The sequence below is a fragment of the Capnocytophaga sp. HP1101 genome (assembly GCF_054772415.1).
This window is the reverse complement of record NZ_BPUU01000001.1, coordinates 152403-253198: the sequence shown is the minus strand read 5'-3', so window position 1 is coordinate 253198 and position 100796 is coordinate 152403. Positions and strand designations below refer to the sequence as shown.

Sequence of the window (100796 nt, the reverse complement as noted above, 5' to 3'; positions counted from 1 at the left end):
TGAACCCAACGAACTGCACCGGTACACAAACCTTGGTAGTAACGGTAGGGGAACAGTAACACCTACACCTACTCCGGTAGCCGTAGACGATAGAGTTTCAACACCGTTGAATACGCCTGTAAATATTGCGGTATTGCCTAACGATACCCTCAACGGAGCCACTACCCCTAACGTAGTAACGCAACCAGCGAACGGTACAGTAGTTGTAAATGCCGATAATACTGTGGAATATACACCTCATACAGGCTTCGTAGGAACTGATACTTTTGTCTACGAAATCTGTAACTCAGCAGGTTGTAGCAGTGCTACCGTAACGGTTGATATTGTGAACAAACTCGTGCCTTACAACGGTATGTCAGTAAATGGTGACGGTAAAAACGATCACTTCCATATTGGTGGCATAGAAAACTATCCGAACAATGTGGTACGCATCTATAACCGTTGGGGCGTGAAAGTCTTCGAGGTAAGTGGCTACGACAACGTAACACGCGTGTTCAGAGGTATCTCCGACGGTCGTGCAACAGTAGAAGCTTCCGATAAATTGCCACAAGGTACTTATTATTATGTGATTGAATACTACGATCAAAATAATAATAAGCAATCTGAAGTAGGCTGGTTATATATCAAAAAGTAGTATATCTATAATAAACTAAAAAGGGCTGCCCAGAAACTTTCTGGCAGCCCTTTTTGTTTTAATTCCATTCCTTCATTTTCTTTATCCCTATCCCTATCACTCCAGACTTCTATCACTTTTCTTCACCTGTTCGTATAAATCGCACCGTCTTACCGTTATCACAGTTCTCCTTTGAAGAAGTCCATATTTGTCATTCGTTCCTCGTCCATTTTCTCCTATTGCCTCTTTCTTTTCTTTCGCCTCGAAACCCTATTTTCGGCATTTTTAGTATTATTGTATTATACTATTAATCAATTAGTTATATACCCTTTGTATAACAATCGTCCAAGATTCGTATAAGCTTCCTATAAGCTTTGTATAAGCTAACCATACCCATCTCACAGTCCATCTTTTACCTTTTACCTAAAAACTCTCTTCCGATATTCTTCGTTATCTTTCACTTCCTCCAATTCTTCATCACTGTGTAGCTTACTCTTCAGAATTTCCAGAAAAATCTGACTTATCCGAAACATGCGACTCCTCCAAACTTTGCCAAAGTTTCTAACTTTGGCAAAGTTCATTATCAGTATTATTGGCATTATCAGTATTATTGACGGATTTGCCAATTAAAAAATGTTTCGTACCTTTGTCGCCGATACCTAATAATTATTAGAAAACCCTGATGTTTATAGATTACCTTCTTTCGGCAGTGCTAATGCTTATTACCTTTGCAATAGGCAGTTCCTTGCGCTTCACCGATTTTGAGAACATATTTAAAAAATCAAAGCCCTTGTACTTGGGGCTTTTCTTGCAGATGGTCTTTTTGCCTATCTGTGCTTTTATTATTGCTGAACTTTCCAATTTACCTCCTGCTGAAAAAGTAGGGCTCATCATCGTATCAATATGTCCCGGAGGTACTACTTCCAATTTTATTAGCTATCTTATCAAAGCCGATACCGCTTTAGCAGTAGCCCTTACCGCTATTAACAGTTTGCTCATATTGCTCACCATTCCAGTGCTTTCCAATTGGGCTGTAGCCATTTTTATGGGCGGACATACTGAGGTCTCCCTACCCGTGCTCAATATGGTATGGGAAGTAGCCAAAATCATTATAATACCAGCTTTCTTAGGATTGCTCTTCAACCGGTTTTTTCCTAATACTTCACTTAAAATTCGCTTTCCTTTAAAGGTAATCAATACTATATTATTGGGGATTGTGTTCTTTATCAAGTTTTTTGGTGATGAACAATCAGGCGGAAGTGGTATTTCAGTAGATGAAATTATCCGTCTCTTGCCTGCTACCCTCCTAATGCATCTCAGCGCGATGATACTTAGTTATTTCATCGCTTTGAAGCCTTTTAAACTCTCAGGAGTACAAGCAACAACTATCAGTATTGAAGTAGGATTGCAGAACACCGCTTTAGCCATATTAGTAGCGGGCACCCTTATGGGCAATGCCGATATGACCAAACCCGCGCTCGTCTATGCTATATTCTCTTTCTTTACTACCTTTGCTTTTGCCCTTATCACTATCAGAATTAGAAGATTTTAGGTTTCATAATAGAAAACAAAAAGTGCGATGTTTACAATTCAAACATCGCACTTTTTTACCTTTTATCTTTTACCCTTTACCTGATTAAATCTTGCTCGCCAATAAGTAAATTACCGCCATTCGTATCGCCACCCCGTTCTCTACTTGTTGCAAAATAATCGATTGGGAACTATCAGCTACTTCGCTGGTGATTTCTACCCCTCGGTTGATAGGTCCTGGGTGCATAATCACTATTTCTTTGTCGAGACTATCCAAAATTTCTTTGGTAAGTCCGTACTGTTGAACATATTCTCGAGTAGAAGGAAAATAACTGATGTCCAAGCGTTCGTTTTGGATGCGTAACATATTTGCCACATCGCACCAGTTCAGGGCTTTGCGTAGGTCAGTTTCTACCTTTACGTCAAGTTCGTGAATGTATTTAGGAATAAGCGTCTTGGGTCCGCATACCATCACTTCAGCTCCTTGCTTGTGAAGTGCAAAGATGTTCGAAAGCGCTACACGCGAGTGCAATATATCCCCCACTATCACTACTTTTTTGCCCGCAACCTCTCCTAAGCGTTCACGTATAGAATACGAGTCTAAAAGCGCTTGTGTGGGGTGTTCGTGAGCCCCATCGCCAGCATTTACGATAGCCGCTTTCACGTGTTGTGAGAGGAAGATTCCTGCACCAGGGTTCGGGTGACGCATTACTACCATATCCACTTTCATTGAGAGGATATTATTCACGGTATCTACTAAGGTCTCCCCCTTAGTTACCGATGATTGTGAAGCTGAAAAGTTAATCACATCGGCAGAGAGGCGTTTTTCTGCCAATTCAAACGAAAGACGGGTGCGCGTACTATTCTCGAAGAAAAGATTGGCAATAGTAATATCGCACAACGAAGGTACTTTTTTAATAGGGCGGTTGATGACCTCTTTGAAGTGGTCAGCCGTTTCAAATATCAACTGTATATCCCCCTCAGTGATATACTTAATGCCCAACAGGTGATTGACGCTCAAGGCACTCATAGTGTATTGTATTTAAGTGGTTGTGCAAAGATACAAAATAATTACAAACTACGAGTTACAAATGAAGATTTTTTAGTTGCTAGTAGTTAGTCTTTAGATAGAAATTAGCAAATGGCAAATGGGCAAACAGACAAATCATCTAATCTGATAGTCCTAAATCTTCGATTGCCATTTCTTCATCATCGTGGGTTTCTTCTGCTTTTTTAGCAATGATTTTCTCCATTCTGCGGTCATTAAGGTGATATTTTGCAAATAATGCATCTAAATCATCTAAAAAAGATTTAGTAATTGCCACCTTTAGATTGCCATTTTCCATATTTAGATGAATATTTTCATTGTGATGGTGCACAACAAAGTAAATAGGCTGTTTCCCTTTGTGCTTTTGTAGCAAATCTTTGTATTTTGTAATCAAATCTTGGTTAATTTCCTCTATATTCACGTGCAAAGTAAGTTTTTTAGAGAGGGTTTCCATCACATCTTGCAATTGCATCATCTGTACAAACTGCATACGAGGTTCGCCGCGCTGGTTGGTTTCCCTATTCAAAAATCCTTCCACTACCTTGAACTTGATATACAAGAACGCCCCTGGCACCATATACTTCTGATAGTTCAAATAGTCATCACCAAAGAGCTTAAACTCGTGAGAGCCGTCGTAATCTTCAAGCGTAAAAAAGCCGTAACCTTTTCCGTTCTTAGCTGTGCGGTGTTGTAAATCGGCTACCATACCCGCCACAGTGAGCTCACGGTTAATAAAAGGATTCAAGTCTTGCAATTGCGATAGACTGATATTGCAGAAGTTTTCTAACTCGTGCTTGAAATCATCAAGCGGGTGCCCCGAGATGTAGATACCCACCACTTCTTTCTCACGGCGCAACTGTTCCAAGTTGCCCCACTCTTCGCACTTAGGTACCGAAGGTTCAGGCACATCCACTTCGCTTTCACCTCCAAACAGACTCATTTGAGCGGAGTTCTTGCTCTCTTGGAATTTGTTGCCAAAACGTATCGCTTTTTCGAGGAACGGAATGCCATCGGCTTCGGCGTGGAAGTACTGTGCGCGGTGTACATTAGTGAACGAATCAAAACCTCCTGCCAAAGCGATACTTTCAAAGGCTTTTTTGTTGATACTCTTATAATCTACGCGTTTTGCCAAATCGAAAATAGAGGTATAAGGACGCTCTTGGCGTTGTTCTACAATCGTATCGACAGCAGCTTTTCCTACCCCTTTTACAGCCCCCATCCCGAAGCGTATATCACCATTTTTATTTACGGTAAATTTGTACAACGATTCATTTACATCAGGAGGTAACACCTTGATACCCATACGGTGGCACTCTTCGAGGAAGAAAGTAATCGTTTTGATGTCGTTCATATTATTAGACAATACCGCTGCCATATACTCGGCAGGGTAATTGGCTTTTAGGTAGGCCGTTTGATACCCCACCCACGCATAACAGGTGGAGTGCGATTTATTGAACGCATAAGCGGCAAACTTCTCCCAGTCTGCCCATATCTTTTCGAGTTTTTGGGCGTCGTGACCTTTTTCAGAGGCTTGGGTAATGAACTTAGGTTTCATCTTCGCTAGCACAGCTATCTGTTTCTTACCCATCGCTTTACGCAACACGTCGGCTTCACCTTTGGTAAAACCTGCCAATTTCTGCGATAGCAACATCACCTGTTCTTGATATACGGTAATTCCATAAGTTTCTTTGAGGTATTCCTCCATATCGGGGAGGTCGTACTCAATAGGCTCAATACCATGTTTCCGCTTGATAAAGCTCGGTATATATTCCAATGGGCCTGGACGGTAGAGAGCATTCATCGCGATAAGGTCGGCAAAGACGGTAGGTTTAAGCTCTCGCATATATTTCTGCATACCGGTGGACTCGTATTGGAAAATCCCGACCGTTTCACCACGCTGGAAGAGTTCGTAAGTTTTTTTATCGTCGAGCGGAAAAGCCTCTGCATCGAGCTCTATATTATGTGTTTGTTTGATATTTTCAATAGTATCTTTGATAAGTGTGAGGGTACTGAGCCCCAAGAAGTCCATTTTCAGCAACCCTGCGCTCTCTACTACCGAGTTATCGAACTGAGTCACAAATAAGTCGGAATCTTTGGCTAAAGCTACGGGTACAAAGTTGGTGATATCATCGGGGGTGATAATCACCCCGCAAGCGTGGATACCCGTGTTGCGCACCGAACCTTCAATAATATTTGCCTGCTGAATGGTTTGGGTACTCTCCTCCTCCCCTTCTCCTGCTAAAAGGCGTTTCAGTTCGTCTACTTTTGACAGTTCTTCACTGCGCACTTTTTCTTTGAGGGTTTTATCGTCCCAACCGAACATCTTCCCTAAAGACGACACTCCATTAGGCACTAAGCCCGCTAATCTATTTGACTCTTGTAGAGGTACATCCAGCACGCGAGCAGTATCTTTGATTGCCGATTTGGCAGCCATTTTACCATAGGTAATAATCCGTGCGACCTGACTCTCGCCATACTTATCAATCACATAGTTGATGACATCTTGGCGACCAGAGTCCTCGAAGTCGATATCGATATCGGGCATAGACACACGGTCGGGGTTGAGGAAACGCTCAAAGAGGAGGTCGTACTTAATAGGATCCATATTGGTAATATCCAAACAGAACGCTACTGCCGAGCCTGCAGCCGACCCACGACCAGGGCCTACTGATACGCCCATCTTCCGCGCTGCGGCGATAAAATCTTGTACGATAAGGAAGTACCCTGGGTAACCCGTTTTTTCGATAATGGAAAGCTCGAAGTCCAAACGCTCGCGCACCTCATCGGTAATTTCGGGGTATTTGCGTTTAGCCCCTTCATAAGTGAGATGACGCAAATAGTTGTTTTCACCTTTTTTGCCTGTAGGGTCGTCTTCCACCTGAAATTCTTCGGGGATATCAAACTTAGGCAAGAGGATATCACGTGCCAAGCCATAGGGTTCTACCTTGTCGATAATTTCTTGAATATTGAGAATCGCCTCAGGAATATCCTTAAAGAGCGCCTTCATTTCGGCGGTAGTTTTGAAATAATACTCGTTGTTAGGCATTCCAAAACGATAGCCACGACCGCGCCCAATAGGTGTTTTCTGCTTTTCGCCATCTTTCACACACAACAGAATATCGTGCGCATTGGCATCTTTTTTATGGAGATAAAAGGTATTGTTAGTAGCGATGAGTTTCACCCCATATTTCTTAGAAAACTCTACAAGGGTTTCGTTTACGCGGTTTTCATCTTCTTGGTTGTGGCGCATCACCTCCAGATAGAAGTCGTCGCCAAACTGCTCTTTCCACCACAAGAGCGCCTCTTCCGCCTGCTTGGTACCAATGTTTAATATTTTTGATGGCACTTCGCCATTCATACCTCCTGAGAGCACCATTAAGTCGCTTTTGTACTGCTCTACAATCGCCTTATCTATACGAGGTACATAGTAAAAGCCTTTGGTAGAAGCGATAGAAGCCATTTTGGTAAGATTGTGATAGCCCTGTTTGTTTTTAGCTAAAATCACCACTTGGTAGCCGTTGTCTTGTCGGGTTTTATCTAAGTGATTTTCACAGATATTGAACTCACAACCTATAATGGGCTTGATGAGCGTTTCGGTAGGGGGTTCGCCCTTTTCTTGAGCCTCTTTGTTTTTAGCTTCCGCTTCTTTGTTATGCCCTTGTACGGCTTGCACAAAGTGGAAGGCAGCCATCATATTGCCACTATCGGTAAGCGCTACGGCAGGCATCTTCTCTTTGGCAGTGATTTTTACGAGGTCTTTTATAGAGGTAGTAGATTGTAATATAGAGTGTTGTGTATGGTTGTGCAGGTGAGCAAACACCGCATTTTCTAACAATGAAGCATCGGCGTGAGGTTCGGTAGTTTGCGCAGTGCTACTGCTTTTTCGCAAGGCATCGGAAGCCTCTTTGAGGTTCACGTGCTTGAGTCCGATAAGCCCTATAGGTGAGGTGTGATGTCCTTGAAATTCTTTGATATAGTCGTTGCTAAAAGTACCTTCTTGAAAGCCTTCACCGCGTCGTATCAATTCAAAGAAACAGCGGGTGGTTGCCTCTACATCGGCAGTGGCATTGTGTGCCTCGGCAAAGGGTACGCCAAAGAGGAAAGAGTGCAACTCGGTGAGGGTGGGCAACTTATAACGACCTCCTTTTCCGCCAGCTATCTGACAGAGATTGGCAGTTGCCTCAGTACAAGTGTCGATTACGGGCATCTGCGTAAGCGGACTCTCCACCCCATAACGGTAAAACTCAGCCCCCATAATATTGATATCAAAACCTATATTTTGTCCCACCACATATTGCGCTTTGCTGAGTGCCTCGTTGAACGCTTTGAACACCTCGGCGATAGGCACTCCTTGTGCTTCTGCTAATTGGGTAGAAATACCGTGTACTTTTTCGGCATCATAAGGCACATCGAAACCATCGGGCTTTATCAAAAAGTCCTGATGTTCTATGAGTGCGCCCCACTGGTCGTGCAATTGCCAAGCAATCTGCACGGCACGAGGCCAGTTATCACTATCGGTAAGGGGGGCATCCCAACGGCGGGGTAAGCCCGTGGTTTCAGTATCAAATATTAAGTACATTTGATTTAGGTAAGAGATATGTTGATTGTTAATCTGTATAGCGGAGGGTGACACCACCGGAAATAGTAAAGCCTGATAATCCGAAATCTTTAGCATCGATGCGACGATTATCAAAACGCCAAGTACCACCGTAAGCTTGAAGATAAGCCACATCGCCATTGACGAATAGCTGTAGGCGGTCTTCTTGCCAAGTACCTACTCTAAAATAAGCCTTGAGCCCTACATTCAGGTGGTTTTCCTTTGCATTGATTTGTAAGAAAGTGGGTACTACTCCTTGTTCGAACTTGTAATCCAAATACACTTCAGCTTTGTGATAGCCCAGCATCACATAAGGCGATAGGGTGAAATTATTAGTTTTCACCGCATCGAAGAGCACCCCCCAAGCAGAGCCACTGATATCGCCGTCATAATAGTGTTTATCAGTATTTGCCTCGGTGTTAAGATTGGCAGCAAAGGTCTGAAACATCAATCCCCAACGGTTGCGACGCAAGGTAATATAGCTGCTAAACAGTATATTACTTGAGAAATCCAAATTCTTGGACAACACGGGGTTACCTGCGGCTTGTAGAGCTTTGTCTAAATCTTTAAGATCAGTATAGATAGGCATACCCGCATCGAAGCCTACTTCAAAGGAATAGGAAGTACGCTTAGCAGTTGTGATTTCAGTAGCGGTGATGTTTGGTTCTTCATCTTGAGCAAAAACCACTGTTATTGCGCTCAGGAAGCACAACGAGGTTAAAAGTTTTTTCATTGTATTAGCAATATTCTTTATGGGTGCAAAGATACAAAAATAATCTCTAATAACAAGTACCTCCTACTTCTCAGCCTCGTCCTACTCATCTGACTCCTCCCACCGCTCTTTTTATAATCAATTTTAACTTATCGCCTCTTTGGTCGCTCCTATTTTTTTATCGGCATAGAGAACAACCTCTTTGATGACTAATTTTTGTATGGCACTGATGTAGGTGTTCATAAAGTGGTAATCGGGGATACCGTTTTTGGTAGGAAGAGAGATTTTTTCTTTCTTTACTTTTTCCCAGCCTGCTTTGTTTTCATATCCAAACTTTAACTTTATAGATTTTTGAATAGTTGCACTAAAGAAGTATAATAATTCTTTGGTAATAGGAAATAAAGGTTTAACTAAATAAGCGTTATATAAAACTCCTGTTTTTTGAGGTTGAGGATATACGTTTCCTGTAGAAACAGCACCATCATTGACTATATCAAGAGTCATTTCTGCACTTTCAAAATCAGAACTTCTTCCATAATACATTACACCATTATTACCATCTTTTGCATTTACGAGAGGTAAATCAAATTCTGCTGTTTGTTCCTTTGAAACATCACGTTCTTTATCAAATATATCTTTAAGAAATTTCAGATTCAATTTTTCAAACAGGTCACCAATGAGGTATTCTTTCCACTGAACTTTATCAAAATCGTTTAGGGTTTGTTGTTCTTGTTCAGTAAGGGTGTAATCCTTAAGGCCAGTAGCGGTTAAATAGGCTTCCAGCTCGGCTATAAAGTTTTCCATAAAGGCGAAGTCGATTTTGCCGTTATGGGTGGGGAGGGTGATTTTAGTAGCATTCATAGCTTCTCTATTAAACTTTGATGCATAATCATATTTATTAGCTGTGGCAACTCGTGCAGCAGTAATAATGATATAAGCAATAGCTTTATTAAATTCTTTAAATTTAGGCACTAAATGTTGTATGTGAGAATAGCCAATAAAATCTTTTTCTTGATAAAACATTGTTTCAGCTCCAATAGTAGTGTCTGAACAAGTCAATGTATTTCCTTTGTTGTTGGCTTTCATATTAGAATATCCCATAACACCATTATCAGTTGATGAATTGGATATTAAGGGTATGCTACCATTTTTGGAAATAATTTTATCATTGGGTAGTTTATAATATTTTGTAGGATTGATTTCGAACAAATCTCCAATCAAAAATTCTTCCCACTTAACGGTTTGGAGTTTAAGTGTTAAGTGGGCATCTATTTTCCCAGGCTTTCGTGGGGGGTGTTTTGGTTTTTGAGGAGGTTTGAGACTTCCCAAGCGAGGTAGTCGGCGACGGTTTTTTTGAAGTCGTTGAGGGAGGGGATGGTGTCGATGGTTTGGTGTTTTTCGAAGTTCCAGTCGTTGGCTTCTGGGGTGATGAAGTCTTCAATATATATTTTTTTGAGGTTCCAAAGGGTTGGGTCGACTTGAGCGCGTTGTCCTGCTTTGTATATTTTGATGATGTCTTGGTATCGCTGGGTGGGGTTGTCTTTTTCGAGGATGTCGCGTTTGGTGCGCTTGTGACCGTCTTCTCTAAAGTCGATAAATTTGACGGTTTTCTCGTAGTCGTGAGGGGTGTGGGCTTTAAAGATGTAGATGGAGGTTTGTACGCCAGCCATAGGCATAAAGAGGTCTACGGGCATTTTGATAGAGGCGAGGAGGGTGTGTTTTTTGAGGATTTCTTTGGCTGTTTTGGTTGCTTCACCGCTTCCTGCGGAGTCTTGGATGATGATGGCGCCTAGGCCGTCTTTTTGCATTTTGTCTAGGCCGTAGGCGATAAATGGGAGTCCTTTTTCTTCGTAGGAGAAGGGGGGTTGAGGAGGACTCTATCGGCGTTAAAATCGGTAAATAGGTGTTCGGGGCGGTTAAAGGCGGATCCTTTTTCTATTCGGCTTGAGCCGTCGCCGCGGAGGATCATATTGGTGGTTGCGAGGGTGTACATTTCGGCGTTGAGTTCAATACCGAGGAGGTTGTTTTTTTTGAGGTGGTTTATTTTTTCTTGGGCTTTTGTGGTGCTTTTTCCGAATTGGGTGTTTACGTTGTCGATCATTAGTTCCATAGCGGATACGAGGAATCCTGCGGATCCTGTGGCGAGGTCCATCACTTTGCTATCGCTATTGATATTGAGGATTTGAGCCATCATTTTGGTGATGTAGGGTGGGGTTAGGACGATGCCTAATTCTTTGCCGTCGCCGAGGGCGTACTTTAGGAATTCGGAATACATTTCGCCCATAATGTCGATATGGCCACCTAAGCCGTCGATGGATTTAAAGATGTACTCATAGATGAAGACGAATACTTGCTTGCTAACGGAGGCTTTTCGGTTAATGAGGTGGGCGATTTCTTTGTGGCAGGGCGTTAGTTCGTCGCGTTGGGCGTCTTTGGATATTTCGCTAAAAGAGGCGAGCATTAGGTTTTTCTTTTCTTCGGGTATTTGGCGTACATCGAGGAAGGCTTTAATTTGGTCTACGATTTTTTTGCCGTCTCTTTTGGTGTCGGTTTGGGAGCCTTGTAGGTCATCGGGGGTTAAGCCGTATTCTTTATTGCCATTGAGGTCTTCAATATCCTGCATAGAGAGGAGCATACCAGAGACGTATAGGACGCGCTGAGGAGCGGTGATGTTGTGGCTATGCATTAGTTTGTTTAGTTTTTTGGCGTAGGCTTGTAGGGTGGCTTGGCTTCTAATTAGGATTTGGTGTTTTTCTTCTTCGCTGAGGATAGCTGCTTTGTAGAAGGCATTGAAAGAGGTTCTGTTTTCTAAGAAATCGAGTTCTTTGACGGTTTTGAGTTCTTTGTAGGCGTTTTGTGCTGAGCCGAAAACGTAGTATACTTTTATTTCGACATTTTGGGAGCTGTCGCCTGCTATGCCTATGGCAATTACTTCGGTATATTTGGTACTTGCGATCATATTGAAAGCGTAGTGCAAGGCGCCATTTACGGCGTATTGGCTAATGGATTTATCGTCGAATTTTAGGCCGTCTTTATTTTCGGCGATGAGTTTGGAGTGGTTTAGTTTATCTTCGATGATAATGGGGAGGTGGTATTTTTCGATATGGAAATCGGGTATTCCGAAATTGGTTTTAGATTTGGTTTTGGCGGAACCTTTGAGGGCTTCTTTTAGGTAGTCGCTCATTGAGGTTTCTTCGTTCCAATCGGTGTGTTTTTGTAGTTTTAGGCTGTTTAGTTTGTTTTTAACCCAGTCGTTTACATCATTTTCGAGGTCCATTTGTTTTTAGTGGTTGTATTGGGTTCGATACTTTGTATAGTTTTTGCCATATAGAGGGTGTTTTTTGAGGGGGCAAAGATAGGAAATTATTAGCAGATTGACAAATTAGATAACTTGTCAATCAGCTAATGCCAATTTATTTTCAAATCATATATTGCATTCACATTATTTAACATCAGTTCAAAAACAATATTTTTTTACTACAATTCCCCCCTTGAGGGGGGCTAGGGGGATGTTGCCCCTCTCTCCGAGGGGGGGGGTAGGAGGAGGTTTTCTCATATTTCCCCCTAATGCCTATTGCCTAAGGTCTAATACCTCTTCCCCTTTCTTTCGCCTCGAAACCCCATTATTGGCATTTTTAGTATTATTGTATTATATTATTAATCAATCACTTATATACCCTTTGTATAACAATCATCCAAGATTCGTATAAGGTTCCTATAAGCTTTGTATAAGCTAACCATACCCATTTTACCTTTTACCTTTTATCTTTTACCTAAAAAATCTCTTCTGAATTCCTCCGATATTTTTCTCCTTCCTCATCTCCCCCTTACTGCCCGTGCGGTTCGCACCGCCCCTCGTGCTACGACCTTTGACAAAGTTAATTATCAGTATTATTGGTATTTCTGGCATTATTGGCACACCTCATTTGCTAATTCTCCTTCGCTCTTAACTTTTACCTCAAAAAAACCTCTTTGGCACGGTTGTTGTGCTATTTTTAATCGTAAAAACAAACTTATAATTTTAATTTTTTATACTATGAAAAAGTTTTTAACATTTGTATTTTTAGCATTTTTTGGTGTAATGGCTTATGCCCAAGACGCCGAGATTACTTTCAAAGCTGAAGAAATCGATTACGGTAACATCAAACAAGGTGCAGATGGCGTGCGTGTGTTCGAGTTTACTAACACTGGTAAAGCACCGCTTGTAATTACTAACGTAGCTTCTTCTTGCGGTTGCACCGTCCCTTCTTGGACAAACCAACCCGTAGCACCAGGAGCTAAAGGAAAAATTGAAGTAAAATACGATACTAATCGTGTTGGTCCTATCAGCAAAACTATTACTGTTACTTCCAATGCTAAATCAAGCCCCGTAAAAGGCTTGCGTATCAGAGGAAATGTTCAATAATCCATAACTATTTATATTTTAATTTACTCCTTGAGTCGCCTGCTCTTTTCCCATAGCAGGCGACTTTTTTCGTGTTAAACTTTTCTGAAAATGTAATTGGTAAGCATATTTTCACTACCTTTGCACCTTGAGAAAACTAAATAATTTAACAGATATGAAATTACACACACTCACTTTTTTGGCTGGGCTATTCGTAGCTCAAGTCTCATTCGCTCAAGTAGACGAAATGGGAACTACAACCGATACAACTACTCCTGTAGTGGCTCCCACTAATCAAGCTCAGTCTCAAGCAGAGCTAAAAGCTCAAAAAGAGCAACTAAAAGCTCAACAGAAATTGCAAAAAGAGCAACAAAAGGCGGTAAAAGCTGAACAAAAGGCTGCTAAAGAGCAAGAAAAAGCCGCTAAAGAACAAGAAAAAGCTGCTGCTCGTGCTCAAAAAAATCAACAACGCCTATCTAAAGCTAACTCTGAGGTTTCTAAGATAGAGGCTAGAATTACTAAAGCTCAAACTGATTTGGCTAAGGAACAAAACAAATACAACCTAAAGAAAGCTAAAGGGGCACTCTCTCCTCAAGACGATGCTAAGCTCAAAGGTAAAATCCTTAACAAACAGCAAAAGATTAATGATTTAAACCTCGACCTCATCAAAGCTAAAGAGAAAGTAAACAAATACCAAATGGCTACTTAGTCATTGTTTTCATTTTAAAACTTGAACAAAAAATCCGAACTACATTTAGTAGTTCGGATTTTTTTATTACTTTAAAGACTTTGTCAAAGTTTTTAGGCTTTGATAAAGTGGATCGTTTTTCTTGTACAGCTCGTACTGCCTATATAGCTCGTACTGCCTGTACAGCTCGCACTAAAATTCAGCACTCTGTGGCGTACGTGGGTAAGGAATCACATCCCGAATATTACTCATACCCGTAGCAAAGAGCACCAAACGCTCAAAGCCTAAACCAAAGCCACTGTGCACTGCTGTACCAAATTTGCGGAGGTCTAAGTACCACCAAAGCGTTGCCTCGTCCATATGAAGGTCAGCTATCTTTTTCTTGAGCACGTCATAACGCTCCTCACGTTGTGACCCTCCTACTATTTCACCTATACCTGGGAAAAGAATATCCATCGCTCGCACTGTCTTGCCGTCTTCATTAAGTCGCATATAAAACGCTTTGATATTCGCAGGATAGTCGTACAAAATCACAGGGCATTCAAAGTGTTTTTCCACTAAATAGCGTTCGTGTTCGCTTTGCAAATCTACCCCCCATTCGTTTACAGGATATTGAAATTTCTTCTTCTTGTTATGGTTTGAGTTCTTCAAGATATCAATCGCTTCAGTATAACTTACTCTTTTAAACTGATTGTGAATTACAAACTCCAATTTCTCAATAAGAGACATTGTGCTACGCTCGTTCTGTGGTTTGGTCTTCTCTTCTTCTAAAAAGCGTTTGTTCAAAAACTCAAGGTCATCACGACGCACTTCTAAGGTGTATTGTAACACATACTTAATAAAGTCCTCCGCCAAATTCATATTGTCGATAAGGTCATAGAACGCCATTTCGGGCTCTATCATCCAGAATTCAGCTAAGTGTCGAGAGGTGTTAGAGTTTTCAGCACGGAAAGTAGGTCCAAAGGTGTAAATCTTACCGAGTGCCATCGCAAAAGTTTCTCCTTCCAACTGTCCTGATACCGTAAGGTTCGTCTCCCTCCCAAAGAAGTCTTTCTTGTAGTCTACTTCTCCGTTTTCGGTAAGCGGAGGGTTTTTGGCGTCTAAGGTCGTTACGCGGAACATCTCACCAGCCCCTTCGGCATCACTACCAGTGATAATAGGCGTGTTCACGTAAAAGAAACCGTTATCTTGGAAGTATTTGTGAATAGCAAAAGCCAAAGTAGAACGCACACGCATTACCGCACTAAACGTATTAGAGCGCACGCGTAAGTGAGCGTTTTCTCTCAAAAACTCAAGCGAGTGTTTCTTAGGTTGTATAGGGTATTCTTCAGGGTTGCTGTCACCTAAAATTGTAAGGGTAGAGGCTTGTAATTCTACAGCTTGCCCTTTGCCTTGACTTTCCACCAACTTACCTTTTACTTCAATAGCCGCTCCTGTAGTGATGCGTTTGAGTAGTTCAGGGTCGGTATTTTCAAAATCTACTACCACTTGCAAGTTCTCAATAGTAGAACCATCGTTCAAGGCAATAAACCGATTGCTACGGAAAGTGCGCACCCAACCTTTAAGGGTAATTTCCCCTTGTATGTTTTTTCCGTCTTGTAATAATTGTTTGATAGAATACATAACGTGTCTTATTTCTTATCTAATTCCGTCGGCAAAAGTAATAACTTTTCTATAAATAGCAAAGAACTTAGGCTAATTCCCTATTTGTTTTTTCACTTTTTCTTTGCTGTATAAATTCTTTGTTGTATATTTGTGGCGATAAATGAAGAAGTAATTATTGTTTAATAAAGATGGAAGAATTCAAACAAAACGCCCCAAACGACTGGTCGTTTATTCACAATAGACAATATAATGAAAACAACCTAAATAATAACCCTATAGGTCTGGTGGGGTTCATAGCTTCTGTAGTAGCAATATTTCTGGTGATACTCCCTATAATCAATATCATTATATGGCTCACCGGCTTGATATTGTCCATTATCGGAATGAGCAAGAAACCTAAAACATTAGCCGTTGCAGGACTTATTATTTCAGGAGTAACGCTGTTAGTGCTTATAGCCGTTGTTGCAGGTATCGTGTTCTTAGCTAGCATTTCCGAGTAGGTGCTCTCTCTTTCACCTTTTATTTCTTACCTTTCCCCTAACTAAAACTGGAAGTAAATAAATGGCTGAATGTCGGTAGAATAAGCCTGATAGCAAATAAGTACTACTACTAAGACTACTGCCACTTTCACAGCGTAGTGGCTCTCAGCAAACACGTGTTCTATATAGTCTTTCCAACGCTGAGGTAACCAATGTGTAATATAACCTATGAGGATAATTCCCAAAGAGATATTGTTATGCCTAATCACTTCAGTAGCGGTGTCCCAACTCATATTGTTTGCCACTTGTGCAAACCATAAGTTCACGCTCTCCATATCATTACCTCTGAAGAAGATGCGGGTAAAGGTAATAAAAGCAAACGTAAAGGCTATTTTCCAAGCACGAGCTATCCATAAAGTGCTGTTTTCATAGGGGCTCACCTTCCGCCAGTACTTGTAGGCTATCACTCCCAAACCGTTCAATCCTCCCCATATAGCAAACTTCCACGCCGCACCGTGCCACAATCCCCCTATGAGCATCGTAAGCATAATATTGATGTTAGTAGTGAGGTAACGCTCAAAAGGCTTGTAATAAAAAGCTACTACTGCACCCGCTATCAGCAATCCTCCTGTGATAAAAGTAAAGGCGAGATTATCAATCGCTACCACCAATATCACTACAAAAAGCAACGAGAATACAAATGTGCCTAAGGTGCTATTGCGGTTTCCTCCTAACGGAATGTACAAATAGTCCTTCAACCAAGTAGAAAGCGAGATGTGCCAACGTTTCCAAAAGTCACCACAGTTCAAAGCCTTATAAGGTGAATTGAAGTTTACAGGCAAATGGAAGCCCATCAGTAGTGCTACCCCTATGGCAATATCGGTATAACCTGAAAAATCACCGTATATTTGCAGTGAGTAACCTATCAGTGCTAACAGGTTAGAAAAGCCCGAGTGCATTTCAGGAGCATCAAATACCTTGTCTAAAAAGTGCAGCGCAATAAAATCAGCGAATATCATCTTCTTGATAAGTCCTTTGAGGATAAGGAATATCGCTTTGTTAAACTCTTCTTTGCTAATCTCTGTTTTCTTGAGAATCTGAGGTACAAACTCCTCAGCGCGTACAATAGGACCCGCTACAAGCTGTGGGAAGAAACTCACATAAAAACCAAAGTCTAATATCGATTTCAGCGGTGCAACCTTTCTGCGGTAAATATCTACGGTATAGCTAATCGTTTGGAAAGTGTAGAATGATATACCTACGGGCAATATAATTTTATCAACTGAAAAGTATCCGTTATAGTCAAATCCATTTGCCCAATAGGCTAAATAGTTAAAAGTTTCGTGGTGCGTGTGAAACAGGGCGTTATAAGTGTCAGTGAAAAAATAAGCGTATTTAAAATAGCTAAGCACCAATAAGTTCAAACAAACGCTAATAGTAACCCCTATTTTGCGCTTGCGTTCTTCCTGCTGATTATAAATGTAATGCCCTAAATAAAAGTCAGTAACCGTACTGAAAAGTAACAACAATACAAAAAGTCCACTCGCCTTGTAGTAAAAGTAGAAGCTGGCAAGTAGTAAAAACAAGTTGCGCACGTGCTTGCGCTTATAAATGAGCACAAATACCGCATACACCAATGCAAAGAATATCCAAAAGTCTATCCGCACAAAGGTAAGTGGGTGAGCCGATTCAAAGGTAAAGAAATTTTTAAAGAAATCTATCATAGCTATTATTCCACCGTGGCAAGGTCTTTATGTAGGCATTGGTAAAACACTTCCGATATAAGTTTTGTCCCTTGGGGCGTAAAGTGCACGTAATCTGAGGCTGCCATTCCTTTCTTCACCCACGCTGTCATCGAGTTCTCTCCTCCCATTGCTTCAAAGATACTAAAATATGCAATACCATTCTTCAGCGCTTGTTCCTTCATCAGCTCGTTCATTTTCGGTACAAAGGGGTAAGTGATGAGTTGTCCGTTATGTGAGGTCGTCATATCTCCAGGGCCTAAGAGTATAAACATAGCATTAGGGTTCGCTCGCTTTACCCACTTAATATTGAATATCAGCGTGTTTACATACTCCTGTAGCTGTTGGTCTGTCTTCATATAGGGGATTGTATTGCCCCCATACTGAAAAATGAATACATCAGGCTTCCGGTCAGTACTCATCTGCCTAAAGTGCTCGTAATTCATACGCGTGAATATGCGTCCTGCTTCCCCACGCATCGCTACGTTGTCCATTCGTACTCCCGAACGCGCATCAAGAGTAACCCCATAAAAATCCGGACTTATCTTGCCTTCCAATTCCACTTTTAGCTCCTTAGGGGTCGAAGCAAAATTAAGCCTATAATTGTGGTATTTGCCATCAGCGATGAGGGTATCTATCTTTAAGATATTTCCGCCCTGATATACCCTTATCTTCACTTTTGCCATCGCATTCCCATAATGCAACCCAAACCGTGTGTAGTTCCTCAGGCGTGCATACGATTTATCCGAAGGCTTAATGGTAAAGCTCGCTTTGGCTACAGGTAAGGCGGTAGTATCGGCAACATTGCTTACATAATTGGTAAAACGTGAGAAGGTCGAGAACAAACCGTATTTATCGTGGGCTACGGTCTTGCGCTGTTTGCGGTCGAAGAAGGCGTAACGCGTCCAGTTAGCCGAAGCTATAATATCCACACTGTTCTGGCTGTACACCACTTTTATAGGGATAAAACCCGGTCCTCCACCAGTATATGCCAATTGCAACCGGTTGCGTACATAGCCAGTGATGCGGTCACCTTCTATTTGCGAATCACCATAATGCACTATTTGGCAGGTAGGCTGGCACAGTTTCTCTTTAAGTCTCTTGATGTAATCCGTATGATTCCCTGGGTAATATATCTTTCCCTCTATATTAGTTTCCGAAGTTTGTACCGTGTCCTTAGCAATAGTGCCCTTTTGTGCTAAGTTTTCTGTCTTTTCGTCTACAATAGTTTTAGTATCTTTAATAAGTTCGTCTACCTTACTGTTTTCTTCTTCTCCTTTGAAGAGCATTCCCAATATATCAGGGGTCGGATAGCGTAACATCGCGTCACCAAACACTATACCCTCCCGCACCATTCCTTTGGCGGTGGTGTGATAACTGCTGAAAAGAGTCATTGCAAAGAGGGCTACCAGCACTCCCACAATAAAGAGTAAGATTTTTTTAGGTTGCATAACTTAACTCATTAAAGATTCCCACTCGGTCATTAAATCCTCCAACTGTTGTTTTTTCTGTTCGTATTCCTTGTAAAAAGCGTCTTCCTGTACACCTTGTCCCATCTGCTCATTCATCGCTTTGAGCTCCTGTTCAAGGTCGGTAATATTGCGCTCTATCTTGCTAAGCTTATTTTGTGCAGCTTTTTGTTGTTTCTGCTGTTCAAACGAAAGTTTTTCTTCTTTCTGTGGTTCTTTTTCTACCTGCACAACAGCGTTCTTGCTCTGCTGTTCTATCTCTCTAAAATTAACGGCAGCACGCTGTTCTAAGAAGAAATCGATGTCCCCAAGATATTCTTTCAAATGCTTGTGCTTAAACTCGTATACCTTATCAGTAAGCCCTTGCAAGAAATCGCGGTCGTGCGATACAATAATAAGCGTCCCCTCAAACTGCTGTAAAGCTTGCTTCAGTACGTTTTTCGATTTGATATCCAAGTGGTTCGTGGGCTCGTCCATTACCATTACGTTAAAGTCCGAAAGGAGCATCTTCGCCAATGCCAAACGGTTGCGCTCCCCTCCCGAAAGCACTTTCACTTTCTTGTCTACCTCATCACCACGGAAGAGAAAAGCCCCAAGTATATCCCGTATTTTAGTGCGATTGCTGTCGTTAGCCGCATTGAACATCGTATCAAGCACCGTGAGTTCGCCATCCAAGTAGTCGGCTTGGTTCTGAGCAAAATAAGCCAACTGTACATTGTGCCCCAGCTTGATAGTCCCTTCATAGGGTATTTCGCCCACTATCATCTTGGCGAGGGTCGTTTTCCCCTGTCCGTTTTGTCCTACAAAAGCCACTTTACTCCCTCGTTCTATAAGCAAACTCACGTGGCTGAGCACCTCTTTTTCACCATAACTTTTCGATACATCGTCTATCTCTAAAACCACCTTCCCTGGCGTTACCGATACAGGAAAACGTACGCTCATCACTGCGTTGTCTTCCTCGTCTACCTCTATCCGCTCTATCTTGTCTAACTTTTTGATAAGCGACTGTGCCATTGAAGCTTTAGAGGCTTTAGCACGGAATTTCTCAATCAGCTTTTCAGTGTGTTGTATCTTCTTCTCTTGGTTCTTTTGTGAGGCGAGTTGCAGTTCACGCATCTCTTTTCTCAGCTCCAAAAACTGAGTGTAAGGCTTCGGATAATCGTATATTTTGCCTACCGAAATCTCAATCGTCCGGTTGGTCACATTGTCCAAAAACATACGGTCGTGCGATACTATCACCACCGCCCCGCTATAAGTAGTCAAGAACTGTTCTAACCAAATAATCGACTCTATATCCAAGTGGTTCGTAGGCTCGTCCAATAGCAATATATCGTTGTTCTGCAAGAGTAGTTTAGCGAGTTCAATACGCATACGCCAACCGCCCGAAAAGCTGTCGGTGAGCTTGTCGAAATCACTGCGCTGAAAGCCCAACCCTAAGAGCACTTTTTCGGTCTCCCCTTGGTATTGGTAGCCCCCGATAAGGTCGAAACGGTGTGTGTAGTCGCTCAGTTTATCAAGCAAATCGTGGTACGTCTCGCTCTCGTAATCAGTGCGGGTTTCTATCTGGTGGTGAATGTCGTCCAGCTGGCGTTCAAGGGCTTTTATTTCGGTAAATGCCTGATAAGCTTCTTCCAAGATAGTACGCCCCTTCACAAAATCAATATCCTGTTTCAAGAAGCCGATGCGTATATCTTTATCGGTAGCAATGCCTCCGGTATCGGGTTTAAGTTCGCGTGAAAGCAATTTGAGCATCGTCGATTTCCCCGCTCCGTTCTTGCCAATAAGCCCCACACGGTCGCCCGCATTAAGCATAAAAGCAACATCCTCAAAGAGGTACTCGCCTTGAAAAGAAACAGATAGGTTGTGAACGTTCAGCATATGATATTCGTTATTTCGGGCGCAAAAGTACAAAACTATAAACAATTAGCAATAAATAACGCCTAATAATTAGCTTAAATCACTACAACCCTTCGCATTTTCCACACCTCACCTTCCCCCACCGCTCATTATTTCTTCATTCATCAGCCTCTCTTTCTCCGCTTTTCCTTCACCTTTCCGTCGCCACATTCCCCCCTTCCGTCCCCACACTCCCCCCTTTCCGCCACTACATCTCCCCCTTTGAAGGGGGGTAGGGGGGATGTTTCATTATTTTTCCCGTCGCCACATTCCCCCCTTTTCGTCGCCACACTCCCCCTTTGAAGGAAGTCTGCGAGAGCAGAGTATGTGAATAGGGGGGATGTTTTTATTATTTTTTCCGTCACCACACTCCCCCCTTTCGTCGCCACACTCCCCCTTTGGAGGGGGCTAGGGGGAGGTTTCAATCGTCTTTCCTTCGCTCTTGAGCCACTGATGAGCCACTCATCATTCGCCTTACCTCTGCCTTTCCGTCACCACATTCCCCCCTTTTCGTCGCCACACTCCCCCTTTGAAGGTTGTCCGCGAGAGCGGAGTAAGTGAATAGGGGGGATGTTTCATTATTTTCCCCGTCACTACATTCCCCCTTTCCGTCGCCACACTCCCCCCTTTGGAGGGGGCTAGGGGGAGGTTTCCATCGCATCTCCTCCTATTGCCTCTTCTCTTTCTTTCGCCTCGAAACCCTATTTTTGGCATTTTTAGCATTGTTGTATTATGGTATGAATCAATTACTTATATACCCTTTGTATAACAATCGTCCAAGATTCGTATAAGCTTCCTATAAGCTTTGTATAAGCTAACCATACCCTTCTTAGGGCTCATCTTTTATCTTTTACCTAAAAACTCCCTTCTCTTTTTCTCCGATATATTTCACTTCTTCCAATTCCCCATCGCCCGTGCGGCTCGCACTGCCTGTCGTGCTACGATCTCGCAACCCCGAATACTCTGAATTATCCGAAAAATCTGACTCTGTCCTATCAGTATTATTGGCATTATCAGTATTACTCGGTATTATTGGCATTTTTCAAATTTTCTCATTTCTAAATTTCTTAATTTGCTAATTATTTCCTACCTTTGCCCCCTCAAAGTATTTTTTTTATGCTTACTAGAGAACCTTTATACTATTTTTCTACTATACGAAAATGATTCAGAAATTCTTACTTAGCTGAAGATGTACATCAAGTGATTATCGGAATCGACTGTGATTACTTCGATGCTTATACTCATTCTTACGCCTCATTACAGACTTATTATCAGCAACAAACGCCCATCGCACCTTTTGCGGGACTCTTTGGGGTATTCGGCTATGAAGCAATTCATTTCTTTGAAAATATCCCCGCTCAAGAGCAAGCTCAATATGAGTTTCCCGCCTTTGTGTTTGCCAATGCCAAAGCCTATTTGCACTATTCAAAAGTAAATAAAGTCTATTCTTTCTACGGTGATGAAGCTCTGTATTTCAACTTTTTAGAAGAATCTCCCGCTGAGCCTTCAGCAACCGCCGAAACACCTTTTTACCATATCGTTACCAACCTCAGTGAAGAGCGCGCTCACTTCCATAAGGTGGTAGCAAAAGCTAAAGAATACCTGCGTGCAGGGGATATCTTTCAAGTAGTGCTCAGCGAACAATTGTGTTTAGAAAGCAATCTCAATTCGCTCAACTTCTATCAACTGCTGAGCACCGCCAATCCTTCCCCTTATATGTTTTTCTTCCCTACCCCTTATGGCGAGGTCGTAGGTTCCAGCCCCGAAATATTAGTTGAAATCAATTCCGATACCATATATATAGCCCCTATTGCAGGCACTCGTCCGCGTGGTAAAGATGCCAATGAAGATGCCCGTTTGGCACAAGAGCTCCTCACCGACCCTAAAGAATGTTCAGAACATCGAATGCTGGTTGATTTGGCACGCAATGATATAGGGCATTTTGCCGAAAAAGGCACCGTACAAGTGAAGAATATGATGCACATCAAGCAGCTGGAACACGTGATGCACATCGTAACTGATGTATACGGACGCAAACGCAAAGAAGTGTCGCTCTTTGAGGTCATAGGCGCAGTATTTCCCGCAGGCACCCTTAGTGGAGCCCCTAAAATACGAGCGATGGAAATCATCGCCGAACTCGAAACCTGCCGTCGCAACGTATATGGTGGGGGTATAGGCTTTTTGCACTTCAACGGCAATGTACAGTTGGCTATAGTGATACGCAGTGCTTTCTTTGAAAAGCTCGCTTTTGAAGAAATAGAACGCCCCCGTGTATTTATCCAAGCCGGCGCAGGTATCGTCTATGATTCTAACGAAGCAAGCGAATACGCCGAAATACAGCACAAACGCGCCTCAGTAATAGGAGTGTTTGAGAAGAATTGCATCCTAATTTCTAACTCCTAAACCCTATGATATTACTAATAGATAATTACGATTCATTTGTTTTTAACGTAGCACAGTACCTCAGCGAACTTACCGAGGAAGAAGTAAAAACCGTGCGCAATGACGAACTTACCCTTGCCGAGATACGAGCCCTCAAGCCCTCACGCATCGTGCTCTCACCAGGGCCTAAACACCCTAAAGATAGCGGTATCTGCTTAGAGATTTTAAAAGAAATTACCGATATACCTATCTTAGGCATTTGCTTGGGGCATCAGGCATTTGGCTTAATTCACGGTGCAACTATCAAGCGGTTGGAAGTGCCTTTGCACGGCAAGACTTCCGTGCTTACCGTTACCGAACCTCAGTCGGTCTTGTTTAAGGGCTTGCCACAGCAGTTTAATATAATGCGCTATCATTCACTCTATGTGGACAAGGACACTTTGCCTGAAGAATTGGCCGTAACGGCTATGTCCGATGATGGGGTCATTATGGCATTACAACACAAAACCAAGCCCTTTCACAGCATACAGTTTCACCCTGAATCGTTCTTTACCGAATACGGCAAGAACATTCTCAAGAACTTTATCGTAGGCACGCAAGCTCCTGAAATAATCAAGCATACCGAAGAAAAAGCCAAAGCCTACGCCAATGAGGTAATGAAAGCTGCTCTCAAGAAATTGCAAGACAATCAGCCCTTAGGGGATACCGACTTTAAAGAAATATGCGCCGTACTCCACCGCAAACAGTACGACATCGTACAGCTGGGAGCTCTCTTAGTGCTCATTAGCGAAAAGAGCTTATATCCCGAATCGCTTACTGCTTTTGTGCGCAATATCTTAGCCTATAGCACTACCTTTGCCGACCCAAGCCCTATGATCGACCTCTGTGGTACGGGCGGCGATGGACTCAAAACTATCAATATTTCCACCACAGTAGCCTTTATAGTAGCTGCTTTGGGGGTAAAAGTAGCCAAACACGGCAACAGGTCGGTTACCAGTCAGAGTGGTAGCACCGATGTGTTAGGCGAGCTGGGTATTACTATGGAAGCCAACCTAATGAAGCAGTTGGATAGTTTAGACAAAAACGGACTGGCATTCTTCCACGCACCTTTCTTCCATAACTTAGTAGGCGAAGTGCGCGAGGTGCGTCAGCGGTTAGGCATACGCACGGTATTTAATGTATTAGGACCTTTGTTGCACCCCAATACCAAACTGAAATACCAGTTGGTAGGCTTGTATCACGAACCTGTAATGCGCCTTTATGCCGAAACCCTACAGCTGTTGGGCAGAGAACACGCCTTAGTAGTGCGCGGCAACGACGGTTTGGATGAAATAAGCTTATGCGACGAAACCAAAATCGTAGAAGTAAAAGGCAAACAAATATTAGAGTACACCATAGCACCCGAGATGTTTGGCTTTAAGCGCGCTTTCCACGCTGATATACAAGGAGGCACACCCGCCGAGAACGCCGAGATATTGCGCCGTACCTTAAAAGGAGAAGAATGCGGAGCCAAAGCCGACATCGTAATCCTCAACGCTATGTTTGCCCTCTACACCGCCAATGTAGTACAACACCCTGCCGAAGCCAAACCGCTGATAGAAGAGGCTTTAAGGAGTGGCAAAGTATGGGAATATGTTAGCAAATTGACAAATTAGCAATTATTTTTATGGAAGATATTTTACAAAAAATCAAAGCACAACGCGAAATACAATTAGAACGTGAAATACTATCATTAGCACGCCCCTCGTTAGTAGAAGCCTTAGCCCAACCCGGCATTCGCATTATAGGCGAAATCAAACGTGCTTCCCCCTCAAAAGGACAAATAGCTACTGATAGTTTTGACCTCCTCAAGCAAGCCCAGCACTATGTTGATAACTGCGTAGCAGCCTTTTCTATCCTTACCGAAGAGGCTTATTTTAAAGGTGATAACGCTTTTATTCCACAAGTAGTGCAAGCATTCCCCACTATGCCTATTTTGCGCAAGGACTTTATTTATACCGCTTTTCAGATAGCCCATAGTATGAGTTTAGGTGCCTCAGCCATCTTGCTCATTGTGCGTATGCTGGAACAAGACGAACTCTTTTTCTTACATACCTTAGCCCTTACCTTGGGCTTAGAAGTATTGGTAGAAGTTCATAGTGAGGAGGAATTAGAACGCGCCCTCTGCATACCTGGTTTGCAGCTATTGGGTATCAATAACCGCAATTTGAATACCTTTGAGGTATCGCTACAAACAACTGAGCGACTGTTAAAAGCTATCCCTACCGACCTGCGTAAAGACCTACTTATCGTAAGTGAAAGCGGTTACCACAGCAAAGAAGATATAGAATATGCCGAGAGCTTAGGGGTTGATGCTTTGTTAATAGGAGAAGCCTTGATGAAGGGAGAGATATTTTAATGACGAGTTACGAGTTACGAATGAACACTCAACTAAAAATATGCGGTATCCGCTCACTTAGCGAGATACAAGAACTAAAACACTTACCTATTGACTATTTTGGCTGTATCTTTGCACCTAAAAGTCCGCTATATGTGAGTGTGGATTTGGCAAGCGAGATAGTAGCCGAAGCGCATTCAGTAGGCAAACAGGCAGTAGGGGTATTTGTAAATGCACCTTTGAAGGAAATACAACACATACAACAACTTACGAACATCGATATCATTCAGCTACACGGACAAGAAACGGCTGAGGATTGCCAAGCCTTGCACCAAGCGGGGGGTACCCTCTGGAAAGCCTTTTCAGTACACGATACTTTGCCCGATATTACTCCTTATTTGCCTTATATACAGTACCCTTTGTTTGATACCAAAGGTATAGCCGAAGGCGGTAATGGCACCCGCTTCCACTGGGAAATACTGAAAAACCTACCGCCTTACTCATACATTTTGGCTGGTGGCATTGAGGCAGCTCATATCCCCGAAGCCTTGTTGTACAAAACTGCTGTATTAGATGTGAACAGCAAAGTGGAACGCAATCACCGCAAAGACCGCGGACTTGTGGAAGAAATTATTAATAAATTAGCAAATTAGCAAATTAGCAAATGAATACAAACGCTTATTTCGGACAATTCGGGGGGCAATACGTGCCCGAAACCGCGATGTTCGCCCTGAACGAATTAGAATCCGCCTACTTAGAAGCCAAAACCGACCCTACCTTCCAAGAAGAACTCAACGACCTGCTCCGTAACTATGTAGGTCGCCCTACTCCTTTGTATCACGCCAAAAACCTAAGTAAACGCTATGGACACAATATTTATCTAAAGCGCGAAGACCTCAACCATACAGGGGCACATAAGATTAACAATGCACTGGGGCAGGTGCTCCTTGCCAAACGTATGGGCAAAAAGAAAGTAATTGCCGAAACTGGTGCTGGGCAACACGGGGTGGCAACGGCTACGGCAGCTGCCTTATTAGGCTTAGAATGTGATGTGTATATGGGAGCAGTAGATATGGAACGCCAAAAGCTAAATGTGTTCCGTATGGAGCTCTTAGGGGCTAAAGTGGTGGCTATTCACGACGGACTCAAAACCCTCAAAGAAGCTACTACTGCCGCAATACAATCGTGGGTGGCTGAGATTGAAACAGTGTTCTACGTCATAGGCTCGGCTGTAGGCCCTCACCCCTACCCTTCAATGGTGAAAGATTTCCAATCTATCATAGGTAATGAATGCCGTGAGCAACTCACTGCTTTAAACCTCCACGCCGACCACGTAATTGCTTGTGTAGGCGGTGGTAGCAACGCTATTGGTATTTTCTCTGGTTTCTTAAACGATACTACTACTCACCTTTACGGGGTAGAAGCGGGTGGTTATGGCATTGATACTGATATGCACGCCGCTACCCTCACTTTGGGCAAAGAAGGCATTATTCACGGAATGAAAACTTATGTGTTACAGGACAAGTACGGACAAATAAGTCCGGTGCACTCTATCTCGGCAGGGCTTGATTACCCAGGGGTAGGTCCGCAGCACGCTTACCTTTTTGAGAGCAAAAAAGCAACTTACGTGCCTATCACCGATACCGAAGCTATGGATGCCCTTGTGCGCACCACCCGTGCCGAAGGAATTATCCCTGCTATTGAGAGTGCTCACGCACTGGCGTATTTAGAGAAATTGTGCCCTACCTTGCCCCCTAACCAAACTATAGTGGTAAATGTATCGGGTAGAGGCGATAAGGATATGCACACTGTATTTTCAGTACTAAAAGGAGAAAAAAATGAAGAATAAAACTATAACAGACGTTTTTGCCGAAAAGAAGCACGTAAATATCGGCTATGTAGTAGCTGGTTACCCTACTACTGATTTTACTAAGGAGTTTCTCACTCAGTTAGACAACTCGGCTATTGACATATTAGAAATAGGTATCCCCTATTCCGACCCTTTAGCCGATGGCAAGCACATAGCCGAAGCTTCCTTTGCTACCTCACAAGCGGGCGTTACTACCGATGTGGTGTTTGACCTCCTCGCTTCGGTAAAAGAAAAAGTACACAAGCCTTTAGTGTTTTTGGTGTATTACAACCTCGTCTTTGCTTACGGATTGGAAGCCTTTATCAAAAAGAGTGCTGAAGTAGGTATTAAAGGTATGATTATCCCCGACCTTCCTTATGAAGAAGCTACTGAAGTCGCTGCCTTGCTCAACGCTCACAACATCGCTTTTATACCTTTGGTGAGCGTAACCTCAGGCGATCGCATTGAAAAAATAGCTTCCCTTGCCAAAGGTGGTTTTGTGTATGCGGTAGGTTCTTTGGGCGTTACGGGTAGCAAACAAGTAGATTTGGGCAGATTAGAGCAATTTATCACTGATATCCGCCAGCACACCTCCTTGCCTGTAGCCTTGGGCTTTGGCATCAAAACCAACAGTGATGTACAAACAATGCGCCACTATGCCGATGGCGTGATTGTAGGCACCAGCATCGTGATACTCACCCAAAACAATGATGTTGCTGCTACAATGCGAGAAATTGAGCAATTGTTCAAGTAACAGGTTAGGTTATAGTTGTTAAAAAATATACTAATTAGTTGTCAGATGAGTGATACTCCAACTCGTCTGACAACTAATTTTTCTAATTGTATATTGGCTAATTGATAAATTATTCATACCTTTGCCGGAAATTATACCTCTTACTTGTTATCTTTCAGCTAAATAAATGAATACTCTTAAACAATATAACACCGTTATTGAACAATGCCGTGCCCTCTTTATCAATAAGATGAAAGACTATGGTGCTGCTTGGCGTGTCTTACGCCTTCCGTCACTTACCGACCAGATTCTTATCAAAACACAACGCATACGTGGCTTACAAGAGAATGCTGTTCACAAGATTGACGAGGACGAAACTACTGAATTTATAGGCATTATCAATTACGCCTTAATGGCTCTTATACAAATTGATAAAGGAGTGGCTACCCAGCCTGACCTCAGTTTGGAGGAAGCTACCGCTCTCTACGATGCTAAAGTAGCCGAAACACGCGCCCTTATGGAAGCTAAAAACCACGACTATGGCGAAATATGGCGCGAAATGCGCGTCAGTTCTCTTACTGATATCATCCTTCAGAAGCTATTGCGCGTAAAACAGATTGAAGACAATAAAGGAAAAACATTGGTAAGCGAGGGAATTGATGCTAATTATCAAGATATGATAAACTATGCTGTCTTTGCACTCATTCACTTGAATAATCAACAATAACAACTAAATAACAACTTATTATATGAAATATCTTACTCAACTTTGTCGTATATTAGTAGGCATTACTTTTATCATCAGTGGAATGATAAAACTCAATGACCCTATGGGCTTTTCATTTAAATTAGAGGACTATTTTGCTCCCGATGTGCTCAATATGCCCTTTTTTGTGCCATACACTTTAGCTTTTGCTATCTTTGTATGTGTTTTTGAAGTAGTTTTAGGTGTAACGCTATTGGTTGGCTATAAAAAGAAGCTCACTCTATGGCTTTTGCTCGCAATGTTGGTGTTTTTTGGATTCCTTACCTTCTATTCAGCCTATTTTAATAAGGTAACCGATTGCGGTTGCTTTGGTGACGCTATCAAATTTACTCCTTGGCAATCATTTACGAAAGATTTGGTACTGCTCGCTCTCACTTTGGTCGTTTTCTTCGGGCAGAAATACGTACAACCTATTACTAAGGGCAATTTACCTTTGGTGATTACTGTACTCTCTGAGCTTTTCTGTATAGGCTTTGTTTATTACGTCTATAATCACTTACCTGTGAAAGATTTTCGTCCTTATAAAATAGGGGCAAATATCCCTGAGGGAATGAAAACTCCAGAAGGTAAAATCATTTATCATTGGACGGTAAAAATGGACGGTAAAGAACAAACTATAACCAATGACGGACAAGTACCGAAAGATTCTAAAGGTGAATTTGCTAAAGACATCATAAAGGTAGAAAATGAAGTACCACAAGCTCCTATGCACGATTTCTACATCTGGAATAAAGATGGAGAAGACTTCCTCGAAGAGTTTATCCATAAAGACAAATTGCTATTAGTCATTGCTTATCGCCTCGACCGTACTAACCAAGACGCTTTCAAAACTATTAAAACAGTCACTGATAAAGCAATGAAAAACGGCTATACCGTAGTAGGTCTTACCTCGCAAATGGACAAAGCACCTTATATCGTAAAAAAATACGAACTCAATTTCGACTTCTATTATAACGATGGCACTACTTTGAAGACGATGATACGTTCTAACCCTGGTCTTATACAGCTTTCAAAAGGTACTATTATCGATAAGAAACATTATAACGACAGTGAAAAACTATCAATTGACAAGTAATAATTATGTCTTTTACCTTTTACCTCTTATCTCTTACCTAAAAACGTGTGGCGTGAAGTAAATACCGATTATCAAAACTACTTGCGATTACAACGAGGCTTATCGCAAAATACCATAGTGTCTTATGGGCTCGATATTGAGAAACTCATAACGTATTTACAGAAATACAATATCACTGAAACCCCCGATACTATTCAGGTAGATACTTTACGCCAGTTCGTATACGATGTTTCTAAAGAACTCAACGCACGTTCACAAGCTCGGCTCATATCTGCTTTAAAAAGCTTTTTTAAATTTATGATTTCTGAAAAAGGGCGTGAAGACTTCCCTATGAGCCTTATTGATACCCCAAAAATAGGTGTAAAACTCCCCGATACACTTTCCTTACAAGAAATAGATGCTATGCTCGCCTCTATAGACCTCAGCACAGAAGAAGGGCACAGAAATAAAGCAATCATAGAAACTCTTTACGGTTGTGGGTTGCGAGTATCCGAATTAGTTTCTCTGCGCTTATCCGATTTGTTTTTTGAAGAAGATTTTATTAGGGTGATGGGAAAAGGTAGCAAGCAACGCTTAGTGCCTATTGAAAGTTATACGCAGAAACAAATTAATAATTATATCACTAATCAACGCAGGCTACTCAAGATTGCCAAAGGGCACGAAGACTATGTGTTTCTGAACAGAAGAGGCAAACAGCTTACCCGAGCAATGATATTTACCATTGTAAGACAAGTCGCTGAAAATATAGGACTACAGAAGACCATTAGCCCACACACCTTCAGACACTCATTTGCCACGCACCTATTAGAGAATGGCGCAAACCTACGCGCTATACAGATGATGTTAGGGCACGAAAATATCACCACCACAGAAATATACGTACACGTAGAGAAGTCATATTTGAGGGAAGCTTTGGTGAAATACCACCCACGCCAGAAGATGAGCTTTACCCAATAGCCCATTACTTCATCACTCTATTTACAAATGAGTGAAGCTCCACCTTGTTAGCGTTTATAGTTAGAGATCTTCAAAGTCAAGGCTACGGTAAGCACCATTACTATTGCTTACTTCTTCCAATCGCTCGCCGTAATAACTCTTTTTAAAGTCTTTTTGATGACGTTCGGAAATCACTTCCTCTCCTTTTTCATCAAAAACATAATTAGTCATCTCGTTTAAAATATCTTTAAACATTTCAAAATCCTCTTTGTACAGATAAATTTTGTGCTTTTTGTAATGAAAAGAACCATCATCGTGGGTGAATTTCTTACTTTCGGTGATAGTTAAGTAATAATCATTAGCGCGCGTTGCCCTTACATCAAAAAAATAAGTGCGTCTACCCGCTCTTAGGACTTTTGAGAAGATTTCTTCATTGTCCAAAAATTCTTTTTCTTCCATCGTTACGTACGTGTTTTTTAATTATTCTGACCGCAAAAGTCTTTAAAATTTGTAGGAAGCGCAAATATTTAATGCATTAATTTTATTATACTTGCTTTATTTTAGTATAATTTTAAGATTAAGAGACTGATAAGCCCTATTAAACTTAATTTTATCAAAAGAAAATGCTTCAAAGTCCATATAAATTAACTTCAGCACACAAAGCCTTTTGCTTCATCTATCCTTCCCCATTCGTTCGTCTTTTGTTCGTTCATCCTTCGTCTTTTGTTCGTTCATCCTTCGTCTTTCCTTCACATTTCCTTCATCTCTCTGTCGCTACATTCCCCCTCACTGAGGGGGCTAGGGGGAGGTTTCCTCCACCTTAGATTCGCTTTACTTTCATCTTTCAAACTAATAAACATTATTACCCCTATCTTGCTACCACTTCTCTCTTTTCAATTACAACCTCAAACGCTTCTTCTGGTTGCTCTTTCACGTATTGAATCTTCCGTATTTTAGTGATATAACTATGCTGGGCAATGGTGCGCTTCTCATCATCGGCAATCACCGATACAATTTCACGCTCGGGATAGGTGAGTAACAACAAGAAATCCAACTGTCCGTAATCATCGCCTATATGCAAAATGCGGGCTTTCGCAGGCAAGGAGTGCACCAACTGGTGGTACTCTTCGCGGTGCTGCTGGTAATCTTCTTTCACAGCGCGCACTACCCAATGCTCCTTGTACAAATAATTCAAGAACAACTTCTTTTTCAAGTAATCTACCCCTTCTAATCGTTGGCGCAAAGCGAGGAACTGCTCGCGGTAATAAGCGCCTATCTGTTTGGCACGTTCGCGTGGCGTGTTGCCAAATCGGGTATCATCAGGGGCGATAGGCTCGCCTACTGCTACCGTAATGGCACCGTCGTAAATAATGATATCGCCTTTGGGTTGCACTTCCGAAGTACCGTGAATATACACGGGTACGATAGGCGTTTGGAACTGTTCGGCTATCAAGAACGCCCCCTTGTGGAAGCGGTGTATTTGGTTGGTTTCAGAGCGTTTGCCCTCAGGGAAAATCACTACCGAAATGCCGCTTTGCAAGTTCTTCTCAAAGAGAGGCATTCCCTTTTCTATCCCTTCAGAAGCAGGAAAAAAGCCCATCGACTGTACGTAACGCCCAAACACTACCGACCTATACACCCAATCATTGACCATATAACTGATGCGATGGGTATAAAGCCCTATGGCTAAGGTGTCTAACCACGAGGTGTGATTGGCAATGACTACCGAAGGCGTTTGCAAATCAATATGATGAGGATTGAGCACTTTCTTGCGTACGAAAGGATTGGCATACAACACGGAAGTAGTGAGCGCACTAGCCAAACGGCGCAACCACAATGTACGCTTAGGCGTTAGCTTTACGAGTAACCAACCGAGATTGGAGAGAATGATAGACGATACTGCATAATAGGTAGTTAGTAATACCGACTGCAAAAGCAGACGCAAACTCACAGGAGAACGCCCTTTATCAGGTCGGCGGAAGATACAAAACTTAAATATGGTAGGGTAAAACACAAAAGTTATTACCAAAGCGGTGAAAATACCTATCACCGATACCGAAGCAATCGATTTTAGGGCAGGGTGTTTGGCGAAAATGAGCGTTCCAATAGCTAAAAAGGTAGTAATAGATGCTAAAAGTACTGATACTTTGTACACAGGGAGTTCATTTTTACCATCGGTATAGTCTTTTTGCAGCGCACAAGTCATAAAAATACTAAAATCAACCGAATGTCCCAGCACTAAGGTGCATACAATCATACTGAACACGTTGAACTCTATGCCAAAGAAATTCATCAGTGCCGAGGTAACCATTCCCGTTACCCCTATGGGAATGAGGGTAAGCAAGGCTAATTCTATACGCCTAAAGAACAACAACAAGATGAGGAAAATCGCAATAGACGAGTAGTTTACCAAGAGCAGTATATCGTCTTTGAGTTTGCCCAAAAAGGTTTCACTGAGGTTCTTGCGGTCGATGACGATAGTAGGCGTATGTTTTTCAACCGAATGAATAAAAGCATCGCGCTCCTCAGCAGTGATTTTCACCAGATTAGCAATCGTATAGAAACCGTCTTTTTCAGTGATAAAATCCTCTAACGGAATGGCTGAAAGGGCTTTATAAGTATCTAAATCGGTAATCACTTCAAAATCATCGGCGATGCTTTGATAGAAAGGCGCGTAGGTTTCTTCTTTAAAGCCAACCCCTTTGCCCAATGCAATGAGAGATTGTTGCAAATCAGCTTTTTTCGTAGCCCAAAAATCTTTCCATCGCGCTATGCGTGCTTGTTGTTCTTTTTGAGGCAACACAATCCCCCCGATAGAGCTAAACTGACGAATGCTGTCGTGCGCTTTGTAGCCTTGCAAAGTTTGGTAAAGCGTGTAATTGCGGGTGAGTGCCTCGTCCAACGAATTGCCATAAGCCGTGGCGTAAAGCGATTTGTATTCGCTATCGGTGATGTTTTCTAATTGATGTTGAGCTGCTTTATAGCGCTCGTTGATAAAGTTGATATTGGCAATATCGCCGTTGAAACGCACGTTCTGGAAGGTGAACACGCTCACAACAATCAGCGCTAAGCAAGCCCCTACCACCCATTTGTTGTGGTGAAATGGGTACGCCCCTACCCTATCCAAGAACGTTTTGCGCACCTCAATGGTGCGATTACCGCGGTAAAAATGAGGCACTAACACGAGCGACAACAGGGCAGAAACCATAATCCCCACAAAGGCAAACACGCCTAAATCCTGCATCACTTCGGAGTGTACAAACAGCAAGCAGAGGAACGAAATAGCGGTGGTGATACTGCTGAGCAATATAGGCGCCGTAACTGCGCGGTATAAGTCGGCAGTGTTTTTAGCCACCTTGTAATGGGTGAGAATATGCAGGGAATAGTCGATGGTAACCCCCAGCAGAACAGCCCCTAAGCTAATAGAAATCGCTGAAATACTGCCTTTGAGCACATAGAGGGTAGCCAAAGCGGTAAGCACCCCAAAAGCGGAAGGAATGAAAGCGATAAACGGAATGTATACACTGCGATAAAAGAACACTAATAGCAAATAGAGCGCTGATAGTGAGATGAGTACCGTAGTGAGAATATCTGTTTTGATTTGAGAAGCGTTGCTCACCGAGATAAAGGGAGCCCCGAAGAAATCGACAAGCGCTTTGCCTTGATACTGAGCGTTCAAGTGGTCTTGCAAAGCGTCTAAGCCCGCCACAAAAGCAGCGTTGTGTTCACTATCATTGCCATCGTATTTAGGGTTGATAAAGAAGAGAATATGTTGTTCGTCGTTTGTAGTGAGGAAGCCGTTAGCAATCTTAAAATCAGTACCTATGTTCAGTTCTTGGAGTTTGCGCAAGCCTCGAAAAGTGAGTCCGAAAGGGTCTTTGCGTATAAACTGCTGGGCTACCATACCCGCAGGAGTGAGCATCGTTTTATACTGACTTTCCACCATTGCGCGCAGGCTATCGGGGGCTAAACGGCGTTCCAAATAAGCGTAATCGTCATCGCTGAGAAATAGAGGCAAATGGTCATTTACGAATTGCCAAGTTTCATCTATTTCTTCCTCGTTCACAATGCCTTGAATGCCGGTGATATATTGCCCCATCGAAGTGTTGAGCGTATCGCGCAGGGTTTCGGCTACAGCTTGCATATCGGTGAGTGTCCCCCCCTGCTCAGCAGTAACCATCACCGAGATTTTATCGGCAAAATTGAGTTGTTTGAGCACTTTAGAAGTGAGGTTAGTCTTGTCGTTTTGAGGGAGTACTTTGGTAATATCCTCTTCAAAACGCAACTGACTCAAGCCGTAAATAGCAATGAGCGCCCACGCAGCAAAGAATGAGAAAGTCGCGAGCTTATGAGAGGTGATATATTGGTAAATTCTGTTTAACATCTGGCTTTATTTGAGGCACAAAAGTAGTGATTTCTGACAGAATAGGCAAATTTTAGTTGTAAAAGATAGCGTTAATAATGCCAATAATACTGATAATTAACTTTGGTAAAGTATGGGGGAATCAGATTTTTTGGATGAGTCAGATTTTTCGGGGGAACTTGAAAATGTGAGCTATACGAACAAGTGCGAGCTGTGTGGGCGGAGTAAAACTTTGGCAAAGGGTGTATGGACAACCTCCCCCTATTCACATACTCTGCTTTCGCAGACTTCCTCCAAAGGGGGAATTAGCGACGCAAAAGTGATGATTGGATCTTTTTTTCGGATAGGTCAGATTTTTCTGGAAATTCTCAGGTGCGAGCCACACGGGCAATGGAGAATTGGAAGAAATGAAAGATATCGGAAAGGAACGGAAGAAATTTTTTAGGTGAAAGATAAAAGATAAAAGGTGAAAAGGGTATGCCGAGCTTATACAAAGCTTATAGGAAGCTTATACGAATCTTGGACGATTGTTATACAATAGCTATGTAAAGAGTTGATTGTTAGTAGTTAATAGTTAAGGGAAAAATGCTGAAAACGGGGTTGCGAGGCGAAAGTAAAGAAAAGTAATGACGGATGACTATTTTTGAAAGGATTTAGACTGATGGACGAATCTAAAGACTAACTGCCAAATATTTCTTTTCGTCGATAAAATTGGGGTTTTCGTCGATAAAATTTGCAAACCTTTTCTTTATGCACTACCTTTGTCGCAGCTAAATGATAAAATGGTTATTAAGTATTAAATTGTAAAGAAGAGGGTGAGGCTCTTTCATTGTACTATCCCAACATTTTTCTTCACCTTCTTCTTTTCATTAAAAAAAAATGTGAGTTCGACGTAAGGATTCTAATATTTTAATCTCGCACAGATTTCACCGATTTCACGGATTGATATATCTATAAATTCAGTTAATTGTAAATTACTACACGGATTTCAGCAGTAAGCTGCTTGAATTTCACAGAATATGTAACAAAAGCGATTGTAAATCAATTTTATATATATATCGAACTGACGTTAAAAAAGTAAAGACTATGAAAAGAACTTTATACATATTACCACTCTTGCTATTTCCTTTGTTAGCAAGTGCGCAAACCAAACAATGGTCGCTTGCCGATTGTATCAACTACGCGGTGGCAAACAACATCACTGTGAAGAAAACAGAGCTCAATCAGCAGACCGCTGAAATCAACTACGCTCAGGCGAAAGACAACCGACTGCCTACGGTAAGTGGTTCGGCTTCAGCGAATCAGAATTACGGTTCGGCGATTAATCAGATTTCTAACGAAAGGGTATCGCGCCGTACTTTCTCCAATAACTTTGGGGTATCGGCTTCTGTGCCTTTGTATCAAGGCAACCGACTTACTCACCAAATAGACCGCACGCGCTTGGTGTTGGAACAGAACGAACTATACGTGCAAGAGGCTAAAAATAATATCACCTTGAGCGTATTGGAAGCCTACTTGCAAGCCCTGTACAGCTATGAAGGGATATCGGTAGCTAAGAACACCGCCTTATCATCGGCTGAGGAACTGAAGCAAGCACAGGGAAAGTTTGCTAATGGGTCTATCGCCAAACTGAACTTGGCTGAAATAGAAACGCGTCACGCTAATAATGAATACGCTATCATTCAGGCAGAAAACCAGTATGCTACTCGTGTACTTACCCTCAAGCAGCTACTTGAACTTCCTCCTAATGCCGACTTTGCTATTGCGCTCGACCTTCCCGCTGACGATGAAACGGCTATTATCCCCAACAAGGATGTGGTATTTGCTGAAGCCAAACAGCAGTTGCCGAACCTTAAAATCTACCAAACCCAACAGCAAATCGCCGAAAAAGACATCAAAATTGCTAAATCGGGGTACCTTCCCAGCCTAAGTCTGCAAGCGGGCTTGAACACGGGTTATTCTAACCTGAACGATTTGAGCTATCGCACCCAGTTGGACAGCAATTTTGGTCAGACGATAGGGGCGAGCTTGAATATTCCTATCTTTTCACAGTTTAAGAACAAGAACAATGTGAAACTCGCTAAGGTAACCCAACAGCAAGCGCATTTAGACGAGCAACAGGCTGAAAAAGACCTATATGCCAAAATAGAAACCGCTTGGCAGAACGCCACCACTCACCAAGCCCAGCAAGCTGCCTCACGCACGGCACGTGATAACGCCAAACTCGCTTATGACTTAGCCGTGAAGAAACACGAGTTCGGCGGACTCACGAATACGGAACTCCTCGTGAGTGAAAACGCTTACCTGAACGCTGAACAAACTTACTTGCAGAACAAGTATATGCAGGCGCTGTACGTGCAGTTGCTGAATTTTTATCAAGGAAATCTTGTGACATTACCTTAAACATCCCCCCGTCCCCCTTCAAAGGGGGAGACGCGATGGTTATCATACACGAAGAGTATATTTCTCAATGAGACAATGAGATAACTAAATATAGGAATCTTTTTTGAATTAAAAACATCCCCCCGACTCACTTACTCGGCAGTTGCCGACAACCCTTAAAAGGGGGAGATGCGATGGTCATCATACACGAATGTTATACACGAAGAGTATAATTCTCAATGAAACAATAAAATAACTATATAGAACAATATTCTATCACGTATATCCGTCGCTTTTGCGTCAATCATATTAAAATCAACTCATTTATGCCAAACAAAATTATACCATACAATCCTAATCTAAAAGATTTTGTAAAATATTTACGAACTCATAGTACACCCAGTGAAATAACACTTTGGAATCATATTAGAAAAAATATTTTAGGAGTAGAGTTTCATCGGCAAGTACCTATCTTGCAGTATATAGTTGATTTCTATTGTCACGAATTAGCTTTAGCAATTGAAGTAGACGGCAATATACACGATTATAACTTTTTGGAAGATGCTCAACGACAAGAAGCTATAGAAAAATATGGAGTAACATTTGTTCGTTTTTCAAATGAAGAAATAAACAATAATCTTTTTGGAGTGATTGCTACTTTAGAAAAAATTATTAGCACATTGAGAGAGGAAAGAATAGAGGAAGATTCTGATAACATCCCCCCAGCCCCCCTCAAGGGGGAGATGCGAAGGTCATTATACACGAAGAGTATAATTCTCAATGAGACAATAAAATAACTATGAGAAAATCTTTTTGAGTCACTTTTAGATTCTGTTTTTCCATTGCTTTTGCGTCACATCTCCCCCCTTGAGGGAAGTCAGCGAGCTGGCGTAGCTGAGTATGTGAGGGGGAATGTTTTAATACAACTTACTAAATTAAAAGAACTTATAATGAAAAAGAACATCAAGAAAATCATCATTATCGCTCTAATCGCCATAGTTTCTTATGGTGCTTACCACTTCTTTATGAAGGAAAAACCTGCTATGATCACCTTGCAAACCGATAAGGTTACCGAAGGCGATGTTACTACCGAAGTAACTGCTACGGGTAGCGTACAGCCGGTAGACGAGGTGGAAGTAGGTACCCAAGTATCGGGCTTGGTAAGCAAAATCTATGTGGATTACAACAGTCAGGTGAAAAAAGGACAGCTATTAGCTGAGCTCGACAAGACCAATCTACAAGAAATGGTAGTGAACGCAACGGCTAATTACAATTCGGCATTGAATGAGTTGAATTATTATCGCCAAAATTACGAGCGCCAACAGAAAATGTACAACGCTCAAGTGATTAGTCAGCAGGATTATGAGCAGGCGTTGTATCAGTTCAACAATGCGAAGACCAATGTAGCACAACGCCTTACCAGTCTGAATCAGGCGAAAACGAATTTAGGGTATGCCAATATCTATTCGCCTATTGATGGGATTATCCTCAGCAAAGAAGTAGAGGAAGGACAAACGGTAGCCGCCTCGATGAGTGCCCCTACGCTCTTCAAAATAGCGAAGGACATCAAGCGTATGCAGGTGGAAGTGAATGTTGATGAGGCCGATATAGGGCAGGTGAAAGTAGGGCAACGCGTGAGTTTTACGGTAGATGCCTACCCTCAAGAGGAATTTGCTGGCAAGGTAACCCAAGTGCGCCTATCGCCTACCACCAGCCAGAATGTAGTAACTTACACCGTGATTGTAGAAGCCGAGAACCCCGATGAGAAACTCAAACCTGGGCTTACCGCTACCATTGCGATTTATACTAACGAGCTCAAAGGCGTTACCATAGTACCTGCTAAAGCTATCAACTTCAGTCCAGACAGAGACCTATTACTACAATATTACGCCCAAAAAGGTATCCAAGCGCAAACTCCTAAAGTAGCCCCTTCCCGCGGTAAAAACAAACACGTGTGGGTAGTAAATCCTGACGGCAGTATCAGTCAGCAAGCGATTACTATAGGTAGTAACGACGGTATCAACGTGCAGGTAATCAGTGGGGTAACCGCAGGTACCGAGGTTGCCACTTCCCTCAGCAGTATGAACCCCCAAGTGCGCGAAAAGAAAGGTAATGACGACAGTAGCAGTCCGTTTATGCCCAAACGCCCACGCCGTGATAACTCTAAAGCTAAATAAATGAAAAAAGCAATCATCGACATACGCGATATGAAACGCGAGTTCAAGATGGGCAACGAAATAGTACACGCCCTGAAGGGTATCAACCTCAGCATTCACGAGGGCGAGTTCGTAACCATTATGGGACCCAGTGGGTCGGGTAAATCGACCTTGCTCAACATTCTGGGCTGCTTAGACCGACCTACTTCGGGCGACTACCTCTTGGACGGCATTTCGGTAAAAGATATGAGCAAGAACGAATTGGCAACGGTGCGCAATACCAAGATAGGATTCATCTTCCAGTCGTACAACCTCTTAGCGCGCACCTCAGCCATTGAGAACGTAGAGCTCCCCCTGATGTACAACCCCAAAATCTCGGCTAAAGAACGCCGCGAGCGCGCCATTGAAGCCCTGATAAGCGTAGGGCTCGAAAGCCGACTCAACCACTTACCCAGCGAGCTATCGGGCGGACAGCAGCAGCGGGTAGCCATTGCGCGTTCGTTAGTAAATCACCCCGTTATACTCCTTGCCGACGAGGCTACGGGTAACCTCGATACCAAAACCTCATACGAGGTAATGGAGCTTTTCCAACGCCTGAACGACCAAGGCAGCACCATAGGTTTTGTAACCCACGAGAACGATATTGCCCTCTTTAGCAAACGCACTGTAGTACTCAAGGATGGGCATATCATCAGTGATAAAGCGGTAGAGAACAGACTGAATGCCAAAGAAGAACTGGCACAATTACGAAATACGAATGACGAGTGACGGAGTGAGCCACACGAGCAGTCGTAGCACGACAGGCAAATGATAAAGTTTGAACGAACAAAAGACGAACAAAAGACGAAGGTAAGACGAAGGTAAGACGAAGAAAAGTTAGAAAAAATCAGTATCTTTACTCACCATTAGTGCGTTTCTTGTAGCTCGTGTCCAATTCGAAAAAACTAATTAAGAATATGATTAGAACAGATAAAATTGCTGAAGCAAATACGCTCCTTAAAAAGTTTCTTTGGCTTGATTTGTTTATTGTAAGTTTTGACGAGAGAGAAATAATACTATTTGGCACTATGGATTCATCTTTTGGGAAACAAGTAGAAATAATATTGATAGATGTTTGCTATATAGATATGCCTACTGTATGGAAATTGGATTTGACATCAGAAAATCCAATACTATTTACGGCTCAAAATGAAATGAATGAGATATCTATAAATAGATTTCTCGACAATAACAATGGTAAGGGAAATTTATTCACTTTTACTGCTGAAGGCTTTAATAATGAAACTAAGTATCATATTGTGGCAGATAGTTTTGAATTACATCTTTTGAGTTATGACAGTTATTTCACTTGGGAAACAAATATGTAGCACTTATTTTGATATGCAACCATTGTAAGAAAATAAAACAAGGATTGTAACAATTTTGCGAACCCTTGTAAGAAGATTTGCTCACTAAAAACAAGTGCCGTAATTTTGCATTGTAATATAAAAATAAAACCTTATAAAAGAATCATTCTAATTGTTAATCAGATTCATCAGACTTGTCGGACTGCTTTGACACCTAAGACCTAAACAATAATGAACATACAAAACCTTTTTAAAATAGCGTGGCGCGCCCTGCTGCTGAACAAAACAAGGGCTATGCTTACAATGCTGGGCATCATCATTGGCGTGGGCTCAGTAATTACAATGCTTGCCATTGGCGAGGGCTCTAAAAAGAGTATCAAAGAGAATATCTCTAAAATGGGTACCAATATGCTTAATATCCGTCCCGGTGCGGGTATGATGGGCGGTGTGCGTATGAGTATGAGCGATATGCAATCGCTCAAAATGACGGACTACGAAGCCCTGAAGAAAGAGGGTACACTGCTCAAATACGTATCGCCTGTGGTAAGTGGCAACGGACAGAGCATCGCAGGGGGCAACAACTGGCCTACCTCTATCTACGGCGTGAATACCGAATACCTGCCCATACGCGAGTGGGGCGTGGCGGAAGGTAGTATGTTTGGCGAAGATGAGATTACTAACTTCTCCAAAGTAGCTGTGATAGGGCAAACGGTAGCTAAGAACCTCTTCCCCAATGGTGAGAACCCTATTGGGCAGACCATACGCTTTAAAAACATTCCCTTTAAAGTGATAGGGATACTTACCAAAAAAGGCGAAAGCAATTTTGGGCAAGACCAAGACGATGTGATTATCGCTCCTTATACCACCGTGCAGAAGCGTATTTTGGCGCAAACGCACTTGCAGAGCATTGTGGCTTCGGTGATTGATGAAAACCAGTCGGACAATGCGGTGAACCAAGTGAAGAAGATTTTGGAGCGCACGCACAACTTAGGGGCTAATGATGCTAATGATTTTAATGTGTTTTCGCAACAAGAGCTGATAAGCACTTTTAGCTCGACCAGCGAAATGCTTACTGTGCTATTGGTAGCCATTGCCAGTATCTCGCTCATTGTAGGCGGGATAGGCATTATGAACATAATGTACGTGTCGGTAAAAGAGCGCACCAAAGAGATAGGCTTGCGTATGGCTATCGGGGCTAAGGGCAAGGACATCTTGGCGCAGTTCCTTATTGAGTCGGTGCTGATTAGTATTACGGGGGGCGTGTTGGGTGTCGTTATCGGCTTGTTGGCAACGGTAGTAGTATCGGTATTTATAGGCTGGCCAGTGAGTATCACCTTGTATTCTATTGTGATTTCGTTCTTAGTATGTACCATCACGGGGGTGTTCTTCGGTTGGTACCCTGCCCGCAAAGCTGCCGACTTAGAACCTATTAGTGCCCTCAGATATGAATAGTGCGAGCCGCACAGGCAATTATTTAGCAAGAATGAAATTGAAGTGTAATAATATTAATTTGAAATATGAGCATAACTTTACCTCCTTATACTACAGCCAAGAACCTAAAAGAATGTATCGCGGTTGTTAAAGAAGTATTAGACAGCAAAGCTATTACTGTTAGTGATCAGCAGTGGCAAGATGTTACTTTGGAAGTGATGAGTATTGCCTATGCCAAAGGGGGAGATTATTCACCCCAAACTATTAAGAGTTTTGCAGAATCTTACCTCTTACCTAAATTAAAATGAAGTATTTAACCCACATAGTTTCTTGGGCAGTGGTCTTTATAATGCCTGCCCTTATCTTTATTTCCGAAGGCAATCACCGCTTTCAGGAAGCACTGTACCGTTCGGTCACGGCACTGCCTTTCTTGATGTTGCTGTTCTACGCTTGTTACTATTGGCTGATTGATAAGCTATGGTTTAGGAAACAGCATATTGCCTTTGTGCTGAGTGTGGTGGGGCTTATTGTGTGTGTGTCGTACGCCAAATACGAGCTGTACCTTTTGTTCGACATTCACAAAGGCAAACACCGTCCGCCACCATTTCACGCTTTTATCTATTTTGATTTTCTTACCAACCTGCTGCCTGTGGTGTTTGCGGTAGCGATACGCTATGCCCAGCGCAGTTTTAGTTTGGAAATTGCCCAAAAAGAAGCCGAAGCTGCCAAACTACAAGCCGACTTAGAGCAGCTGAAATACCAACTGCAACCCCATTTTTTCTTCAATGCGCTGAACAACATCTATTCGCTTATAGAGTTTAACCCACAAAAAGCGCAACAGAGCGTACATAACCTCAGCAAGCTGATGCGCCATTTTATGCAGAAAGGCAATGAGAAGGAAATCACCCTTGCGGAGGAACTTGCTTTTCTGAACCAATACATTGAGCTGATGCAGTTGCGCCTTACCGATAAAACTGTGGTTGTGGTAGATTTCCCCAAAGAAATTTCCCCGTTAAAGGTTGCCCCTTTGCTGTTTATCAGCTTGGTGGAGAATGCTTTTAAGTACGGTGTTTCGGCTACCGAAGCCACTACCCTTAGCTTTAGGCTGCACACTGAGGGCAATACTATTATTTTCCGCAGTGAAAATACGCTTATTGCTGCCCAAGAACACTTATACCGTTCGGGCATTGGGATTGACAATTTGAAGAAGCGTTTGGCGTTGCTATACCCTGAGCGACATAAGTACGTAATAGAAGAGCGAGAGGGGAAATATATCGCACAATTAACAATTGACAATTGACAAAAAGGCTGTTCAAATAGAGATTTTTTACTATAATGATAGGCATTTATTATTATCAGCATTTTTGGTATTGGCTTCTATTATTCTAAAATTTAAAAAATCTATTAGTATAATAATTCTTCTTTGCAAAAAAGCCTTATCTTTGCACCGTAGAATTTTTAAAATAACAGTTATGAGTTTAAATACTTTAGGGCTTGATAAAGCCAAATTAGAAAAAGAAGTGAGCTTGCTAAATGTGTTACTTGCTAATTATCAAACATATTACCAAAACTTGCGCGGTGTACACTGGAATGTAAAAGGAAAACGTTTCTTTGAACTACACGTGAAATTCGAAGAGCTTTATAACACCGCACAAGAACAAGTCGATGAAATAGCTGAACGCATTCTTACCCTTGGTGGCGTACCTTTCCACACCCTCGAAAGCTATGTAAAACACGCTTCTGTACCTGTGGGGGAAAACATCTTCGATGACGATAAAACTGTACGTTTGATCATTGATACCATTAGCGCTCTATTACCTTTGGAGAGAGAATTGTTAGATTTTTCAGATGAAATAAATGATGAAGGAACTAACTCTCTTATGAGTGATTTCATCACTGGGCAAGAGAAAACCGTTTGGATGCTTAAAGCTTACCTTAACGAGGTGATTTAATATTGAATTTTTGATTAAATGGGAAAGAGGAATTGAGTATATTTCAGTCAGTTCCTCTTTCTTTTTGGCTAATTCATAATTATTCTCTATCTTTGCACAACTCTTTAACTTATAACTCATAACTAATGAAAAATCTAATTACATCTATTTTATTAATTGCAACTACTACCCTTACCGCTCAACATAAAACTCCTACCGATTGGGAACTCGCTGGACTAAAAGGTAAGGTGAAAACCCAGCGCAATATCCCTTATGAGGTCATTCCTCAAGGAAAATCTTTTGTGAAAGGCAATATTGACCGCGATTTGGATACCGTTGCCAAAATTGCTAACCTTGATAACCTCCAAAAGGATTTCAATTCCAAGGGATATCTCCACCAAATGCGATTTTTCTTTAACAACGGCGACCTGTACAGCCGTATGGAGTACTTTTACAATCCACAAGGGCAACTCTTTGAAACCCGCTACAATTCCGATAAAACGCTCTATGCCTATAACCCTCAAGGCTACCTGATTAAAGATGCTACCTATTCCCCAGGAGGCTTCCTCAAAACGCATTATAACTATCAGGTAGATGCCAATGGCAAAGTAACCAAAGAGGAAACTTTCCACGCCAATCAGTTGGAGTCATCAGCAGTCTATACGTATGACAAACAAGGGAATGCCGTAGAAACCCGCTATTACGATGCCGATGGCAACCTCTTCCAACGTGTAGAAAGCAAATACAACAAACAGAATCTTGTAGTGAGCAGTCGTGTTTTTGACAAAGAAGGCAAATTGGTAAGCACTGCTACTAAAAAATATAATGCTCAAGGTGATTGCATCAAGCTACAAGCTGAAACGAAATTACCTAAAAAACAAAAGAATGTAGCGACCTATACGTATGTATACGACCCTCAAGGCAATTGGACGTCTAAAACAACTTTCATTAACGGCGAAGCACGCCAGATTGTAGAACGCACCTTTACGTATTATGAATAAACCTCACTTTTTCGGCGTACGACACCTCTCTCCCTCGGCAGCTTACCATTTGATTGCGTTCTTAGAGACCCATAAACCTAAGTGTATCCTTATAGAAGGTCCCGCCGATGCCACTCCGCTGATGCCTCAACTCGCTCAGAAAGGGGTGAAACCGCCTGTGGCAATGTTGGGCTACACCACCGAGTTGCCTATCGAGACGGTGCTCTATCCGTTTGCCTCCTATGCTCCCGAATACCAAGCGATTTGCTGGGGAGTAAAGAAGAAAGCAACCCTGCGTTTCATCGACTTGCCTTCAGAAAATATGCTGAAACTACGCCAAGACCAACGCACTGAGGAAGAAGCCGAAAAAGCAAAAGAATTTTACCACTATCACAATACTCTCTACAAGCAAATAGCTGAAGAAGGAGGTGAAACCGATTACGAAGATTATTGGGAACGCCACTTTGAACACAATCTGAACAACGAGGCTTTTGCGCCTGTACTGGCTTTACAATCGGGTGAAATGCGCCAAATGGTGATAGATAGAGAATACCAAGAAGCACCCTTTGACTTCTCCTATAACCTCATTCGTGAGGCCTATATGAAGCGCGAGATAGAGAAGGCTTGTACCGAATTTAAACCTCAAGAAATTGTAGTAATTGTAGGAGCGTATCACTTAACAGGTATACAAAGTGCGCTCCCCGCAATGTCGGATAGCGAACTAAAGCAACTCCCCAAAACTACCTCCCAACTCACCCTGATGCCTTATTCGTATCTGCGCCTCAGCAGTCGTACGGGCTACGGAGCGGGCAATAACGCACCTTACTACTTTGAACTGATGTGGCAGGCAATGCAGGAGGATAGAATGGATGAACTCTCTGCGATCTATCTTACCAAAATAGCGAAAATCTTGCGCCAGCAAGGACAAAACGCTTCCTCCGCCAGTGTGATTGAGGCAGTGCGTTTGGCTAATACGCTTTCAGCGATGAAAGGCGGTACCTACCCCGTCCTTTCTGATTTGCACGATGCGGTCATCACTTGCTTTGGTGGTGGCGACCTCGCTACAGTAGCCGAAGCGATTAACAAGGTGGATATAGGCACGGCTATTGGAGCGTTGCCCGAAGGAGTGAGTCAGACCCCTGTGCAGGAGGATATGAACCAAGAACTGAAACGCCTCAAACTCATCAATTACAAATCGGTAGTAGCGCAAGACCTCACCCTCGACCTGCGCGAGAATCTCAAAGTAAAAACCAAAGAAGCTGCTTTCATCGACCTGAATCGCTCTACTTTCCTACACCGTTTGCAGGTGCTTGGCATTCACTTTGCCACCGAACAACGCATCGCACAAGATAAAGCTTCGTGGGCTGAAAAATGGGTATTACAGTGGACTCCTGAAGTGGAAATAGAAATTGTGGAAGCGAACCTCAAAGGCGAAACCCTCGAAATAGCTACCGCCTTTGTGCTCAAAGAACAACTCAATGAATCCACCGACCTGTCAATAGTAGCTAAAATCATTCGTCAGGCTTGCGAGTGTCAGCTCACGCATATCTTCAGTAATGCGCTCAGTACCCTGCAACGCCTCTTGGTGGATAGTAACAGTTTTGCCGAAACAGCTTTTGCAGCGCACGAACTCTCCACGCTCATACAGTACGGCGACCTGCGTCAGTTCAACCTCGAACCGCTAAAGCCTATCTTGCAACAACTTTTTTTGCGAGCTTCCTTATTGTTGATAGACGCTTCCTCTTGCGACGACAAAGCGTCCAAACCTATTGTAGAAGCGATCAATACGATGGAACTCATCGCCGATCAGCAATACGAATTGGTGGATACCGAAACGTGGCAAAAAGAACTCACCCACCTCGCGTGGCGCGATGATGTGAACACCAAACTCTCAGGCGTGGCTTTTGCTATTTTGTTAGAACACAATTTAGCTACTGAAGAAGAATGTGCTCGCGAAGTGTCGCGCCGCCTTTCAGCAGGTGTCCCCGCCGATTTGGGAGCCTCGTGGTTTGAAGGATTTTCAGGAAGAAATAGATATGCGCTTCTCTCGCGCACTGTGATATGGCAGGAGTTGGATAACTACGTACGCCAGTTAGATGAAGAACAGTTTATGCGCTCGGTAGTATTCTTGCGCCGTGCCTTTGCCGATTTTGAACCCAACCAGAAGAACAGCATTGCTGAGCTTTTGGGCGACCTTTGGGGTACAGGCAAAGAAGCCACCGCTGAACTCCTCCAAGAAGCCCTCACCGAAGAAGAAAATACCAAATTAGACGAACTCAACGACTTTGATTTTGACTTCTGATTTTTAGTAAATAGAAATTAGAAGATAGAAATTAGAAAAAAAGTATTACCTTTGCAGTCGTTATCAATAAAATTAGTTTATGAAAAAACGTACCATACTCAACCTACTCCTTATCCTTTTTGTAATCTCTTTCTTTGTAACTCCTTTAGGATATGAAAGTAAGATATTACTACAACGCATTTTTGCTGGCTCAGTAGAGATAATTCCAGCAGACAAAGCTCGCAAGATAGACTTCGATTGGCAACTGAAAGACCGCAATAACGTGCAGTTTAACTACTCGCAAACCGAAGGAAAGAAGCCTTCGTTTGTTTACTTCTTTTCGTCTTGGCGAGAAATCAGCGTAGCTGACCTTTATGCAGTAGAGAAACTCTACGACGCCTATAAGGATAAAGTAGATTTTTACATCATCACCAATGAGCTTCCCACTCCAGTAGATGAGATGATGCAAAAGCGTAACTTTCATTTCAAAGTGACTTATCTCATTATTGAAGCACCTAAGAAACCATTTGACCCTGAAAAGATTCCTGCGGGCTATATAGTAGATAAAAACGGCTATGTGCGGGCTCAGAAAGACGGTATTGCGCGATGGAATAGTGATGCAGTACATCAGTTGTTGGACAGTCTGACACAGTAGCTCAACTATAAGAGAACCCTATCTCTCAAACAGAAATAATTATAAAGATAGTATTTTAGATTGGATTTAAAGTACTATCTTTGCACGCTTATTAATTGTTAAGCGTTAATTGTTAATTGATAAAGATGGCTAAATATACAGAAGAAGAACTTAAAGAAGAGTTAGAAAACAGCGAGTACAAATACGGTTTTTACACTGATATAGAATCAGAAACCTTTCCCAAAGGTCTTAATGAAGAGGTGGTAATCGCACTTTCTAAAAAGAAAAACGAGCCCCAATGGATGACTGACTGGCGCTTGGAGGCTTTCCGTGCGTGGCAACAAATGGACGTTCCTCCGCATTGGGCGAACCTTAAGTTTGAAACACCCGACTTTCAAGATATTGCCTACTATTCGGCTCCTAAACAGAAACCTAAGCTCAACAGCCTTGACGAGGTAGACCCACAACTCTTGGATACATTCCAAAAACTAGGAATCTCTCTTGAAGAACAAAAGCGACTTGCAGGAGTAGAAGACAAAAAACCTGCCGTAGCAATGGATGTGGTAATGGACTCGGTGTCAGTAGCGACTACTTTCCAAAAGACGTTAGCTGAGCGAGGTATTATCTTCTGCTCAATCTCAGAAGCAATTCAAAAACACCCCGATTTGGTGCGTAAGTACCTCGGTACGGTTGTCCCTAAAACCGATAATTTCTACGCCGCATTGAACTCGGCTGTTTTCTCCGATGGCTCTTTTTGCTATGTGCCTAAAGGCGTGCGCTGCCCTATGGAACTCTCTACTTATTTCCGTATCAATCAGGCGGGAACAGGGCAGTTTGAGCGTACCCTCCTCATTGTAGATGAAGGGGCTTATGTGTCATATCTCGAAGGTTGTACCGCACCTCGTCGTGACGAAAACCAACTGCACGCTGCTGTGGTCGAACTCATCGCAATGGACAATGGCGAAATCAAATACTCTACCGTTCAAAACTGGTTTCCTGGTGATAAAGAGGGTAAAGGCGGTGTATATAACTTTGTAACCAAGCGTGCTTTGGCTGAGAAAAATGCCAAAATATCGTGGACACAAGTAGAAACAGGCTCTGCTATTACTTGGAAATACCCTTCAGTAGTGCTCAAAGGTGATAACTCCATAGGCGAATTTTACTCTATTGCGGTTACTAACCACTTTCAGCAAGCCGATACGGGTACTAAGATGATACACTTAGGCAATAACACCAAATCTACAATTATCTCTAAAGGTATTTCGGCAGGAAAATCACAAAACAGCTATCGTGGATTGGTGAAAGTAGTACCTAATGCTAAAAATGCACGCAATTTCTCTCAATGCGACTCCCTATTGATGGGCAACCTCTGTGGAGCGCATACGTTTCCTTATATAGAAGCTAAAAATCCTACTGCTCAAATAGAACACGAAGCTACTACCTCTAAGATTGGTGAAGACCAGATTTTCTACTGCAATCAGCGGGGTATTGATACCGAGAAAGCGATTTCACTCATCGTAAATGGCTTTGGCAAGGAAGTACTTAACAAGCTCCCTATGGAGTTCGCTGTTGAAGCTCAAAAACTCTTAGAGATTTCGTTAGAAGGCAGTGTTGGCTAATGACGAATTACGATTTATGAATGACGATGGTATACTAAAAATTGCTCTTGCTTCATAAAATATTAATCATTAAACATTAAAAATATGATTCTTGCCCCTTCATTATTAGCTGCTGATTTTGGCAACCTGCAACAAGCCGTTGAAATGGTCAATGCCAGCAAAGCTGATTGGTTTCATATCGACATTATGGACGGTGTTTTTGTGCCTAATATCTCCTATGGAATGCCTGTGCTCTCGGTTATCCAAAAGCACGCTACCAAGCCTCTCGATGTTCACTTGATGATCATCGACCCCGACCGCTATATCAGCACTTTTGCCAAGCTGGGTAGCGATATTCTCACCGTGCACTATGAGGCTTGTACCCACTTGCACCGCACGGTACAAGCTATCAAAGCCGAAGGTATGAAAGCGGGGGTTGCTCTCAATCCGCATACGCCCGTGAGCGTGCTGGAAGATATCATTCAGGATGTGGATGTAGTGCTCATTATGAGTGTGAACCCTGGGTTCGGCGGACAGTCGTTTATTGAAAATACCTATAAGAAAGTGCGTCAAGCTAAAACCTTGATTCAGCAAACACAATCCTCTGCCTTAATAGAAGTAGATGGTGGTGTGAGTTTAAAAAATGCTAAAGCACTTGTAGAAGCAGGTGCTGATGCCTTAGTAGCGGGTAGTTTTATCTTCAATGCTACTAATCCTATTCAAACGATTGCAGAATTGAAAAGAACAGTATTATAAAAATACTTGTTTTATTTTACAAAATAGGCTATCAAGAAAGAAATATATCTTTTTTGATAGCCTATTGTATTATTTCTTTTTAGAGGTGGCTTTTTTAGGTTTAGGCTCTTTCTCGGTGAGGAGGGCAAGAGCTTGTTCTTTGGTGAAAGCTGCTATATTGGTGTCTTTAGGGAGTTCTACTTTGGTTTTACCTTTGAGGAGGGTAAAGCGCCCCCAGCGGGCTTTCTCTATACGGATAGCTCCTTCATCCCATTCTTTTACTACCTTTTCTGATTCTTTTTTGAGTTTATCTTCGATAAGTTCTTCTACATCTTGCTGGGTAAGACGGTCGAAATTGTACTTTTTGGTCACATTTACATAAGTATTGTTCCACTTAATAAAGGGTCCAAAACGACCTACACCTTTGGTTACTTCCACACCTTGATAGGTAGCGATAGGAGCATCGGCTTTTTTCTTTTCGCCGATGAGTTGCTTAGCGCGCTCGAGAGTTACACTGAACACATCTTCACCTTTATCAAGTGATATAAAAGAATCGCCGTAACGCACATAGGGTCCGAAACGCCCTACATTCACTTCTACATTCTTACCATCGACAATGCCTAACTGGCGTGGGAGCTCAAAGAGCTTGAGGGCTTCTTCGAAAGTAATTGTTTCAATAGACATACCTGCCAACAGGCTGGCATAGATTGGCTTTTCGGTATCGTCGGGATTCCCTATTTGTGCCATTGCTCCATAACGACCCAAGCGTACGCTTAAAGGGCGACCGCTCTTAGGGTCGGTACCGAGCACGCGTTCACCTGTTTCACGCCCTGTATGCTTTTCGACATTCTCTACCACAGGGTGGAAATGCTTGTAGAAATCACTGAGCATTGTCGTCCAATTTTCATTGCCTTCCGCTATTTCATCGAAGCTATTTTCTACTTTGGCAGTGAAATTATAATCCATTATGGTATCAAAATGGGCGACGAGGAAATCGTTTACTACACTGCCTATATCGGTGGGGATGAGCTTGCCTTTATCAGCACCTATGCGTTCGTTGAGCGTTTGTGTTTTGATAGTATTGCCTGCAAGTGTGAGTTGCTGATATGGGCGCACTTCGCCTTCTAAAGCGCTACGCTCTACATATCCGCGATTTTGAATGGTGGAAATGGTAGGGGCATAGGTAGATGGGCGACCGATACCGAGTTCTTCTAACTTTTTTACCAGCGAAGCCTCAGTATAACGAGGCAATGGACGTGTGAAGCGCTGGGTTGCGGTAATATGGCGATGGGTGAGAGCTTCACCTTTTTTAAGGTTAGGGAGCATTCCTTCTTGTTCTTCTTCCTCATCGTCGGTGCTTTCTAAATAGACTTTTAAAAAGCCGTCGAACTGCACCATTTCGCCATTGGCTACGAAGAATTCTTTGTGTTTATCGGCTTCTATTTTCACGGTGGTGCGCTCTATTTGGGCATCAGTCATTTGGGAAGCTATAGTACGTTTCCAAATCAGTTCGTAGAGCTTGTTTTGGTCGGGTTCAGCAGAGATAGCGGTGCGGCTCATATCGGTGGGGCGAATGGCTTCGTGGGCTTCTTGAGCGCCTTTGCTTTTAGTAGCGAAGTTGCGCACTTGGCTGTACTGAGTTCCGAAGAGTTGCACTATGGCGTTTTTGGCGGTATTGAGGGCTTCTTGTGAAAGATTCACGCTATCGGTACGCATATAGGTGATAAAACCAGATTCGTAGAGGCGTTGGGCGACCGTCATTGTTTTGCTTACGGAGAAATGCAGTTTGCGTGCTGCTTCTTGCTGGAGAGTGGAAGTAGTGAAAGGTGGCGCAGGCATCTTTTTGGCTGGTTTGGTTTCTAATGACTGCACCTTGAAATGTGCTCCAATATTCTGTTGCAAGAAGGCTTCGGCTTGTGCTTGAGTGTCGAAATTCTTGGGTAGAGAGGCTTTTACTGTTTTACCTTCAGCGGTGATAAACTCGGCAGTAATACGGTAAGAGGATTGCGTTTTGAAGTCTTGTATTTCGCGTTCGCGTTCTACGATAAGACGCACTGCTACCGATTGCACACGACCTGCTGAGAGTCCGCTTTTAATTTTTTTCCAGAGTACGGGGGAGAGTTCATAGCCCACGAGACGGTCGAGGACACGGCGTGCTTGTTGGGCGTTCACCAGATTATAATCGATACCGCGGGGGTTTTTGATAGCGTTTTCGATGGCTGATTTGGTAATGGAGTTAAAGACGATGCGTTTGGTATTTTCCTTTTTGAGTTTGAGGGTTTCGGAAAGGTGAAAAGCAATCGCTTCTCCTTCGCGGTCTTCATCGGAAGCGAGCCATACGACTTCGGCTTTAGAAGTGAGCGCTTTGAGTTCTTTTACGAGATTTTTTTTATCGTTAGAGATGAGGTAATTTGGTTTAAAACCGTGCTGGATATCGACGCCCAGTTCATTGGAGGGCAAATCGACGATATGCCCATAACTGGACACTACTTTGTAGTCCTTACCTAAGAACTTTTCAATGGTTTTAGCCTTGGCAGGCGACTCTACAATCACTACATTCTTAGCCATACGCTTGTTTGTTTTTTGAGTTATCGGGTGCAAAAGTACAAAATAATTAATAATTAGCAATTAATAATTGACAATTAACCACGGCGTTCGCATTTAATATTAGGTAGCAAACTGCCTATTTAATTCTCGCACGGATTTCACGGATTACGCGGATTTTGACACGGATATTTCTTTAATTGATAAGCGTGATACGCACCGATAGGCAGTTGCTACTGCTTTATTTCACGGAATAGAGGATAAAAAGTTATAAGGTAAAGTCAATAATGCCAATAATACTGATAATGGCAATAATACCAAATATTGAAGGTAAAAGATAAAAGGTAAAAGGTAAGAATGGTGCGAGGTGGCTGTAAGGGGGAGATTGGTTGAAGGTGTTTGGACGAGTCGGACGAGTCGGACATTTCAGACTTGTTGGGAAAACTATGGAAAAACTCTGAGTTTTCAAAGAGGGTTGGGAAAGAGACAAAAAAGCTAAGGAACTATCGGAAGATTTCGGAGAGTAACGGAAGGGATTTTTTAGGTAAAAGATAAAAGGTAAAAGGTAAAATGGGTATGTGGAGCTTATACAAAGCTTATAGGATGCTTATACGAATCTTGGACGATTGTTATACAAAGGGTGTATAAATAATTGATTCATACCATAATACAATAATGTCAATAATACTAAAAACAGGGTTTCGAGGCGAAAGAAAGAGAAGAGGCAATAGGCATTAGACCATAGGTATTAGGGGGATATGCGATGGGGAACGAATGGCGAGGGGCGAATGACGAGCGAAACCTCCCCCTAGCCCCCTCAGAGAGGGGGAACTGTGGGAACGGAAAAGGGGAATAAATGACGAGTGGCGAGTGACGAATGACGAATGAAACCTCCCCTTAGCCCCCTCAGAGAGGGGAACTGTAGTGAGGGTAAGGCGGAGGTGTAATAGGGGGAAATGGAGGTTGGGTTGTGGTTGTTTTTAGTAGGAATAAGAAGAAAAGCGTTTGTATAATTGGCTATAAATGAATATTAAAGAAAGAATAGAGAAAGATTTCGTAAAAATATTTGATAAAAAACTTGCGTGTGTTAAAAAAGTGTTATACTTTTGCGACATTGAAAACGACCTAATTTAGTTAACCAAAATTTTTCTTTGTTATATGAACAGACGTATTTATTGTTTGTTACTACTTGCGCTCATCTTCTGTGCACAAGTAGGTAGGGCTCAAATAAAGGTAACCGGTACGGTTACTGATGAGCAAAAAAGTCCGTTACCAGGGGTGAGTGTACTGGTGAAAGGTACTACACACGGCGTAGCAACGGACTTTGATGGAAAGTACAGCATTGATGCACCTAATAATGCTGTATTGGAGTTTAGTTCAGTAGGTTACGAAACACAGACTAAGAAAGTAGCCGTAAATGGGGGGGGTAAATCCCTTACAATCAACACTTTACTAAAACCTCAAGTACAAGAGTTGGGCGATGTGGTGGTGGTGGGTTATACCACATCTACTAAAAGATCTCTTGTTTCTGCAGTATCTTCTGTTAAGACAGAGGAGTTAAAAGAAATTCCTGTAACTAATATCACGCAAGGATTGGCAGGGCGTTCACCAGGGTTGATAGTGAAAGGCTCGGCTGGGCTTGACAACCGCAGTACGATTTCTATTCGCGGGGGAGGTACGCCATTGGTAGTAATTGATGGCATTATACGCGATTACGACGATTTTGTAAATCTGCTTCCCGAGGACATCGCGTCTATTTCGGTATTGAAAGACGCTTCGGCGACAGCGGTGTATGGAGCGCGTGCTGCTAATGGTATTTTGCAAGTGACCACTATGCGTGGTAAAGAGGGGGTTACTACCATTGAGTACAATCACTCTGTAACCATTTCACAGCCTTCGTTTCTTCCTAAACGCTTAGATGCCTATCAGTGGGCGGTGCAAAACAATATCGCTAAACAAAACGACAATTTGCCCATCACCTATACCGATGACAAATTGCAAAAGATTTTAGATGGTAGCGACCAGCTGAATTACCCCAATACCGATTGGCAAAAACTTATCTTAAAAGAATTTGCACAGCAATATCGGCACAATTTGCAAATAACAGGAGGTAAAGAACACAACAAGTATTTGGCTTCGTTAGGTTATTTGCATAAGGGTTCACTCTACCGCAGTGGTACGCACCATATGGAGACGATTAACTTCCGTGTGAACCAAGAGTTCGACATACCCGGTACGGGACTTTCAGGTAATACCTCTATCGACGGTTATTTAAAAGAAAACGAACACCCTTATTCATCGACTGCAAGTGGCTATTACCAAGTGTTTAGCCATACTTTGGTAAACCACAATCCGCTGACTCCTGCGGTGAATAAATACGGACTTCCTTATGTAAACACTACCGATAACCCTGTAGCCGAGACTTCGAGAGATGCAGGGTATTCACGCCAAAACTACAAACATATTAACGGACAGATAGGTTTGCAATGGGCATTGCCTTGGGTAAGCGGTTTGAAAGTGAGAGGTAACTTCAACTATCGTTATATGAGCTCAGAAGATAAGTCTTGGCGTAAAGATGCTAAACAGTACGACTGGGATAGCACTACGCCCGCAGCTGTAGCTAAACCGCAACTCAACAAATCGGTTGGCAATGCATATACGTATACTTATCAAGCTTTTGCTGAGTACGTTAAGGATTTTAACAAGCACGGCATTTCAGCACTTGCGGGTTATGAAGCCTCTTATGGTTTTAACAATAACCTATGGCATCAGCGAATTAACTACAATTTTCCTATCGACCAATTTAATCCAGGACCAAAAGAAGGTATGGACGGAGGCGGTGGTGAAAGCGAAAACGGTAGAGCTGGTGTTGTGGGACAACTGAAATACAATTATGCCAAACGCTATTTTGTAGAGGGTAGTATGCGCCACGATGCGTCAGACCTCTTTCCTAAGGACAGGCGTTGGGGTACCTTCTTCTCAGGTTCATTCGGCTGGATACTCTCGGATGAAGTGTTTATGAAAACGCTTAAAGAGCGCCATATTTTCGACTTGCTTAAACTACGCGGTTCTTATGGAGAAGTGGGTTTGGACAGTGGTGTAGGGCGTTTTGCTTATTTGCCCTCTTATAACCTGAATAATACAAGTTATGTGATTGACGGCAAGTTTTATCAAGGTTTTTCGGAAGGCGATATTCCTTCGTCCGATATTACGTGGTATACCACCAAACAAACCGACATAGGTTTTGATTTTGAGTCGCTCAGCAATCGCTTGTACGGTTCGTTTGACTACTTTTTCTACAAAACTACTGGTTATCTTACCGCACCAGACCCATTGGAAGTAGGGTATACCGCCCCTCTTGGAAAGTCGTTACCTAAAGTACTCTCTAACAAAGAACACCGCCGTGCGGGTTACGAAGTGCAATTGGGTTGGAAAGACAACATAGGCGAACTGAAATACAGTGTTTCGGTGAACACTACTTTCTTTGACCAATTATGGGCTAATAACCCTGATGAGAGCTTAGAAAACCGTAAAAACCCGTATTTACGCACCACTCAACAAGTAGGTTACTACGGTACAGGTTATCGCACCTTGGGGTATTACCAAGACGCTAACGATGTGTACAACAATCCTAAGCGCGTGAACTCACATCACTTAACAGGAGGAGACATCAAATACGAAGACTTCAACGGAGACGGTAAGATTGATGGAGCTGATTTTGCACGTATCGGTAAAAACGGTTTCCCACGAGCTAACTATGGAATCAATTTAGGAGTGAGCTATAAAGCTTTTTCGTTTAATGTGCTTTTACAAGGGGCTACACGTTTTGATATTTATTTAGGTAGTAGTATTTTGGGACAAAGTGCCAATGCGGGTACTACACCTTTCTACGAGTTCCAATTGGATTACTGGCGCCCCGACAATACAGGAGCTAAGTTTCCACGATTAGTATCCTCGCATTCAGTAAACGGCAATAATAACGTGGCAAGTAGTGACCATTGGCTCATCAATGGGGCTTATTTGCGATTGAAAGACTTTTCAATTTCTTATGATTTGAAGAAAGCCGCTTTGAAGGACTACAAGTGGATATACGCTATGAAGCTTACCCTTAGCGGACAAAATGTATTTACTATTTCGGAAGCCACTAAGTACGGTATGGATCCTGAAATAGTGAACAGTGATTTCTTTGGATATCCTAATGAGCGAATGTTTTCATTAGGTTTAAATGTCGCACTATAAAAACAAGAGTATATGAAAAAATATATCGAATATATCAGTATAGCGGTAGTTCTAACAGGGCTCACTGCTTGTAATGAACTTGATACCAAACCATTTGAGAGTTATGACGACGAGACGGTTTGGGGCAGTAAAGAGTCGGCTGAGTCGTTTGTAATCAACTCTTATAACGGCACTATTACCAACTTTACGGGTTATGCTTATTCAGAAAGTATTACGCCTAATGGTATCCACAGCGATTTAAACAACTTAGATGCGTTTCCTGTGGAGCGATTTGATAGATTTACAGGTTCGGCACAAGGGCTTGATGACTTTTTTGCCAACTTGCGCGAGTGCAATATGATTATAGAGAAAGCTCCTACTGAGGCGTTAAAAGCCGAAGGTTATTTGCTAAGAGGGGTATTATTTTTCCACCAAACACGCTGGCAAGGACGTTTTGTACCCATTTTAAGGGTGCTCAACACCAAAGACAAAGAGGCTTTTAGGACACTCTACACCAAAAATCCTACCGAGAGCTACAAATATGTAATGGACGATTTGACCAAAGCCACCCAAGGAATGCCAGAGACTTCGGCACCAGGGAGAGCCAACAAGTACGCAGCTCACGCTTTTAGAAGTCGTGCTGCCTTGCAAGCCTACGCTTATACCAAAGACGCTCATTATTTAGATATCGCTATTGAATCGGCAAAAGCAGTGATTAACTCAGGCAAATACGCCCTTACTTCGGCAGAAAACTTCGGCAATATGTTTGTAGAGGCGGGCAAGTATGACAAGGAGATTATCTTAGCTCATTATCGCTTGAGCCTCAATACAACGGTAGGTAATTTTAACGAGATGATAAGAGTTGTACCGAATATCAACAATAACGAAGTAAAATTTGTAGGCGGTAAAGAATTTACGGATGCCAAAGGACGTTCGTTTGAAGGTTGGGCAAGTTACTTCCCTACACAAGATTTAATAGACCAATATTTGGTGGTAGACCAAGCAGACCACACGGCTAAACCTTGGTATGAGACTTCACAGTTCCTCAACAATGTGGAAAACGGAGATATTTCATCGCTTACTGAAGGCGCTCTAAACACCGTGCGCCACAATGTGCCTGAGGCAGCCGATTTAGGTACTAACGCCAAAGGGAATATCATCACCCGTTACGGGAAGATAAAAAGTGGGGCTACTGAGACTAACATCAGCAACCTAATGTATCAGCACCGCGATGCTCGTTTCTATCAAACCGTTGTGTACGACCAAAGCACTTGGTTGAAAGAAGAGGTGGAAACCAATATTTGCGGTAACTTATGGGCAGGCGTGCGCGAAGGGCAATCGGACTCTTGGTATACTACCGCTTCGGGGTACTACTGGCGCAAAGCTGTGGTGCAAGTTGAACCCCGCGTGTACGTAAGCAATAATACAGATTACCATTTTGTAATAGCGCGATTGGGTGAAATGTATATGAACTTGGCAGAAGCCTATTTGCTAAAAGGTGATGTGGCACAAGCGGTTACCGCTCTTAACAGAACACGCGTAACCCACGGAAACTTACCCGCTTCGACAGCAGCCACCTTAGCCGATGCTTGGAAAGATTACATACGCGAACGCCGTGTGGAAATGGCTTACGAAGGTGACCTATACTGGAGTTTCTTGCGCTGGGGACAATACGGAGGCGATGCTAATGACGGAGCTGCAGCAGGAGCAGTGATAAACGCACTTAACACCCCTGTGCACAAGATACAAATCACCAAAGACCGCAAGCAGTTTATGGTAGCCCAAATTACCCGCAACGGGGCGTGGGAACGCACTTTTACTACTAAACGCTACTTGATGCCTATCCCACAAGGTACTTTAGACCAGCGCTCGGCAAGTGGTATAAACGACACACAAAACCCAGGTTGGTAATAACTTAAAAACGAAAAAAAATGAAAAGATATATATTATATGCACTTTTTGCTATCTTAGCGATAGGCTTTAACAGTTGTTTGAAAAGCAATTTGGAAGAGTTGCCTGCCTTTGAAGAAAATGATGTTACCAATGTAGACAGAGTGGAATATCGGTTTATCAGCGATGAAATATCGAAGGCAAGTAACCAAAAGATTGTGAAATTCATCAATTTAACAGTGAACAAGAAGGAGATTAACAAGACCGATAAAACTGTAAAAATAGAAGTAACAGTACCTGCTGCTAATAGCGATTTCCCGACTGTGGAAAGAGATAAAGTAAGCAAAGCTAATCTCACTGTTATTCTATCGGTTTCCACCGCTGCTCGTGTATTCCCGATAGGCGATGCACCGCGATTGGGTACCCCAGGAGACTGGACAAACCCACATAAATACAAGATTGAGGCAGCTAATGGCAATACCGCTGAGTGGACAGTAGAAGTAACAAGTGTTACTAAATAGTCGCAGCACGAGTCGTAGCACGAGTCGTAGCACGACGAGCAGTAATATTACGATAAACAGAGAAGATGAGGGGAAGGCGAGAGTAAATTGAAGCCTTCCCCTAATTCATTTACTCGGCAATTGCCAATAACCCTCAAAGGGGGAATTAGTGATGGAAAAGGGGAATAAATGACGAGAGACGAGTGACGAAGGAAACCTCCCCCTGACCCCCTCAGAGAGGGGGAACTGTAGAGACGCAAAGGCATAAGAGACCTCCCCCTATTCACATACTCTGCTCTCGCAGACTTCCTCCAAAGGGGGAACTGTAGCGACGGAAAGGCGAAGGCAATGTGTTTAATAGATTGATTGTAGCGTACCTTGTTGGTGAATAGATAAAGAGGAAAATTAGCTAACGAGTAAATAATTTTTTGTATTTTGCTTTCTAATTCAAATAAAAGTTGTACTTTTGCCGAACTTTAATGAAAATTATATATGGCAACTTACAAAAAGAACAACAACCGACCTAATAGACACACAGATACCGAACACTTAGACGAAGCTCAAGAAGCTCGTTTACACAAAGAAAGTACTACTGCTGAGGTGTTTGATGCCCTTGATGCAGGAGCTACTCGTACCGAAGATTGGGTAAAGCGCAATCAGAGAATTATTATTGGCTCTCTCATAGCCATAGCTGTGATAGGCTTAGGATACCTACTCTATCAACAATTTGTGAAAGCTCCTAAGGAAAAGAGTGCAGCTAATGAGCTTTTCTTTGCGCAACAGTTCTTTGATGAAGCGATGGAAGCTACTGATGCTAAAGCGCAAGATTCTCTGTTTAGAGTAGCAATCAACGGAGGAAAAGGGAAGTATGGTTTTAAGCAGATAATAGAGAACTATAGCGGTACCAAAGCGGCTAATCTTGCTGAATACGGTATGGGTATGGCTTATATGCGTTTGCGTGACTATAACAACGCGATAAACCACTTGAAAGAATTTAGTTCGGATGATGCTATTTTTGGAGCTTTGGCTTATGGAAACATAGGTGATGCTTACCTTCAACAAAAAAATAACGCTGAGGCACTGAAATATTACATCAAAGCCTTTGAACATAGCAAGAACGATTTTGTAACTCCACTATATCTCAAAAAGGCAGGTATTGTAGCTTCTATGCAAGGGAAGAAAGACGATGCGCTAAAATATTACGAGCGCATTAAAGATGAATATCCTACCTCAGAAGAAGCGCGTACTATTGATATCTTTATAGGGAGAATATCTCAATAATTAACAAGGTAATTAGGTAAAAGGTAACAGGAAAAACTTACGCTTAACTGTTACCTTTTACCTTTTCTTTTTAAGTAAAATAATGGCAACAGAAAATAAGAACTTATCTCAATACGATAAAAATGTAATCCCAAATGCGAAGACTCTTCGCTTTGGGATTATTACTTCAGAGTGGAATCAGCAAGTAACTTACGGAATGCGTAACGGAGCAATTGAAACCCTTAAAGACTGTGGGGCTCTGGAAGAAAATATTCTTCGGTGGGAAGTGCCAGGGAGCTTTGAACTGGTGCACGGTGCTAAACGAATGCTCGACACTGAGCAGGTAGATGCTATTATTGTGATAGGCTGTGTGATACAAGGAGAAACCAAACATTTTGACTTTGTGTGCCAAGGGGTAACCCAAGGCATTGCACAGCTGAATGCGATACAAAGTAACGTGCCTGTGATCTTCTGCGTTCTCACTGATAACAATCTTCAGCAATCACTTGACCGCAGTGGAGGCAAGTTAGGTAACAAGGGGGTAGAAGCGGCTATTACTGCGATAAAAATGGCAGTGTTAGGGGAAAAGTAATAGCTAAACGGTAAACGGTAAGAGGTAAACTTGGAATAATTTTTGCAATACAAAATTTCTCAAACTCTAATGACGTTGAGAAGATAAAAAAACAAAAAGCATTATGAAATACATCATTACATATATACAACATTATCTTTTACTTTTTATCTTTTATCTCTTACCTTTTGTCTGCCTCACCGCTCAAACACGTGACACTATTTACATTTTTGACCAGCAGTTTTACTCGGGTGATACGATTCGGCTTGCTGAGGTGAGTGTTTTTGGCAAAGAGCATTTTTTTGGGGATGCAGAAGCTCAGAAGCGCTATTTGCTTCTTCGCAGTCGTGTGAAACGCGTGTATCCGTATGCTAAAATGGCTGCCGACCGTTTGTATACGATGGAACATACAATGGACACGATGCAAAATAAGCGTCAGAAAAAAGTATATGTGAAACGTACCCAACGTTATATAGAAGACCACTTCACCGATGAACTGAAAAAACTTTCCCGCTCACAAGGGCGTATTCTCATAAAACTTATTCACCGACAAACAGGTAAAACTGCCTATAATTTGGTAAAAGACCTGCGCAACGGCTGGAATGCCTATTGGTATAACAAAACGGCGTGGTTGTACGACCTTTCTCTTAAAAAAGGCTATGACCCTATGAATGTGGAAGAGGACTATTGGATAGAGGAAATAATCTTACGAGCTATCAATAGTGGCGAATTAGAATACCAAACGCCAGCCTTGTTATACAACTTCTCTGACCTTGTTGAACAACGGCAGAAAAGACTTCAAAAGCAATTAACGAAATAGTAAATTTGTAAATTAGCAAATTATTTGTACTTTTGCCCGAAAATAAAATAGGACTAATGGAGTTATACTACGCTTTTTCAGTGATTATCGTCTTAGCAGCCTTGTTTTCGTACGTGAATGTGCGCTACGTAAAACTACCTATGACCATAGGTATTATGGTGATTGCTATGATAGTATCGGTGGGCGTACGTCTTTTTGGAGGAGAGATATTTACAGGGCTTGCGCACCGTCTTGAATCGCTTTTACAAGGTTTTGACTTCAATGAAATACTGATGGGAGCAATGTTGAACTTCCTTCTTTTTGCAGGAGCACTCCATATCAATATCAACGACCTTAAGAACTACAAAATTTCTATTTTCACATATGCGACTATCAGTGTAGTACTTTCAGCTTTCTTTATATCACTTTTGCTGTACTACATTGCTCCTTTGGTAAATATTCATATTCCTTACATATACTGTTTGCTTTTTGGTACGCTTATTTCTCCAACCGACCCTATTGTGGTATTGGGGGTTCTCAAACAAGTGAATGTACCTAAACGTATTGAAGCTAAGATTACAGGCGAATCACTTTTCAACGATGGGGTAGCGGTAGTAATGTTTGCTGTAGTGCTGAAATTGGCTACTGACAGTACTTTTGAGCCTTCGTTTAACACTATTACTAAGCTCTTTTTTTTAGAGGCAGGAGGAGGAATATTCCTTGGTGTGCTCTTGGGGTGGATAGTTTCTGAAATGATGAAAAAAGCTGATGATTATCACGTGAGTGTACTGCTTACTTTGGCTATTGTGATGGGAGGTTTTCTCATAGCGAAGGCATCACACGTGTCGTCACCATTGGCAATGGTGATTGCGGGGCTTTTTGTAGGCAATGTAGGCAAGAAAGCCAGTAGTGCCGAGAATAAAGACTATCTTGAGAAATTCTGGGCTATTGTAGATGAGATAATGAATGCTATCTTGTTCCTTTTCATAGGCTTTGAGATGCTACTCATTGATAACCTCGATGGACAGTTTCTCTTAGGCGGTATTGCGATTCTTGTATGCTTATTAGGGCGTGCTTTAGCGATTTACATTCCTGCCAAAACGATATTACGCAAGGTAGCTACTTATTCAAGAGGCTCACTCATCACAATGGTGTGGGGGGGTATTCGTGGGGGAGTATCAATTGCGTTAGTACTCTCTATACCTGCTGATAAAGGAGGATTTAAAGAAACACTGTTGCAAATTACTTATATTGTAGTATTGTTTTCGATTTTAGTGCAAGGTCTTACTGTAGGGAAAGTGGCAACCAAAGCCTTGCATCGTGATGAAGTGATGATACGCTTGAAAAGAATGAAACAACTGCAAAAAGGGAAACAATCATAAGACTTTAAAGAAGAATGAAAAAGCAAAAAGATAAAGGATTGGTAAGTGCTAAAGAAGTAGCTAAGGCAGTTAATATTGATAAATTAGGCTTTTTGGGTACTTTTGGAGGGTGGACGCTGATGAAGCTACTTCGCCTCTCTAAACTCAATGCAATTTACGACCGAACCAAGCACTTTGAAGGACTTGATTTCCTCAATAAATTGCTCAATGAATTTGAGATAAAGTTTGAAATACCTGAAGAAGATTTTAAAAATATTCCCAAGGAAGGGGCTTTTATCACTATTTCTAACCACCCGTTAGGGGGGATAGATGGTATTTTGCTTTTGAAATTGCTCTTGGAAAAGCGTCCTGATTTTAAGATTATGGCGAACTTCCTCTTGCAACGCATAGAGCCTTTGGCGCCTTATGTGTTGCCTGTAAACCCTTTTGAAGACCGTAAAGACGCTAAGTCGAGCGTGGTAGGATTTAAACACACGATTGCGCATCTGAAAGAAGGTAAACCTTTGGGGCTTTTTCCGGCGGGGGAAGTATCAGTTACGAAAGAAGGTCAGTTGATGGTTGATAAGCCTTGGGAAGAAGCGGCGATGAAGCTTGCTAAGAAAGCTAAGGTGCCTATCGTGCCTATTTATTTTCACGCTAAAAACAGTAAGTTGTTCTATTTCTTGGCGAGCCTTAGCGATACGTTGCGTACCGCTAAATTGCCTTCGGAATTGCTCACTCAGAAAGAGCGTACCATTTACATACGCATTGGTAAACCTATTTCGGTGGCAATGCAAGATGAGCATACTAATTTAGAAGATTTTACCGAATTCTTACGCAAGAAAACTTATATTTTAGCCAATGCTTTAGAACAGGACAAAAAGTTTTTGCCGTTACCCAATGTGCTAAAATCAAGCAAAAGTGGTAGCAACCCACAACAGATTGAAGCGCCTATCAAGCAAGATCTCATAGAGAAGGAAGTTGATAACATCACCAAAAAGGATTACCGACTGCTAAAAAATAACAATTACGAGGTGTTTTTAGCGCCCTATAGTGAGATACCTAATATAATGAAAGAGATAGGTCGCCTGCGTGAAATTACTTTTCGAGAGGTGGGCGAGGGCACCAATGCATCATCTGATGTAGATAAGTTCGACCTTTATTACCATCATCTTTTTCTTTGGGATACTGATGCTAAGAAGATAGTAGGGGCTTATCGTATGGGATTAGGGGCTGAAATATTTCCTAAATATGGCATTGAAGGCTTCTATACTCACGATTTATTTCGCTTTGAACCTGAATTATATGATATGATGAGCAAAACCATTGAAATGGGGCGTGCTTTTATCATTTCGGAGTACCAACAGAAGCCAATGCCACTGTTTTTATTGTGGAAAGGCATCGCACACACCACATTGCGCTATCCTGAACACTCTTATCTGTTAGGTAGTGTGAGTATCAGTAACCAGTTTTCTAACTTTTCTAAATCGCTGATGATAGAGTTTATGAAGTCTAACTTCTATGACCCTTATATCGCACAATATGTACGCCCTAAAAAAGAATTCAAAGTAAAACTCAAAGACGAGGATAAAGACTTTATTTTTGATGAAACGAAGGCTGACCTTAATAAGTTCGACAAACTCATCGATGAGATAGAACCGGGTAATTTGCGTTTACCAGTGCTCATCAAAAAGTACATCAAGCAAAACGCTAAGGTAATTGCTTTTAACGTCGATCCACTGTTTAATAACTCGGTGGACGGACTGATGTATATTCGCATCTCTGATCTTCCAGAAAGCACGATGAAACCTGTTATTGAAGAGTTTCAAGCCGAGCTTGAAGCTAGAATGAAGAATAATGAATATGAATAAATATATTAGAAACCAATGAAAAAAATATTATTTTTAGTAGCATTACTACCACTGACTCTTGTAGCACAAACAGTGATTGTGCCTAATCGCTATGCTTTCCAGAAAGAGGACAATCAGTACCAACTGAATATGCTCACCAAATTTTTGCTTGAAAAGCAAGGGTTTAAAGTATATATGGAGAGCGAGACCCCTGCCGAGCTACTCCAAAATCCTTGTGAATTCCTCAAAGCAGATGTAAAAAACGAGTCGAATATGATGACCTCTAAGGTACAATTCGTCCTCACCGATTGTGCTAACAAAGCAGTCTTCACCTCCGAGATAGGCAAAAGTCGCGAAAAGGAATTTAAGAAATCTTACCAAGAAGCCTTGCGCAACGCTCTTGCTGGCAATGCTTTAGCCAATTTCAAGTCGGAGTATAAAGCGCCTGCTTCAGTGCATCCTTCTGTAGTAGCAACTCAGTCTACACCGCAAGTTACCCCTACCCCTAAAAGCGATCAAATAATAGAAGTAGACCCTTATATAGAATTTTTATATGCTAAAAAAGTAGGTTTTTTGTATGAATTATATGATAAGAAAACAAATGAATTGCGTTATAAAATTAAACCAGCCCTTACTCCTAATGTATTTGTAGCTTATGATTTAAAAGACAATCGATTTGGTGTTTTTGAGAAAGATGGCTCTATAATGTATCGTGTTCTTTTATTTAAAACAATAGATAGCACAAGTGAGTCTTTCTTAGCAAATATTCAATTTTGATACCTGACGCTTAATATCTTGTACAGTAAATCCGAAGCTAAAAAACTCCGCGAAGACTTCTGGATATCCTTTGGTAAATCGTTTCCTCGCAAATGGACACTTTACGATACCAAAATTAAGGATTTCAGTTTTAAGTTTTCATTTGACACCCGCAAGGCACGGGTGTTGCTTGCTGTGGAAGATAACGACGCGGTTACACGTGAGCTGTATTACAACAAATTGCTCTCACTGAAATCTATCCTCCAAAGCGAATATCTGCCCGATGCTGTTTTTGAAGAGCATCTCGTCTTAGAGAGTGGTAAACAAATCAGTTGTGTGTATGTGGAACTCACGGGGGTAACCATTCACAACAAAGCTACTTGGCAACCTGTGATGGAGTTTCTCTACGAGAAAATGTCACAGTTCGAACTCTTTTGGGCTGAATATAAAGACGTGATACAAGAAGAAAAATAGACACTTCTCTCCTCTGTTTATGACTTTAAGAAAAGATTAACATCAAACCTCATTCTCAAACAAGTTTTTTGTCTTACTTTTGTACCGAGAATAATGTAACACCCTCAAAGAGGAAGTGTTTTTTACTATAAAAACACTTCCTTTTCTATATTTTAATATTTAATAATTTAGTATTTATGAAAGAAAACATTAAAGATAAAGTATTGATTATCACAGGTGCCAGTAGCGGACTCGGCGAGGCTACTGCCCTTCATTTAGCTGAGTACGGAGCGATTATCGTCGCCGCTGCACGTCGTAAAGACCGCCTCGACAGTTTAGTAAGCCGCATCACAGCAGCGGGAGGCAAAGCCCTTGCGGTGGAATGCGATGTTACTAAGAAAGAAGACGTAGAACGCGTGGCTCAAGAGACTCTCAAAGCCTATGGTCGCATCGATGTATTGGTGAACAACGCCGGACTGATGGCTATGGCACCCCTCTCCAAGCTCAAAGTAGACGAGTGGGACAAGATGATCGATATCAACATCAAGGGCGTACTCTATGGCATCGCTGCGGTGCTGCCTACAATGAAGGAACAAAACAGCGGACATATTATCAACCTATCGTCGGTAGCAGGATTGCGCGTAGCAGCAAGTATAGGTGTAGTGTATAGCAGCACCAAGTTTGCCGTAAAAGCCATCAGTGAGGGATTGCGTATAGAATTGGCAAAGACTTCCGATATACGCGTAACAGTGCTTTACCCAGGAGCTGTAGATAGCGAACTCAAATATGGTAGTTCCGATCCCGAATCCAGTGAGATGATCAAAGCATCGTATAAATCGGCTATCCCCGCCGATTCGGTGGCTCGTGCTATCGCCTACGCCATTGAGCAACCCGCCGATGTAGCCATCAACGAGATAACTTTGCGCCCTACGCATCAAGAATTTTAAAAAGTATAACACCTAACTTATGATAAAAAGTTTTATTAACAGACCGGTACTATCAACGGTAATCTCAATTATGATAGTCATTCTCGGGGTGCTGGGGATTGTCTCCTTGCCTATTTCCCAATATCCTGACATTGCCCCTGTAACGGTGCAAATATCAGCCAACTATGGGGGTGCGAATGCCGAAACGGTGCTCAAATCGGTGATTATTCCTATTGAGGAACAGGTGAATGGGGTAGAAAATATGGACTATATTACCTCATCGGCTTCCAATAGCGGGGCTGCCAATGTAACGGTTTATTTCAAGCAGGGTACCAATGGCGATATTGCAGCGGTGAACGTGCAGAATGCCGTAGCGCGTGCCAATGCTATTTTGCCTGCCGAAGTAACCCAAGCAGGGGTAACGGTGCGCAAACAGAGTTCGGGTAACTTGATGTTCTTATCGTTTTTCTCTGATAATCCTGAATTAGACGATGTGTTCTTGCAAAACTATTTGAGCATCAACGTGATTCCTGCCATCAAACGTATCAGTGGGGTAGGGGATGCCAACGCTTTTGGGGGAAAAACCTATTCGATGCGTATTTGGCTCAACCCTCAAAAACTCCAAGCTTATGGTCTGAACCCTACTGAAGTAACGGCGGCTATTTCGGCACAAAGCCGTGAAGCTGCGGCAGGTACTTTAGGTCAAAACAGCGGTAGTAGCTATGAGTACGTCATCAAGTACAAAGGTAAATATACCGAAGTTGCTGAATATGAAAATGTGGTGCTCAAAGCCTTGGATGGGGGTCGTATCCTCCGCCTCAAAGATGTGGCTACCGTAGAACTCGATGCCTTGGGCTATTCAGGCTTTTCCGAAAGTAAAGGTCGTCCTGCCGTGGCGATGGGTATTTCGCAAACACCAGGCTCCAATGCGCACGAGATTATTCAGAATATTGAAAAACTCTTAAAAGAATTAGAGCCTTCTTTCCCCGAAGGGATTACTTATACGATCAACTACAACGCCAATACCTTCTTGGATGCCGCTATTTCTAAGGTGGTGAGTACCCTCTTAGAGGCGTTTCTCTTGGTGTTCTTGGTGGTGTACATCTTCTTGCAGGACTTCCGCTCTACGCTCATTCCTGCCATTGCCGTACCGGTGTCTATCGTGGGTACGTTTTTCTTCTTGAACCTCTTCGGTTATTCTATCAATATGCTCACGCTCTTCGCATTGGTGTTGGCTATCGGTATTGTGGTGGACGATGCGATTGTCGTCGTCGAGGCGGTGCACGCCAAAATGGAACAAACCCACGAGAAAGCCAAACCCGCTACGATCTCGGCGATGAACGAGATTACAGGGGCTATTATCTCTATCACCCTCGTGATGGCGGCGGTGTTCGTGCCCGTAACCTTTATGGGGGGTACCACTGGGGTGTTCTACAAGCAATTTGGGGTAACGCTCATCGTTGCGATTGCGATTTCGGCTGTCAATGCATTGACGTTGAGTCCTGTACTCTGCTCGCTCTTCCTCAAACCACACGGCGATAAGGAATATGAAGATAAATCGTTCATCGGGAAGTTCTTTCATAAGTTCAATGTGGCTTTTAACGCTGCCACTCGTAAATACGGACAAACATTTACCTTCTTCCTCCGCCATAAATGGGTTACTTTGGTGTTGCTCATCGTAGCGGGCGGCGCGATTTATTTCACTAACCGACAAATGAAATCGGGATTTGTGCCTAATGAAGACCAAGGTTTCGTGATGATGGATGTTTCAATGATTCCTGGAGCTTCTATGGAACGCGTGGCGAACATTATGCGCGAAGTCAACGAAAGTTTGTCCAATATTCCTGGTGTTGAGAACGTTACTTTCGTTACAGGGCGTGGTATGATTTCGGGCGAAGGTAGTAACAACGGTATGGGCTTCTTCAAGCTGAAACCTTTTGAAGAGCGCGCTAAGAACAAAGGTCAGGATATCCAATCGATTATAGGGCGTGCATTTCAGGCAACTGCCCAAATTAAAGATGCTAACGTGATTTTCTTCCAACCGCCTTCTGTGCCTGGTTTCGGTGTAGGTGGTGGGGTATCGTTTGTGCTCTTGGATAAATCAGGGAGTGATATCGATGAGGTGAATAAGAATGCTCAAGAGTTCCTGTACGCTTTGAACCAACGTCCCGAAATTCAGTTTGCCCAAACTTCCTTCAATGTGAATTACCCACAATACCAGATGGATATCAATGTGGAACGCGCAATGCAATCGGGAATTACGGTAAGCACCATTCTTTCTACTTTACAGAACTATATAGGTGGTTTCTATGCCACCGACTTTGCCCTCTATGGGAAACAGTACCGCGTAATGGTACAGTCGTTGCCCGAATCGCGCAAAGATGTGAACAGCCTCAACAGCCTTTTTGTAAAAACAGCCAGCGGGGCAATGGCGCCTATTAGCGAGTTTGTTACCTTAGAGCGCACCTTTGGGCCTCAATCGCTTAGTCGTTACAACCTCTTTACTTCGGTGTCTATTTCAGCGCAGAACAATGCGGCTTATAGTACCGGTGATGCGCTAAAAGCCGTACAAGAAGTAGCAGCTCAAACCCTCAATAGCAACTACGGTATTGATTATACAGGTTTGACACGCGAAGAGCAAAGTGCAGGTTCACAAACCATTATCATCCTTTTGCTCAGTTTGATATTCACTTATTTTATCCTTTCGGCTCAGTACGAAAGCTATGTATTGCCACTATCGGTGTTCTTCTCACTGCCATTTGGTATCTTTGGAGCCTTTTTGGGTCAATGGTTGTTTGGTTTGGAAAACAATATCTATTTCCAAATCTCACTCATTATGCTCATCGGACTCTTGGCGAAGAATGCCATTTTGATTGTAGAGTTTGCCGTTCAGCGCCGCCACCAAGGGGAAAGCCTTTCCAAAGCAGCGATTAATGCGGCAATGGCGCGTTTGCGTCCTATCTTGATGACCTCCTTTGCCTTTATCGTGGGCTTGATGCCATTGGTATTTGCCACAGGGGTAGGTTCAGCAGGGAACCGCTCGGTAGCGACGGGAGCAGCTGTAGGTCAGTTGATAGGTACTTTCTTTGGATTGATTGTAATACCCGTGCTCTTTGTATTTTTCCAAGCGATACAAGAAAGCATTAGCGGACATAAAGAAAAAGAAGAAATATTTGTAGAACCTACTGGCGAATACTAATCTCCGACTTTGACAAAGTTTCAAACTTAGCCAAAGTCTATAACTTCATAAAGAGACTGTTTGTTGTTGATACAAGCAGTCTTTTTTATTTTCATATTAGTATTATATATTATTTTTGAGTCGCTTTTGCGTTACGTTTCCTCCTTTGGAGATAGCTGGCAAGGGCTCACAGCTGGGTATGTGTGTTGCGAGAGCAAAGTTATGTGAAAGGGGAGAGGTTCATAATTATTAAGCTAATTCACCCCTTGATTGGTATTAGTAAAAAGAAGTAGTAATTTTGCATTTTATCTGTTAAAAACGCTATTTTAACACTTTTTATTCAATAAGGCTATAAAGGTTTTTTTCCTATTGATATTCAAGATACTAACGTCTTTCCTTCGCCTTAGCTTCGTCTTAGGTTCGCTTTAGCTTCGCTCTACCTTCGGTCAAGCTTCAATTAAACGGCAAGAATGACTTTTTTATTATTTCGTTGATAAATAATATTTTAACAATTTTAATGCTATAAAAGACAATTAAGTATGCTACTTTTTAAACTTTGAAGTATTCGCAGCATTTAAAAAACATTAACATTTTTTCAACTATTATAGTCTCTCTTCTTTGATTTTCAACTCTAACTCACTGAATTATAAAAAAAGACTATCCTAATTAGGATAGTCTTTTTTACTTAATTTTTATTTGTAAGTTCTTATTTGTAGGGTTATTTCATTACTCTACGATAGTAGCGATACTTACACGGTTCCAATCTGGTTCGCTGAACATATCACCGATACCATTACCTTCAGCTTGGATTCTGTCAGAAGATATTTTGTAACGATTAACCAACAATGTCTTAACAGCTTGTGCACGAGCATCAGCTAATTGTTTGTTTCTTTCCAAGTTTCCTTCTGGTGAAGCATAACCTTTGATAGTTACTTTAGCATCAGGGTGTTTTTTAAGGTAAGAAGCGATACGCTCTACGTTAGGCAACTGAGAAGCATCGATAGTAGTTTTAGCTACGCGGAAAGTAACTACTGATTCCAAAGTTTTCTTGTTTTTGGTAACTACTTTTTCTACTACTTCTGGTTTCTTGTTGCGAGCAGCCTCTAAGTCATCTTGCAATTTTTTGATTTGTTTTTGGCTGTCAGACAATTCTCTGTTTTTGCTGTTCAACTCATCACGAAGTCTACCCAATTCTGCACTATTGTCAGGATTTTGAGTAGCGGTAGTGAAGTGGTGAGCGCCATTGCTTCCTTTAAAGCGGTAAACTACACCAACAGTAGCTTGAATGAAAGAGTTTAGGCTGTTTAAGCTGTTTACTGAACTTTTCTCAGTAGGTGTATCTACTGCATAAATAATAGCAGGACTTAATTTAACTCCCCACGCTTTGCTTTCACCTAAATTGAACAATAAGTTAGAACCAAACTGAGCAGACATACTGTTGCTTCTATAGTTTTCTCTGTAGTTAGGAGCGATATCTTGTACATATCTATGCTTCCAACCAATTCCTGCAAAACCTTCTACTTCGAAGAAACGAGGAGTTCCTTTGTAACCAGCGATAAGGTTACTCAAGTTTACAGTACCTACCAAGCTTACATTGGTATTGTCTATAAAGTTACCTGCATCTACATCTTCGTCTAATCCTACAGGACGTACATACGCCATACCTTCAACGCCTAAACGGAAAGCAGGAGAGATTTGTTTGCCAATCTCAGCTCCAAAAGTGGCACGGGTGTTTTTAAAGAAAGCTTCACGGTGAGTATCAGAGAATCCACCACCTTTAACACCTACTTGCCAGTTGTCAAAAAATTTGCTCTTACTTAGCATATCTTGTGCGTTAGCACTTGTTATCATCGCAACGACAGTTGCAATACTCAATAAGGTTTTTTTCATATAAAAAAAATGTTTATTACTTGTGTTTTAAATTCGGGGCAAATGTACAGCTTTTTTCATTTTTACAATCATTTTTAGCAGTAAAATATTTGCTTTTCTCATTTTTACCTTGTTTTTTAACGTTTTATTTACAAAATGTTTGCATTTTTTTCACATTTCAAAAGGTTTATATAGAGCTAAAATATAAAAAATGGGGAGAGCTTCAATAAAGCTCTCCCCATTTTTCGTGTTAATAAAATATGATAATAATGCTATGAATTTACAATTACATCATTCCAGGCATTCCACCACCCATTGGAGGCATAGCAGCTGCCTTATCGTCTTTGATATCTACCAAAGCGCATTCGGTAGTGAGGATCATACCTGCTACAGAAGCAGCGTTCTCCAAAGCTACACGGGTTACCTTTTTAGGGTCGATGATACCTGCTTTGAACATATCGGTATAAGTACCTGTTTTGGCGTTGTAGCCGTAAGCGTCTCTTGAAGCATCAAGTACACGCGCTACGATTACTGAACCTTCTACACCAGCATTTTCTACAATAGTGCGCAATGGAGCTTCCAAAGCTTTCAAGATGATCTTGATACCTGTTTCTTCGTCGGCATTTACAGGTTTGAGTTTTGCTAAGGCGTTCTTAGCGCGGAGGAGGGCAATACCACCACCCGCTACGATACCTTCTTCTACAGCGGCACGAGTAGCGTGCAAAGCATCGTCTACGCGGTCTTTTTTCTCTTTCATTTCCACTTCTGAAGCAGCACCTATGTAAAGAACTGCTACCCCGCCAGAGAGTTTAGCCAAACGCTCTTGCAATTTTTCGCGGTCGTAATCAGAGGTTGTATTTTCAATTTGCGCTTTGATTTGAGCCGCACGTGCTTTGATATCTTCTGATTTACCAGCACCGTTCACGATAGTAGTGTTATCTTTGTCGATGCTTACTCTTTCGGCAGTACCGAGCATATCGATAGTAGCGTTTTCAAGAGTAAAGCCTCTTTCTTCAGCGATTACAGTACCACCAGTAAGGATAGCGATATCTTCGAGCATTGCTTTACGACGGTCACCAAAACCAGGAGCTTTTACAGCAGCGATGCGAAGGGTACCGCGCAATTTGTTTACTACTAAGGTTGCTAAGGCTTCTCCGTCGATATCTTCAGCAATAATCAAAAGTGGTTTACCTGATTGTGCTACAGGCTCCAATACAGGTAACAAATCTTTCATAGTAGAGATTTTCTTGTCGTATAACAAGATGTAAGGACGGTCGAGTTCTGCTACCATCTTTTCAGAATCGGTAACAAAGTATGGTGAAAGGTAACCGCGGTCGAACTGCATACCTTCTACTACGTCTACGTAAGTATCAGTACCTTTGGCTTCTTCTACAGTGATTACCCCTTCTTTGCCTACTTTTTCAAAGGCTTGAGCGATAAGTTCACCGATAGTATCATCGTTGTTAGCTGAGATAGAAGCTACTTGTCTGATTTTTTCAGATGAAGAACCTACTTCTTTAGCTTGTTTAGCGAGGTGTTCGACGATTTTCACTACGGCTTTGTCAATACCGCGTTTCAAATCCATAGGGTTAGCCCCTGAAGCTACGTTTTTCAAACCTTCTTTTACAATAGCTTGTGCCAAAACAGTAGCGGTAGTAGTACCGTCACCAGCGAGGTCATTGGTTTTAGAGGCTACCTCTTTCACCATTTGAGCACCCATATTTTCGAGTGCGTCTTCAAGTTCAATTTCTTTAGCTACGGTCACCCCGTCTTTAGTTACTTGAGGAGAACCGAATGATTTGCTAATGATTACGTTACGTCCTTTAGGACCTAAAGTTACTTTTACTGCATTTGCCAATGCATCCACGCCACGTTTTAAGCCTTCGCGAGCGTCTATGTCAAATTTAATATCTTTTGCCATTTTCTTTTAGTTCTTAGTTTTAAGTGTTTCGTTTTATTAGATAACTGCTAATACGTCGCTTTCACGCATAATGAGGTAGTCTTTACCTTCTAATTTGAGCTCAGTGCCTGCGTATTTGCCATATAATACGGTATCGCCTACTTTTAGGGTTACAGGATTATCTTTAGTACCTGCGCCTACGGCTACCACCTTACCTTTTTGAGGTTTTTCTTTTGCAGTATCAGGAATGATAATACCTGATGTGGTAGTAGTTTCAGCCACTGCGGGCTCTATCACTACTCTATCAGCTAAAGGTTTAATATTCAATTTTGCCATTATTTGTTTAGTTTTTAATTATTTTAGATGTTAGGTTTTAGGCCATAGGCCTTAGGAATTAGGTGTTAGTAAAACTTTGACAAAGTCCTCAGTAGACTTTGTCAAAGTTCTATTGTTTAACCTTCAGTATTTTTAATTCCTTTTATAAAAAATCGAAGTGGGTATTTCAGAAAGTGTGCCAATCTGCAACAACTGACGTTTTGTCAGTTGGTTAGTTTCCTGTATTGGAAGAAGTGGCAGGAGTAGCAGGCATTTGGGTAGCATTGTTGGCAGGAGTAGTTTGTTGTTGGTTAAGAGGAGCTACGGGGGCGGTAGGGGTACTACCGTCGAGTAGTTTAGAATCGGCATTAACACCGGTATTGCCTTGTAGTAAAGTGTTGGCAATAAGGATAAGTACGGCTAAAGCAGTAGCAAACGTCCAAGTACTGCGTTCGAGGAAGTCGCCTGTTTTCTTTACACCGCCTACTACTTGTGTGTTTCCACCGAAAGTAGAAGAGAGTCCACCCCCTTTAGGGTTTTGTACCATAATTACCAAAGCGAGTAGTAAGCATACTACTACAATAAGTACTAAAAAGATGTTGAATGTAGTCATTTTCTTATAAATTATTTTGCTGTAGTTTTTTAATATTTTCTATTAGGGCTGCAAAGTAAGCACTTTTTTCTGGATTTTTCAAAATTAATATTTCGTAGGCTTGAATAGCTTGCTTGAATTTGCGTTGATTTACATATACTTGTGCCAATGTTTCAGTCATTAATTGTTTAGGGTCAGACTTCACTTCATCGGCTAAATTTGCGTTTGACACGTAGTCTTTTGAGGCTTCAATTTTAGGGTTGTTTTCCAAAAACTTATCAATGAGTTTGAACTTTTCGGCTACTTTTTCGTCTTTGTAAGCGACCTCAGTGTGTTCATCGGAGATGTTTTCCAACCATTGAGAGATGTTATCAGTATCCGTTTTAGGTTTTTCCTCTACATCTCTAGGTACAAAAGCACCTGCTAACTCTTGGTGGTTTACTAAATCTTCAGGAAAAATAGGTTCTTCAAATATAGATTCGGGTACATTAGGTCGATACAAGCGTGGTTCGTGGTCGATATAGCTTACTTTAGGAGGAGTGTTCTCAATTTCTTCAGCTTCTTTGCGTTCACGGGCTTTGCGAATACGTTCAAAATCACGGCGTAGGGCTGAGAAATCAGGGATAATACTTTTAGAGTTGATAAAGTCGAACAATACCGAGCGGTCGGTTACGTGCACTGCGGCAAGCTTTAAAGCTTTGTTGTACTTGTAATTTCCTTCGGAGTGCAATATCTTGAGTTGTAGTACCCTTGCGGCTTGGAAATAAGGGTACTCCTTCACTATCTCGTCGAGTTCATACACTTGATCATCGTTAATAGTGTAGGGATGCCTAATAATTTCTATGAATTGCTTTACGGTCACTATTGCTTATTACCTGTTACTTGATTGTTACCAATCTGCTAATGAAGCGTTGAAAATATCTTGGGTGATACGCTCGAATATCTGTGGGATAGCTTCGCCTTTTACTGAGTTAAACTGCGCTGCTGCAGGATAATCATAGTAAAAAGAAAAGCGTTTTTCAAAGTCTTTTTTCTCTTCTTTATTATTGGTAAAGCGCACATTTACCCCTATGGTAACCCGGTTTTGGGCGGCTGTTTGTCCTGCGGTAGCGGTCATTGGGGTAATATTAAACTCTACGATTTCGCCTTCGTACACGAGGTCGCCATTGCGGTCGGTAAGGCTGAGGTTGGTTTGGTTGTTAATCAAATCTTGCAAGGCGATGGTAAAATCACGGTCGAGCCCAGGTTCTACCAAAGGCGCATCATTTCGAAAAAAGTTCACCTGAAAGGTTTTAGCGTCGCCCGTACTTCCTCCTGTAAAGTTGTAGATACCACAACCTACAGTGGTGAGTGCCAAGAGTATATATATGAGATATTTCATTTTACCAATCAATTAGCGGGCAAAGATACAAAAATAATTACGAATGACAAATTACGAATGACGAAATTGCAATTTTGTTTCTTTTTACAAGCGTTTGAGGGCTTGCTTGATGATTTCTTCTACTGAAAGCTCTTCATTAGTCGATTTGATAATGGCATCGACTGTCTTTTCAGCTTGTTTGCGCACAAAGCCCAAGACTTCTAAGGCTGCAAGGGCTTCTTCTTTATTGGTGTTTGTAGCACTGATTGTCACTTCTTCAAAGTCTTGTAGCTTGAGCATCTTGTCTTTGAGGTCGAGTACTACGCGTTGGGCTGTTTTAGCACCTATACCTTTTACAGCTTGAATGGTAGTCACATCGCTGTTGATAATAGCACTACGCACCTGAGCTGCGGTAAGAGAGGAAAGCATAGTGCGAGCAGTACTTGCTCCTACCCCTGATACTGAGAGCAACAACACAAATACTTCGCGCTCAGCTTTGGTGAGGAAGCCATAAAGTGTATGGGCATCTTCTTTGATTTGCAGATAAGTGTATAGTTTGATAGCTTCGCCTTCAGGTAGTGCGGAATAGGTATTGAGGCTGATATTTACAAAATACCCCACCCCGTGGCAGTCGATTACCACGTGAGTAGGGTTCTTTTCTACGAGTTTTCCTTGTAATTGTGTAATCATTAATTTTATTTGTCAATTTGTCGATATTTTGAGTTTATTCCTTTTTATAAGTCTTAGACTTTATTTCAGGAGTAGTGATGCAAATATCAAATCCTTCTTCTTTTAGTCCGTTGATAAGTTTGAAATCACAAGTCCAAATTTTATGACCTTCCTGAAAGTGAAGAGCTACAAAAGGATAGTCATCAATATCTATATTTTTAACTATCTCTTTAGCTTGAGAAGTATATTTTGAAGGTATGTTTTTTAATTTGTAGAATGTAATGTTTTTTGTAACTTCTTTCAAAAAAGTAAGAGCTTCTCTTTTAGTCATATTCACTTTGTCTATTATTTCAGGCAAATGCTCTCCAACTTCTTCTAAAAGATAATCAGGCGCAATGAATTGTATAGGGTTCTTTTTATTGCGCAATATATTAGCGATGACTCCATTGGGAGCATAGAAACAACTGAAAATAATATTGCTATCTGAAATAACTATCATATAGCTTCTTTTTCAATTCGTTTAGAGAGTTCAGCGTCCCAACGTTTGGCAATAGCCTTATTTACTTTCTTAGAAATAGCCATAATTTCGTCGCGATACTTTATAGGAATACCATACTCATCTTCTTCTAAAACATCGGAAGTAACAGTTTCTTTTTTAGTGTCTTTGGATTTCGTAACCTTAGTAAAATCAAGGGTGCGAGCAAACTTTATAAAAGATAAAGCTTGCGGACTGTCATCGGTGATAGTGATAGTGTAAGGCATAATAATATAATTTGAAAAGACAAAATTACAAAAAATTAGTGAATTAACAAGTTTTTGGTTGTTAGAAATTAGTTTTAGAAGTAAAAGCTTTGTAAAAAACTTTGCCAAAGGTGCGAGCTACACAGGCAAAAACTTTGGCAAAGTATTCATTGTCAATTGTTCATTGTTAATTGAGAAAGCAGTTCTTCTGAGCGTTTGCGTCCTGCTAAGTAATTAGGGTCAAGCTGTATAGCTTTTTGCAGATAACCAAGAGCTTGCGAGCGGTATTTGCGTTGTGGGTGTTGTTTTGCCCACGCCCAATACACGAAACTCATTATCTTCCACGAAGCATATTCGGGGTTTTGAGCCTCTTTGCGGATGATGTTCTCGAAGTCGATTTTGGCAAGTGCGCGCTTGCTGAAGTAAAACCAAGGTAGGTTTTCGGCTACGCTACCGCGCATAAATTCAGGGAGATAGTGTACAGCACCGTACTTTTGAATAGCAGTTTCAAAAAGTTTGAAACTCTTGCCGATAAGCGATAACTTAAAGGTTTCACCAGCTACCAAAGCCATAGCAGAAGCCTCGTAGGAAAGGATAAAAGGCTGTAGTGCCTCAGGGGTTTCGGGACTCACTTCGCATTCCGATAAAATGGTGAGGCTCTTTTGTGCATAGCCTTTGTACTGCTTACTAAAAAAGCCTAAGTTTAAGGCTACTTCGTGATAAATAATCCCTAAGCGCACTTTGTTAAGCAAAGAAGGATTTTTGTTGTAATCGGCTTCTACTTCAGGAAGTTTAGCTTGAAGGAGGTCGTTGTCGATGAATTCCATTACATCATCTAAAGCCATTTGATAATCGTTGAGTGTTTTCATTACGCGTTCTTTTTAAAATTCGGGGCAAAAGTACGGCGCAATGAGCTCCCCACTCGTTGACTTAAGTTAAGATTTTTTGGAATGCATACGTTTTTGTAATCGGCTTAAACTTTCGGGGCTGATACCCAGTAGATTGGCAATATACTTTTGCGGTACGCGTTGAAAGAGTTCAGGACGTGAGTGCAACAGATGCTGAAAGCGCTCTTCGGGTTTGTCGGCAGCGAGGTACATAGCGGTATCGGTGGCGCGCTGGAGAATTTGTTCTGCCATCAGTCTGCCAAAGGTTTCAAAATTATGATGTTCAGCATAAAGGGCGAAGAGCCGTTCTTTGCTAATACTATAAACGGTGGTCTCCTCTAAGGCTTGCAATGACAGATTGGAGGGCGTGCCGTTGTTAAAACTCATAAAAGCGGTTGTCCATTGGTTTTCAAGCGAAATATCACAAGTCTTCTCCGTACCGTCATCTTTGGTATGAAAGTGACGCACACAGCCTTTCACAATAAAAAATAGGTGTTTGCAAGGCTGAGGCGCTTCGAGTAGCATTGCTTTCTTGACAAAGGTGTGCTCCTCAAAATAACGGTCTACTGCACGGAGTTCTTCTTCAGTAAAAGGGAGGGCTTGTGAGAAATGGTTTTTTAAAGAATCGTACATAATTGGTAAATTAGAGAATTAGCAAATTAGCAAATTGACCATTAGGAGCGACAAAGGTAGGGATAATTAGTAAATTAGCAAATTTAAGAATTAGTTATTAATGATTAATGGTTAGTGGTTAATGATTAATGGTTAGTTAGTAAATTAGAGAATTAGTAAATGGCAGGTGCGAGCCACGCGGGCAATAATGGGGAGATTGGTTGGAGGAGTTTGGGTGAGTTGGACGAGTCAGACATTTCAGACTTGTTGGAGAAGCTCTAAAACTCTGAGGAGGCTGAAGGAGATAACCTCCCCCTAATTCACTTACTCCGCTATCGCGGACAACCTCTAAAGGGAAGATAACCTCCCCCTACCCCCCTCCAAAGGGGGAACTGTAGTGATGGAAAATGGGGGTGTTGGAGTTGTCGGAAGGAAACGAAGGTTTTCAGAAGAGGTTTTTTAGGTAAAAGATAAAAGGTAAAAGGTAAAATGGGTATGTGGAGCTTATACAAAGCTTATAGGATGCTTATACGAATCTTGGACGATTGTTATACAAAGGGTATGTAAGTAATTGATTCATACTGTAATACAACAATGCCAAAAATGCCAAAAACAGGGTTTCGAGGCGAAAGAAAGGGGAAGAGGCAATAGGCGTTAGGCAATAGGCATTAGGGGGAAATGGACGAGGAACGAGAGACGAAGAAGACATCCCCCCTAGCCCCCTTCAAAGGGGGAGATGCGACGGAAAGGCGACTGGAGACAAGTTGAACAAGTTGGAAAGACTCTGAGAGGTCGGAGGGGGTCTGAGGAATCGGAGAAACCTCCCCCTAGCCCCCTCGTGGAGGGGGAACTGTAGAGACGGGAAAGTGATGGAAAAATGGTGGAAACCTCCCCCTATTCACTTACTTCGCTCTCGCGGACAACCTCCGAAGGGGGAGTGTTGTGACGGAAAGATGAAGAGAACCTCCCCCTATTCACTTACTCGGCAATTGCCGACAACCTCGTGGAGGGGGAACTGTAAGGACGGAAAATGAACGGAAAGAGGGGGCTTTAACTTTGCCAAAGTTTTAAACTTTGGCAAAGTGTACGAAGTTAAAAGTTAATCGGCTTATCGGCATAGTATAGTAATGGCTCTTTCTTCGCCTTTTTCGTTGATAATTCGCAAGGTGTGGTCGCCCTTTGGGGCAAACACATTCATCTCGTGAAAGGTTTCGGTAGTGCCCAGAAAAACGTCGTCTAAATACCAAAACATCTTACCTTCACGGTTGGCTGCCTTGGCTGTAAAGGGCTGTTGTTCCCCTCCAAAAGTTTTAGTGGTGTAGAGCACACTTTGGTGTTTGGGGTAAACGAAATCCAAGCCCCGTTGTAGGTTGCCCTGTGCACAGTCTTCGCGCAAGGGTGGTAATGGCTTGTAGTGAATGTGTTGCTGTTTGTAGTACCATTCCATTACGGGAGGCAACACAAACCACGCTTTGTTCACGATATTTTGCGGTGACTCGCAGGTGCTGTTCACTTGGTACTGTTCCGTAGGGTCTAAGTGCACCAACTTGTGATAAGGACATTGTCCTACGTCCTTAGGGGCGAGGTTGCTGAGCACCGATTGCTTGGGGCAGTCGGGTTGAGCCAAAAAGCCAGAATCGGCACAAACGCTCACCTCGCGCAAATCGTCTAACGGAGGGGCAAACCACGAAGTAGGAGGGAGGGCGTTGAAGATGCTGAACATCACCGGAGCGGCGTAGGTAGCCCCTGTGAGCGTGGGTCGCCCTTCGCCCGTAGCATTGCCTACCCACACCGCCACCACATATTCAGGCGTTGCCCCAATAGCCCACGCATCTTTATTGCCAAAGCTGGTGCCTGTTTTCCACGCAATCTTTCGCGCCGACTCGTAATAGCGCCACGCCACATCATCGGTAGGGCGGTTCACTTCTTTCATTGCACTAAACATCTTATAGAGCGCCCCTGCCCTGAGCGTAGGCAGTTCGCGGGTGGGTTTGCCGAAATCTAAAGCACCGGTATCAGTGTAGCGCAAACGCTGAAACTCCTGAGTGCGATAGTGCTGAGTGCGTGCAAAGACTTCGGTTTCCGAAGCTAAATTAGTGTACGCTTGTGCCAAATCCCACAGATTGCTCTCCGCCCCGCCAAGGATAATGGAAAGTCCGTAATGGTCGGGGTGACGGTTGATGTTTTTCAGTTGCAAGTGCTGGAGCACATCATAGAAACGGTAGGTAGTGAACTGCTTTAAGAGCCATACAAACGGAATGTTCAGCGATTTAGCTAATGCCATATCAGCGGCGACCGCCCCTTCGTAGGAATTGCTAAAATTCTGAGGCGAATAGCCCCCTATTTGAGTAGGTACATCGGGCACTAATTGGGTGGGCAAAAGTTCTCCCTCGTGCAACATTGCGGCGTACAGAAAAGGCTTGAGCACACTACCCGTACTGCGTGGAGCGTGCACGATGTCCACATCTTTTTGATGGTTGGCATCAGTGGGGGTATTACCCACATAGGCGAGCACTTTGCGCGTTTTCACCTCCACCACCAAAGCAGCCATATTGTAGATTTCCGATTGCGAATAATGACTGTAATAGCCTGCCACAAGACTGTTTACTTTCTGTTGTAACTCTAATGAGACTGTAGAGGCAATGCGCTCACCTTCTTGGGTTTTAGAGGCAAAGGTAAGCAAGTGAGGGGCAAGTTGTGGGATAGGGTGGGGCTCAGCAGGGAGGGGTTCTAAAAGCGCCAAGTCATAAGTCTCTTTGTCGATGATATTTTTAAGGAAGAGTTTGTATAGCAAGGCGTTGCGTTTCAGCAAGAGGCGTTCTTGGTTTTTACCGGGAAAAATCAAACTGGGGGCATTGGGCAACACTGCCAGCGTAGCCGATTGCGCCCACGAGAGTTGGTAAGGGGCGACCCCAAAGTAGCGCCAAGCTGCCATATCGAGCCCCACCACATTGCCCCCAAAGGGTGCGTGCGAAGCGTAGAGTTTGAGAATGCTCTCTTTAGAATATCGAAATTCCAAGCGTGTAGCCCAGATCATTTCAATGAGTTTTTCAAAATAAGTACGCTCTTGGTGCTCACGAGCGATGCGTATCACCTGCTGGGTGAGTGTACTGCCCCCGCGCTGCACTTTGCCAGAGCTCACGTTGCGGTAGAGCGCCTTGGCTACCGATACAGGATTCACGCCCCAATGCTGGTAAAAATGAGCATCTTCAAACTGCAATACCGACATTTTGAAGCGGTAGGGGACACTGTCCACCTCAGGGAAGCGCCACTGTCCGTCGCCCGCAATCTTAGCCCCAAGTAGTTTGCCCTCGCGGCTTTCGACCACCGTGGCATAAGGTTGCGGAAAGAGCACGCGAGGCAAGCACAGCACATACCACACCAAGCATACCACCGCTATCGCTGTTTTGACAGGGTGACGGCGTATACGCGAGGTAAAAGATAAAAGGTAAGAGCTAAGAAAAGAGAGCTTCACAGAAAAAAGGTTTTATAAAATCGGGCAAATGTAATATAAAAAAATGAGATAAGAACTGTAGGAGAGCTGAAAAGTGGCACGCTAATTGCTCTTTGGCAGATTAAAAAATTGTCTTATTGACAGATTAACACATTGATATATGAAACATTTAAGTATTGTTGTTGTCTTTTTTTCATTATTAGTAAGCCCTATAGTAGGCGCTCAGAACTCTGAATTACCTTTCAAAGGTGGAGAATGGTTACGTTTTAAAGTGAAATATGGTGTATTTAACGCCAGTATCGCTACGATGGCGGTTAATGAAGAGATGTATAACGGCGAAAAAGTGTTTCACGCAGTAGGAAAAGGAGCTACGACAGGCTTGGCGCGTGTATTTTTTAAGGTAGATGACACTTATGAAAGTTATTTTGGCATAACAGACGGCAAACCACGACTTTTTATAAGAAATATTTACGAGGGAGGATACACTAAACACCTAAAAATGTATTTTAACCATACTACCAATAAGGTGAAAATACGCAATATGGAAAACGGTAAAGATACCGAGATAGCTTTCCAGCCAGGTTTACAGGATGTGATATCAGCCTTCTACGCACTTCGACATCACCCCGATATTGAAAATATGAAAGTGGGGGGACAAATTTCGATGGATATGATTTTTGATGATGACGAGGTATACAAATTCAAACTAAAGCTATTGGGGAGGGAAAAAGTAAAGACGCATTTTGGTACGGTAAATACCTTAAAGTTCTGTCCGTTAGTGCAAGATGGGCGCGTGTTTAAGGAGGAAGAGAGCATCACGATGTGGATTACTGACGACAAGAATAAAGTGCCTGTAAAGCTAAGAGCCTCGTTGCGAGTGGGCTCGTTAGTAGCGGAGCTCGACGGTTTTAATAATCTTAAAAATGAGACAAATTTGAAAAAAAAGAAGTAAATGTGTAGTTAGTTTATTTTTTTTACGTATATTTGTCGCCTCAAAGCGGAAGTAATTAAAAATAAACAAATATACTATGAAAAACTTGTTTTTAGCAGTCTCTGTTTTTCTTGCGACCTTATCGTATGGGCAAGATGCGAGTGTAAAAAAACTTATCAAGCTTGCCGAAAAGGGAGATGTACAAGCTCAAACTGAATTAGCTGATGCTTATTTTAAGGGGAAGGGCGTAAGGCGCTCTTATCAGGAAGCCGTAGTATGGCTTGAGAAAGTAGCCGAGACAGGCGATTTGAACGCGCAGTACCAATTGGCGCAGTGCTATTTTAACGGCAAAGGCGTGCCCAAGTCACCACAGAAAGGGGTGGAATGGCTCACGAAAGTAGCCGATGCGGGTAACTCGGAAGCGCAACGCGAGTTGGCACTATGTTATCGGGACGGCAAAGGCGTAGAACAATCGAGAGAGAAGTATTACGCGCTGATAGAAAAGCACGCCGAGAAAGAGAAACCTGAAGTACAGATAGACCTTGCTAAGGCGTATCACTCAGGAGAAGGAGTTACTAAAGACGTAAACAAGGCTAAGTATTGGGCAGAACAAGCCTCAAAAAACGGCAACTCAGAAGCTGAATTACTATTAGCCTCTTGGACATATGAAACCAATGCCTCAAACCCAGAAGCTATAGGGCGACTTACCCAAGTGGCAAACAAAGGCAACACAGAAGCGCAAAAAATGCTTGCTGAGGCTTATTTAGAGGGTAAAGGGGTAGAGAAATCGGAAGCTAAAGCGATTGAAATGCTTGAAAAAGCTGCTAAAGGAAGCGATGCAGAAGCAATGTATCAATTAGGAAACTTCTACTTCTATGGCAACAGTGCGCTTATAGGGAAATACTACAAAAAAGCGATTAATTACTATACCCAAGCCGCTAACAAAGGCAATGCAGCAGCGCAAGCACAGTTAGCACTTTGCTTCTACAACGGTATAGGTACAAATCCTTCACCCAAAGATGCTTTTAGCTGGATACTTAAATCAGTAAACAACAATCCTACTCCTGTTGCACAAAATAACTTAGGAGTGTGTTATGCAGTGGGAATTGGAGCGCACCCCTCTAACGCACAAGCTTTAGAGTTCTTCCAAAAGGCTGCTGAGGCAGGTGATGTAAACGCACAGTACAACGTGGGAAATATTCTTTTGCAAGAAGGGCAGTTAGATGTTAAAAAGGGTTTTGACTACCTTGAAAAAGCAGCAGCAGCTAATCATCTTTTAGCGCTTAAGAAATTAGGTGATTTATACTTCAACGGGAAATACACTAATCAATCGTTTGAACGTGCGTTTGAATATTATACTAAAGCTTCTAAACTAAAACCTACACCACAAAAAGAGATGTTAGATTACTTTTACCAAGGGCAAGAAGATGCATATGCGGAAGTGTTATACAATCTTTCACAATGCTATGCCGAAGGTAAAGGAGTGAAAAAATCGATGAGGGAAGCCAGCAAATGGGCAGTAAAGGCTGCTGCGCTTTCTAATAAATACGCTTTTGATTGGCTTAATAAAATAGTTGAAAAGAATGACCCAAAAGAGAGTCCGGATGTGATATTGGCAGTAGCTGATGGTTATTTTTATGCTAAGGGGACGAGAAAACAAAACGATAAAGCGTTTCCACTCTATGAAAAATTGGCTAAACAACAAGATAATACCACCGCACAAAAACGCTTAATGGAATATTATTTTGAAGCAAAGAATCCGAATAAGAACGATGAAAAGGCTGTTTATTGGGCTGAAAGAGTGGCTAAAAAAGGAGATGCTTCTACCCAATTCAGTTTAGGGAAATACTATATGACAATGGTACCTGATGTAAAACCACAGCCCGCTACCCCTGCTCCTAAAACAACACCTAAGCAAGCTCCTAAAAAACCAGCAGCCACTGCAACACCTACGGTTGCTGTTACCTCATCACACAGCATAGAGCCTAACAGTCCAGAAGCTGAAGCGCGTGCAGAGTTACTTCGCAGGCAAAGAGGAGGTAAAAGTGTTTCATTGGCTAAACAGCAATATGCTGTAAGAGCAAGTACACGACCTGCTGTAGCCCAAAATGCTCCGAAAACACCTATGAAACGTCTCAACGAAACCAAAGGGGTACATTGGCTTGCGAAAGCGGCAGAACAAAACAATGTGGAAGCGCTTAATGAGTTAGGGTCTTATTATTTTGAGAAGCAAAACTTTGGGCAAGCATTGGCTAACTTTCAACGGTCGGCGCAACGCGATTACGCACAAGGACAATACAACTTGGCTAACTGTTATTACAACGGGAATGGTATAGACCGCTCGTATGAAAAAGCTGCTAATTACTACAAGCTATCAGCACGCAAAGATTACGCTCCTGCACAATTCCGTTTAGGGCACTGTTATTATCACGGTGAGGGCATAGAGCAATCGGATAGTAGAGCAGCTGATTGGTTTGAACAAGCTTGTGATAACGGTGAGAAGAAAGCTTGTGATATGCTGAAAGTAGTTACTGCAAAGAAGTAGGATTCTTTTTTTCAAATTTATATGAAATGTGAAAAAGAGCTGTCTATAATAAGACAGCTCTTTTTGGTTATAGTACGGTAAGCAGTTTTACGAATCAAATAAATAGAGTTTTTTACTTACAGAGATGGATATTCAACTTTGCCAAAGTTTTAAACTTTGGCAAAATACCGTAGTGTAGCAAGAACGAACATTTTAATAATCATCAATAAATGGAGAAGATTATTTTACAGTAAGCACTACGCTAAAGATGCCTGCTACTAATATCAATTTGAGCATATTGTGAAGTAGAGCGTAATGTTTTTGGTCTTTGCTTCGCCAGAGTAGAAACAGAAAGAAGCATAGGTATATGAGCATAAACCATAGGAAGTAAGTTAAATTTCCTATAGGAAAATACTTGAGCAATACGTAAATAGGCAAGGAGCACAACACGACACTTAGGGTAATGAGCTTTTTGGAGAGAGACTCGCCATAGACTACGGGTATAGTAGCGTAGTTATGTGCTAAATCACCTTTGATATTTTGCAAATCTTTGATAAATTCTTTGATGAGAATAAGTAGAAAGATGAGTAGAGCGTGTACAAAAATTATTGTTTCGAAGTTGCGGTAATATATAAATACAGCAAAGAAAGGGATGATAGCCAGTATTGCTGAAGTGAGATTGCCGAAAAATAACAACTTTTTGATACGGTGGGAATAGAGCCACATTGTGAAGATATATCCTGAGAAGAAAATTACTGCCCTAAATGACACATAGCTGGCTACAATCACAGAAAGGAAATTGAGCAAGAAGTAAAGAGTGAGTTTGGTATTTTGACTTACCAAGTGGTCTATCATTGTTTTAGTAGGCTTATTGATAAGGTCTTTTTCTTTGTCATAAAAACCATTGATAATATAGCCTCCTGCAATAGCTAAAGCACCTGCAATGACGAGCATCAGTAGGGAATCGTCAAAAACTACCTCGTGCCAATGTTTATGCGATAGCACAAAGATAGCTGCTAAATACTGGGCGAGGCATACCATCATTATATTGTAACCTCGCACAGCCGAAAAAATTCCGATGAGCTTTAATAAGGTAGTTTTCCTCATTATGAGTGTGCTTTGAGCTTGTTAGCTGTTACTTGTAGATAGAGAGGCGTTGTCCTATACGAATATTACTTCCCTTGATACGATTCCATCGTTTGAGATTAGAGACTGTTACGCCGTGTCGTGTAGCAATCTTGTTTAGATTATCGCCTTTTTTTACTGTGTAAACAGTTTTCTTAGAAGATTTGCCTCCAGCATACTGATCACCTCTTACCACTTGTGGGAGGGGTTGTTCTCGGTTTGCTTTTTCTTCATTGAGGTAAGCATAGATAGCATCTTCATTAGATACAAACTTACCTATTTCGGAAATAGGCAGGCGTACAGCGTAGTTACGACCTTCAACGTAAGGGACTATATCTAATTGGTACGAAGGGTTAAAAAACTGGATATCTTTTACGTCCATACCTGTGATATCGGAAATGTCTTTGAAAGATATAGCTTGTTTTACGCGGATAGTATCGGTTTCGAAAAGATGATTGGCGCGTTTTTGAGGTTTAAAGCCGTGTTCTTTGGCGTATTCAAAAATATAGAGGGTTGCCAAGAAAGCGGGCACATAACCGGCGGTTTCTCTAGGGAGATAGGGGCGGAGGTTCCAATAGTTAGTTTTGCCATTGGAACGGCGGATAGCTTTGGTTACATTACCAGGTCCTGAATTGTAAGCGGCAAGCGCTAAATCCCAGTCCCCAAATATTTTATAGAGTTCGTTGAGGTATTTTGCAGCAGCTTTGGTAGAACGAATGGGGTCGCTACGTTCATCGACATAGTTGTTTACTTCTAAGCCATAACCTTTGCCGGTACTATACATAAACTGCCACAAGCCCGTAGCTCCTGCACGTGAACGAGCTTTGGGGTTTAGAGCCGACTCGATAATGGCTAAATACTTCATCTCTAAGGGTATCTTTTGGTTACTCATTTCCTGTTCAAACATAGGGAAATAATAGTCGCTAAGCGTCATTAGTCGCTCTAAAGAAGAACGGCGATTTTTAAGGAAAGATTTAATTACCTGTTCCAAGATAGGATTGTATTCAACGTTAAAAGGAGTTTTCTGGTTGAGTTTCTCCAATCGTTTTTTAAGTACTTCGGTAGGAAGTTCGTCATAGGTTACATCGGTGGGAGTAGCAGCGATATCTTCACTCATTTGCTCGAACAAATCGGAATTAGAGAGTTCTTTCAGCCATTTCTCGTCGTATTTCCTTGCTTTTGGGTTGTCGTTTAGTTTGCGAAGGGCTTCACGTTTGTTGTTTGCAATAGTTTGGTTGATGGTATCTTTGGAAAATGAGTTTTGTGCATCAATGGAAAAGCTACCGATTAAGAAACAGAAAAGAGTTCCCAATGTGTATTTTTTAAGTGTCATATTATTGTTGAGTGTTTTTTAATTGTGATTCAGCAAGGGGACAAAGTTATTAAAAATATTGAAAAGTGACAAATATATAATTATTTTTTTCAAAATTCTCACTGAAACGATACCAAAAGCGTGCCAAGATTTGTTCTTTTAGGGTTAAGAATTAAAAGATAAAAGTTAATAGTTTTTGTAAGGAATGATGGAGTTGGGCAGGAGATACTCTGAAGAAAAATGACTTAGTGAACATAAAGATTGTTGTTAATTGAAATTGGTAAATTTATATTTGATGATAAAAGGGGAAAAACGTATTACTTTGTTATAAAAAGTTTGTCAGTTTAAAAAAAAGTGTTACCTTTGCCCCCAGAAATCCTCAGAGAGACTATTTGAGGATTTTTTATTTTTATATAAACATAACAACATTAAAAGAACATTATGAAGAAAGTATCATATTACACTGCAGAAGGGCTGAAAAAGCTGCGCGATGAACTCAATCAGCTGAAAGATGTGGAGCGCCCTCGTGCTTCTCAGGCTATTGCTGAGGCACGTGACAAAGGAGACCTCTCAGAAAACGCCGAATACGATGCTGCTAAAGAAGCACAAGGCTTATTGGAAATGAAAATAGCTAAGCTAGAAGAATTGGTAGCTAATGCACGCATCATTGATGAATCGCAATTAGATGTGAGCAAAGTACTCGTACTTTCGACTGTAAAGCTCAAAAACTTAGCTAACAAGATGGAAATTACCTATACCCTTGTGGCAGAAAGTGAAGCTGACCTAAAAGCAGGAAAAATATCGGTGAGTTCGCCTATTGGCAAAGGGCTTTTGGGCAAATCGGTAGGTGAAATTGCTGAGATTAAGGTACCTAATGGCACTCTTAAAATGGAGATTCTTGAGATAAGTAGGTAATTAATTTGTTCAGTACAAAAATGTTTTGTACCTTTGCGAAAACTAAACAAATCAGACTATGACACTTACAGTAACTCAATTACTAAGTGAGAAAATTGATGCTCAGACAGCAGAGGCTCTTACTACTTATGTTTCTGAAAAAGTAAAATCAGAAATTGATGTAAGAACACAAACCCTTGCAACAAAGCAAGATTTAGCGCAGGCTAAATTAGATATCATAAAATGGGTGGTGGGATTATTTATTACTCTTGCCCTTATGATTATTGGTTTATACTTAAAGATTGGCTAAGTCCTAAAATTTAAACTAACAAATAGAAAAAATGAGTATCTTTACAAAAATTATCAACGGAGAAATTCCCTGCTATAAAGTAGCAGAAGACGATGAGTTTATAGCTTTTTTTGATATCAACCCTAATGCGAAGGGGCATACCCTTTGTGTTCCTAAGCAGGAAATCAGTTATATCTTTGATATGGAAGACGACCATTATTTGCGCCTAATGGCTTTCTCAAAACGTGTAGCTAAAGCCCTTGAAAAGGTAGTACCTTGTAAGCGTATAGGGGTAGCTGTAGTAGGTCTTGAAGTGCCTCATACTCACGTGCACTTGATTCCTATCAGTGAGATGAGCGAAATGACCTTCCAGCACAAAGTGAAGATGACTGATGAAGAGTTCAAAGAACTGGCGCAAAAAGTAAGAGAAGCTTTCTAATAAAAAAGGCTATCAACAAGTATTAAGTTGTTGATAGCCTTTTTTAGTCGTAGCACGACAGGCTGTTAAGACAATAGCCCATCTAATGCATCGGTGTAAGTCTTTTTAGGAGCTACCCCTACTTGACGACCTACAACTTCACCGTTTTGGAATACCAATACTGTAGGGATGTTACGGATGCCGTATTTAGCAGCAAACTCTTGGTTGTTATCCACATCTACTTTACCTACTACTACTCTACCTTCGTATTCTTTAGAGATTTCTTCAACTACGGGAGCGAGCATACGGCAAGGTCCGCACCACACTGCCCAAAAGTCTACTAATACAGGCTGGGTACTTTTAAGCACCAAGTCTTCAAAATTTCCATCTGTTATTTCTAATGCCATACTAATATGTTTTTATATTGTTGTTAATAATTTGTGCAAAGATACAAACTTTATCTGATATGCAAAACACTACAATAATAGTTTTTTGTTATACTGTTATAAAGTTTGTTATCTACGCACTGATTGTAAGAACTCTGAGAGTTTCTTTTTACCAGATGAGAAAGTGAATTTTCCTTGTAACTGATAATAGTTTTGGGGATCGACTACATTTTGGTAAGCCTCTTGAGCGATGATGAGCTTATTGTCGTCAAAAGAGAGCTCTTCCATTAGCATTCCTACTTGCTCTGTGGTAAAGGATACGATGTTCTTTTGAGCGCGGAAAAAAGCTAACTTGTCTTTATCGAAACTTTCGTCCTTGTACATTTTAAAGAAGTTATTAAAATCACCTTGACGCATCATAGGAGCACCTCCATAGCCTCCGCCGTATGAGCGATTCCACACATCGTTCCATTGACGACCGTGATAAGAGGGCTGGTTGTTGTTCAAGCTAATTTCGTCTAACAAATACAAGCCGTCGCGTGAAAAGAAGTCCATAATCATACGGGTGTTGTTACGTGGATTGATAGTTACGCGATAGATGAGGGTACGTCCTTGCCAAATGCTGAGTGGTTGAGGGTTAGCTGTTACGTCGAAGAAGCGGTACATACCGGTAGTACTGGTAATCTCTTGATCGCCTATACTCACGGTAAAGCGGTCACGTTCAGGAATACGGATAAAGACTTCGGCATAACCACCGTTATAGTCGTATTCCCAATCGATATTTACGGAGATACCACCGCCACCGCGCCCAATAACAGCGCGTGCTTGCTTGTTTTGACGGTATTCATTTTGCAACAAGCGACCTGCTGAGCCTACTTCTTGTGCCCAGCTTACTGAGGATAAAACCCCTAAGCATAGTAATAATAACTTTTTCATAAGTGTATTTAAATTAAAACATCCCCCCTGCCCCCTTCAAAGGGGGAGATGTGCTACAAAAGCGACACTGGGACTTTCATTTTGATAATGAGCAGCGAAATTCGTGCCAAAGACGTTTTTTAGGTAAAAGGTAAGAGGTAAAAAATAAAAAAGTACTTAATTTTTAGTTGCTAAGAGGAATGTTGGGTGAAATTTAACAATAATTTAACATAAGAAGGAAGGGGAATTTGTACCTTTGCGTTGTCTAATTAATAAAACATTATAGCAAATGAAAAAGCTTTTAAAAATGGCTTTTATAGCCGTAGCAATTTTGGTAGTGTCGTGCGGAAAATCGGAAGATAGTAGTATTAACGCCAAAGACTTAGTAGGCACTTGGTATTTAGAAAGTATGAGTGATGGAAAAGATTCTGTACCGCTTGACGATTGCCTCAAGCGAACAAATGTAGTTTTCACTGATACCCAAATTACATTTACTTTGTATGGGGGAATTGCTGGTAATTGTCAAGAGTTGCAAAAAGGAACTGAATCTTATCGCATTTCAGGCAATAGAATCATTAGTGGTGATGAAGCTCCTAAAGTTTCTTTATCAGGGAATAAGCTTACCGTTACTGACACTGAAATAATTAATGGGAATAGTATTACCGCAACAATGGTGTTTGTAAAGCGATAATCTTTATAAATGCGGATCAGAGGTTAAATTAAATAGTTGATTATAAACCTCCCCCTATCCCCTTCCAAAAGGGGAATATTGTGATGGCCATCATAACTTACTATAAAACAAATGTTATCAATGTTTAACTATTGATTCATATTACAAATTAAAAAAGCGCAATGCCTTGAGGGATGTTGCGCTTTTTTATTGTTAATAATGTAAGAGGGTTAATTGCTATTAGCCTCTACACGTACTGAAAAAGGTAATTGATTATTAGGGAATTTGACTTTGCCTAAAGTTGTAGTACGACAAGCGGGTGAATACTTTGTCAAAGTTTGCAACACATTTCTTTCTTTGAGAAAATGCAAAAATTACAGATTTACTTCTTTGGATAATATTTAAATTACTACCTTTGCCACAAAATTAGGAACAGAATGAATTTATTGATTTATATTATAGCTTATCCTATTGTTTGGGGGATTTCCCGATTGCCTTTTTGGCTTCTTTATGGGGTATCTGATTTTCTTTACTTTATACTTTATACGCTATTGAAGTACAGGGTGAAGGTAGTGCGCAAGAACCTTCGTACGGCTTTTCCTTTTAAGACAGAAGCGGAACTTAGAACAATAGAAAGCAAGTTTTATCATCACTTTTGCGATACTTTATTAGAGATGGTGAAATCGTATGGAATGAGCGAAAAACAGATGAAGAAGCGTATGGTATTTCAGAATTTAGAAGTGTTGAAGAAATACGAAAAACAAGAGCATAATATCGTGATTATGTGTAGTCATTATGCGAGTTATGAGTGGTTGTTGTCTTTGGCTTATTTTCTTGAACACAAGTCGTATGCGCTTTATACTCCGCTGAGCAATAAGTATTTCGACAGGTTGTTACAAAAAATACGAATGAAGCACCACAGTTATCTTTTGCCTCGCTACACGGCGCACAGAGAGATGAAAAAGCACAAAGATGCGCACGGGGTGTACTGTTATGGTTTTGCTTCAGACCAAATTCCTAATAATAAGAAGAACTATCGGCGTCCGTTTTTAGGGCTTAACGTGCCTGTGTTTACAGGGGCAGAACGCTTAGGGAAGGCACTCAATACGGTGATTGTATTTGCTAAGATAGAGAAACTAAAGCGGGGTTATTACCAAACGACTTTTGAGGTTTTGGCGGAAAACCCTACTGAATATGTGGATTTTCAGATTACGGATATGTTTTTTGAGCGCGTAAACAGGCAGATTTACGACCAACCGGAGTTTTATCTGTGGACGCACAACAGGTTTAAGAGAATGCAATAACAGGTGGAAAATGAGAAAATTATAAAAAGAGACGTGGTTAATCGGAGTTTTGAGAGAGGATTGGAGAGAGGACAAAAAGTTTGAAAAAGATAACCTCCCCCTAATTCACTTACTCGGCAATTGCCGACAACCCTCCAAAGGGGGAATTGGTGACGGGAAAGAAATGTATTGGAGTTGTCGGAAGGGAACGGAGGAATTCGGAAGAGAGTTTTTAGCTAAAAGATAGAAGATGAGCTGTAAGAAGGGTATGCTTAGCTTATACAAAGCTTATAGGAAGCTTATACGAATCTTGGACGATTGTTATACAAAGGGCTTATAAGTGATTGATTAATACTGTAATACAATAATGCCAATAATGCTAAAAACAGGGTTTCGAGACGAAAGAAAGAGAAGAGATGTTAGGCATTAGGTCATAGGCAATAGGGGGAGATGGACGAGGAACGAGGGATGAATGACAAAAGAAACCTCCCCCTAGCCCCCCTCAAGGGGGGAATTGTGGTGACGGGGAAAGTGAAGGTAAAGAGGGGATGTATAACGGTTATCATAACTCATTATAGACCAGATGTTATTAATTCTTAATCCTTGACTCATATTTAAAATAATATCTAATAGAATGAAAATTATAATTGTTAAGATGAAAAAGATATTATCCTTTGTATTTTTGTGTTTGATGATGGCTTGTAACCAGCAGGCAAGTACTTCAAAAGAAGAAACTAAACAGGACACTGCTTCTGCCGTGCCCGAAACTTTTTACACTGAGTATGTAAATCCACTGATGGGTACGGACTCGAAGTTTAGTCTGTCCAACGGGAATACCTATCCTGCTATTGCGGTGCCTTGGGGAATGCACTTCTGGACGCCCCAAACGGGCAAAATGGGCGACGGCTGGGCATACCAATATCACGCTGATAAGCTTGTGGGCTTTAAGCAAACCCACCAGCCGAGTCCGTGGATTAATGACTATGGAGCTTTTGCCTTGATGCCGGTAGTGGGCGACTTGAAAATTAAAGAGGAAGAGCGCGCTTCGTGGTTTTCGCATAAGGCTGAGACGGCTCAACCACATTACTATAAGGTGTACTTAGCCGATTACGACACTTCGGTGGAGATTACTCCTACTTCGCGTGCGGCTCAGTTCCGCATTACTTTCCCTGAGAGTGATAAGGCTTATTTGGTTTTAGACGCTTATTTTAAAGGCTCGATGGTACAAGTATTACCCAAAGAACGCAAAATTATAGGCTATGCCCGCAACAACAGTGGTGGTGTACCTAAGAATTTTCACAACTATTTTGTACTTACGTTCGACAAAGATTTTGAGAGCGTACAAACGTGGGGAGACGGATTTAAGCTGACAAAAAAGCCTGAAAGCAAGGGCGAACACACAGGCGCGGTGATAGGATTTCGCACGAAAAGAGGCGAACAGGTAACGGTGAAGGTAGCGTCGTCGTTTATTTCGCCTGAACAAGCGCTATTGAACTTGCAAACGGAGCTCAGCAATGACACTTTTGAACAGACGAAACAAAAAGCACTTACTCTTTGGGAGAGTGAACTCGGCAAGATACAAGTGGAAGATGACAATATAGACCATTTGCGCACTTTCTACTCTTGTTTGTACCGCACATTGCTCTTCCCGCGCACTTTTTACGAGTACGACAAGGCAGGTGAAATGGTGCATTACAGTCCGTATAACGGCAAGGTGGAAAAGGGGTATATGTTCACCGATAATGGCTTTTGGGATACATTCCGTGCCGTATTTCCGCTTTTTAACCTGCTGTATCCTGAGATGAACCAACAGATGATGAAGGGATTGGTGAACGCTTATAAAGAATCGGGCTGGTTACCCGAATGGGCAAGTCCAGGTCACAGAGATTGTATGATAGGGTCGAACTCGGCTTCTATCATTGCCGATGCGTATTTGAAAGGCAATATAGAGGAGGCTGATGCCGAAATTCTTTTAGAAGCAATGCTCAAGAACGCTACCCAAAACGAGGACAGACCGGTGAAATCGGTAGGGCGTGAGGGGGTAGATTACTACAACACTTTGGGCTATGTGCCTTACGATGTGAAGATTAACGAGAATGTAGCCCGCACATTGGAGTATGCTTATGCCGATTATTGCATTGCTCGTATGGCAGAAAAGATGGGTAAGGCGGACATTGCTAAACAGTATTACGAACAATCGAAACGCTACAAGAATGTGTTTGACCCCGAAACGAAGTGGATGCGGGGCAAGAATAAGAACGGAGAGTTCCAGTCGCCGTTTAATCCACTGAAATGGGGCGATGCGTTTACTGAAGGCAACAGTCTGCACTACACCTGGTCGGTATTTCAGGATATTGAGGGACTCATAGAGCTAATGGGAGGCAAAGCCGCTTTTGAAAAGAAGATAGACGAAGTGTTTGAGATGCCACCGCTGTTTGACGATTCGTACTACGGTTTTACCATACACGAAATCCGTGAGATGCAACTCATAAATATGGGGAACTACGCACACGGCAACCAGCCTATACAACACCTCATTTATCTGTACAATTACGCAGGTAAACCCCAAAAAGCGCAAGCTAAACTACGGGAAGTGATGGAAAAACTCTACACTCCTACGCCCGACGGTTATTGCGGTGATGAGGATAACGGGCAGACTTCGGCTTGGTACGTATTTTCAGCCTTAGGCTTTTATCCTGTAACGCCAGCCAGTGATAACTACATACTCGGTAACCTACTGTTTAAAACGGTGAGCTTGCAACTACCTGAAGGCAAGAAGTTTTTAATAAAAAGTGTCGCTCGCAATTCCGACAGCAACTTAGTGGAGTACGTACAACTGAACGGCAAGAAAATAGAAGGTTTTGAACTGCCGTTTACAGCTTTTAGAGAAAATGGCACACTCACATTCTACAGGTAATGAACGGATGTGAAAATTAGCAAATTAGTGAATTTGGTACGCTCTTTGATTTACTGATAGTAGTTTCATCAAAAAACTTTCAGTAATGAAAATCAAGCATTTTTTATCAGCAACAGCTTTGCTACTTCCCTTAGCAATGACCGCCCAAAAGTCAGTAGTGCCTGAGGTGAAGGTAGTGAATGAGCGCAATGCCAACCCTATGGTGTTGCAAGACCTTTCCGTAGACATCTTGGTGGTAGGCCAGACGGCGATGACCACTATGGAAATGACCTTTTACAACCCCAATAGTCGCATAATGGAAGGCGAATTTCAATTCCCTCTTGCTGATGGACAGCAGGTGTCTCGTTTCGCCTTGGACATCAACGGCAAACTACGTGAAGGGGTGGTAGTAGATAAAGCCTTAGGTCGCAAAGCCTTTGAGGACATAGTGCGCAGGGGTGTAGACCCAGGCTTATTAGAAAAGACTGAGGGCAACAACTTTAAAGCCCGTGTATACCCTATGCCTGCTAAAGGTACACGGCGCGTGCTCATCGCCTTTGAACAAGAACTCGGTGAACGAGGTAGACAAGATTACTACTTCTTGCCTATCACGGCTAATGTAACACTCAAAAACTTCAAGGTGCGCACTGAGGTGGTCTCCCGCTTTGTAAAGTCAGATATTCAGAACAGCTTGCAATTAGACTTCAAGCAGGCGCGCAATAGTTATATCAGTGAGGTAAGTAAGCAAAACTTCACCCTCAACCAGAACATTGCGCTTACTTTCCCCAAAATTGAGAAGCCACAAGCCATTACAGCTACTAAGGGTAACCAGACTTATTTTTACGGCAATATCGCTTTGAGCAATGCCAAAGCTAAAAGTAGACCCACTCCTAAGGAAATAGGACTCTTATGGGACGCATCGCACTCAGCAAGCCAGCGCAATAGAGAAAAAGAGTTTACTTTCTTGGATGCTTATTTTAAGGAACTTAAAGATACTAAGGTAGTGCTTAGCACTTTTAATATACGCACGGCAAAAACACAAACTTTTGAGGTAAAAAGTGGCAATTGGCAAGCTCTCAAATCGCATTTAGAGAACTTACAATACGACGGTGCTACCGATGGCAATGCTATTGATTTCAATCTCAAAGGCGATGAGTTGCTACTCTTTAGCGACGGTATTTTCAACTTTGGTGCAAAAGAATTTTCGGTGAACGAAGTAGTGAAACAAACTAAAGTACCCGTGAGTGTGGTAAATGCTTCGGCTGTAGCCAATACCCCAAAAATGCAATACTTAGCCAATGCTACGGGCGGTAGCTTTATTGATTTGACAACCCTCACCACTGAGCAAGCAATAAAAGTAGCACGTACAGTACCTTTTCAATTGCTGAATGTGCAAGTAAAAAGCGGTAAAGTAACCAATGTGCTTCCGCAGAAAGGTGCGACTATCACTAAAGGTAATTTTACCTTGGCAGGAGAATTGCAAAGCGAAGAAGCTACTTTGGTACTCAGCTTTGGGTATCCTAAAAATACAGTCGTAGAAAAAGAAATTAAATTTACGACTAACAAAGATGCTTCCGAGAGCGAGTTTGCCCTCTTGCGCCGAATTTGGGCAGAGAAGCAAATTGCACAATTAGAGCGCGAAGGAGCTGACCAAAAGCAAATAGACGCCATAGGGCGCGAGTACGGCATAGTAACCGAAGGTACTTCGCTCATCGTATTAGAAACTCTGGAAGACTATGTGCGCTATCGCATTACCCCACCTGAAGAATTGCAAATGGAATACTCTAAACGTTTAGCTAATCAAGAAAAGCAAAAAGAGGATACTGCTAAGCGTATTTTGGATAGAGTTGTAGAACAATCAAAAAAGCAAAGCGAATGGTGGAACACAGTATATCCTGTGAAAGGCACTGAACCTAAGAAAAATAGAGAAGAGCCTATATTAGAAGAAGCGGTAGTGTCAGGCTACTCACAGAGTCGTCGTCCGCGTAGCCAACGAAGAGTAGAGCGTAATGCCAATGTAAGAACAGAAGAAGTGGTAGACAATGATATTGCTGCAGTAGAAGCTATAGAAGTTATAGAAGAAGCTCCTTCAATAGACGTGCCGTTTCAAATAATAGAACGTAGTGCGGAGAAAGATGTTAGTAGTAATGCTATGGCTAAAAGAGTAGCTACTCCGCATAACACTCCTGCCTCTACCCCTATCTCAAAAATAGAGCTCAACGCCTATAACCCTGATACGCCTTACCTCAAAGTAATGGAGTACACCGATGAAAATAGAGCCGTTGAAACCTATTACAAGCTCAAAAAAGAATACGGCAACACACCTTCCTTTTATGTAGATGTCGCTGACTATTTCTTCAAGAAAGGTAATCGTGAGCAAGCTGTTTTAGTAATATCTAATTTGGCAGAGCTCGGTTTGGACGACCCTCAGTTGTTGCGTATGTTGGGCTACAAGCTCAGTAATTACAATGCTAAGAAAGAAGCGGTATGGGTATTTCGTAAGGTGGTAACTCTGCGTGAGGAAGAACCACAGTCTTTTCGCGATTTGGGCTTAGCACTTGCTGACGATGGTGCCTATAACGAAGCCGTGAAAAACCTTTATAAAGTAGTTACAGGTGAGTGGAGCAGTAGGTTTGGTGATGTACAAATCGTAACAATGAACGATATCAATAGCTTAGTTTTGCGTCATAAAGGCATTGATGTAAGCTATATCGACAAGCGTTTACTCAAAAAAGAATCCGTAGATGTGCGAGTAGTACTCTCTTGGGACACCGACAATTGCGATATGGACTTATGGGTAACCGACCCTAAAGGCGAGAAGTGTTACTACCGAAACACACTTACTTACCTCGGTGGTAAAATCTCACGTGATGTTACTCAAGGTTACGGTCCCGAAGAATTTATGCTCAAGAAAGCTGAAAATGGCAAGTACAAAGTGCAAGTGAATTACTACGGCACCCGTTCACAAAAACAACTGATGCCTGTGAGTTTGCGCATTACCTTCTACGCTCACTACGGTACACCGCAGCAAAAGCAACAAGAAACTACCGTACGTCTTAGCAATGCTAAGGAAGTAATTGAAGTAGGAAGTTTTGAATTTTAATACTGGATAATAATTAAAAGCAAAAAGGCTGTTCAGCAAGTGCTGAACAGCCTTTTCCATTATGAAAAATTAATAAATTTAGATTAATGATTAAAGGTTTACAGGATAAGATTGGTGACCGAAACGAAGCCCAAAGAAGAAATTAAATTCCTTAGCTGAGCGGGTGATCACATTCCCTAAAATAGTGCTTGAGCCCAATACCAAAGGTCCTAAGCGCAAGGCTATTCCCACATTAGCTTTAGATACTTGGTTGTACGAAATAGGTAAATAAGCTCCAAAACTATTTGTGTCGTAGTGAGGAGTAAGAGAAAGCTCATTAGCATAAGTAGCGTTATATAGCTCTTTATCCTTTGTAGAAGCAATATTCACTTGTCCTGATAAGTTCAAATAGAACGCATCAACCACGCGATAATCGGCGCTGAGGTTAAAAGTAGAAGGCAATGACGACCTCAATTTAGAGCCCGTAGCTTTTGTTTCATCAAAATGACTCTTCAAATTCTCTTCTGATAAATCATCTATGGTTAAAGTCGTACTTTGGGTTGCAGGCATTCTGTAGCGGTAAGAGTTCTTATTGGCAGTGTATTGCAAGCGCCCGAGATCCATTAGTGAAATCCCTACACGCAAATC

The 100796-nt window shown here is 41.9% G+C and carries 80 protein-coding genes (1 of these 80 only partly in view); 49 read left to right on the top strand and 31 right to left on the bottom strand.

Going from position 1 to position 100796, the window contains the following annotated elements; all coding sequences use genetic code 11:
- On the top strand, positions 1 to 634 hold a 634-nt coding region (locus RCZ04_RS00995; RefSeq protein ID WP_460484062.1), incomplete at its 5' end, for a T9SS type B sorting domain-containing protein.
- Between the two features lie 661 nt (positions 635 to 1295).
- Complete coding sequence (locus RCZ04_RS00990; protein WP_460484061.1) at positions 1296 to 2165, top strand: bile acid:sodium symporter family protein; 870 nt, start codon at positions 1296 to 1298, stop codon at positions 2163 to 2165.
- 84 nt (positions 2166 to 2249) lie between these two features.
- On the opposite strand, the gene RCZ04_RS00985 is transcribed toward RCZ04_RS00990, so the two are convergent.
- From RCZ04_RS00985 to RCZ04_RS00960, 6 genes are all read right to left on the bottom strand, one after another.
- Positions 2250 to 3173, bottom strand: coding sequence for an aspartate carbamoyltransferase catalytic subunit (locus tag RCZ04_RS00985; protein ID WP_460484060.1), 924 nt, complete (start codon positions 3171 to 3173; stop codon positions 2250 to 2252).
- Positions 3174 to 3312: 139 nt separating this feature from the next.
- Complete coding sequence (dnaE, locus tag RCZ04_RS00980) at positions 3313 to 7770, bottom strand: DNA polymerase III subunit alpha (RefSeq protein ID WP_460484059.1); 4458 nt, start codon at positions 7768 to 7770, stop codon at positions 3313 to 3315.
- Between the two features lie 28 nt (positions 7771 to 7798).
- The gene (locus RCZ04_RS00975; protein ID WP_460484058.1) at positions 7799 to 8521 is read right to left on the bottom strand and encodes a hypothetical protein; all 723 of its coding nucleotides are present in this window, start codon (positions 8519 to 8521) and stop codon (positions 7799 to 7801) included.
- Positions 8522 to 8644: 123 nt separating this feature from the next.
- Positions 8645 to 9829: a restriction endonuclease subunit S gene (locus RCZ04_RS00970; protein WP_460484057.1), complete on the bottom strand. Its 1185-nt coding sequence runs from the start codon at positions 9827 to 9829 to the stop codon at positions 8645 to 8647.
- Entirely contained in the window at positions 9769 to 10308 is a 540-nt protein-coding gene (locus RCZ04_RS00965) for a hypothetical protein (protein ID WP_460484056.1), read from the bottom strand. The genes RCZ04_RS00970 and RCZ04_RS00965 overlap by 61 nt, the downstream gene beginning before the upstream one ends.
- Positions 10309 to 10313: 5 nt before the next feature.
- Positions 10314 to 11777 (bottom strand): HsdM family class I SAM-dependent methyltransferase, encoded by a 1464-nt coding sequence (locus RCZ04_RS00960; protein WP_460484055.1) that lies wholly within the window; start codon positions 11775 to 11777, stop codon positions 10314 to 10316.
- A gap of 759 nt (positions 11778 to 12536) precedes the next feature.
- Between RCZ04_RS00960 and RCZ04_RS00955 the strand changes: the two genes are divergently transcribed.
- Positions 12537 to 12905, top strand: a complete 369-nt coding sequence (locus RCZ04_RS00955; RefSeq protein WP_460484054.1) for a DUF1573 domain-containing protein — start codon at positions 12537 to 12539, stop codon at positions 12903 to 12905.
- Positions 12906 to 13059: 154 nt separating this feature from the next.
- Positions 13060 to 13593: a hypothetical protein gene (locus RCZ04_RS00950; RefSeq protein ID WP_460484053.1), complete on the top strand. Its 534-nt coding sequence runs from the start codon at positions 13060 to 13062 to the stop codon at positions 13591 to 13593.
- 171 nt (positions 13594 to 13764) lie between these two features.
- Here the strand turns inward: RCZ04_RS00950 and asnS are convergent, their stop codons facing one another.
- Positions 13765 to 15195, bottom strand: coding sequence for an asparagine--tRNA ligase (gene asnS / locus RCZ04_RS00945; RefSeq protein ID WP_460484052.1), 1431 nt, complete (start codon positions 15193 to 15195; stop codon positions 13765 to 13767).
- Between the two features lie 170 nt (positions 15196 to 15365).
- On the opposite strand from asnS, the gene RCZ04_RS00940 reads away from it, so the two are divergent.
- Complete coding sequence (locus tag RCZ04_RS00940) at positions 15366 to 15677, top strand: hypothetical protein (protein WP_460484051.1); 312 nt, start codon at positions 15366 to 15368, stop codon at positions 15675 to 15677.
- A 41-nt stretch (positions 15678 to 15718) separates the two neighbouring features.
- On the opposite strand, the gene RCZ04_RS00935 is transcribed toward RCZ04_RS00940, so the two are convergent.
- The 4 genes from RCZ04_RS00935 to RCZ04_RS00920 all read right to left on the bottom strand — a co-directional run bounded on the left by RCZ04_RS00935 (position 15719) and on the right by RCZ04_RS00920 (position 21802).
- On the bottom strand, positions 15719 to 17380 hold the full coding sequence (locus RCZ04_RS00935; protein WP_460484050.1) for an MBOAT family O-acyltransferase: 1662 nt from the start codon (positions 17378 to 17380) through the stop codon (positions 15719 to 15721).
- 5 nt (positions 17381 to 17385) lie between these two features.
- The gene (locus RCZ04_RS00930) at positions 17386 to 18849 is read right to left on the bottom strand and encodes an SGNH/GDSL hydrolase family protein (protein ID WP_460484049.1); all 1464 of its coding nucleotides are present in this window, start codon (positions 18847 to 18849) and stop codon (positions 17386 to 17388) included.
- 3 nt (positions 18850 to 18852) lie between these two features.
- Positions 18853 to 20745 (bottom strand): ABC-F family ATP-binding cassette domain-containing protein, encoded by a 1893-nt coding sequence (locus RCZ04_RS00925; protein ID WP_460484048.1) that lies wholly within the window; start codon positions 20743 to 20745, stop codon positions 18853 to 18855.
- 868 nt (positions 20746 to 21613) lie between these two features.
- A complete protein-coding gene (locus RCZ04_RS00920) occupies positions 21614 to 21802 on the bottom strand; it encodes a hypothetical protein (RefSeq protein ID WP_460484047.1) in 189 nt (62 codons plus the stop codon).
- 161 nt (positions 21803 to 21963) lie between these two features.
- On the opposite strand from RCZ04_RS00920, the gene RCZ04_RS00915 reads away from it, so the two are divergent.
- From RCZ04_RS00915 to xerD, 9 genes are all read left to right on the top strand, one after another.
- Positions 21964 to 23166 carry an anthranilate synthase component I family protein gene (locus RCZ04_RS00915; protein WP_460484046.1) on the top strand — a complete coding sequence of 401 codons (1203 nt, stop codon included), beginning with the start codon at positions 21964 to 21966 and terminating at the stop codon, positions 23164 to 23166.
- 5 nt (positions 23167 to 23171) lie between these two features.
- A complete protein-coding gene (gene trpD / locus RCZ04_RS00910) occupies positions 23172 to 24800 on the top strand; it encodes an anthranilate phosphoribosyltransferase (protein WP_460484045.1) in 1629 nt (542 codons plus the stop codon).
- An 11-nt stretch (positions 24801 to 24811) separates the two neighbouring features.
- Positions 24812 to 25543, top strand: a complete 732-nt coding sequence (locus tag RCZ04_RS00905) for an indole-3-glycerol phosphate synthase TrpC (RefSeq protein ID WP_460484044.1) — start codon at positions 24812 to 24814, stop codon at positions 25541 to 25543.
- Between the two features lie 20 nt (positions 25544 to 25563).
- Complete coding sequence (locus tag RCZ04_RS00900; protein ID WP_460484043.1) at positions 25564 to 26175, top strand: phosphoribosylanthranilate isomerase; 612 nt, start codon at positions 25564 to 25566, stop codon at positions 26173 to 26175.
- A gap of 11 nt (positions 26176 to 26186) precedes the next feature.
- Positions 26187 to 27371 carry a tryptophan synthase subunit beta gene (gene trpB / locus RCZ04_RS00895; protein ID WP_460484042.1) on the top strand — a complete coding sequence of 395 codons (1185 nt, stop codon included), beginning with the start codon at positions 26187 to 26189 and terminating at the stop codon, positions 27369 to 27371.
- On the top strand, positions 27361 to 28125 hold the full coding sequence (trpA, locus tag RCZ04_RS00890; protein ID WP_460484041.1) for a tryptophan synthase subunit alpha: 765 nt from the start codon (positions 27361 to 27363) through the stop codon (positions 28123 to 28125). Before trpB ends, trpA begins: the two co-directional genes overlap by 11 nt.
- 166 nt (positions 28126 to 28291) lie before the next feature.
- Positions 28292 to 28831, top strand: a complete 540-nt coding sequence (locus RCZ04_RS00885) for a DUF1599 domain-containing protein (protein ID WP_460484040.1) — start codon at positions 28292 to 28294, stop codon at positions 28829 to 28831.
- Between the two features lie 22 nt (positions 28832 to 28853).
- Positions 28854 to 29945: a DoxX family protein gene (locus tag RCZ04_RS00880; RefSeq protein ID WP_460484039.1), complete on the top strand. Its 1092-nt coding sequence runs from the start codon at positions 28854 to 28856 to the stop codon at positions 29943 to 29945.
- 45 nt (positions 29946 to 29990) lie between these two features.
- Entirely contained in the window at positions 29991 to 30902 is a 912-nt protein-coding gene (gene xerD, locus RCZ04_RS00875) for a site-specific tyrosine recombinase (protein ID WP_460484038.1), read from the top strand.
- A gap of 60 nt (positions 30903 to 30962) precedes the next feature.
- On the opposite strand, the gene RCZ04_RS00870 is transcribed toward xerD, so the two are convergent.
- Both RCZ04_RS00870 and RCZ04_RS00865 read right to left on the bottom strand, forming a co-directional pair.
- Positions 30963 to 31340, bottom strand: a complete 378-nt coding sequence (locus RCZ04_RS00870; RefSeq protein ID WP_460484037.1) for a PUR family DNA/RNA-binding protein — start codon at positions 31338 to 31340, stop codon at positions 30963 to 30965.
- Between the two features lie 409 nt (positions 31341 to 31749).
- Positions 31750 to 35265: a 1-acyl-sn-glycerol-3-phosphate acyltransferase gene (locus RCZ04_RS00865; RefSeq protein WP_460484036.1), complete on the bottom strand. Its 3516-nt coding sequence runs from the start codon at positions 35263 to 35265 to the stop codon at positions 31750 to 31752.
- Positions 35266 to 36330: 1065 nt separating this feature from the next.
- Between RCZ04_RS00865 and RCZ04_RS00860 the strand changes: the two genes are divergently transcribed.
- The 14 genes from RCZ04_RS00860 to rpe all read left to right on the top strand — a co-directional run bounded on the left by RCZ04_RS00860 (position 36331) and on the right by rpe (position 50739).
- Positions 36331 to 37647 carry a TolC family protein gene (locus tag RCZ04_RS00860; protein WP_460484035.1) on the top strand — a complete coding sequence of 439 codons (1317 nt, stop codon included), beginning with the start codon at positions 36331 to 36333 and terminating at the stop codon, positions 37645 to 37647.
- Between the two features lie 305 nt (positions 37648 to 37952).
- Positions 37953 to 38423, top strand: coding sequence for an endonuclease domain-containing protein (locus RCZ04_RS00855; RefSeq protein WP_460484034.1), 471 nt, complete (start codon positions 37953 to 37955; stop codon positions 38421 to 38423).
- A 153-nt stretch (positions 38424 to 38576) separates the two neighbouring features.
- Positions 38577 to 39803 carry an efflux RND transporter periplasmic adaptor subunit gene (locus RCZ04_RS00850; RefSeq protein ID WP_460484033.1) on the top strand — a complete coding sequence of 409 codons (1227 nt, stop codon included), beginning with the start codon at positions 38577 to 38579 and terminating at the stop codon, positions 39801 to 39803.
- The gene (locus tag RCZ04_RS00845) at positions 39804 to 40550 is read left to right on the top strand and encodes an ABC transporter ATP-binding protein (protein WP_460484032.1); all 747 of its coding nucleotides are present in this window, start codon (positions 39804 to 39806) and stop codon (positions 40548 to 40550) included. It abuts the gene before it with no gap.
- Between the two features lie 188 nt (positions 40551 to 40738).
- A complete protein-coding gene (locus tag RCZ04_RS00840) occupies positions 40739 to 41149 on the top strand; it encodes a hypothetical protein (protein WP_460484031.1) in 411 nt (136 codons plus the stop codon).
- Positions 41150 to 41359: 210 nt separating this feature from the next.
- The gene (locus tag RCZ04_RS00835; protein ID WP_460484030.1) at positions 41360 to 42580 is read left to right on the top strand and encodes an ABC transporter permease; all 1221 of its coding nucleotides are present in this window, start codon (positions 41360 to 41362) and stop codon (positions 42578 to 42580) included.
- Positions 42581 to 42645: 65 nt separating this feature from the next.
- Positions 42646 to 42867, top strand: a complete 222-nt coding sequence (locus tag RCZ04_RS00830) for a succinylglutamate-semialdehyde dehydrogenase (protein ID WP_460484029.1) — start codon at positions 42646 to 42648, stop codon at positions 42865 to 42867.
- Complete coding sequence (locus RCZ04_RS00825) at positions 42864 to 43859, top strand: sensor histidine kinase (RefSeq protein WP_460484028.1); 996 nt, start codon at positions 42864 to 42866, stop codon at positions 43857 to 43859. Before RCZ04_RS00830 ends, RCZ04_RS00825 begins: the two co-directional genes overlap by 4 nt.
- A gap of 172 nt (positions 43860 to 44031) precedes the next feature.
- Positions 44032 to 44511, top strand: a complete 480-nt coding sequence (locus RCZ04_RS00820) for a Dps family protein (RefSeq protein WP_460484027.1) — start codon at positions 44032 to 44034, stop codon at positions 44509 to 44511.
- Positions 44512 to 44636: 125 nt separating this feature from the next.
- Positions 44637 to 45491, top strand: a complete 855-nt coding sequence (locus RCZ04_RS00815; protein WP_460484026.1) for a hypothetical protein — start codon at positions 44637 to 44639, stop codon at positions 45489 to 45491.
- Complete coding sequence (locus RCZ04_RS00810; RefSeq protein WP_460484025.1) at positions 45484 to 47772, top strand: DUF5682 family protein; 2289 nt, start codon at positions 45484 to 45486, stop codon at positions 47770 to 47772. Before RCZ04_RS00815 ends, RCZ04_RS00810 begins: the two co-directional genes overlap by 8 nt.
- Before the next feature lie 79 nt (positions 47773 to 47851).
- Positions 47852 to 48406 carry a TlpA family protein disulfide reductase gene (locus RCZ04_RS00805; RefSeq protein ID WP_460484024.1) on the top strand — a complete coding sequence of 185 codons (555 nt, stop codon included), beginning with the start codon at positions 47852 to 47854 and terminating at the stop codon, positions 48404 to 48406.
- Positions 48407 to 48531: 125 nt separating this feature from the next.
- Positions 48532 to 50004 (top strand): Fe-S cluster assembly protein SufB, encoded by a 1473-nt coding sequence (gene sufB, locus RCZ04_RS00800; protein ID WP_460484023.1) that lies wholly within the window; start codon positions 48532 to 48534, stop codon positions 50002 to 50004.
- Positions 50005 to 50088: 84 nt separating this feature from the next.
- Positions 50089 to 50739, top strand: a complete 651-nt coding sequence (rpe, locus tag RCZ04_RS00795; protein WP_460484022.1) for a ribulose-phosphate 3-epimerase — start codon at positions 50089 to 50091, stop codon at positions 50737 to 50739.
- 69 nt (positions 50740 to 50808) lie between these two features.
- On the opposite strand, the gene topA is transcribed toward rpe, so the two are convergent.
- Positions 50809 to 53286, bottom strand: a complete 2478-nt coding sequence (gene topA / locus RCZ04_RS00790) for a type I DNA topoisomerase (RefSeq protein ID WP_460484021.1) — start codon at positions 53284 to 53286, stop codon at positions 50809 to 50811.
- Between the two features lie 1134 nt (positions 53287 to 54420).
- On the opposite strand from topA, the gene RCZ04_RS00785 reads away from it, so the two are divergent.
- The 12 genes from RCZ04_RS00785 to RCZ04_RS00730 all read left to right on the top strand — a co-directional run bounded on the left by RCZ04_RS00785 (position 54421) and on the right by RCZ04_RS00730 (position 71045).
- The gene (locus tag RCZ04_RS00785; RefSeq protein ID WP_460484020.1) at positions 54421 to 57501 is read left to right on the top strand and encodes a SusC/RagA family TonB-linked outer membrane protein; all 3081 of its coding nucleotides are present in this window, start codon (positions 54421 to 54423) and stop codon (positions 57499 to 57501) included.
- A gap of 12 nt (positions 57502 to 57513) precedes the next feature.
- Positions 57514 to 59391, top strand: coding sequence for a RagB/SusD family nutrient uptake outer membrane protein (locus RCZ04_RS00780; RefSeq protein ID WP_460484019.1), 1878 nt, complete (start codon positions 57514 to 57516; stop codon positions 59389 to 59391).
- 20 nt (positions 59392 to 59411) lie between these two features.
- A complete protein-coding gene (locus RCZ04_RS00775) occupies positions 59412 to 59891 on the top strand; it encodes a DUF5018-related domain-containing protein (protein ID WP_460484018.1) in 480 nt (159 codons plus the stop codon).
- A 471-nt stretch (positions 59892 to 60362) separates the two neighbouring features.
- A complete protein-coding gene (locus tag RCZ04_RS00770; protein ID WP_460484017.1) occupies positions 60363 to 61151 on the top strand; it encodes a tetratricopeptide repeat protein in 789 nt (262 codons plus the stop codon).
- A gap of 82 nt (positions 61152 to 61233) precedes the next feature.
- A complete protein-coding gene (gene ribH / locus RCZ04_RS00765; protein WP_460484016.1) occupies positions 61234 to 61722 on the top strand; it encodes a 6,7-dimethyl-8-ribityllumazine synthase in 489 nt (162 codons plus the stop codon).
- Between the two features lie 103 nt (positions 61723 to 61825).
- A complete protein-coding gene (locus tag RCZ04_RS00760) occupies positions 61826 to 62521 on the top strand; it encodes a DUF4294 domain-containing protein (RefSeq protein ID WP_460484015.1) in 696 nt (231 codons plus the stop codon).
- 56 nt (positions 62522 to 62577) lie between these two features.
- Positions 62578 to 63882 (top strand): cation:proton antiporter, encoded by a 1305-nt coding sequence (locus RCZ04_RS00755; RefSeq protein WP_460484014.1) that lies wholly within the window; start codon positions 62578 to 62580, stop codon positions 63880 to 63882.
- A gap of 14 nt (positions 63883 to 63896) precedes the next feature.
- Entirely contained in the window at positions 63897 to 65732 is a 1836-nt protein-coding gene (locus tag RCZ04_RS00750; RefSeq protein ID WP_460484013.1) for a GNAT family N-acyltransferase, read from the top strand.
- Positions 65733 to 65747: 15 nt separating this feature from the next.
- Positions 65748 to 66488 (top strand): hypothetical protein, encoded by a 741-nt coding sequence (locus RCZ04_RS00745; RefSeq protein WP_460484012.1) that lies wholly within the window; start codon positions 65748 to 65750, stop codon positions 66486 to 66488.
- Positions 66489 to 66506: 18 nt separating this feature from the next.
- Entirely contained in the window at positions 66507 to 66941 is a 435-nt protein-coding gene (locus tag RCZ04_RS00740; protein ID WP_460484011.1) for a DUF4268 domain-containing protein, read from the top strand.
- A gap of 176 nt (positions 66942 to 67117) precedes the next feature.
- Positions 67118 to 67867, top strand: a complete 750-nt coding sequence (locus tag RCZ04_RS00735; protein WP_460484010.1) for an SDR family oxidoreductase — start codon at positions 67118 to 67120, stop codon at positions 67865 to 67867.
- A gap of 19 nt (positions 67868 to 67886) precedes the next feature.
- Positions 67887 to 71045, top strand: a complete 3159-nt coding sequence (locus tag RCZ04_RS00730; RefSeq protein WP_460484009.1) for an efflux RND transporter permease subunit — start codon at positions 67887 to 67889, stop codon at positions 71043 to 71045.
- A gap of 705 nt (positions 71046 to 71750) precedes the next feature.
- Here the strand turns inward: RCZ04_RS00730 and RCZ04_RS00725 are convergent.
- The 12 genes from RCZ04_RS00725 to pbpC form a co-directional block, all read right to left on the bottom strand.
- Positions 71751 to 72914: an OmpA family protein gene (locus RCZ04_RS00725; protein ID WP_460484008.1), complete on the bottom strand. Its 1164-nt coding sequence runs from the start codon at positions 72912 to 72914 to the stop codon at positions 71751 to 71753.
- Between the two features lie 265 nt (positions 72915 to 73179).
- On the bottom strand, positions 73180 to 74814 hold the full coding sequence (groL, locus tag RCZ04_RS00720; protein ID WP_460484007.1) for a chaperonin GroEL: 1635 nt from the start codon (positions 74812 to 74814) through the stop codon (positions 73180 to 73182).
- 36 nt (positions 74815 to 74850) lie between these two features.
- A complete protein-coding gene (locus tag RCZ04_RS00715; RefSeq protein WP_460484006.1) occupies positions 74851 to 75129 on the bottom strand; it encodes a co-chaperone GroES in 279 nt (92 codons plus the stop codon).
- A 211-nt stretch (positions 75130 to 75340) separates the two neighbouring features.
- Complete coding sequence (gene secG, locus RCZ04_RS00710) at positions 75341 to 75721, bottom strand: preprotein translocase subunit SecG (protein ID WP_460484005.1); 381 nt, start codon at positions 75719 to 75721, stop codon at positions 75341 to 75343.
- Between the two features lie 4 nt (positions 75722 to 75725).
- The gene (locus tag RCZ04_RS00705; RefSeq protein ID WP_460484004.1) at positions 75726 to 76562 is read right to left on the bottom strand and encodes a hypothetical protein; all 837 of its coding nucleotides are present in this window, start codon (positions 76560 to 76562) and stop codon (positions 75726 to 75728) included.
- Between the two features lie 27 nt (positions 76563 to 76589).
- The gene (locus RCZ04_RS00700) at positions 76590 to 77081 is read right to left on the bottom strand and encodes an LptE family protein (RefSeq protein WP_460484003.1); all 492 of its coding nucleotides are present in this window, start codon (positions 77079 to 77081) and stop codon (positions 76590 to 76592) included.
- Between the two features lie 84 nt (positions 77082 to 77165).
- Positions 77166 to 77750 carry a Holliday junction branch migration protein RuvA gene (gene ruvA, locus RCZ04_RS00695; RefSeq protein WP_460484002.1) on the bottom strand — a complete coding sequence of 195 codons (585 nt, stop codon included), beginning with the start codon at positions 77748 to 77750 and terminating at the stop codon, positions 77166 to 77168.
- Between the two features lie 34 nt (positions 77751 to 77784).
- Positions 77785 to 78228 carry a PIN domain-containing protein gene (locus RCZ04_RS00690; protein WP_460484001.1) on the bottom strand — a complete coding sequence of 148 codons (444 nt, stop codon included), beginning with the start codon at positions 78226 to 78228 and terminating at the stop codon, positions 77785 to 77787.
- Positions 78225 to 78491: a glutaredoxin-2 domain protein gene (locus RCZ04_RS00685; RefSeq protein ID WP_460484000.1), complete on the bottom strand. Its 267-nt coding sequence runs from the start codon at positions 78489 to 78491 to the stop codon at positions 78225 to 78227. The genes RCZ04_RS00690 and RCZ04_RS00685 overlap by 4 nt, the downstream gene beginning before the upstream one ends.
- Before the next feature lie 152 nt (positions 78492 to 78643).
- Positions 78644 to 79339, bottom strand: coding sequence for a hypothetical protein (locus RCZ04_RS00680; RefSeq protein WP_460483999.1), 696 nt, complete (start codon positions 79337 to 79339; stop codon positions 78644 to 78646).
- 66 nt (positions 79340 to 79405) lie between these two features.
- Positions 79406 to 79990: a Crp/Fnr family transcriptional regulator gene (locus RCZ04_RS00675; protein WP_460483998.1), complete on the bottom strand. Its 585-nt coding sequence runs from the start codon at positions 79988 to 79990 to the stop codon at positions 79406 to 79408.
- A gap of 1087 nt (positions 79991 to 81077) precedes the next feature.
- A complete protein-coding gene (gene pbpC / locus RCZ04_RS00670) occupies positions 81078 to 83444 on the bottom strand; it encodes a penicillin-binding protein 1C (RefSeq protein WP_460483997.1) in 2367 nt (788 codons plus the stop codon).
- A 139-nt stretch (positions 83445 to 83583) separates the two neighbouring features.
- Between pbpC and RCZ04_RS00665 the strand changes: the two genes are divergently transcribed.
- A complete protein-coding gene (locus RCZ04_RS00665) occupies positions 83584 to 84375 on the top strand; it encodes a DUF3108 domain-containing protein (protein ID WP_460483996.1) in 792 nt (263 codons plus the stop codon).
- A 76-nt stretch (positions 84376 to 84451) separates the two neighbouring features.
- Positions 84452 to 86899: a tetratricopeptide repeat protein gene (locus tag RCZ04_RS00660; RefSeq protein WP_460483995.1), complete on the top strand. Its 2448-nt coding sequence runs from the start codon at positions 84452 to 84454 to the stop codon at positions 86897 to 86899.
- A gap of 219 nt (positions 86900 to 87118) precedes the next feature.
- On the opposite strand, the gene RCZ04_RS00655 is transcribed toward RCZ04_RS00660, so the two are convergent.
- Positions 87119 to 87985 (bottom strand): geranylgeranylglycerol-phosphate geranylgeranyltransferase, encoded by an 867-nt coding sequence (locus tag RCZ04_RS00655; protein ID WP_460483994.1) that lies wholly within the window; start codon positions 87983 to 87985, stop codon positions 87119 to 87121.
- 28 nt (positions 87986 to 88013) lie between these two features.
- A complete protein-coding gene (locus RCZ04_RS00650; protein WP_460483993.1) occupies positions 88014 to 89336 on the bottom strand; it encodes a lytic transglycosylase domain-containing protein in 1323 nt (440 codons plus the stop codon).
- 420 nt (positions 89337 to 89756) lie between these two features.
- On the opposite strand from RCZ04_RS00650, the gene greA reads away from it, so the two are divergent.
- From greA to RCZ04_RS00635, 3 genes are read left to right on the top strand one after another with little or no spacing between them, the layout of a single operon-like run.
- Positions 89757 to 90230 (top strand): transcription elongation factor GreA, encoded by a 474-nt coding sequence (gene greA, locus RCZ04_RS00645; protein WP_034555703.1) that lies wholly within the window; start codon positions 89757 to 89759, stop codon positions 90228 to 90230.
- Between the two features lie 58 nt (positions 90231 to 90288).
- Positions 90289 to 90519, top strand: a complete 231-nt coding sequence (locus tag RCZ04_RS00640) for a hypothetical protein (protein WP_460483992.1) — start codon at positions 90289 to 90291, stop codon at positions 90517 to 90519.
- Positions 90520 to 90550: 31 nt separating this feature from the next.
- A complete protein-coding gene (locus tag RCZ04_RS00635; RefSeq protein WP_460483991.1) occupies positions 90551 to 90937 on the top strand; it encodes an HIT family protein in 387 nt (128 codons plus the stop codon).
- A 65-nt stretch (positions 90938 to 91002) separates the two neighbouring features.
- Here RCZ04_RS00635 and trxA read toward each other — a convergent pair whose 3' ends face one another.
- On the bottom strand, positions 91003 to 91323 hold the full coding sequence (gene trxA / locus RCZ04_RS00630) for a thioredoxin (RefSeq protein ID WP_002673363.1): 321 nt from the start codon (positions 91321 to 91323) through the stop codon (positions 91003 to 91005).
- A gap of 108 nt (positions 91324 to 91431) precedes the next feature.
- Positions 91432 to 92238, bottom strand: coding sequence for a DUF4476 domain-containing protein (locus RCZ04_RS00625; RefSeq protein ID WP_460483990.1), 807 nt, complete (start codon positions 92236 to 92238; stop codon positions 91432 to 91434).
- A gap of 268 nt (positions 92239 to 92506) precedes the next feature.
- Here RCZ04_RS00625 and RCZ04_RS00620 point away from each other — a divergent pair, with 268 nt between their 5' ends.
- From RCZ04_RS00620 to RCZ04_RS00605, 4 genes are all read left to right on the top strand, one after another.
- Complete coding sequence (locus RCZ04_RS00620; RefSeq protein ID WP_460483989.1) at positions 92507 to 92908, top strand: lipocalin-like domain-containing protein; 402 nt, start codon at positions 92507 to 92509, stop codon at positions 92906 to 92908.
- Between the two features lie 416 nt (positions 92909 to 93324).
- On the top strand, positions 93325 to 94191 hold the full coding sequence (locus RCZ04_RS00615) for a lysophospholipid acyltransferase family protein (RefSeq protein ID WP_460483988.1): 867 nt from the start codon (positions 93325 to 93327) through the stop codon (positions 94189 to 94191).
- 613 nt (positions 94192 to 94804) lie between these two features.
- Entirely contained in the window at positions 94805 to 97087 is a 2283-nt protein-coding gene (locus RCZ04_RS00610; RefSeq protein ID WP_460483987.1) for a GH92 family glycosyl hydrolase, read from the top strand.
- An 85-nt stretch (positions 97088 to 97172) separates the two neighbouring features.
- Entirely contained in the window at positions 97173 to 100169 is a 2997-nt protein-coding gene (locus RCZ04_RS00605) for a VIT domain-containing protein (protein WP_460483986.1), read from the top strand.
- Between the two features lie 90 nt (positions 100170 to 100259).
- Here RCZ04_RS00605 and RCZ04_RS00600 read toward each other — a convergent pair whose 3' ends face one another.
- Positions 100260 to 100796 carry the 3' portion of a DUF5723 family protein gene (locus RCZ04_RS00600; protein WP_460483985.1) on the bottom strand. Its footprint extends 858 nt past the window's final position, so only the last 537 of its 1395 coding nucleotides appear in the window; its start codon lies beyond the right edge, outside the window — the gene reads right to left on this strand; its stop codon occupies positions 100260 to 100262.

Bases quoted from the DNA above. Each gene is read 5' to 3' on its own strand.
- RCZ04_RS00990 (WP_460484061.1), top strand. From the start codon at position 1,296: ATGTTTATAGATTACCTTCTTTCGGCAGTGCTAATGCTTATTACCTTT.
- RCZ04_RS00985 (WP_460484060.1), bottom strand. From the start codon at position 3,173: ATGAGTGCCTTGAGCGTCAATCACCTGTTGGGCATTAAGTATATCACT.
- dnaE (WP_460484059.1), bottom strand. From the start codon at position 7,770: ATGTACTTAATATTTGATACTGAAACCACGGGCTTACCCCGCCGTTGG.
- RCZ04_RS00975 (WP_460484058.1), bottom strand. From the start codon at position 8,521: ATGAAAAAACTTTTAACCTCGTTGTGCTTCCTGAGCGCAATAACAGTG.
- RCZ04_RS00965 (WP_460484056.1), bottom strand. From the start codon at position 10,308: ATGCAAAAAGACGGCCTAGGCGCCATCATCATCCAAGACTCCGCAGGA.
- RCZ04_RS00960 (WP_460484055.1), bottom strand. From the start codon at position 11,777: ATGGACCTCGAAAATGATGTAAACGACTGGGTTAAAAACAAACTAAAC.
- RCZ04_RS00955 (WP_460484054.1), top strand. From the start codon at position 12,537: ATGAAAAAGTTTTTAACATTTGTATTTTTAGCATTTTTTGGTGTAATG.
- RCZ04_RS00950 (WP_460484053.1), top strand. From the start codon at position 13,060: ATGAAATTACACACACTCACTTTTTTGGCTGGGCTATTCGTAGCTCAA.
- asnS (WP_460484052.1), bottom strand. From the start codon at position 15,195: ATGTATTCTATCAAACAATTATTACAAGACGGAAAAAACATACAAGGG.
- RCZ04_RS00940 (WP_460484051.1), top strand. From the start codon at position 15,366: ATGGAAGAATTCAAACAAAACGCCCCAAACGACTGGTCGTTTATTCAC.
- RCZ04_RS00935 (WP_460484050.1), bottom strand. From the start codon at position 17,380: ATGATAGATTTCTTTAAAAATTTCTTTACCTTTGAATCGGCTCACCCA.
- RCZ04_RS00930 (WP_460484049.1), bottom strand. From the start codon at position 18,849: ATGCAACCTAAAAAAATCTTACTCTTTATTGTGGGAGTGCTGGTAGCC.
- RCZ04_RS00925 (WP_460484048.1), bottom strand. From the start codon at position 20,745: ATGCTGAACGTTCACAACCTATCTGTTTCTTTTCAAGGCGAGTACCTC.
- RCZ04_RS00920 (WP_460484047.1), bottom strand. From the start codon at position 21,802: ATGCCAATAATACCGAGTAATACTGATAATGCCAATAATACTGATAGG.
- trpD (WP_460484045.1), top strand. From the start codon at position 23,172: ATGATATTACTAATAGATAATTACGATTCATTTGTTTTTAACGTAGCA.
- RCZ04_RS00905 (WP_460484044.1), top strand. From the start codon at position 24,812: ATGGAAGATATTTTACAAAAAATCAAAGCACAACGCGAAATACAATTA.
- RCZ04_RS00900 (WP_460484043.1), top strand. From the start codon at position 25,564: ATGAACACTCAACTAAAAATATGCGGTATCCGCTCACTTAGCGAGATA.
- trpB (WP_460484042.1), top strand. From the start codon at position 26,187: ATGAATACAAACGCTTATTTCGGACAATTCGGGGGGCAATACGTGCCC.
- trpA (WP_460484041.1), top strand. From the start codon at position 27,361: ATGAAGAATAAAACTATAACAGACGTTTTTGCCGAAAAGAAGCACGTA.
- RCZ04_RS00885 (WP_460484040.1), top strand. From the start codon at position 28,292: ATGAATACTCTTAAACAATATAACACCGTTATTGAACAATGCCGTGCC.
- RCZ04_RS00880 (WP_460484039.1), top strand. From the start codon at position 28,854: ATGAAATATCTTACTCAACTTTGTCGTATATTAGTAGGCATTACTTTT.
- RCZ04_RS00870 (WP_460484037.1), bottom strand. From the start codon at position 31,340: ATGGAAGAAAAAGAATTTTTGGACAATGAAGAAATCTTCTCAAAAGTC.
- RCZ04_RS00865 (WP_460484036.1), bottom strand. From the start codon at position 35,265: ATGTTAAACAGAATTTACCAATATATCACCTCTCATAAGCTCGCGACT.
- RCZ04_RS00860 (WP_460484035.1), top strand. From the start codon at position 36,331: ATGAAAAGAACTTTATACATATTACCACTCTTGCTATTTCCTTTGTTA.
- RCZ04_RS00855 (WP_460484034.1), top strand. From the start codon at position 37,953: ATGCCAAACAAAATTATACCATACAATCCTAATCTAAAAGATTTTGTA.
- RCZ04_RS00850 (WP_460484033.1), top strand. From the start codon at position 38,577: ATGAAAAAGAACATCAAGAAAATCATCATTATCGCTCTAATCGCCATA.
- RCZ04_RS00845 (WP_460484032.1), top strand. From the start codon at position 39,804: ATGAAAAAAGCAATCATCGACATACGCGATATGAAACGCGAGTTCAAG.
- RCZ04_RS00840 (WP_460484031.1), top strand. From the start codon at position 40,739: ATGATTAGAACAGATAAAATTGCTGAAGCAAATACGCTCCTTAAAAAG.
- RCZ04_RS00835 (WP_460484030.1), top strand. From the start codon at position 41,360: ATGAACATACAAAACCTTTTTAAAATAGCGTGGCGCGCCCTGCTGCTG.
- RCZ04_RS00830 (WP_460484029.1), top strand. From the start codon at position 42,646: ATGAGCATAACTTTACCTCCTTATACTACAGCCAAGAACCTAAAAGAA.
- RCZ04_RS00825 (WP_460484028.1), top strand. From the start codon at position 42,864: ATGAAGTATTTAACCCACATAGTTTCTTGGGCAGTGGTCTTTATAATG.
- RCZ04_RS00820 (WP_460484027.1), top strand. From the start codon at position 44,032: ATGAGTTTAAATACTTTAGGGCTTGATAAAGCCAAATTAGAAAAAGAA.
- RCZ04_RS00815 (WP_460484026.1), top strand. From the start codon at position 44,637: ATGAAAAATCTAATTACATCTATTTTATTAATTGCAACTACTACCCTT.
- RCZ04_RS00810 (WP_460484025.1), top strand. From the start codon at position 45,484: ATGAATAAACCTCACTTTTTCGGCGTACGACACCTCTCTCCCTCGGCA.
- RCZ04_RS00805 (WP_460484024.1), top strand. From the start codon at position 47,852: ATGAAAAAACGTACCATACTCAACCTACTCCTTATCCTTTTTGTAATC.
- sufB (WP_460484023.1), top strand. From the start codon at position 48,532: ATGGCTAAATATACAGAAGAAGAACTTAAAGAAGAGTTAGAAAACAGC.
- rpe (WP_460484022.1), top strand. From the start codon at position 50,089: ATGATTCTTGCCCCTTCATTATTAGCTGCTGATTTTGGCAACCTGCAA.
- topA (WP_460484021.1), bottom strand. From the start codon at position 53,286: ATGGCTAAGAATGTAGTGATTGTAGAGTCGCCTGCCAAGGCTAAAACC.
- RCZ04_RS00785 (WP_460484020.1), top strand. From the start codon at position 54,421: ATGAACAGACGTATTTATTGTTTGTTACTACTTGCGCTCATCTTCTGT.
- RCZ04_RS00780 (WP_460484019.1), top strand. From the start codon at position 57,514: ATGAAAAAATATATCGAATATATCAGTATAGCGGTAGTTCTAACAGGG.
- RCZ04_RS00775 (WP_460484018.1), top strand. From the start codon at position 59,412: ATGAAAAGATATATATTATATGCACTTTTTGCTATCTTAGCGATAGGC.
- RCZ04_RS00770 (WP_460484017.1), top strand. From the start codon at position 60,363: ATGGCAACTTACAAAAAGAACAACAACCGACCTAATAGACACACAGAT.
- ribH (WP_460484016.1), top strand. From the start codon at position 61,234: ATGGCAACAGAAAATAAGAACTTATCTCAATACGATAAAAATGTAATC.
- RCZ04_RS00760 (WP_460484015.1), top strand. From the start codon at position 61,826: ATGAAATACATCATTACATATATACAACATTATCTTTTACTTTTTATC.
- RCZ04_RS00755 (WP_460484014.1), top strand. From the start codon at position 62,578: ATGGAGTTATACTACGCTTTTTCAGTGATTATCGTCTTAGCAGCCTTG.
- RCZ04_RS00750 (WP_460484013.1), top strand. From the start codon at position 63,897: ATGAAAAAGCAAAAAGATAAAGGATTGGTAAGTGCTAAAGAAGTAGCT.
- RCZ04_RS00745 (WP_460484012.1), top strand. From the start codon at position 65,748: ATGAAAAAAATATTATTTTTAGTAGCATTACTACCACTGACTCTTGTA.
- RCZ04_RS00735 (WP_460484010.1), top strand. From the start codon at position 67,118: ATGAAAGAAAACATTAAAGATAAAGTATTGATTATCACAGGTGCCAGT.
- RCZ04_RS00730 (WP_460484009.1), top strand. From the start codon at position 67,887: ATGATAAAAAGTTTTATTAACAGACCGGTACTATCAACGGTAATCTCA.
- RCZ04_RS00725 (WP_460484008.1), bottom strand. From the start codon at position 72,914: ATGAAAAAAACCTTATTGAGTATTGCAACTGTCGTTGCGATGATAACA.
- groL (WP_460484007.1), bottom strand. From the start codon at position 74,814: ATGGCAAAAGATATTAAATTTGACATAGACGCTCGCGAAGGCTTAAAA.
- RCZ04_RS00715 (WP_460484006.1), bottom strand. From the start codon at position 75,129: ATGGCAAAATTGAATATTAAACCTTTAGCTGATAGAGTAGTGATAGAG.
- secG (WP_460484005.1), bottom strand. From the start codon at position 75,721: ATGACTACATTCAACATCTTTTTAGTACTTATTGTAGTAGTATGCTTA.
- RCZ04_RS00700 (WP_460484003.1), bottom strand. From the start codon at position 77,081: ATGAAATATCTCATATATATACTCTTGGCACTCACCACTGTAGGTTGT.
- ruvA (WP_460484002.1), bottom strand. From the start codon at position 77,750: ATGATTACACAATTACAAGGAAAACTCGTAGAAAAGAACCCTACTCAC.
- RCZ04_RS00690 (WP_460484001.1), bottom strand. From the start codon at position 78,228: ATGATAGTTATTTCAGATAGCAATATTATTTTCAGTTGTTTCTATGCT.
- RCZ04_RS00685 (WP_460484000.1), bottom strand. From the start codon at position 78,491: ATGCCTTACACTATCACTATCACCGATGACAGTCCGCAAGCTTTATCT.
- RCZ04_RS00680 (WP_460483999.1), bottom strand. From the start codon at position 79,339: ATGAAAACACTCAACGATTATCAAATGGCTTTAGATGATGTAATGGAA.
- RCZ04_RS00675 (WP_460483998.1), bottom strand. From the start codon at position 79,990: ATGTACGATTCTTTAAAAAACCATTTCTCACAAGCCCTCCCTTTTACT.
- RCZ04_RS00665 (WP_460483996.1), top strand. From the start codon at position 83,584: ATGAAACATTTAAGTATTGTTGTTGTCTTTTTTTCATTATTAGTAAGC.
- RCZ04_RS00660 (WP_460483995.1), top strand. From the start codon at position 84,452: ATGAAAAACTTGTTTTTAGCAGTCTCTGTTTTTCTTGCGACCTTATCG.
- RCZ04_RS00655 (WP_460483994.1), bottom strand. From the start codon at position 87,985: ATGAGGAAAACTACCTTATTAAAGCTCATCGGAATTTTTTCGGCTGTG.
- RCZ04_RS00650 (WP_460483993.1), bottom strand. From the start codon at position 89,336: ATGACACTTAAAAAATACACATTGGGAACTCTTTTCTGTTTCTTAATC.
- greA (WP_034555703.1), top strand. From the start codon at position 89,757: ATGAAGAAAGTATCATATTACACTGCAGAAGGGCTGAAAAAGCTGCGC.
- RCZ04_RS00640 (WP_460483992.1), top strand. From the start codon at position 90,289: ATGACACTTACAGTAACTCAATTACTAAGTGAGAAAATTGATGCTCAG.
- RCZ04_RS00635 (WP_460483991.1), top strand. From the start codon at position 90,551: ATGAGTATCTTTACAAAAATTATCAACGGAGAAATTCCCTGCTATAAA.
- trxA (WP_002673363.1), bottom strand. From the start codon at position 91,323: ATGGCATTAGAAATAACAGATGGAAATTTTGAAGACTTGGTGCTTAAA.
- RCZ04_RS00625 (WP_460483990.1), bottom strand. From the start codon at position 92,238: ATGAAAAAGTTATTATTACTATGCTTAGGGGTTTTATCCTCAGTAAGC.
- RCZ04_RS00620 (WP_460483989.1), top strand. From the start codon at position 92,507: ATGAAAAAGCTTTTAAAAATGGCTTTTATAGCCGTAGCAATTTTGGTA.
- RCZ04_RS00615 (WP_460483988.1), top strand. From the start codon at position 93,325: ATGAATTTATTGATTTATATTATAGCTTATCCTATTGTTTGGGGGATT.
- RCZ04_RS00610 (WP_460483987.1), top strand. From the start codon at position 94,805: ATGAAAATTATAATTGTTAAGATGAAAAAGATATTATCCTTTGTATTT.
- RCZ04_RS00605 (WP_460483986.1), top strand. From the start codon at position 97,173: ATGAAAATCAAGCATTTTTTATCAGCAACAGCTTTGCTACTTCCCTTA.